Genomic DNA, 113584 nt, shown 5'->3' with positions numbered 1-113584 from the left:
GTCCTCGACGGAGAGGCACTCGTTCAGGCCGTCGGTGTGCAGCGCGACCTGGACGTCGTACTCCTCGGCGACCCGCAGCGCGGTGTCCAGGGCGCGGGTGTGCGCGCCCATGTCCTCGTGCACCTTGAAGCCGGAGGCGCCGCCCTCGGCGAGCGCCTCGATCAGCGGCGCCGGGTCGGAGGAGGAGCCGCGGCCGAGGAAGCCGATGTTGACCGGCCAGGCGTCGAAGGCGTTGAAGGCGTGCCGCAGCGCCCACGGGGAGTTGACGCCGACGCCCCAGACCGGGCCGAACTCCTGGCCGATGATCGTGGTGACGCCGGAGGCCAGCGAGGCCTCCATGATCCGCGGCGAGAGCAGGTGGACGTGGGTGTCGATGGCGCCGGCGGTGGCGATCATGCCCTCGCCGGAGACGATGGTGGTGCCCGTGGAGACGACGACCTCCACCCCGTCCATGGTGTCGGGGTTGCCGGCCCGGCCGATCGAGACGATCCGGCCGTCCCGGATGCCGATCGAGGTCTTGCGGATGCCCTGGACGGCGTCGATGACGACGACGTTGCTGATCACCACGTCGCAGGTCTCGCGGATCGCGGTGGCCTTGAGGTGCAGGCCGTCGCGGGCGGTCTTGCCGAAGCCGGCCAGGAACTCGTTGCCCGGCTCCTGCGAGTCGGACTCGACCCGGATGATCAGCCCGCTGTCGCCGAGCCTGATCCGGTCGCCGGCCCGCGCGCCGTGCACGGAGATGTAGTCGTGGGGACTGATCGAAGTCACGATTCGACCTCCGCGTCGTCGAAGCCGGTCAGGTAGCCGGTGGCGCGCGCCTTCTCCAGTGCGGCCTCCTTGGCCCCGGGCGCGTCCAGCGGCCCGTCGACCAGTCCGGCGAAGCCGATCGCGACCCGTGCGCCGCCGATCGGGACGAGGCCGACCTCGACGGTGGCCCCGGGGTCGAACCGCACCGAGGACCCGGCCGGCACGGCCAGGTGCGTGCCGTAGGCGGCGGCGCGGTCGAAGGCGAGGCGCGGGTTGGCCTCGAAGAAGTGGAAGTGCGAGGTGACCGAGATCGGTACCGCCGCGGTGTTGTGGACGGGCAGGACGACCGTCTCCTCGACGGGGTCGTAGCCGTCGCCGGACCCGGCCAGGGCGGCGCCGGGCGCCTCGTCGCCGAGCGAGCCGGCGCCGCGGAACGGGTCGTTGACCACGGCGAGCCGGGTGCCGTCGTCGAAGACCGCCTCCACCTGGATCACGGTGACCACGTCGGGCACGCCGGGCAGCACGTCGTCGGCGGAGAGCACCGAGCGTCCGGCCTCGATGGCCTCGGCGAGGCGCCGGCCGTCGCGGGCCGCCTCGCAGACGGTGTCGGCGATCAGCGCGGTGGCCTCGGGCACGTTCAGTTTCACGCCGCGGGCGCGGCGGGCGCGGGCCAGTTCGGCTGCTGTGAAGATCAGCAGCCGGTCCCGTTCGGTGGGGGTCAGTCGCACGGTTCCTCGCTCGCGGGTGCCGGTGGATGGTGGACGGTGTTAGAACGGCGTTCAAACATCGGGGCCCCATTGAACCCGGGCCCGGCCGTCGTGTCCAGCGTTGCCTGCCCGCGGGTGCTCCGCACGGCGGCGCGGCGGCGGCGGCCCGGTGGTGCTCCGGCGGCGGCCCGGCCGGGCTCCGGCGGAGCTCCTGCGGTGGTGCGGGCGTGCGCCGGGGGCGCCCGCGGCGCGGCCGGGTACGGCCCCGTGCGCCCCGTCAAACCTCGTCGGCCGTGTCCGGAGGATCACGCGGCCGCTCCCGAGCCCCGCTTCACCCCGGGTGGCCGGGACCGGGCTGTTGCGGGCCCCTGGGAATGGGCATGAGGACTTCCGACGGCTGGACGCCCCCGGAGGGGGAACGGGTGGGGCGTTCCTGAGCAGGGCGGGGGCGTTTTGATGGACGGTCAGCCACGTTTTCCGCACCGGCGGCCTCCGGTCGCCGGGCCGGGCGGCGGGCGCACGGGATCCGGCGGCCGCACCGTGCGGGACGGTGGTTCCGCCGAGCCGGGTGCGTCCGGTGCGGAGGTCGCCGCCGGTCCGGTGCGGGCGGGCGGTCCGCCGCCGCCGCGGGCCGCGCCCGACGGCGCCCCGCCCGCGGCGCGGGAGGTCGGCTGCGGGCTGCACCGCCGGCTGCACGCCGTCCTGGAGCCGGCCGAGCTGGGCGCCGTCGGCGCCGTCCGCCGCCGGCTGCGGGCCGTGCTCGACCGCTGGGGGATACCGCCGGAGCGGGCCGACACCGCGGAGCTGCTCGCCTCGGAACTGATCACCAATGCGCTGGTGCACACCCGGGCCGGCGCGGTGTTCGACGCGGAACTCACTCCGGACGGCCTGCTCCGGATCGAAGTCCGCGATGCCGCGACCGGACTGCCCGGGCGCCGCGCACCCGGCGAGTACGCCACCTCGGGCCGCGGACTGCTGCTGGTCGAAGCGCTGGCGGACGGCTGGGGAGTGCAGCTCCGCGGCGAGGGCAAGGTCACCTGGTTCGAGCTCGGACCGTCCTGAAACGTGTACGAACCGTCACCTCGACCCCATCTTTGCCCCGTCTTTGCGACACCCGGACGGTGCTCCGGGATTGCCGCCTTGCCGAACATACGACAGGCTAGTGAGAATGTGTGCGCGGTGTGCGGCGGGAAGAACCGATTCCCGACCGGCCCCACCGGCCGGCACACCGAATCCGATCACGACCCGGCCGTGCCGTCCCCCGGACGGCACGGCCTGCAGCGGCAGGAGACACATGGCGACAGAGCCCGAGCCGCAGGGGCCCGCGCGCCGGAGCCCACCGGCCCAGGCGGTGCGCACCGCCGCGGGCCACGCGCTGCGCACCGCGACCGCCGGCCTGCCCGTCCCCCCGACCGGCCGCGGCCTGTCCGGCCGCGGCGGCGACTCCACCCCCGACTGGCTCGAGCCGGCGATGGCCGCCAACGGCATCGGCTCGTTCGACTGGGACATCCGCCGCGACATCCTCGAGGGCGACCAGCGGGCCTGCGACATCCTGGGTCTCGACCCGGACCGCTTCGACCGCAGCTCCGCCGCCTTCCTCGCCCTGCTCCACCCCGAGGACGCCCCGGTCGTCAGCCGCCGGGTCGAGCGGGCCGTCGCCGAGCTCGGCCAGTGCGGCGCCTACTACCGCACCGTCCACCCCGGCGGCGAGATGCACGCCGTGCGCTTCCGCGGCCGGGTCCTGGCCGACGCCTTCGGCCGCCCCTCCCGGATGGTCGGCTTCGTCTGGGACGCCACCGTCGAGCTGCACAAGCGCGAGAAGGCCGGCGAGCTCGCCGCGCTGCGCGAGGAGCGCTCCCGGTTCATCAAGGAGGCCGCCCGGGCGCTGTCCGAGGCGGTCACCGTCCGTGACGTCGCCCGCGTCTTCACCGAGCTGCCGCTGCCCGGCCTGCCGCCGGACGGCCTGGTGCTCGCCTCCATGGAGGCCGGCCGGCTCGCCATCCTCGGCGCCAGCGGCTACCGCAGCGAGCTGATCGCCCGGCACGACCGCTCCCCGCTCGCCGCCGACCACCCGATGGCCTTCGCCGTCCGCACCCGCACCCCCGTCTTCATCGCCGACCGCGACGAGTACCGCGAGCGCTACCCGGAGGCGTGGGAGCAGCTCGGCGCCGGCACCGGCCGCAGCTCCTGGGCCTTCCTCCCGCTGGTCGTCAGCGGCCGGGCGATCGGCGTCTGCGTGGTCAGCTTCGACGACGACCGCGAGCTCGACGCCGACGAGCGCACCCTGCTCTCCACCCTCGGCGGCCTGGTCGCCCAGTCCCTGGCCCGCGCCCAGCTGCACGACGCCGAGCACGAGCTCGCCGCCAGCCTGCAGCGGGTCATGCTGCCGCGCGCCGTGCCCTCGGTGCCCGGCGTCACCACCGCCGTCCGCTACCTCGCGGCCGGCTCCGGCCTGCAGATCGGCGGCGACTGGTACGACGTGGTCCCGCTGCCCGGCGGCCACGTGGGCCTGGTCATCGGCGACGTCCAGGGCCACGACGTGCACGCGGCCGGCATCATGGGCCAGCTGCGGATCGCCCTGCGCGCCTACGCGGCCGAGGGCCACCCGCCCGCCGCGGTGATGGCCCGCGCCTCCCGCTTCCTCGCCGACCTGGACACCGACCACTTCGCCACCTGCACCTACGCCGAGGTCAACGTCGACTACGGCGTGGTCTACGCGGTGCGGGCCGGCCACCTCGACCCGGTGGTCCGCCGGGCCGACGGCTCGGCCTCCGTCCTGCCGGTCGCCGGCGGCCTGCCGCTCGGCGTCGACCCCGACGAGGAGTACCGGGTCACCCGGTTCAGCCTCGACCCCGGCGAGACCGTGCTGCTCTGCACCGACGGCCTGGTCGAGGCCCGCGGCATGGACCTCGACACCGGCTTCGACCGGCTCTGCGAGGCGGTCGCCGCACCGCTGCCGGCCCGCGACGAGTCCGCCCGCGAACCGCTGGAGGAGCTGGCCGACCGGGTCGCCGCCCGGGCCGCCGACTCCAGCGAGCGCGAGGACGACATAGCGCTGCTGCTGCTCCGCTGGGACGGCCCCTCCGGCGGCCGCGCCGCCCAGCAGCTGCGGCGCCGGATCGGCCAGGCCGACCTCGCCCGGATCTCCGAGCTCCGCGGCGAACTGCGGGACGCGCTGAGACGCTGGCAGGTGCCGGACCTCATCGACACCGCCGAACTGCTCTCCTCCGAGCTGGTCACCAACGCGATCCGGCACACCGACCGGGACGCGATGTTCACCGCCCGGCTCTACCAGGCGCCCGGCCAGGGCCGGGCCCGCCTGCGGGTCGAGGTCGAGGACGAGTCGGACCTGTGGCCGACCCGCCGCACGCCCGGCGAACAGGCCTCCTCCGGCCGCGGACTGATGCTGGTGGAGGCGCTCGCCGACGGCTGGGGCGTGGAGCCCCGCGGCTCCGGCAAGCGGATGTGGTTCGAGCTGTCCGCCGAGGGCCCCGCCCCGACGGACGGCCGGGGGTACTGAGGCCGGGGCGCGGGCCGCCCCGGCACGCTCCGGCCGATCAGCCGAACTGCTGCTCCAGGTCCTTGAGCTTCTGCTCCAGGGAGTCCAGGCGGGGGAGCGTCATGGTGTCCTCCTCCGGGGTCAGGTCGACGCTCGGCGGCGCCGGGCGGACCGGCAGCCCCGGCTGCGGGGCGGGCCGGGCCTCGACGGGTGCGGCGTCGACGGCTATGACGGGCTCCGTGCCGCCCGCCTCCAACTGCCGGGCGGCGGAACGCTGGCGCCAGCCCCCGTGGTGGCGGCCGATGGCGCGGATCTCGGCCCGCTCCCGGCGGCTGGCGAGCCGCCGGCGCTCCCGGTCGGCGGCGGCCGTCCGGCGGTCGTCGCGGACCTCCTCGACGGCCTCGTCCAGGGTGCGCACGCCCTCCAGCAGCATCAGCGACCAGGCGGCGTACGTCTCCCGCGGGGCCCGCAGCCAGCGGACGATCCGGATCTGCGGCAGCGGACGGGGCACCAGGCCCTGTTCGCGCAGGGCCGCCCGGCGGGTCTGCTTGAGCGCCCGGTCGAAGAGCACGGCAGCCGAGAGCGACATGCCGGCGAAGAACTGCGGCGCCCCGGCGTGGCCCAGGCCGCGCGGCGCGTGCACCCAGTTGAACCAGGCGGAGGCGCCGGCGAACAGCCACACCAGCAGCCGGGAGCCGAGCGCCGCGTCGCCGTGGCTGGCCTCGCGGACGGCGAGCACCGAGCAGAACATCGCGGCACCGTCCAGGCCGAACGGCACCAGGTACTCCCAGCCCCCGGAGAGGTTGAGGTTCTGCACGCCGAAGCCGACCAGGCCGTGGAAGGACAGCGCCGCGGCGACCGCGGCGCAGCAGAAGAGCAGGGTGTACGAGGCGGCCCCGTACAGGGATTCCTTGCGGCGGCGGCGTTCCTCCGAGCGCTCCCAGGAATCGGACCCGCCCGTCGCCGCGGCGGCCCGGTTGCGGGCGAACGCCACGAGGACGGCGGCGACCACCAGGAGGGCCGTGCCCGCCGCGCCCCAGCCCAGTGGTATGTCGGACAGTCTCATGACCTGAACCAGCCTCGCTTTCCTGCGTAGGGACGGCTGGTCCATGATGGCGGAGAATTCCGGTGCCGCAGGGCCGGATTACCGGCGATGCACCGGTGCGGGGGAATTATCGGCGAATATTCGAATGGCAATCACCTTTCCTGCTGCCGGGGGCAGGTGAAACACAGCTCGTTCGGGCTAACGGTGTAGAACAGACAGCAGGTGGACCGAGTGCGTGTACGCATTCCGTCGCCCGGACGGAAGGCGGCGCCGCCGACGAAGGGGGCCGGTCCGCCGCCGGGCAGCAGGGCGGTGAGCTCCGCGACCGCGCGCTCCTCCTCGCCGAGTCGGCCGGCCAGGAACCAGAGGCCCTCGACCACGTCGTCGGTGGCCGTGCCCCAGAGGGTCCGCGGGCCGCGCCGCACCCAGGGGCGGAACGCTGCCACCATCGGCGCCACGTGCTCGTGCACCGCGTCGAGCAGCTCGGCGCGCAGCGCGGCCTCGTCCGGCACGGTGCGCAGCAGGCCCTGGGTGGCCAGCGGGTCGCCCGGCAGGCCGACCAACTCGACCGGTTCCACGGTCAGTTCGCCGCGCGCCCGGTGGAAGGCGACCCGGCCGACCGGCAGCCGGGGCACCCGGCGCTCCAGGAACCACGGCAGGGTGACGGCCAGCGCCACCGGCCACACCCAGCGGTGGAAGCAGAACCCCGCCGCCACGTCGGGCCGCAGCGCGGTGCCGTGGTCGCGCTCGCCGGCCTCGGCGTCGAAGGCGATCGCGGCGCGGACGGCCTCCGGGTCGGCCGCCAGGTCTCCGGCGCGGGCCCAGCCGTCGCCGGAGGGCGGCGGCGCCAGCCGGACGCGCAGGGCGGGATGGGCGCCGGTCAGTCTGCGGTACGTGCCGGCGAGCGGCGGTTCGGGGCGGGCCGGCACCGGGGCGGCCTCGGCGGCGGTCAGGGTCATGCGGGCCCCAGCGGTACGGACGGGGCTCGGCGGAGCCCGGGGACGGCGTCGGCGGACCCCGTCCGGGGCACTGCTCGCCCCGGACAGGTAAGCCTTACCTTAGCTCACGTCCGCCGCGCTGCCGAGGCCGCCCGGTCGGGCATCGGACCCGTCGATGCCCGGGCGCACCGGGGGAGCGGCCGCGCGGTGCGCCCGGACCGCACCGCGCACCCGCCCCCGCTCAGGCCGTCCCCGGCGCCCGGACCACCGCGCCGTCCTGGGCCGCGCCCTGCGGCGGGACCTGCAACCGGCCGGCCAGCCAGACCGGCACCCCGCCGAGGGCCTGGACCAGCCGGGCCGCCTCGGCCCGCAACCGGACCGCCTCCGCCGGCTCGACGACGTCCGCGAGGGCGGCCAGGGCCGGCGCCACCCCCACCGTGAACCCGAGCTCCTCGCGCAGCCGCAGCGAGGCGCGGAACCCCTCCCGCGCCCGCTCCCGGTCGCCGCCGGCCATCGCCAACCCGGCCAGGTGCCGCCAGGTGTAGGAGCAGAGCAGGTCGTCGTGGCGCTCCACCGCCGCGTCGTGCGCCCGGCGGTAGGCGATCCGTGCCGCCGCCGGGTCGTGCAGCAGGTTCTCGGCGACCAGGCCGCGCCGGAAGTCCAGCAGCGGGCGGCCCGGCGCGTCCGGGGGCAGCAGCGCGGAGGTCCGCCCCAGCGCGGCCTGCGCCTCGTCCAGCCGGTCCCGCCGCCCCAGCACGCTCGCCACGTACGCCAGGAACCCCCGGGCGCAGGCCGCGGCGGCACGCTGTCCGGGTGCCGCCGCCCCCGCCTCGGCGAGGCGCAGCGCGGCCTCCGCCTCGGCCCAGTTCGCAGCCGTGAACATGCACTGCTCGATGAGGAGTTCGGCCCGCTCCAGCGCGGCGGCCGGATCCCGTCCGGCGTGCGGTCGCAGTAACTCCGCAGCCTCCTGCCAGCATCCGCGCGACCGCAGCCGCCATACGGCGTCCGCGACGCCCCCCGGGGCCGTTCCGTGCTCCGACAACGCCACCTCCTTGTGTGCGCCATCCGGCAGGACAGGCGCGGGCCGTCCCCACGGCCGCGCTGTGGCCGCAATTCAACACGGGGGCGCGCTTGTGCACCAGATCACGAGCGGCACGGATTGCGGAGTGGCACCCTCCGCCGCGGCGGGGGTCAGGACGTCCAGCCGGTCTCCATCAGCGCCTCGGCGGCGCCGTTCGCCGGCTGCGGGATGCCCGACACGTCCAGCGTGAACAGCGCGACCAGCAACTGTTCGCCGCGGACCACCGCCTGGTGCGAGTAGCCGGCCAGGGTGAACATCGCCGACGCCATCTCCTCGCTGTGCAGCGTCTGCATCCACAGGCACTCCACGGCCTTCACGTCCGCCGGGTCCGGCCAGGTGTCCACCTGGGCCACCATCCGGGAGCCGAGCAGCGTCACCGCCTCGCGGTCCTGGCCGTCCGTCAGCTCCAGGTCCTCGAAGCCCAGCCACTGCAGGTAGTGGGCCGCGGCCGGCAGCGCGTCCTGGGGCGAGCGGACCGGCTGCGGACGGAACGGCGGCCGCATCAGCCGGTGCCGGCCCGACGGCGACGCCGGCTGCTCCGGCGGCACCGCCGTGGTGTACGGGCGGGCACCCACCGGCCGGCCGGCCGCCCCCGCGGAGGGCAGCCGCGGCGCCCGGTCCACCGGCAGCCGCACCGTCGCCCCGCAGTTGCAGGTGTACTCCGGCTGCGGCCACTGGTCGTTGCGGCCGCAGTGCGGGCACCGCATGCTCAACCAGGAGTCCTCCCAGGAGCGGAAGCGCACCTGTACCGGCACCCCGCCGCGCAGCAGCGGCACCCGCAGCTGCGCCCCGCACGGACACGGCAGGCTCGGCGCCTCGTACACGTGCTCGGCCCGGCAGGCCGGGCAGCGGATCGCGGTGCCACCCGCGGACGGGGCGGGGCCGGGCACCCGGTCGCTGAAGTCGTCGGGCTGCGGCACTGCGGTCATGGCTGGCACCGTCCGTTCGGTGTCGGCTGGGCAGGTCACCCCCATCTTCGCTGATCCGGGCAGGTGGTGGAACGGGTTACGGCAAACCTCGGGGGGAGTCGGGGGGCGTACGACCCGTCGGCGGCGGCGCCCCCGCCGAACAGCGGGGGTGCTGGTGAACGAGGCGTACGCGAGGGGCCAACGTTCCTGCGCCGCAAGCCGGTTCATCCGGCGGACGCGGACCAGCGGGCCAGGTCCTCCGGAGTGTCCAGGTCGTCCGGCACCGCCACGTCGCCGCACTCCACCAGGAGGAGCCCCCCGGCGTGCGCGGCCAGCAGGGCGCGCGCCCCCGCGTCCCCGGTGGCCCCGGCCGCCGCCTCCGCGAAGTACCGCGCCCCGATCAGCACCGGATGCCCGCGCCGTCCGCCGTACGCCGCCGCCACCAGCTGCCCGCCCGCCCGGTGCGCCGCCAGCAGTCGCCGCACCGCCTCCGGCGTCACCCCCGGGGTGTCCACCAGCATCACCAGCACCGCCGGCGCACCGGCCGGCAGCGCCGCCAGCCCCGCCCGCAACGAGGATCCCATCCCGCTCTCCCACGCCGGATTGTCGACCAGCAGGCAGTCCCCCGTCCGCGCCCGCGCCCGCACCTCCTCCCGGGCCGCCCCCAGCACCGCCACCACCGGCCCGCAGCCGCCCGCCCGGACGACCTCCAGCGCATGCTCCAGCAGCGGCCGCCCGCGGTGCTCCACCAGCGCCTTCGGCCGCCCGCCCAGCCGCCGCCCGCCGCCCGCCGCCAGCACCAGGGCCGGAATCCGCCGATCACTCATGCCCCCAGTCTCCCGACCCGGCCGCCGCAACGGCAGTTGGACGATCCGACAAGGCGACCTCGCAGGTCAGCGGCGGACACCGGAACTTCCGCCGCTGGCCGTGACCCCCGCCCGCACCCTGTACTGGGCGCATGGCACCCCGCTCCACCGCTCCCGGCACCGCGCAGCCCCCCGGCGGCCCGCTGGTCGACCGCTACGGCCGGATCCACACCGACCTGCGGATCTCGCTGACCGACCGCTGCAACCTGCGCTGCACCTACTGCATGCCCGCCGAGGGCCTGAACTGGCTGCCCCGCCCCGAACTCCTCACCGACGACGAGGTCGTCCGGCTCGCCGGGATCGCCGTCCACCGCCTCGGCATCCGCAACCTCCGCCTCACCGGCGGCGAACCGCTGCTCCGCCGCGGCCTGCCCGGTCTGGTCGCCGCCCTCACCGCCCTCGACGGCCCGGACGGCGGTCCCGAGCTCTCGCTCACCACCAACGGCATCGGCCTCGCCCGCACCGCCGCCGACCTGAAGGCCGCCGGCCTGCACCGGGTCAACGTCTCCCTCGACACCCTCCGCCCCGAGCGGTACACCGAGATCACCCGCCGCGACCGGCTCCCCGACGTCCTCGACGGACTCGCCGCCGCCCGCGCCGCCGGCCTCGACCCCGTCAAGGTCAACGCCGTCCCCGTCCGCGGCGTCAACGACGACGAACTCCGCGACCTCGTCGCCTTCGCCGCCGAGCACGGCTACCGGATGCGCTTCATCGAATCCATGCCGCTCGACGCCCAGGGGGCCTGGGACCGCACCCGCATGGTCACCGCCGACGAGATCCTCGCCGACCTCGGCGGCCGCTGGCAGCTCGTCCCGGTCGGCCGGCACGGCAACGCCCCCGCCGAGGAGTGGCGGATCGCCGGCACCGACACCGTCGTCGGCGTCATCGCCTCCGTCACCCGGCCGTTCTGCGGCGGCTGCGACCGCGTCCGGCTCACCGCCGACGGCCAACTGCGCAACTGCCTCTTCGCCACCGAGGAGTCCGACCTGCGCGCCCTGCTGCGCGGCGGCGCCGACGACGACCGGATCGAGGCCGCCTGGCGGGCCACCATCGCCCGCAAGGGCCCCGGCCACGCCATCGACACGGCCGGCTTCGTCCGCCCCGACCGCCCGATGTCCGCGATCGGCGGCTGACCCGGCCCGTCCCCGCCACCCCCGCGGCTTGACCCGGTACGACGGGCCCTGCTCTGCTGGTGCGCCGTCACCGCCACACCGTCGGGGGAGAACCCGTGCGCGCCCGCCCTGCCACCGCCCTGTCCGCCCTGCTGCTGCCCGCCCTCCTGCTCACCGCCTGCACCTCCGGTACCCCCGGCAGCTCCACGGACCACGCCCAGAGCGGCGCCGTCGGCACCAGCCCGCTGCAGAACCCGGACGGCACCAGGCCCGGCCTCGCCCCGCTCACCTCCGCCGCCGACCACAAGGCCGGCCGCGACCTGATCGGCAAGGTCCGCACCGCCGCGGCCGGCCCCCGGACCGGCTACGACCGCGACCAGTTCGGCCCCGCCTGGACGGACAACGTCGACGGCACCGCCCTCGGCCACAACAACTGCGACACCCGCAACGACCTGCTCGCCCGGGACGGCCGCTCCGTCCAGCACAAGGACGGCTCCGCCTGCACCGTCACGTCCATGACCATCCACGACCCGTACACCGGGAAGGACGTGCAGTGGACGAAGGCGCAGGCCACGAAGATCCAGATCGACCACGTGATGCCGCTCTCCTACGACTGGCAGATGGGCGCCGCGAAGTGGGACAAGGCCAAGCGGGTCAAGATCGCCAACGACCCGCTCAACCTGATCCCCGCCGACGGCCCGCAGAACTCCGCCAAGGGCGACTCCGGCCCCTCCGAGTGGCTCCCCGCCGACCCGAAGATCCGCTGCTCCTACGTCGTCCGCTTCGCCCAGGTCGCCCTCAAGTACGACCTGCCGGTCACCCCGGCCGACAAGCAGACCATGCTCGCCCAGTGCAGCTGACAGGTCCCGCGAACCCGAGAAGGGGCGCGGGGAACCGCGCAATCCGGGAACGGCGTACCTGACGGCGCGGGCGAACCCGCAAAAAGGGGCGCGGGGCACTGTGCGGGCGGGAGGTGACGGTCCGTACCTTCCGCTGCGCGCAGTTCCCCGCGCCCCCAGTGGCTTGCCCCACGTGTCCGGCGGCCCCTGGGGGGTTCGCCCTGCTGTCGAGCCTTCCCTACTCGGTCGCCGTCAGGTCGTAGAGGGTGGTGTTCCCCACGGTCTTGGCGGTGAAGTTCTCCTGGACCCAGCTCGTGATCTGCGAGGAGTCGGAGGAGCCGCCCATGCCGCCCCCGCCACCGCCGCCGAAGCCTCCGCCGCCGATGAACCAGTGCACCTTGCCTTCCTTCACGTACTGCTGGAACCGGGCCAGGGTCAGCGAGGGGTCGGTGCCGTTGAAGCCGCCCAGGGCCATCACGGGCTCACCGGTGGCGAGCTGGTAGCTGGCCTGGTTCTGCGAGCCGACGGCGGCCGCCACCCAGGTGTACTCGTCGGCGTCCTGCTTGAGCAGGGCGGAGAGCTCGCTGCTGACCTGGGCGCCGTTGAGCAGTCCGCCCATGCCGCCCGGCCCGCCCGCGCCGCGTCCGGTCCGGCTGTCGCCGCCCGTCCCGGTGCCGGGGAAGCCCTGCCCGTTCATGCCCGGGAAGGCGTTCTGGCCGTTCTGGCCGGTCGTCCCGGGGAAGCCGTTCTGACCGTTCATGCCGGGGAAGCCCTGCCCGTTCATGCCGGGGAAGCCGCCCTGACCCTGGGCCTGGCCGGTCTGGCCGCCCTGCGTGCCCGGAGGGAAACCCATGCCGCCGCCCGCCCGGAACCGGCCGCCGCCCGGGCCGCCGAAGCCGCCGCCCTGGACCTGCGGGCCGGCCGTGACGATGGAGCCGCTGTGCCCGGTGGAGACGGTCTGCAGGGCGTAGGCGGTCGGCCCGCCGAGGGCCGCGGCCAGCGCGGCGATCCCGGCGACCGTGGCCAGCCGTGCCCCGAGCGCCCCGCTCAGCCGTCCGGCGAGCGGCAGCGCCACCGCGGCGGCGAGGCCGCCGATCAGCACGGCCCACCGCAGCCACGGCACGAAGTCGGCGCTGCGTCCGAGCAGCACGTACGCCCAGACCGCGGTGACGGCGACGGTGCCGCCGAGCAGGGCGGCGTACGGCAGCCGGTGCCGGGCCCGCCAGAGGCCGTCGGCGCCCATGCCGACGAGGGCGGCGACCGCGGGGACGAGGGCCACCGTGTAGTACTGGTGGAAGATGCCGGACATGAAGCTGAAGGTCAGCGCGGTGCAGACCAGCCAGCCGCCCCAGACCAGGAAGGCGGTCCGGGCGCTGTCGGTGCGCGGGTGGCGGCGGGTCGCCCAGAGGCCGACCACCAGCAGGATCAGGGCGGCGGGCATCAGCCAGGCGATCTGTCCGCCGATGTCGCCGTCGAAGAGCCGGGTGATGCCGGTCTCGCCCCACATGCCGCCGCCGGCGCCGCCGCGGCCGCCGCCGCCGACGCTGCCGGTCTCGTTGCCGGTGATCCGTCCGAAGCCGTTGTAGCCGAAGGTCACCGAGAGGAAGTCGTCGTCCTGGGAGCCGCCGATGTAGGGGCGGGCGGAGGCGGGGACGAGCTCGACGATCGCGACCCACCAGCCGGCGGCGACGACCATGGCGAGGCCGGCCCACAGCAGCTGCCGGAACCGGCGGCCGAGGCCGGTGGGGGCGGTGACCAGGTAGACCAGCGCGAAGGCCGGCAGCACCAGGAAGGCCTGGAGGGTCTTGGTGAGGAAGCCGAAGCCGAACATCACGCCGGCGAACACCAGCCAGCGGGTGCTCGCCGTCTCGGTCGCCCGGACGACGCCGTACGCGGCCAGGGTGAGCAGCAGCACCAGCAGCGCGTCCGGGTTGTTGAACCGGAACATCAGGGCCGCGACCGGGGTGAGCGCCAGTGCGGCGCCCGCGACCAGGCCGCCGACCGGGGAGAAGCGGCGGCGCACGGTGGCGTACACGGTGGCGACGGTCGCCACGGCCATCAGCACCTGCGGTGCGAGGATGCTGCCGGAGCTCAGGCCGAACAGCCGCACCGAGAGGGCCATCGGCCACAGCGACATCGGCGGCTTGTCGACGGTGATGAAGTTCGCCGCGTCGGAGGAGCCGTAGAAGAAGGCCTTCCAGCTCTGCGAGCCGGCCTGGACGGCGGCCGAGTAGAAGGAGTTCGCCCACCCGGAGGCGGTCAGGTTCCAGAAGTAGAGGGCGGCGGTCGCGGCGAGCAGCGCCAGGAACGCCGGCCGGACCCAGCGCGGGTCGTCCGCGCGGCCGCGCCAGGCGCGGGCCGGCAGGGTCCGCAGCCGGCCGGCCCACGACCCGGGCCCCTTGGGGCCGCGCGGCGGCAGCTCGGCCGGCGGGAAGAGCGGTTCGACCGTGGCCTGCCGGTCGGCGGGCGCCGGCGGCGGGTAGTTCGCGGCCTCGGGCCACGGTTCGCTGGTCGGAGGTACGGAACTGGTCGTGGTCATGGGGGATACGCTGGCGGCGCAGGCTGAGAGCCCGATGAGAGCGGCCTATGAGCCCGGTGTGATCTTCTTCGGCCCCGGGGGACGGTCCCGGCGGGGCCGTCGGTGCGTCAGCCGGCGGGCGCGGGCGGTGCCAGGCGGCGGCCGAGCCACTCCAGGGCGGGCGGGATCTCCCGCGTCCAGGTCCGGAAGTTGTGGCCGCCGGTGTCCAGGGTGATGGTGGACATCCTGGTCGGCGCCTTGAAGGCGCCGACCATCTTCTGGGTGGCGCCGTAGTTGTGCTCGTCGTAGCTGGTGGCGAGCAGCAGCGAGACCGGCGCGGCGGGCTGCGTCCGCAGCCGCCACAGCAGGTCGTTCTCCTGCTTCAGGTGCGGCTTGCCACCGAACAGGTCGCCGGTGGTCGGGTCGGTCGGGGCGCTGTAGTAGCCGGAGAGCGAGATCGCCGAGCGGTACGAGTCGGGCTTGCGCAGGGCGAACTTCAGGGCGCAGTAGCCGCCGGTGGAGTCGCCGACGGCGGCCCGGGCCTCGGGCCGGTCGAGGATGCGGTAGGTGCCGGCCATCGCGCGCGGCAGGTCCTCGGTGAAGAAGGTCTCCACCTGCGGGCCGCCGGGGACGTCCATGCACTCGGTGTCCCGGTTGCCGCCCAGGGTGGGCCGCATCATCACCAGCACGGTGGGCGGCAGCTGTCCGGCCTGGATCGCCTTCAGCGTGGAGTCCGGGTACTCCAGCAGCGAGATCAGCTTCTCCGCGGAGCCGGGGTAGCCGGAGAGCACCAGCGCCATCGGGAAGCGGCTGTGCGCGTAGGCGGGTTGGAAGTACTGCGGCGGCAGGTAGACGTAGGCGGGGGTGCCGGTGAGGCGGGAGGCGGCGCCGCGGATGCGGACCTGTTCGATCACCCCGGAGCGGTCCTGGGCGGAGCCCTGCGAGGAGTACATCTTCTGCTGCCCCAGGACCGACACGGCGCGGCCGCCGGGTTCGTGGTCGACGACGGTGCCCGGCTTGCCGTCGGTGCCGAGCAGGTCGCCCCAGGTGGTGTAGAAGCCGAAGTAGGCGTTGGCGATCAGGCCGATCGCCGCGAACACGGCGAGCTGGGTGCCGAAGAACGCGCCGAACCTGCCGAGCCAGGACTTCCAGCCGCGGCCGGCCAGCTTCGGCCAGAGCCACATGGTGGCGGCGAAGGCGGCCACGGCGAGGACGACGGCGAGGACGCGCAGCGGCAGTCCGGTCAGGCTCAACACGCGTTGATCGTAGAGGACTGCCAGAAAGCACTCAGAACGCCCCCAGGCGGTGTCAAGAATGTGCACGGACGGCCCGCGTGGCAGTGGACCTGACGGATGGTCGCCGGATGCCGCGCCCGGACCGGGGCGCGCTGGCGTCCGGGGGACGGGGCGGTGTGTCGGCCCGTCCGGCGGCCCGTCGGCTGCCTACGCTCGTCACCGACCGTCAACAGCTGATCACCTTTCGCACCGCCGGACGCCCCGGTGTGCCGGCACCCGACAGCCCCACGCACCGCCGATCGTCCCCGGCCGTGCCGACCCCCGGGAGGGCGCATGCCGTCATCGCCGCCGAGCACCGCCACCGCGCAACGGACCCGCAGACCCGGGGTGCTGCACCGGCTCGGCGCCTGGTGCGCCCGGCACGGCGTCCTCGTCCTGATCGCCTGGCTGGTCGGCCTCGGCGCCATCCAGGCCGCCGACCGGGCGGTCGGCGGCACCTTCTCGGACGACTTCAACATCTCCAGCAGCCAGGCCCAGAAGGGCCTCGACGTGCTGCGGGCGCACAACCCGGCGGCGGGCGGCGTCGGCTCGCAGATCGTGCTGCACGACGCCCAGGCGCTGACCGGCTTCTCCGGCCAGATCAACCAGGCGGTCGCCAACCTGCAGCAGCTGCCGAACGTGCTGTCGGTGCAGAACCCCCTGCCGCAGCCCGGCCAGCCGACCACCCAGACCCCGAACGGCCCGCTCTCCACGGACGGGCTGACCGCCTTCATCACCTTCAAGACCGACGCCAACCCGAGCACCTACGGCAGCGACTACCTGACCAAGGTGGACGACGCGGTCGCGCCGCTGCGCCAGGCCGGGGTGCAGGTGGAGTACGGCGGACCGCTCGGCGAGGCGGCCCGGCCGAAGGCGGACGACCGCAGCAGCGAGGCGATCGGCTTCGCGGTGGCGATCGTGGTGCTGCTGATCGGCTTCGGCAGCGTGATCGCGGCGGGTCTGCCGCTGATCAACGCGCTGATCGCGGTGATCGTCGGCCTCGGCTGCCTCGGTCTGCTCGCCGCGGTGACGACCTTCGCGACCGTGTCGCCGACCCTGGCCACCATGATCGGCCTGGGCGTCGGCATCGACTACGCGCTGTTCCTGCTGACCCGCTACCGGCAGGGGTTGATGGACGGCGCGGACCCGGCGGGCTCGGCCGGGCACGCGGTGTCCACCGCGGGCCGGGCGGTGCTGGTCTCCGGCTGCACGGTGATCATCGCGCTGGCGGGCCTGTCGGTCTCCGGGGTCAGCTTCATCTCCAAGCTGGGCCTGGCCGCGGGCGTCACCGTGGTGACGGCGGTCGCCGGTGCGCTGACCCTGCTGCCGGCGATGCTCGGCATCATCGGCCGGGCGATCGACCGCTGGCACGTGCGCAAGCCGGTCGCCGAGAGCAACGCCGCGCCGGGCGAGGAGGTCACCGGCACCTGGCACCGGTACGCGCAGGTGGTGGAGCGCCACCCGTGGCGGTTCCTGGTCTCCGGCGTGGTCGTGGTGTGCGTGCTGGCGATCCCGCTGTTCTCGATCCAGCTCGGGCACATCGACGACGGCGCGGACCCGCCGTCCTTCACCGACAAGCAGGCCTTCGACCTGATGTCGGCCGCGTTCGGTCCGGGCTCCAACGGCCCGCTGACGGTGGTGATCGACCAGACGAACGTGCCGGCGGCGAACCAGCAGGCGGTGGTCACCTCCGTCCAGCAGGCCCTGGCCGGCACCCCGAACATCGCGAGCATCGGCCCGTTCGTGCCGTCCAGCGACAACGACGTGCTCACCTCCACGGTGATCCCGGCCCAGCAGCCGCAGGACGAGAAGACCACCCAGCTGGTCAACGACCTGCAGGACACCACGCTGCCGAAGGCCGTGGCGAACACCCCGGCGATCACCTACGTGACGGGCACGACCGCCGCCCAGGTGGACTTCCGCGACATCGTCGCCAGCCGGCTGCCGGCGATCATCGCGGTGGTGGTGGGCCTGGCCTTCCTGATCATCCTGGCGGTCTTCCGCGGCCTGCTGGTGGCGGTCAAGGCGGCGGTGCTGAACCTGCTGTCGATCGCGGCCTCGTACGGCGTGGTGGTGGCGGTCTTCCAGTGGGGCTGGGGCGGTCCGGCGCTCGGGGTGTCGGGCACGGTGCCGATCGAGAGCTACGTGCCGATGATGATGTTCGCCATCGTCTTCGGCCTGAGCATGGACTACGAGGTCTTCCTGCTGTCGCGGGTGCACGAGAACTGGACGCGCACCGGGGACGCCAAGGGCAGCGTGGCGCACGCGCTGGAGATCACCGCCCGGGTGATCACCTGTGCCGCGCTGATCATGGTGAGCGTCTTCGCGGCGTTCATCCTGAGCGACAACATCGTGGTGAAGATGCTGGGCCTGGGCCTGGCGGTGAGCGTGCTGATCGACGCCACCGTCGTCCGGCTGCTGATGGTGCCGGCGGTGCTCACGCTGCTCGGCCCGCACGCCTGGTGGACGCCCCGCTGGCTGGACAAGATCCTGCCGCACATCAACCCGGAGGGCGACGAGGCCTGAGCCGCGCACGCGCACGGCGCGGCCGCCGCACCGGTGTCCCGGTGCGGCGGCAGCCGTGCGGCGGACCGTCAGGTGCGGGGGAGGCGGTCCGTCACGGGAAGGAGACGACGTTGGACGGCGTGGTGGAGGTGCCCGAGGTCGGGGCGCCGGTGTCGTTCACCACGTGGGCGAACTGGCCGTTGCCGCCGAGCGAGTTGACCAGGACGTCGTGCAGCTTGACGCCGGACTTCACCGGGACCTCGAAGCCGTGGTCCATGACGATGGTCGGGTCCACGTTGAAGTAGCAGTAGCTGCCCAGGCCCCAGCCCTCATGGGTGTTGACCGAGTCCTCGACCTTGTAGGCCGCGAAGCCGCGGGTGCTGCCGTTCTGGATCGCCGCCTGGTTGGGGGCGTCGTACGCCTTCTCGTTCTGGAAGAAGATCGTGCGGCCGCCGTTGCCCTTCCACCAGACGTCGTACTTGTTGAAGTGCTCGACGAACAGGCCGGTGGCCAGGACGTCGTTGCCGCCGACGACGAAGCCGTAGTCGGAGCGGTTGGTCTCCCAGCCGACGCCGGCGCCGTGGTCGGCGCGCCAGATCCAGGTGTGGTCGACGATCGTGTTGTTGCTGTTGATCACCATGCCGTTGGTGGCCTTGCCGGCGCCGGCGCCGCCGACCCGGACGAAGACGTCCTGGATGACGGTCGGGTCGGCCGCGTGGGAGGCGCCCGGGCCGGCGTCGCCGACCTGCAGCAGGGCGGGGGAGTTGACGGTGCCGGCGTCCAGCAGCAGGCCGGAGACCTTGACGCCGTCGACGTCGGCGACCTTCATCGCGGTGACGCCGTTGTCCGGGACGACGGTGGCGAGGCCGAGGCCGAGCACGACCGTGCCGGGGCGGGTCACGTTGATCGTCTGGTCGACGTGGTACACGCCCGGGGTGAAGAGCAGGTTGAGGCCCTGGGTGAGCGCCTGGTTGATGGTGGCCGCGGTGGCGCCCGGCTTGACCACGTAGAACTGGTTCAGCGGCACCGAGGTGCCCTGCGGGGTGCCGTTGCCCCAGGAGGTGCCGCGGGCGTTGGTGCGCTTCGCGGGCACGAAGACCTTGTAGTCGTTGCCGTCCAGGTAGAGGAACGGCTTCTCCTGCGAGACCGGGGTGGTGTCCAGCGTGGTGTACGGCGGGTTCGGGAAGCCCTGGGCGGGCGCGCCCTGGACGCCGGAGAAGGTCTGGTTCCAGACGCCGTTGGAGAAGCCGCCGATCGAGCTGTCGCGGGTGTACCACTGCTGCTGCGAGTAGTTGCCGACCTGGCCGTCGATCTTCGAGTCGGCGATGTAGCCGCCGGAGGCCCAGCCGTACCCGTTGGGGGCGAGGTTGAGGCCGCCCTCGACGTGCATCCGGCGGAACGGCGCGGCCTGCGAGACGGCCCAGCGGTCGGTGCCGCTGACCGGCTTGAGGTGCAGGTTCTCGGCGGAGCGCCAGAAGTTCTGGGTGGCGTTGCCGTTGAACCAGCCGGCGTCGACGGTGACGTCGCCGTTGAAGGTGGTGTCGTCCGGGTTCAGGCCCAGGCCCGCGATCGAGGTGTAGAAGCCGATCTGGGCGTTGATGTTGTTGTACGTGCCGGGCTTGAAGAGCAGCGCGTAGCGCTCGTTGCCGAACTGGTTCGACTCCTGCTTGGTGAAGACCTCGTCGACCTTGGCCTGGATGTTCGGCGTGGACGGGTCGAAGACCATCACGTTGGGGCCGAGGTCACCGCCGCCCTGGACGGGCGGGACGGTGGAGCCGCCGCCGGTGTGCACCGCGAACTCCCACAGCGAGTAGCCGTAGGGGGTGCCGCGCTGGGTGCCGTAGACCCGCACGTAGCGGCCGGAGCCGGAGACGTTCAGGGTCTCGTTGCCGCCGGCGCCGGTGGTGGTGGAGTAGATCGTCGTCCAGGTGCTGCCGTCGGCGGAGGTCTGGATCTGGTAGGCCTTGCCGTAGGCGGCCTCCCAGTTCAGCTGGACCTGGCAGACCTGCTGGACCGAGCCGAGGTCGACCTGCAGCCACTGCGGGTCGGCCGCGGCGGAGGACCAGCGGGAGCCGGTGTTGCCGTCGACGGCGGCCGAGGCGGGGGTGCCCGCGTTCTCGGTGCTGGAGGCGGTGGCGGCCTTGCCCTGCGCGGCGTTGGTGGTCGCGCAGGTGTCCGGGGTGGTGCCACCGAACGAGCCGTAGACCTGGAACTCCCAGAGCGAGTAGCCGTAGCCGGTCGCCCGGGTGACGCCGTTCATCCGCACGTAGCGGCCGGTGCCGGTGACGTTGAGCGTCTCGGTGCCACCGGTGCCGGTGGTGGTGGAGTAGATCGTCGTCCAGGTGCTGCCGTCGGCGGAGGTCTGGATCTGGTAGGCCTTGCCGTAGGCGGCCTCCCACTGGAGCACGACCTTGCTGATGGTCGCCGAGGCGCCCAGGTCGACCTGGATCCACTGCTGGTCGCTCGCGGCGGAGGACCAGCGGGTGCCGGTGTTGCCGTCGACGGCGTAGGCGGCCGTGGTGCCGCCGTTCTCGACCGACGAGGCGGTGACCGTCCGGCCCTGCGAGATCAGGGTGTCGGCGGCGTGGGCGGCGCTGCCGGGGAGCGCCAGGACGGCGCCCGAGAGCAGGGCCATGCCGAGCAGGGCGGCGGAGCCGCGGCGGCCGGCTCGGGCGCCGGGGCGTGCTGAAGTGAGCCTCACGGGCTTCTCCTGCGGTGGGGGTGGGTGGGGGTTTTCGTGGGGGCGCGGACGTCGTGCGTCGGCGTGGGGACCGGCCCGTGACCGGCGGGCCGGCGCGGCGCAGGGGCGCCGGAAACTACAGGGCGGGGCGGGGCCGGAATCCTTGCGGCCGAGCCGAGAGAGCGCTCCCCGGAGGGAGTCTGTGGGGCTGCGATCTCGGGTGTCAAGTCCCCGGTCGGGAGTTCCGATACGGATCAACCGGCCGGTGCGGGGCGCCCTTTGACCCGCCGCCAGGCGCAGTGGACGGCGGGTTCGCGCAGGTCGCGGGGGTGCGGCTCAGCCGGTGGCGGCCGCGGCGGACAGCCGGGCGGGCAGTTCGCCGCCGGACTGCAGGAAGTGCCAGAGCGGCAGGGTGGCCGCGCCCACGGTGACGGCGTCCGGCCCGAGCAGGCCGAGGTCGATCGAGGTCTGCGCCCGGGGGAAGCGCAGGGCGTAGGCGGTGGCCGCGTCCCGGATCGCGGGCAGCAGGCGCGGCCCGAGCATCAGCCCGGCCCAGCCGCCGATCACGATCCGTTCCGGGTTGAACAGGTTGATCAGGTCGGCGATGGCCGCGCCGAAGTACTCCGCGGCCTCGGCCAGCAGGTCGACGGCGTCCTGCTCGCCCGCCTCGGCGGCGGCCAGCAGGGCGGCCAGCCCGGCCTTCTCGCTGGACCCGGCAGGCGCCCGGCCCCAGCGTTCGACCAGTGCCTCCGCGCCGACGTAGGCCTCCAGGCAGCCGCGCGAGCCGCACCGGCAGAGCCGGCCGCCCACGTGCACCTTGGTGTGGCCCCACTCGCCCGCGCTGCTGGTGGCGCCGCGGAAGCGGGCGCCCTCGGCGATCACGCAGGCGCCGACGCCGGAGCCGAACAGCGCGACCACCGCGTGCCGGGCGCCGCGGCCCGCACCGAACCACATCTCGGCCTGGCCGAGCGTCTTGGCGCCGTTGTCCACGTAGAGCGGCAGGTCTGTGCCGGCCCGCAGCATCCGGCCGAGCGGTACGGCGTCCCAGTCCACGGTCTGGCTGTGCACCACGATGCCGAGGCCGTCGGTGCCCGGGTCGCCCTGCTCGACGATGCCGGGCACGCCGACGCCGACGCCGAGCACGGTGTCCGGGTCGGTGCCGGTGGCGTGCAGCACCTCGGCGAGCCCGGTGAGGATCAGCTCCACCACGTGGTCGGAGTCGTGCCCGCAGTCCGAGAGCGGGTGGTCGCTGGCGGCGAGCTCGGTGAGCCCCAGGTCGAAGAGCGCGACCCTCACCTGGGTCTCGCCGACGTCGACGCCGACCAGGTGGGCCCGCTCGGGCGGCACCTGCAGCAGGATGCGGGGCCGGCCGCCGTCCGACTCGACCGATCCGCACTCCTCGACCAGCCCGTCCGCCAGCAGTTCGCCGATCACGTTGCTGACCGAACCGGCGCTGAGCCCGCTGATCTGGCCCAACTCCTGCCTGCTGAGCGGCCCTTCGAAATACAACCGTTGCAAAAGGGTCGATCTGCTGCCGCGCCGCAGGTCGCGGACCGTCTGCTTGCCTCGCTCTGCCATCGGTTCTCCCTCCTGCAGCGAATCTAGCGCTGCACGTCCTCTTGACGCCAGCTTTTCTCACACGTTAAATCACGGCCTGAAGAAAGCCCTATCCGGGGCTCGCACCCCGGCCGGGGGCCCTTCCACCCCCACCACGCCATCCACCCGCCCGAGAGGGGCATGGTCATGCGTATCAACCGTCTGGCTGCCGCGACCGCCGTGGTCGCGACTCTTGCACTCACCGCCACCGCCTGCGGAGGCGGCTCCAGCACCGGCGGCTCCGGCGACAACAGCAGCCCCAAGACGCTGACGTACTGGGCCAGCAACCAGGGCACCAGCCTCGAGAACGACAAGCAGGTCCTGGAGCCCGAGCTGAGAAAGTTCGAGCAGCAGACCGGCATCAAGGTCAAGCTCGAGGTCATCCCCTGGTCCGACCTGCTCAACCGCATCCTCGCCGCCACCACCTCCGGCCAGGGCCCCGACGTCCTCAACATCGGCAACACCTGGTCCGCCTCGCTCCAGGCCACCGGCGCCCTGCTGCCCTTCGACGAGGCGACCTTCGGCAAGATCGGCGGCAAGGACCGCTTCCTGCCCGCCACCATCGCCTCCGCCGGTGCGGCGGGCAAGGACCCGGCCGCCGTCCCGCTGTACTCGATGGCCTACGGCCTCTACTACAACAAGAAGATGTTCCAGGCCGCCGGCATCGAGCGCCCGCCGGCCACCTGGGACGAGCTGGTCGCCGACGGCCAGAAGCTCACCAAGGACGGCAAGTACGGCATCGCCGTCGAGGGCGGCAACGTCTCCGAGAACGTCCACCACGCCTTCACCCTCGGCAAGCAGCACGGCGCCGACTGGTTCGACGCCTCCGGCAAGCCCGCCTTCGACACCCCCGAGGCCGTCGCCGCGATCAAGCAGTACGTCGATCTGATCGCCAAGGACAAGATCGCCGCCCCGGGCAACGCCGAGTACGCCAACAACCAGACCCTCACCGACTTCGCCACCGGCAAGGTCGGCATGATGATGTGGCAGTCGGCCGGCGCCAACCTCAAGTCGCACGGCATGAACCCGGACGACTACGGCGTCGCCCCCGTCCCCGTCCCCGCGGGCGCCTCCGGCACCAAGCTCACCAGCTCCATGGTCGCCGGCATCAACCTCGCCGTCTTCAAGAACACCAAGAACCTGAACGGCGCACTGGACTTCGTGAAGTTCATGACCGGCAAGGACGAGCAGATCCAGCTCAACAAGACCTACGGCTCGATCCCGCCGGTCAAGGACGCCCAGGGCGACGCCGCCTTCGCGACCCCCGAGCTCCAGGCCCTCTCCAAGGTCCTCGGCTCCAGCGCCCAGCCGCTCCCGCAGGTCGCCGACGAGAGCCAGTACGAGACCCTCGTCGGCACCGCCGTCAAGAACCTGCTCGCCGCGGCCGCCGCCGGCAAGCCGGTCACCGACGAGTCCGTCAAGGCCGAACTCACCAAGGCCCAGCAGCAGATGCCGGCCAACTGACGTGCGACAGCGACTCGGCCGACTGCGCCTGACCCCCAAGGGCCTGCCCTACCTGCTCCTGCTCCCGGCGCTGCTCCTGGAGCTGCTGATCCACCTGGTGCCCATGCTGGTCGGCATCGTGATGAGCTTCAAACAGCTCACCCAGTTCTTCATCCGGGACTGGTCGTCCGCACCGTGGACTGGCCTCGGGAACTACCACCTGGCGGTGGACTTCAGTGCCCCCGTCGGCCAGTCGCTGCTCAACTCGTTCTGGGTGACCTGCGCCTTCACGATCCTCGCCGTCGGCCTCTCCTGGCTGGTGGGCACCACGGCGGCGATCATGATGCAGGACGCCTTCAGAGGCAGGGGGCTGCTCCGCGCAGCCTTCCTGCTGCCCTACGCCCTGCCGGTCTACGCGGCCGTCATCACCTGGTCGTTCATGTTCCAGCGGGACACCGGACTGGTCAACCACATCATCCACGACCAGCTCCACCTCACCTCGGACCGGCCGTTCTGGCTGATCGGCGACAACAGCTTCACCGCGCTCGTCACCGTCTCCGTCTGGCGCTCCTGGCCGTTCGCCTTCCTCACCCTGACGGCCGGTCTGCAGAACATCCCCCGCGAGCTCTACGAGGCCGCCGCGATGGACGGCGCCGGCGTCTGGCAGCAGATCCGCCGGATCACCCTGCCCTCGCTGCGCCCGGTCAACCTGGTGCTCGTGCTGGTCCTCTTCCTCTGGACCTTCAACGACTTCAACACGCCGTACGTGCTGTTCGGCAAGTCGGCACCGGAGGCCTCGGACCTCATCTCCATCCACATCTACCAGTCCTCCTTCGTCACCTGGAACTTCGGCGCGGGCTCCGCCATGTCGGTGCTGCTCCTGCTGTTCCTGCTGCTGGTGACGTCGGTCTACCTGTTCATCACCTCGCGTCGGAGGGGCGCCGATGATTAACCCGCCCGCGTCCTTCCGGTGGATCCGCCGGATCGTGCTCGCCCTGCTCGCGGTCTTCACCCTCGTCCCGGTCGGCGTCATGGTCAGCTCCTCGCTGAAGCCGCTCCAGGACGTCCAGGGGCCGTTCCGCTGGATACCGAGCACGCTCACCGTCCGGCCCTACTTCGACATCTGGAAGACCGTCCCGCTCGGCAAGTACTTCGTCAACTCGATCATCGTGGCCGGCGGAGCGACGATCCTCTCGGTGCTCATCGCGATCCTCGCCGCGTACGGCGTCAGCCGCTACCGCTTCCGCGGCCGCCGGCTGTTCACCGTCACCGTGCTGTCGACGCAGATGTTCCCCGGCATCCTCTTCCTGCTGCCGCTGTTCCTCATCTTCGTCAACATCGGCAACAGCACCGGCGTCGCCCTCTACGGCAGCCGCGGCGGACTGATCCTCACCTACCTCACCTTCTCGCTGCCCTTCTCGATCTGGATGCTGGTCGGCTACTTCGACTCCATCCCGCGGGACCTCGACGAGGCGGCCCTGGTCGACGGCTGCGGCCCCGTCCGGGCCCTGGTGCAGATCATCATCCCGGCCGCCGTCCCCGGCATCGTCGCCGTCGCCGTGTACGCCTTCATGACCGCCTGGGGCGAGGTCCTCTTCGCCTCCGTCATGACCAACGACGAGACCCGCACCCTCGCCGTCGGCCTCCAGGGCTACGCGACGCTCAACGACGTCTACTGGAACCAGGTCATGGCCGCCTCCCTGGTGGTCAGCGTCCCGGTCGTCGCCGGATTCCTCCTGCTGCAGCGCTACCTCGTCGCCGGACTCACCGCCGGCGCCGTCAAGTGACCCTGATTGAAAGGCCAGTTGTGAACGACCTCAACGCCCTGCCGGACGACTTCGTCTGGGGCGCGGCCACCTCCGCGTACCAGATCGAGGGTGCCGTGGACGAGGACGGCCGCGCGCCCTCCATCTGGGACACCTTCTCCCACACCCCCGGGAAGACCGACAACGGCGACCACGGCGACACCGCCTGCGACCACTACCACCGCTACGGCGAGGACATCGACCTCATGAAGCGGCTCGGCCTCGGCGCCTACCGCTTCTCCGTCGCCTGGCCCCGCGTGGTGCCGCAGGCCGACGGCCGGATCAACGCCGAGGGCCTCGCCTTCTACGACCGCCTGGTCGACGGCCTGCTGGACGCCGGCATCACCCCGCACGGCACCCTGTACCACTGGGACCTCCCGCAGGCCCAGCAGGACCGCGGCGGCTGGCCCGAGCGCGCCACCGCCGAGCGCTTCGGCGAGTACGCGGCCATCGTCGCCGACCGCCTCGGCGACCGCGTCAAGCACTGGGCCACCCTCAACGAGCCGCTCTGCTCCTCCTGGATCGGCCACCTCGAGGGCACGATGGCCCCCGGCTGGACGGACCTCACCGCCGCCGTCCGCACCTCCTACCACCTGCACCTGGGCCACGGCTACGCCGTGCAGGCGCTGCGCGCGGCCCACCCGGACGTCCAGGTCGGCATCGTCAACAACCTCAGCCCGATCATCCCGGCCTCCGACAGCGAGGCCGACCGCCTCGCCGCCGTCCGCGCCGACGGCCACATCAACCGCTGGTGGCTCGACCCGGTCCTCGGCCGCGGCTACCCGGAGGACATGGTCAAGCTCTACGGCGTCGAACTCCCCGTCCGCGACGGCGACATGGAACTCATCTCGGCCCCGCTCGACTGGATCGGCCTCAACTACTACTTCCGCCAGTTCGTCGAGGACGACCCGACCGGCGCCGTGCCGCAGTTCCGGCAGGCCCCCGGCCGCAACGCCGAACACACCGCCATGGGCTGGGAGGTGGACGCCGAGGGCATCCACCAGCTGCTGATGCGCCTCACCGAGGAGTACGGCGTCCGGAAGATCTACATCACCGAGAACGGCTCCGCCTACCGCGACACCGTCACGGCGGACGGCCGGATCGAGGACCCGGAGCGCACCGCGTACCTGGAGGGCCACCTGGACGCCTGCGCCCGCGCGGTCGCCGAGGGCGCCCCGCTGGCCGGCTACTTCGCCTGGTCACTGCTCGACAACTTCGAGTGGGCGTACGGCTACGACAAGCGGTTCGGCCTGGTGCACGTCGACTACGACACCCAGCGGCGCACCGTGAAGGCCAGCGGCGAGCGGTACGCGGAGATCATCCGCAACCACCGCGCCCGCTGACCCGTGAGGGTTCCGGCCGCGGCGGCCGCCGGAACCCTCACGGCCACCACCGGGGCGTACCCCCGGCGCCCCTTGTGCGTGGTCCTCGCAGGTCCGCTCCGGCCCGGGGGCGGCTAGGATCGCGGGCATGGCCCTGATCATGAGCGACGTGGACCGGTTCGAGGCCGCGAGGCCCCGGCTGGAGGCCATCGCCTACCGGTTGCTCGGTTCGGCGAGCGAGGCCGAGGACGCCGTCCAGGAGACCTTCCTGCGCTGGCAGGCCGCCGACACCGGACGGATCGAGGTGCTGGAGGCCTGGCTGACCAAGGTCCTCACCAACATCTGCCTCAACGTGCTCACTTCGGCACGCGCCCGGCGCGAGACGTACGTCGGGGCCTGGCTCCCCGAGCCGCTGCTCGCCGGCGACCCGATGCTCGGCCCGGCCGACACCGCCGAGCAGCGCGACTCGGTGTCGTACGCCGTCCTCGTCCTGCTGGAGCGCCTGTCGCCCAACGAGCGGGCGGTGTACGTGCTGCGCGAGGCCTTCGGCTACCCGCACCGTGAGATCGCCGAGATCCTCGGCATCGGCGAGGCCGCCAGTCAGCAGATCCACCACCGGGCCAAGAAGCACGTCGCGGACGGCAGGGCGCGCACCGAGATCGACGAGGCCGCCGCCCGGCGGATCGTCGAGGAGTTCCTCGCCGCGGCGACCAGCGGCCGCACCGAACCCCTGGTGCGGCTGCTCACCCAGGACGCCGTCTCGGTCGGCGACGGCGGCGGGAAGGTCCCGGCCCGCGCGAAGGCGTTCGAGGGCGCGCTCGCGGTCGCGAAGTTCCTGCGCGGCCTGTTCAAGCCCAGCGAGGCCAAGCGGGCCCACATCGGCGGCGCGGCCGAGATCCACGTCGCGATCGCCAACGGCGGTCCCGCCGTCGTGGCGGTCGTGGACGGCCGGGTCGTCGGGATCACCTGCCTGGAGGTCACCGCCGACGGCATCGCCGCCGTGCGCAGCCAGGTCAACCCCGACAAGCTCGTCCGCGCGACCGGACAGTGGGCCGCCGGGGACCACGGGAGGGCCCCGCTCGTCGTCCTCTGAACCCACCGACCCGATGTGACGTGCTTCACACCCCGATCCTGTCAGGAAACCCCGGGCTGCCCGGTTCAAGGGGCGAAACCGCGCAGAGACAGCGGCGGAACCTCCAGACAGGAGCACGGACATGCAGCACCGCATCGTCGTCCTCGGAGCCGGCTACACCGGAGCCGTCGCCGCCGGCCGCCTCGCCAAGCGGCTGCACCGCGAGGACGTCGCCATCACCCTCGTCAACCCCGAGCCCGACTTCGTCGAGCGGGTCCGGCTGCACCAGCTCGCGGCCGGCCAGGACCTCAGGCCCCGGCCGTTCGACGAGATGTTCGCGGGCACCGGCGTGGCACTGAAGCTCGCGAAGGTCACCGCCGTCGACGTGGACCGCAAGAGCGTGACCGTCACCGCCGCCAACGGCCACGGCCGGGAGGAGCTGGCGTACGACACCCTGGTCTACGCCCTCGGCAGCGGGTGGAACGACGGGGGTGTCCCCGGCGCCGCCGAACACGCCCACGACATCTCCGGCCGCCCCGGCGCCCTCCGCCTCCGCGACCGGCTCGCCGCCCTGGAGGCCGGCCGCCCCGTGACCGTCGTCGGCGGCGGCCTGACCGGCCTGGAGGCCGCGACCGAGATCGCCGAGGCCCGCCCCGACCTCGACGTCGCCCTGGCCGCCCGCGGTGCCCTCGGCGACTGGCTCTCGGACAAGGGCCGCGCCCACCTGCGGAAGGTGGTGGACGGGCTCGGCATCACCGTCCACGAGAACGCCGCGGTCACCGCCGTGGCGGCGGACCGCGTGACGACCGCCGACGGCCGGGACATCCCCGCCGCGGTCACCATCTGGACCACCGGCTTCGCCGCCCACCCGATCGCCGCGGCCACCACCCTGGAACTCGCCGAGGGCGGCCGGATCGTGGTCGACGACACGATGCGCTCGGTCTCCCACCCGGACGTGTACGCCGTCGGCGACGCCGCGATGGCGATCGGCCCCGAGGGCAAGCCGCTGCGCATGTCCTGCGCCTCGGGCGTCCCGATGGCCTGGCAGGCCGCGGACGCCCTCGCGGCCCGGCTCGCCGGCACCAAGGTCCCCCGCGTCCCCGTCCGCTACTTCCAGCAGTGCATCTCCCTCGGCCGCAAGGAGGGCCTGATCCAGTTCGTCACCGCCGACGACCGGGCGGTCGACCGCGCCCTGACCGGCCGCGTGGCCGCCCTCTACAAGGAGCTGATCTGCAAGGGCGCGGCCTGGGGCGTCGCCAACCCGACCGTGGGAATGCCCTCCCGCCGCCGACGCGTCGTCCGCGACGAGCTCCCCGACCCCGCGCGGGCGGAGGCCGTGGCCTGACCGGGCGAACCGCCAGGGGCGCCGGGGACACCTGGGACGTGTCTTCAGAGGCGTACGGATGCCACACAGGTGCCCCCACGGGCCCCTGAATCGACCACCCGGCGCCCTGTGACGACAGCTCCTAGTGGTTTCCCCGTGGCAGGCGGCGGCGCCAGTGGCGTTCGAAGATCACGTCGCCGCCCTCCAGGGCGCGCAGGTGGTCGTGGACGGTGAGGTGCCCGGCGTCGCAGCTCGCCTCGGAGCGGATCTGCAGGGTGACGTCCCAGCCGATGTCCGTCCGCTCCAGCCGGAGCGTCCGGTCGGTCCTGGCCCGGGCGCCCAGCGGGTCGTCGGCCCGGATCCGGTACGCCTCCAGCACGTGCTCCTCCTCGGCGAGGCCGTCCGGGTGCACCGTCGCCCCGGCCGGCCGGGCGAGCTGCAGCCGCCACTCGCCCGCGGCCACGTCGTGCACCACCTGCCGCTCCGGATGCGAGACCAGCGGCTCGGGGTGCAGCTCGGCGGGGACGGGCGCCTGCTCGGGCGGGTCGAAGGTGACCGGCCCGCTGCCGGCGTCCGCGGCCAGGTGCCGCACCGGCAGCGTCAGCACCGAGCCGCCCGGGTCCACCTCGAAGCCGCCGGTCTCCGCGACCGGCCACAGCCAGGGCCAGTACGCCGAGGAGAGCGCCAGCCGGATCCGGTGCCCGGCGGGGAAGGCGTGCGCGACCGGGGCGAGCTCCACCTCCACCTCGACCGGGCCGGTGCCGCCGGCCAGCGCCGCCGCACCCCGGGTGACCAGCGTGGACGATCCGTCCGGTGCCACGTCGCAGAGCCGGGCCGCGACCTGCCCGTGGCGGCCGTCGCAGCGCACCCGCAGCCGCAGCGCCGGTCCGCCGAGCAGTTCCTCGGGTTCCGGCAGCGGCACCGAGTCGAAGCAGACCGAGCGGCCGTCCTCCTCGCGCTGGTCCGGCGGCAGGTCGGCCGCGCCGCCGGCCGGCCGGAGCGCCCCGGCGTCGATGCCGGTGTGCTGCGGGGAGCGGACGGGGACGAAGCGCTCGCCGGAGGGCGTCCCGGCGGTGCGCAGCGCGTCGTCGAGGCCGTAGTGCACCTCGCGGACGTCGGGGGAGGGCCAGCCGTCGTCGCCGATCCAGCGGCCGGGCCGGTTGGCGTAGGAGGGGGCGGGCGGCACCGACTCGTTCATCCAGCTGCGCAGGGCGGGTTCCTTGAGGACGCCGGTGTCGGCGCCCCTGAGCCAGTGGTCCCACCAGCGCAGGGTCTCCTGGAGGAAGCCGATCGCCGGGCCGGGCGGCAGGCCCTGGTCGGGGTACTGGTGCGGCCAGGGGCCGAGGACGCCGCGGGCGTCCGGACCGAGTTCCTCGACCAGGCGCAGCACGGTGCCGGCCTGCGGGTCGGCCCAGCCGCCGAAGGCGAGGACGGCGGCGCGGACCGCCCGGAGGTCGATCGGCCCGCCCTCGTCGTCGGCGCCGGGGTCGACGGCGGCGAGGCGTTCCAGCCAGAGCCGCCGCCAGTGGTCCCCGGTGTAGCGGGGATCGGGCGGGCGGCAGGCGGCGGCGAGCCGTGCGGCGGACCCGCCGTGCACGGCGGCGGCGAGCGGCGCGCCGGCCAGGTCCCGCCGTGGTGCGGTGCGGTCGTCCGCGCAGACGGCGACCACGGCGGCGAGTGCTTCGGGGGCGCGGGCGGCGAGGGCGAGGGCGGCGGTGCCACCGCGGCCGATGCCGAAGGTGCCGGCCCGGCCGTTGGACCAGGGCCGGGCGGTGAGCCAGTCGAGCAGGGCGAGTCCGTCGTCGGTGCCGGCGGGGGAGGCGGGGTCGGCCGGGCCGCCTTCGGAGCTGCCGTGGCCGCGGGCGTCGACGCGCAGCGAGGCGTAGCCGTGGCCGGCGTACCAGGGGTGGCGCTGGGCGTCGCGGACGGCGGTGGTGTCGCCGAGTCCGCCGGGGTGGTGTTCGAGCAGGGCGGGCACCGGGTGGTCGGTGACCGGCAGCCAGAGGCGGGCGGCGAGGCGGGTGCCGTCCGGCATGGCGATCCGGACGTCCTCGCGGGTGGTGCGGTAGGGGTACGGGGCCGGCTGCTGCATGGGCCCTCCGTGGGGTCGTACGGCGGCCCGGGGCGGGCCCGACCTCCCCAGGATGGGCGCGGCCGGGCGCCATTTCCACCGGGCCGACCCGGGCCGCAGCCGGTCCGGGCGGTCGGCGGTGCCCCGTCCCGCGGCGCGCACCGCGGGACGGGGCTGCCGGGCGGGCTGGTTCAGGAGGCCTTGGCGAGCCAGGCGGTGGCGTTCAGGGCGAGCGCCGCGTCGGTGCCGGCCGGGTCGTTCCAGCCGTCGTACAGGGTGTTGCCGGACTGGCCGGTGCCGTCGTCGATCGGGGAGCTGTCCCCCCAGGCGGCGACCCGGCCGCTGCCGAAGGTGCTGGTGACGAAGAAGGCGCCGGTGTTGCCGCTGTAGCCCGTCCGGTAGACCAGGCCCTTGACGGAGGAGTTGGCGGAGGGGGTGAGGGTGAAGGTGGTGCCGGAGCGCAGGATCGAGCCGGTGACGTTGCCGAAGGCGCCGTGCAGCACCGGGTCGGCGGAGTCGTTGACCGCCCGCGGGTTGTCGGTGCTGATGGTCTTCACGTCGACCGAGAAGCCGAACGGCGAGGTGTTGTCGACGCCGTTGCCGGTGAAGAGGTCGTTGATGATCTCGGGGCTGTCCCAGCCGTCGTTGTTGCGGTCGCTGTTGCTGTGGTCGGAGACGAGGAAGAGCCCGCCGCCGTTCTGCACGAACCGCATGATGGCGGTCTTCTCGGCGCCGGAGAAGCGGATGTTGGGCTCGGGGATCACGAAGGTGTCGAAGTTGGCGAGGTCGAGCGCGGCGCCGGTGCCGTAGCTGATGGTCGAGCCGGACGGCAGCGTCTTGAGGCTGTAGCCGCCGGCCTTCTGCAGGGCGACGCCCCAGGCGGAGAGGGCGCCCGTCCAGCTCTTCTCGGTGCTGGGGTCGGCGTTCTGGCCGAGCGGGTCGGGCTGGCTGGTGCTGATGATCCAGTCGGCGTTGCCGGCGGTCTCGGCCTTGCTGTTGTCGAAGAGCACCCGGTGGGGGGTGGCGGCCGCGGCCGGGGCGGCGGGCGCCGCGAGGCCCGTGAGGGTGGCCGCCAGGACGGCGCCGGCGGCCAGGGCCGCGTTCGTGCGGATGGTGCGAGTGCCGATCATCTGCCGTTCCTCCGTGGGGAGTTGGGGGATTGGGGGGCAGTGGTACCCGCGCCCGGAACCGCACGCGGACGGTTGGGGTATCCGCGCGTAGATCCGAGCACCGAGCCGAGTATCCGCGCGTAGAAGAGGCTGGAGGAAGACGCGGGAGGTTAAGGGATCGGGTACGTCGTGTGACATGTCCTCCGCGGAATGCGCCCCCGGTGCATCGGTGCAGCTCGGTGTGCCCCACTTCAGCAGTTGCACATGACTTGCAATTGAGTCCTGGGGGCGAAAGTATGGCCCGGCTCATCCGTCCGCTGCCGGGAGGACTCCCATGTCAACGCCAAGCCGTCTGCGCGACCGGCTCACCCGTGAGGAGTGGATCCGGCTCGCCGGCATGGGCGGCTTCGTGCTGGCCCTCCACGTCGTCGGCTGGTTCACCTTGCTCGCCGTGATCGCCCCGCGCCACTACGACGTCGGCGGCCAGGTCTTCGGTGCCGGCATGGGCCTGACCGCCTACACCCTCGGCATGCGGCACGCCTTCGACGCCGACCACATCGCCGCGATCGACAACACCACCCGCAAGCTGATGGGCCAGGGCAAGCGGCCGCTCTCCGTCGGCTTCTGGTTCTCGCTCGGCCACTCCTCCATCGTCTTCGGCCTCTGCGCGCTGCTGGCCTTCGGCATCCGCTCGCTGGCCGGGCAGGTCGAGTCCGACGAGTCGGCGCTGCACACCGCCACCGGCCTGATCGGCGTCTCCGTCTCCGGCACCTTCCTGGTGCTGATCGGCCTGATCAACCTCGGCGCCTTCAACGGCATCCTCAAGGTCTTCCGCAGGATGAAGGACGGCGAGTTCGACGAGGCGGAGCTGGAGCGCCAGCTCGACAAGCGCGGCTTCCTCAACCGGATCCTCGGCCGGGTCACCCGGGCCGTCACCAAGCCCTGGCACATGTACCCGGTCGGCCTGCTCTTCGGCCTCGGCTTCGACACCGCCACCGAGGTCTCGCTGCTCGTCCTGGCCGGCGGCGCCGCAGCCTTCTCGCTGCCCTGGTACGCGCTGCTGGTGCTGCCGGTCCTCTTCGCGGCCGGCATGAGCCTGCTCGACACCATCGACGGGTCGTTCATGAACTTCGCCTACGAGTGGGCGTTCTCCAAGCCGGTCCGCAAGATCTACTACAACCTCACCGTCACCGGCCTGTCGGTACTGGTCGCCCTGGTCATCGGCGTCGTCGAGCTGGTCGGCCTGCTCGCCGAGAAGCTCGGCATCACCGCCGGCCCGATCGGCTGGATCGCCGGACTCGACCTCAACATGGTCGGCTACGCCATCGTCGGCCTCTTCGTGATCACCTGGGCCGGTGCGATCGCCTACTGGAAGCTCGGCAAGGTCGAGCAGAAGTGGTCGGCGGCCGTCCGCGAGCCGGCCGCCGCCGAGGCCGAGTAGCGCGGCCGGGCGGCGCCCCGCGGCCCCGCGGCCGGCTGACGGGGAGTCGCCCGGAGCACCGGCCCGGCCGGATGCCGTACCGGCGTGCCAGGATCTGCTGCCGTGACGGACACCGACCCTCTCACCGGCCTGGACGACGTGCCCTGGGCCCGGCTCCAGCACGCGTACGGCACGGCCGAGGACGTCCCGGGACACCTCCGGGCGATGCGGGCGGGGGTGCGGGAGGGCCGGTACCCGCCGAGTGCGCTGCTCGCGAACGGTGGATCGCGGAGACGGCGGACGACGAGCAGCGCACCCGGCGCGAGGGCGGCTGGGCGCACGTGCTCATCGACGCCGAAGCGGTGGTCCACTGCTACGACGCCGTGCGGGAGGCACTTCCCGAACTCGCCGTCCTGCTGAACTCGGACAGCTCCGAGCTGCGCGCCTACGCCGGACTGATCGACCCCGTGTCCACGGGTACGCAGGGGGCCTGAGGTGCGGACGCGGTGCCGGGTCGGCTCGATATTCGGTTGCGCCGTCGGCAGGAGCGGCTAGTGTGCTGACGTCCTCGCGAACGCCGTGCGAGGACCCGACGTCGAGGAGGTGTGTCCGGATGGTTGCCGCCGTGTCGCGGCGCGCCTTCGCGTGCGCGCCATACGCCTCCCTCGATCGTCACCTCCCCACCGGCTGACAGCGCGTCGCGTCCGACGCACCCGGTGGGCCACTCCTCAGGAGCCACCGCAGTGCGCGAGCGCTTTGCCGACAGCGATTCCTTCTCCCGTATCCGTCCCAAGGGCGGGCCGCGGCGCGGCCGCCGGTCCGACCGGTTCGACGACTTCGAGCCCGAGTACGTCCCCTCCGCGGCCGCGTTCCCGGAGGGCTTCGACGACCCCGCCCCGGCCGTGTCCGACGGCCCGGCCGAGGGCGACCGCTGGTCCACCTGGGACCGGTCCACCCCCACCGAGAAGGGGCCCGAGCCGCGCCCCGACTGGGTGGTGACCGAACTCGCGGCCGTGGACACCGAGCTCGGGATCGTGAAGACCGGCAAGGAGGCCGACGTCTTCCTGCTGGAGCGCGCGGTGCCGGGCACCGGCCGCCGCACCCTGATGGCCGCCAAGCGCTACCGGGACGCCCAGCACCGGATGTTCCACCGCGACTCCGGCTACCTGGAGGGCCGTCAGCACAAGGAGTCCCGGATCACCCGGGCGATGGCCAAGCGCACCGCCTTCGGCAAGGAGGCCATCGCCGGGCAGTGGGCCGGGGCCGAGTTCGCCGCGCTGTGCCGGCTCTGGTCGGCCGGGGTGGCCGTCCCGTACCCGGTGCAGATCACCGGGACGGAGATCCTGATGGAGTTCGTCGGCGACGGGGACGGCGCGGCCGCGCCCCGGCTGGCCCAGCTCCGTGCCGAGGAGGCGGACGTCGAGGACCTGTGGGAGCAGCTCGGCCGCAGCCTGTCGCTGCTCGCTGTCGACGGTTACGCGCACGGCGACCTCTCCGCGTACAACATCCTCGTCCACGACGGCCGACTGGTGATCATCGACGTGCCGCAGATCGTCGACGTGGTCGCCAACCCGCGCGGGCTGTCCTTCCTGGAGCGGGACGTGCGCAACGTGGGGGCCTGGTTCGTGTCGCGGGGCCTGCCCGAGGGGCGGGTGGAGGAGCTGGTCGGCTCGCTCGCCGCGGACGCGCGGCTGGGGTAGCCGGGCCTCGGACGTCCGCACCGGGCAGGCCCTCGCGGCCTGCCCGGTGCGGACCCTGACGGTGCCTCGGCGGCGGGAGGGCATGCGGCGTCTGCCGAGAGTTAACGCAGGATGTCTTGTCGTGTCACCTTCTACGCGCGTATCTTACTGCACGGTATCTACGCGAGTAGTCACCAACTCTGACACACCCTCAACACCCGGTGAGCCCACGTCCGCCGGGTGACCGTGCTGCCCGCACGCGGTGGACCCGCGTCCGCCGGCAGATTAAGGAGCCCCTCCCGGTGACCGAAACCACCGCCGCCCGCAACCCCCGCTCCCGCCGGAGACTGCTGCGCGCGACCGTGCTGTCCTCCTCCGTGGCGGCCTCGCTGGTCCTCGTGCCGCTGCCCTTCGCCACCGCCGCGCCCTCCGCCGACGCGGTCGTCTCCGAGGTCTACGGCGGCGGCGGCAACTCGGGCGCCACGCTGAAGAACGACTTCATCGAGCTCGCCAACAAGGGCGGCGCCGCCTTCGGCCTCGACGGCTGGAGCGTCCAGTACATCTCCGGCACCCCGGGCGCCAGCAGCACCTGGAGCGTCACCCCGCTGAGCGGCGCGATCGCGCCCGGCGGCCGCTTCCTGATCGCCGAGGCCGCGGGCACCGGCGGCACCGTCGCCCTGCCCACCCCGGACGCCTCCGGCACCCTCGCCCTGTCCGGCACCTCCGGCACCGTCGCGCTCGTCCAGGGCACCGCCCCGCTGACCTGCAAGACCGCCGCGGACTGCGCCGCCGACACCCGGATCCGCGACCTGGTCGGCTTCGGCACCGCCGTCGTCCACGAGGGCAGCGCCTCCGCCGCCGGCGCGAGCAACACCGCCTCGGTCGCCCGCGGCGCCGGCCTGCCCGACACCGACGACAACGCCGCCGACCTGAAGGCCGGCGTGCCCACCCCGGTCAACAGCAAGGGCGAGACCGCCGACGCCGGCGACGGCTCGGGCTCCACCGGCCCGACCGAGCCCGGCACCGTCCGCATCCACGACATCCAGGGCAACACCCGGATATCCCCGAAGGCCGGCAGCACCATCCCCGGCATCCCCGGCATCGTCACCGGCGTGCGCACCACCGGCTCCAAGGGCTTCTGGATCCAGGACGCCACCCCGGACGCCGACCCGGCCACCAGCGAGGCGGTCTTCGTCTACACCGGCAGCGCCGCCCCGACCGTCAAGGTCGGCGACTCGGTGCTGGTCACCGCCAAGGTCACCGAGTACTACCCGTCGTTCACCGGCGGCAGCCAGTCCGTCACCGAGCTGAGTGCGCCGAAGACCACCGTGCTCTCCTCCGGCAACCCGCTGCCTGCCGCCGTCCGCCTGGACGGCCGCAGCATCCCCGCCGCCTACGCCCCCGAGGCCGCCGGCGCCACCATCGAGAACCTGCCGCTGCAGCCCGCGACCTACGCGCTCGACCTGTACGAGTCGCTGGAGGGCATGCGGGTCGAGGTCGCCGACGCCCGCGTCGTCCAGGCCACCGACAAGTACAACGAGCTGTGGGTGGACGCCTCCTGCGAGGACCCGGCCACCCGCCGCGGCGGCGTGGTCTACCTCGGCTACGACAAGCCCAACTCCGGCCGCCTGATGGTGCAGTCGCTGATCCCGGCCGCCGAGGGCGCCTTCCCGGTCGCCAACGTGGGCGACCGCCTCACCGGCACCACCGCCGGTCCGCTCGACTACAACCAGTTCGGCGGCTACACCGTCGCGGCCACCACGATGGGCGCGCTCAAGGACAACGGGCTGGGGCGCGAGGTCACCGCCCGCCCGCTGCCGAGCGAGGCCACCATCGCCACGTACAACGTGGAGAACCTCGACCCGTCCGACCCCGACGAGAAGTTCGCCCAGCTCGCCCAGGGCATCGTCACCAACCTGCGCTCGCCCGACGTGGTCGCCCTCGAGGAGATCCAGGACGACAACGGCGCGGTCAACGACGGCACCGTCACCGCGGGCGCCACCGTCGCCAAGTTCGTCGCGGCCATCAAGGCGGCCGGCGGCCCGGCCTACGAGTGGCGCTCCATCGACCCGGTCGACGGCAAGGACGGCGGCGAGCCCGGCGGCAACATCCGCCAGGTCTTCCTGTTCAACCCCGCCCGGATCTCCTTCACCGACATCCCCGGCGGCGGCTCCACCACCGCGGTCGACGTCACCGGCACCGGCAAGTCCACCGCGCTGACCGCCTCCCCGGGCCGCATCGACCCGGGCAACGAGGCCTGGACCACCAGCCGCAAGCCGCTGGTCGGTCAGTTCTCCTTCAAGGGCAAGCCGATCTTCGTGATCGCCAACCACTTCAACAGCAAGGGCGGCGACCAGGGCATCGACAGCCGCTTCCAGGCCCCGACCCGCAGCTCCGAGGTGCAGCGCGCCAAGCAGGCCGCCGTCGAGCACGCCTTCGTGGCCAAGCTGCTCGCCGCCGACCCGGGCGCCCGCGTGGTCTCCCTCGGCGACTTCAACGACTACCAGTTCTCGCCCGCGCTGCAGACCCTCACCGAGGGCGGCGTGCTGCGCGACCTGGTCAACGAGCTGCCCGCGTCCGAGCGCTACTCGTACGTCTACCAGGGCAACTCCCAGGTGCTCGACCACATCCTGGTCAGCCCCGGCCTGAAGCGCCAGCACGTCGACTACGACGTGGTGCACGTCAACAGCGAGTTCGCCTCCCAGGCGAGCGACCACGACCCGCAGATCGTGCGCATCAAGCCGTGACCCGCGGCTGAACGGCGGGGCGCGGCCCGGGACCTCCCCGGGCCGCGCCCCGCCGGCGTTCCCCTCGGCCCGCCGCCCGCGCCCGTTCCGCCGTCAGAGGGCCCGGGCGTGACGCGGTTCACAGGAAAAGGGTGACAGGGCGCTGTCGCGGGCAACCGGCACAGTCGGGGTCATGACGATCACAGACGAGGACTGCCTCTCCGAGACCCTGGCGTTCAACGCGCAGTTCGAGGCCGCCGCCGCGGGCCGCCCGGCCCGCGGACGGGCACCCGACGCCGCCGTACTGGCCCACCTGCGGCGCAACCGGCTCGGCGGGGACACCCCGCCGGTGAGGCTGGCGCACGGCCGGGACCGCACCGTCGCGGGCGGCGTCCGGGTGAGGGTCTTCGTCCCGGAGCAGGTGACCGGCGTCTACCTGCACGTCCACGGGGGCGGCTGGGCGTTCGGCTCCGCGGACGGCCAGGACGAGCGGCTGTGGGGGCTCGCCGAGCAGGCCCGGCTGGCCGTGGTGAGCGTCGACTACCGCCTCGCCCCCGAACACCCCTTCCCCGCCGGGCCCGACGACTGCGAAGCCGCAGCGTCGTGGCTGGTGGAGCACGCGGCGTCCGAGTTCGGCACCGAACGGCTGCTGATCGGCGGCGAGTCGGCCGGCGCCCACCTCGCCGTGCTGACGCTGCTGCGCCTGCGCGACCGGCACGGCCTCACCGGAGCGTTCCGCGCGGCCCACCTGCGCTACGGCGTCTACGACCTGTCGATGACACCGAGCCAGCGCAACTTCGGCCCACGCCGACTGCTGAGCAACACCGACTCCCTGCAGGGCAGTTACGAGCTGTTCACGCCCGGGGCGGGGGAGGAGGGGCGCCGCAGCCCGGAGATCTCGCCGCTGTTCGCGGACCTCACCGGGCTGCCGCCCGCCCGGATCGTCGTCGGTACCGAGGACCCGCTGCTCGACGACTCGCTGTTCCTGGCCGCCCGGTGGCGGGCGGCGGGCGGGCGCGCGCACCTCGGCGTCGTCGCCGGTGCGATGCACGGCTTCACCCTCTTCCCGCTGACCGCCACCGAGCGGGAGGTGCGGCGGGAACGGGACTTCCTGGCCGCCGCGTGAGGGTAGCGTCGACGGCATGAAGCGAACCGCCCGACTGTACGCGCTGGTCGAGGAGTTGCGTGCGGCGGCACCGAGACCCCTGACGGTCGCGGTGCTCGCCGGGCGGTTCGAGGTCAGCGGGCGAACGGTGCAGCGCGACCTCCAGACCCTGATGGAGGCCGGCGTCCCGGTGCGTGCCGTGACCGGACGAGGCGGCGGCTGGTCGGTCGACCCCGGGACGACGCTTCCGCCCATCCGCCTCACCGCCGAGGAGGCCTCGGCGCTGACCGCCGCGCTCGCCGCGGTCGGCGCCGCCACCCCCTACGCGGGTGCGGCCCGCACCGCAGCCCAGAAGATCACGGCCGCGATGACCGGTCCCGCCTCGGCCGCGGCGCGGGAGTTCGCCGCCCGCGTCGTCGCCCTGCCCGGGCACGGCGACCCCGCGATCCGCACCGCGGTGGAGCAGGCACTCGCCGACGGTACGGTGCTGCGGCTGTCCTACACCGACGCGGAAGGGCGGGAGAGTGACCGCGTCGTGGAACCGGCCGGCCTGCTCACGGCCGGGGGTCGGTGGTACCTGATCGCCTGGTGCCGCATCCGCAGGGCCGGCCGCGGCTTCCGGTTGGACAGGATCTCCGCGGCGGCTCCGACCGGTGAACGGGCTCACCCCCGCGACCTGGCCGGACTGCTCCACGGCTCGACCGCCGCCGGCGCGGGACGGCCCGCCGTGCTGGCCGAACTCGCCGGCCGGTCGGGGCGGTCCGAAGGAACGGATCCGGCGGTCCGCCCAGGCCGTCCGGCCCGTCCGGCTGTCGGTGCCGGCCGCTAGCGTGCGGCCGTGACCAGCCGGACGACCGCCGAGGCCCACCGGGCCGTCCTCGACCACGTGCTCGCGACCGCCGCCGGCGCACCGTGGATCGACGGCCTGGTGCTGCGCGGCAGCGCCGTCCTCGCCGCCTGGTGCCCGGAGAGCGCCCGGCCGCCCGCCGACCTCGACTTCGTGCTGCGACCCGTCCCCGCGGTGCCGATCGACCCGCTGGACCCGTACCCGCACCTCGACACCGCCGACGCGGTGCTCTGCGATCCGCAGACCGCGCACGGCGCGGGCGCCGCCGAACTCTGGGACCCGGAGGGCGCCGAGCCGCGCGGCCCGCGGGTCCGACTCCCGCCCGAGGGCCTGCACTGGCTGCCCGACACCGAACCGGAGGACGTGCCGTACGGCGATCTGCTCGACCGGCTGCGCGACGCCCCCGAGGCGGCGCCCGGCCTGCGGATCGACGCCGGGGCCGCCCGGCACGAGGGCCTCGGCGGCTACTACGCCCCCTACGGCGGCGGCGCCACCGGCCTGCGGCTGACGATCCCGTGGACGGCCGCCGGGCTCCCGCCGGGCACCCTGCGGATCGACTGCGCGTGGGACGAACCGCTGCCCGAGCCGCCGGTGTTCACCGCGGTGCCGCGCGCCGACGGCGGCCCGCCCGCCGTCCTGCCCACCGCGAGCCGCGAGCTCTCGCTGGCCTGGAAGCTGCTGTGGCTGCTCGCCGAGGGCACCGGCGGCGGCGCCGCCCGCGGCAAGGACCTCCACGACGCCGTCCTGCTCGCCGAGCATCCGGCCACCGCGCTCGGCGCCGGCCTGCTGCACCGGGTGCTGCGCCGCGCCCCGCACCCGGTCGGCCCCGCGGACCTGCCGCACTGCCGCGTCGACTGGCAGGGCTTCCCGGGCACCCCGGAAGCGTGGCTGGACCGCCTGGTGCGCGCCCTGGCGGCGAACGCCTGAGGGTGCCGGGCACCCTCAGGCGTTCGCCGGTCCCGCTACTTGCCGAGCGCTGCGAGGACGGCCCGGGCCATCACCTTCTCGCCGGTGGCGTTGGGGTGGAAGGGCACGGCGGGGGAGCCGGGCAGGGCGCCCTCGATCCAGCGGTCGTCGGAGCAGACGTCGTGGCCGCGGGTGGGGGTGAGGGTGTCGACGTAGGTGGCGCCGTTGGCGGCGGCCGTGGCGGCGAGCTCGTCGTTCAGCCGGTGCAGGACGCCGCGCAGGTAGGCGACGTCGCCGGTGGTGATGGGCTGGCGGCCGATGCAGTCGCGCTCGTTGTCGGGCAGCACCGACGGGTAGCCGACCAGCAGCACCTTGGCGTGCGGCGCCTTGGCGTGGATCTTCTGCAGGGCGGCGGCGATCTGCGGGCCGGCCGCGTCGATCCGGTTGACCAGGGTGTCCGCGCCCCACTGCCAGGACCAGGTGCGGAAGTCCCAGTGGCCGTGGGCGTAGACGTCCTTGCAGGGGGTGCCGAAGGGGTTGACCACGGCACCCGCCATGCAGGTGGCGATGACGTCGCCGATGCCGAGGTCGGAGGTGCCGAGCTCGTTGCCGCCGATGCCGAGGGTGACCAGGTCGGTGCCGGCCGAGACGGAGTCGAGCTGCGGGTCGTTGACCCGGATGAAGGCGTCGTACTGGGCCTCCGTCAGGTCGGAGACCTTGGCGGCGCCGCAGGTCGCGTCGCGGTAGCTGGCACTGCCGAGTTCGGCTGCGACCAGGTGGCCGTAGTTCTTGCTCGACCGCAGGCAGAGCCCGGCGTACTGCGAGGGGACGCCGGCGCCGGCCGCGTACGAGTCTCCGAGGGCGACGTAGTCGCCGCCCGCGTCCGCGGCGTTCGCGGCGGGGGCGCCGAGCAGTCCTGCGGCGGCGGTCGCGAGGACGGCGCTGACCAGGACGGACGAGCGCTTCAGGGCACGGCTGAACACGGTTCCTCCTGGGGAAGAGAAACGGGGCGGGGTGGGGGCGTTACTGCTCGGTAAGTTACTGGCACGTTAACGCAGTTGTCCAGATATTAGGCACTCAATTCACGCCTGAAATTCCGTCGGATCGCGCCCCGAATTACGCTCCACGGTGAAGCGTTCGGCATTTCCACTACTCGGTGGAGCGAAATTCCGGCAGCGGGGTTACCGGCCGGTTGACCTGCGCCCGGCCAGGGGCGCACCATGCTGGTCACACCGAGATCGACAAGCCGCTCCCAGCCCTGGAGGACCGTCCGGATGGCACTCGACGCCGACGTGATCGTGATCGGAGCGGGCCTCGCCGGCCTGGTCGCCACCGCCGAACTGGCCGAGGCGGGCCGCAGGGTGATCCTCCTCGACCAGGAGCCCGCCGCCTCGCTCGGCGGCCAGGCCCACTGGTCCTTCGGCGGCCTCTTCCTGGTCGACTCGCCCGAGCAGCGCCGCATGCGCATCCGGGACTCCCGCGACCTCGCCTGGCAGGACTGGCTCGGCACCGCCGGCTTCGACCGCCCCGAGGACGCCTGGCCGCGCCGCTGGGCCGAGGCCTACGTCGACTTCGCCGCCGGCGAGAAGCGCGCCTGGCTGCACGAGCGCGGCGTGCGGTTCTTCCCGGTGGTCGGCTGGGCCGAGCGCGGCGGCCTCACCGCCACCGGCCCCGGCAACTCGGTGCCGCGCTTCCACATCACCTGGGGCACCGGCCCCGGCCTGGTCGAACCCTTCGCCCGCCGGGTCAAGGCCGCGGCCGGCAAGGGCCTGGTCGACTTCCGCTTCCGCCGCCGGGTCACCGCCCTCGCCGCGACCGGCGGCACCCTGGACACCGTCAGCGGCGAGATCCTCGCACCCAGCGCCGCCAAGCGCGGCGAGTCCAGCTCCCGCGAGGTCACCGGATCCTTCGAACTCCGGGCGCAGGCCGTGATCGTGGCCTCCGGCGGCATCGGCGGCAACCACGACCTGGTCCGCAAGGCCTGGCCCGCCCGCCTCGGCACCCCGCCCGAGCGGATGCTCTCCGGGGTGCCCGCCCACGTCGACGGCCTGATGCTGGGCATCGCCGGGGACGCCGGCGGCCACCTGATCAACGGCGACCGGATGTGGCACTACACCGAGGGCATCGAGAACTGGGACCCGATCTGGCCGATGCACGGCATCCGGATCCTGCCCGGCCCGTCCTCGCTCTGGCTGGACGCCCGCGGCCACCGGCTGCCCGTCCCGCTCTTCCCCGGCTTCGACACCCTCGGCACCCTCGAACACATCATGACCACCGGGTACGACCACACCTGGTTCGTCCTCACCCAGAAGATCATCGAGAAGGAGTTCGCCCTCTCCGGCTCCGAGCAGAACCCCGACCTCACCGGGAAGTCCGTCAAGGGCGTGCTGGGCCGGGCGCTGCCCGGCGCGACCGGACCGGTCGAGGCGTTCAAGCAGCACGGCGTCGACTTCGTCGTCGCCGACACCCTCGACGAACTCGTCCGCGGCATGAACGCCAAGACGCCCGGGGCGCCGATCGACGCCGCCGAGCTGCGCCGCGAGGTCGAGGCCCGGGACCGCGAGATGGCCAACCCGTTCTCCAAGGACCTCCAGGTCACCGCCGTCCACGGGGCCCGCCGCTACCTCGGCGACAAGCTGATCCGCACCGCGACCCCGCACCGGCTGCTCGACCCCAAGGCCGGCCCGCTGATCGCCGTGCGGCTCAACATCCTCACCCGAAAGTCGCTCGGCGGCCTGGAGACCGACCTCTCCTCGCGGGTGCTGCGCGCCGACGGCGCCGTGCTCGACGGCCTGTACGCGGCCGGTGAAGCGGCCGGCTTCGGCGGCGGCGGCGTGCACGGCTACCGCGCCCTGGAGGGCACCTTCCTCGGCGGCTGCCTCTTCTCCGGCCGGGCGGCGGGCCGGGCCGCGGCGGAGGCGACCGGGTGACGCCCGAGGGGCGCGGAGGACCCTGCGGTCCTCCGCGCCCCGGAGGGCGTCGCGGCGTCAGCGGCTCACGTAGATGCTGTCCATGAACTCGATGATCTGACGGTCGGTCAGTCGCTGGCCCTCGCGGTGGCCCATCGCGAGGTCGGCCTCGCTGATCATCCCGACCAGCCGGCCGTCCTCGATCACCGGCATCCGGCGGATCTGGTGCTGCTCCATCTTCTTGAGCACCGCCTCCATGTCGTCGGAGGCCTTCACGCAGTGCAGGTGGCCGGCCAGGTCCATCGCCATCATGGTCGACGGGTCCTTGCCGGCCGCCAGACACTTCACCACGATGTCCCGGTCGGTGATGATGCCCTTGAGCATCCCGTCCGGGCCGCAGATGGGCAGGGCGCCGACCTCCATGTCGCGCATCATCTTCGCGGCGGCCATCAGGGTCTGGTCGGCGTCGATGCACTGGGCGCCGCGGTGCATGATGTCACTGGCAGTGGTCACGGGGGTTTCCTCTCGTCGTCCGCGGGGTCGACCGCCGGTGGCGGCCGCGACGGCACGCGGAGCGTGATGGTGCGATCACCATATGCATCACCGCCCGGGGCCGCGCGCGGAGCCGGCGGCCCGCTGCGGCAGAATCTCCCCAGGTGCCGACCGTCGTGGCGGTGCCGTTCGTACCGGTCCGCCGTTCTCGGAGCCGTCACCCGTTCGGCGGCGCGCGGCGGCGGGCACCAGGGAGGGAACCCATGGCCCGTCGTCCCCGCAGCCAGCCGCCCGCCGCGCCCGCGCCGGTCACCGTCACCGTCTGCCGGGGCTGCTGCTGCGGCACGACGGCCAAGCACCCCGGCGTCGACCACCAGGGCCAGCTGGCCCGGCTCCGCGAAGGGATCGGCGAGGCGGGCAAGGTCCGGGCGGTGGACTGCCTGGACGCCTGCGGACACTCCAACGTCGTCGTGGTGGGCCCCTCCGCCGAGGGACGGCAGGCCGGCGGACGGCCGGTCTGGCTCGGCTGGGTGCTCTCCGACGACATGATCGACGAAGTGGTGGAGTGGGTGCGGGCCGGCGGCCCCGGCCTGGTGCCCGCGCCGGGCACCCTCGACCTCCAGGAGTTCACCGTCTCCCGGCGGATCCGGGAGAACCTGCCCGGCTGACCGTCAGGCCGCCGCCCGGGCCGACCCGTCCGGCCACACCACCCGGACCGGCACCCCGGCCCGCCGCGCGGTGGCCACCATGTCGGCGGTGCCGCCGAGGCCGCGCCCCGGCCGGCCGTCCCAGACCGCGACCACCAGGTCGGCCCGGCGCAGCAGTTCGGCGTTGGCGGCCTGGTACGCGGCGTCGGACTGCTCCCGGTACGGCAGCACGACCGCCTCGGCGGCGGCCGCGAGCAGCCGGTCGAACGCGGCACGGTCCGGCTCGGCGAGCCAGCGGCGGTAGCGGGGTGAGGGCAGGACGGCGACCAGGTGACCGCCGGCGGCGAGCACCTCCTCGGCGAAGAGCGAGTCCGCCCCGGGCGCGAGGCAGGACAGGCCGGTCAGCCCGGCGGGGCGGTGCGCGGCGAGCAGCGTCCGCAGTTCGTCCCGAACCAGCGGTACCGTCCGCTCGGAGAGGTCCAGGTGCCCGGTCACCGCGATCGCCGTCATGTCGTCCTCACCGGTCGCCGCCGCCGGCCCGTACCCGCCGGGCCGAGCCGAGGCTACCGCGGCGGCTGCTGCCATGCTGGGCGCATGGCGGAACTCGACGGGCGGCCGGCCACGGCCGCGCAGCTGCAGGCCCTGGCGCTCACCAACTACGGGCACTTCACCACCGTGCTGGTGGAGGACGGCCTGGTCAGGGGCCTCGGGCTGCACCTCGCCCGGCTGGAGCGGGACTGCCGCGAACTGTTCGGCACCGACCTCGACCTGGAGCGCGTCCGGGCGTACGCGCGCCGGGCGGCGCCGACGGCCGGGGCCGCGACGGTGCGGGTGACCGTCTTCGACCCGGAGCTGGACCTCGGCCGGATCGGCGCCGCGGCGAGCCCGCGCGTCCTGGTGACGACCCGTCCGGCCGGGCCGGCCCGGCTGCCGCCGCTGCGGGTGCGGACCGTCCGGTACGAGCGGGACGCGCCGCACGTCAAGGGCGTCGGCCTGTTCGGGGCGCTGCGCGAGCGGCGGGCCGCGCAGGCGGCCGGCTACGACGACGCCCTGTTCACCGACGCCTCCGGGGCCGTCTCCGAGGGCGGCACCTGGAACATCGGCTTCGTCCGCGGCGGCGAGGTGTTCTGGCCGACGGCCGATCAGCTGCGCGGCACCACCATGGAACTGCTGCAGGCCGCCCACCCGTGGCGGGCCGGGCGGATCACCGGCGCGGCGGGCTTCGAGGCCGCCTTCGCGACCAACGCCGCCGTCGGGGTGCGCCCGGTGGCGGCGGTGGACGGGACGGACCTGGCGGTGGCGCACCCGGTGGTGGCGGCCCTGCGCGCGGCGTACGCGGCGGTGCCGGGGGAACGGTTGTAGCGGGGCCGCGCGGGGCACCCCCGCGCGGCCCCGCGGAACGGGCTCAGCCGGTGTGTTCGGCCTGCGCCATCCAGGAGTACTTCTCCAGGTCGGCGGTGAGGCCGATCAGGATGTCCTGGCTGACCGGGTCCGGGCCGGCGGTGGCGGTGATCCGCTGCCGCATCCGGGCGATCACCGCGCCGAGGGCGGCGACCAGGGCCGCCATCGTGTCGTCGTCCTGGACCGGGCCCGAGGCGGGGGCGGTGATGCCGCTGCTGTCGGCGACCGTCCGCGCCCGGCCGTCCGGCGGGAAGCCGATCGCGGCGGCCCGCTCCGCCACCGTGTCCGCGTGCTGCCGGGCGAGCGCGACGATCTCGTCCAGCTGCAGGTGGACGGAGCGGAAGCGCGGGCCCACCACGTTCCAGTGCGGCTGCTTGCCGACCAGCGAGAGGTCGACCAGGTCGACCAGGGCGCCCTGCAGGGCCTCGCCGACCGTGGCGCGGTCGGCGTCGGGCAGCGGGCTATGGATGGCGTACATCGGGGCTGCTCCTCGGGCGCGTCCGACTCCGGCGCCCGCCAGCCTTTCACTGGGAATCGGTCAAACCGGGCATCTCTCATTTCTCGCCGAGCGCATGCCGGACACCGCCCAGCAGGTGCGCCCGGAAGCACGCGTCCCGGTAGGCCTCCGGCGCGTGGCCGATCGAGGTGTAGAAGGTGGGGGCGCCGTCGTGCTCGCCGGACCAGGCGATCGGGTGGCCGGGGCCCATCAGCCCGCCCTCGTAGCCGTCCTCGTCCACGGTGAGCAGCACCCGCACTCCGCGCTCCCGGGGGTCGGTGCGGAAGTCGTACCACTCGTCGGTCCACGTCCAGCTGGGCGGAAGGTGGGAGGTGGCCGGGTGGCCGCTGTCGACGGTGCGGACGGTGGCGGTCTGGATCGGCGGGTGGCTGTGGAAGCGGGCCCCGACCAGGCCCTCGTACCAGGGCCACTCCAGCTCGGTGCCGGCCGCGCAGTGCACGCCCATCCAGCCGTTCCCGGCGCCGAGGTGGGCCCGCAGGGCGTCCCGTCCCGGCTCGTCCAGCACGTCGCCGCCGGTGGAGAGGAAGACCACGGCGGCGTAGCGGCGCAGCGAGCCCGGGCGGAACTCCGAGGGCTCGTCGGTGACGTCCACGTCGAAGCCGTGGTCGGCGCCGAGTTCGCGCAGCGCGCGCACGCCGTCGACGACGGACTCGTGCGGGAAGAGCAGGTTGCGGGTGTGAATGAGAATCCTGGCGGTCATGGGGGCTGATCCTGCCTCAGCGGGTGCGTGCCGGGGGAGGGCCCGGACGGTCCGTGCACCCTCCGTGCGCGATCCGTGCGCGGATCGCCAAGTGCCGGCCCCGCAACCACCGCCCCGGGGCCGGCACCCGGCTCAGCCGAAGGCGGCCTCGGCCGACCGCAGCGCGCCGCGCAGCACGATCCGCAGCTCGTGGACGCCCTTGGCGGGCGCGGCGAGGTCGGCCCGGACGGTCGCCCAGGCGTGCCGGCCGCCGGCGGCGGGCACCTCGATCCGGGTGACCGAGCCGGCCAGCTGCAGCTCGACGGCGGCCGGCCCGGCGCCCTCCCGGGCGGCGGTGAGCTCGACGCGGGTCGCCCCGTCGCCGAAGTCCACGGCGCGGAAGACGAGTCGGGCCGGGGCGGGGCGCGGCGTCAACCGGGCCAAGCCGGCCGAGCGGCTCCGCCTGGAGGCGCTGCAGGCCGTCGCCCGAGGCGCCGACGGCCTCTGCTTCTTCCAGTGGCGGGCCTCCCGCCAGGGCGCCGAGAAGTTCCACTCCGCGCTGCTGCCGCACGCCGGAACGGACACCCCGCAGCACCGGGCCGTCCGCGCGCTCGGCCGCGAACTCCCGCTGCTCGCCGAGGTGGTGGGCACCGAGGTGCGCGCGGAGGCGGCCGTCGTCTTCGACTGGCCGAACCGGTGGGCGCTGGAGCAGCGCGGCCGCCCCTCCGACCGGGTCGACCTCGCCCCGCTCGCCCTCGCCCGGCACGGCGCCCTCTGGGACGCCCACCTCACCGCCGACTACGTCCACCCGGAGGCCGACCTCACCCGCTACCGGCTGGTCGTCGTCCCCAACCTCTACCTCGCCTCCGACCGGGCCGTCGAGAACCTGGTCGCCCACGCACGCCGCGGCGGTACCCTGGTCGCCGGCTTCTTCACCGGTGTCGCCGACGACCAGGACACGATCCGTCCCGGCGGCATGGACGGACGGCTGCGCGACCTGCTCGGCGTCCACCCGCTCGAGCGGCGCCCGCTCGACGCGCCCGCCGGCCTCGACGGCGGCGGTACCGCGGACCTGTGGAGCGAGGAGCTGCGCCTCGCCGGAGGCACCGAGGTGATCGCCTCGTTCGCCGACGGCACCCCCGCCGCCACCCGGCACGGCCGCGCCCACCACCTCGCCACCCTGCCCGACCCCGCCGTCCTGCGGCGGCTGCTCGCCGGCGCCGCCGACGCCGCCGGCGCGCACCCCGAACTGCCCGGCCTCCCCGACGGAGTGGAGGCCGTCCGGCACGGCGGACTGCTCTTCGTGCTCAACCACACCGCCGCCCCGGTGCACCTCCCCCTGTCCGGCCCTCACCGGAACCTGCTGACCGCCCGCGACACCGCCGCCCTGCAGCTCGCCCCCCCACGGCGCAGCGGTGTTGCGACCCATGTGACCGACAGGACTCCGCCATGCCCGACGCCCCCACGCACGGCATCCACGACACCGCACCCGCCGCCCGCTGGGAGGACGCCTACCTCGGCGGCAACGGCCGGCACGGCGTCCTCGTGCACGGCCGCACCGAGGACGAGCAACTGGTGATCACCCACCACGACCTGGTCCGCCCCGACCCGGCGAGCGGCGCCGAGCCGCCGCTGCTCGCCCCCGTGCTCGCCGAGGTGCAGGACGCGCTGCTGGCGGGCCGGCAGGCGGAGGCGGTGGCCGCGTTCGGCGGCGACTGGGAGCCCCGGTACGTGCAGTCCTTCCACCCCGGCTTCGCCGTCCGCGTCCGCCGCCCGGCCGCCGAGGCCGACGGCTACCGGCGCACCCTGGACCTGCGCACCGGCGTCGCCGCCGCCGAATGGCACGAGGCGGACGGCTGGTGGCGCTGCGAGACCTTCGTCTCCCGCGCCGACGACGTGGTGGTGCACCTGCTGACCGCACCGAGCGGCGGCGCCGTCGAGGCCGAGGTCTGCCTCGACACCCGGCTGCCCGGTGCGCCCGAGGAGCTGCGGGCCGCCGTCCGCTCGGTCTACCGCCCCGCCGAGATCCCCGCGCCCGAGGCGGACGCCCCGCGGGACACCGCCCTGCTGCGGCTGCGCGTCCGCTACCCCGACAGCGGGCTCGGCTACCGCGGCGCGACCCGGCTGCTCGCCCCCGGCGGCACCGTCCGCTGCGACGGCCCCCGGGTGCACGTGAGCGGCGCCCGCCAGTTGCTGCTGCTCACCCGCACCGCCCGCGGCCCGGTCGCCGAACCCGACGGCTGCCTCGGCCGGCTGGACACCGGCCTGTACGCGCTGTCCGAGGACTACGAGCTGCTGCTGCAGCGCCACCTCGACCTGCACACCGAGGCCTACGACCGGGTCGCCCTCGACCTGCACGCCCCGGCCGCCGACCGCGAGCTGCCCGTCGCCGAGCTGCTGGCCCGCCAGGAGACCGACCCGTCGACGCTGCAACCCGCGCTGCTGGAGTCGCTGTTCGCGGCCGGCCGGTACCACCTGCTGGCCTCCTCAGGGGAGCGCCCGCCGCGGCTGTGCGGTCTGTGGGCGGGCGACTGGGGGAGCGCCTGGGGCGGCGCGTTCACCACCAACGCCAACCTCAACCTGCAGCTCGCCGGCGCCGCCGCGACCGGCCTGCCCGAGGCCTCGCTGGCGCTCGCCGCCCTCGTCCGCGACCAGCTGCCGGACTGGCGCACCAACGCCCGCCGGCTCTACGGCACCCGCGGCGCGGTCGCCCCCGCGCACACCGACGGCACCAACGGCCTGCAGTACCACTTCAACCACAGCTGGGCGCACCACCTGTGGACGGCCGGCGCCGACTGGCTGCTGCACCCGCTGCTGGAGCACGCCGAGACCACCGGGGACACCGCCTTCCTCACCGGCGAGCTGCTGCCCGCCCTGCTGGAGACCGCCGCCTTCTACGAGGACTTCCTCACCCGCACCGGCCCGGACGGCCGGATCGCCGTGGTGCCCTCCTACTCACCCGAGAACCACCCCGTCGACCCGGCCACCGGCGAGGCGACGCCCGCCGCCGCCTCGGTCAACGCCACCATGGACATCGCCGCCGCCCGGCACGCCCTCACCGCCGCCGCCGACCTCGCCGACCGGCACCGCGCCGCCCCCGCCGCCCGCACCGCCGGCTGGCGGGCCCTGGCCGCCCGGCTGCCCGACTACCTCGTCAACGAGGACGGTGCGCTCGCCGAATGGGCCTGGCCCGGCCACCGGGACGGCTACGACCACCGGCACGTCAGCCACCTCTACCCGGTCTGGCCGCTCGGCGAGATCGCCCCGGACACCACCCCGGAGCTCGCCGCGGCCGCCCGCACCGCGCTGCTGCTGCGCGGCGACGAGAACCACTCCGGCCACGGCCACCTGCACCGGGCGCTGGCCGCCGCCCGGCTGGACGACGCCGGGCTGCTCACCTGCCAGCTCGCCCACCTGCTCGTCCGCGGCTTCTTCTTCCGCTCCCTGATGAGCAGCCACTACCCGGACCGGGACGTCTTCAACGCGGACGTGGCGCACGCCCTGCCCGGGGTGCTCACCGAGATGCTGCTGCGCTCCCGCCCGGCCCGCCCCGGCCGCCCGGCCCACCTGACCGTGCTGCCCGCGCTGCCCGCCGCCCTGCCGAGCGGTCGGCTCACGGGGGCGCGCACCCGCTTCGGGGCGGTCGTCGAGGAGCTGGCCTGGTCGCCCGAGCAGGTCACCCTGGCGATGCGGGCCGACCGGGCCTGCACGGTCGAGCTGCGGATCGCCCCGCTGCACAAGGAGGGCGGCGAGCTGCTGGAGCTGGCGGCCGGCCGGCTGCGCACCGTCACCGTGGAGCTCTGACGCACCGTCGACCGATCGGCCGGGGACTTTGCGAACCGATGGCCGATTCTTGCTCGGCGGCAGACTGGCGCGACGGCGCCCGTTCACCAGGAGTCCCTCCGTGGGCCAACCACCGCTGGGAGCCTCCCGGGCATGGATATCCCGAACATGGGCGTGCCCGCGGGGCTCGCCGACCGCATGAGCACGGCCGAGCAGCACGAGTACCTGCGCAGCAGGCTGTCCCGGCGCAGGATGCTGCGCTCCTCGGCGGTGACGGTGGGTCTGCTGGCCGTCGGCGGAGCGCTGGGCAGCGGCACCGCGTCGGCGGCGCCGGCCGGCGGTTCCGTCACCGACGGCGTCGACGGCGCGCTGGTCGCGCCGACGGGCCGCCACCTCGCCTTCGGCCCGCGGCCGGACACCCAGTTCCGGATCTCCTGGCAGGTCCCGGCACCGGTGAAGCGGCCGTTCCTGCGCTTCGGCCGCCACCCGTGGGACCTCTCGCACAAGGTGGAGGCGGAGGTGCGCGCCCTGCACACCCCGGCGCTCACCCCGACCGGTACCCCGGTCGACCAGTACTACCTGCACGTCGCGCTGGACCACCTGCAGCCCGACACCACGTACTACTACGGCGTCGGCCACCAGGGCTTCGACCCGGCCTCGGGCCGGGCGATCTCCACCCTCTCCACCTTTCGCACCGCGCCGGCCCGGCACGGCCGCGGCGGCCGCCCGTACGAGCCGTTCACCTTCACCGCCTTCGGCGACCAGGGCGTCTCCTCGCACGCCGCGGGGAACGACCACGTGATCCTGGCCCAGAAGCCGGCCTTCCACCTGCACGCCGGCGACATCTGCTACGCCGACCCGGCCGGCTCCGGCCAGGACTCCGACAAGTCGGTGTACTCGGCCACCACCTGGGACGCCTTCCTGGTGCAGACCGAGACGGTCGCGGCGAAGGTCCCGTGGATGGTCTCCTACGGCAACCACGACATGGAGGCCTGGTACTCGCACCACGGCTACGGCGGCGAGGACGCCCGGTTCTTCCTGCCCGGCAACGGCCCGGACCCGCGCACCGCGCCCGGCGTGTACTCCTTCGTCTACGGCAACGTCGGCGTGGTCTCGCTGGACGCCAACGACGTCTCCTACGAGATCCCGGCCAACCTCGGCCTGACCGCCGGCCGGCAGACCGCCTGGCTGGAGCGGACGCTGCGCTCGCTGCGGGCCGACGAGGGCGTCGACTTCGTGGTGGTCTTCTTCCACCACTGCGCCTTCTCCACCACCCACCAGCACGCCTCCGAGGGCGGGGTCCGCGAGGTCTGGGTGCCGCTCTTCGAGAAGTACCGGGTCGACCTGGTCGTGAACGGCCACAACCACGTGTACGAGCGCACCGACGCGATCCTCGGCAACAAGGTGGCGAAGGCGGTGCCGAGCGGCGGCACCGTCGAGCCGGCCGAGGACGGCGTGGTGTACGTGACGGCGGGCGCGGCCGGCCGCAGCCTGTACTCCTTCGACGCGCCGGACACCTACGAGGGCCACGAGAAGCGGGTGGACTCGGTGGACACCTTCCACTTCGGCAAGGGCGGGGTGAAGGTGCCGGAGACGGTGGAGTGGTCCCGGGTGCGCTACACCGGCTACTCCTTCGTGCGGGTGGACGTCGCCCCGGCGCACAAGGGCCGCACCGCCACCATGAAGGTCACCGCCCTCGCCGAGGACGGCACGCAGGTCGACCACTACACGATCGCCCGCCGCGCGGGCGAGTGCACGGCGCACTGAGGCCGGACGCGCCGGGCCCGCCCCCGGTCGGGGAGGCGGGCCCGGCGCCGTCGTTCAGCCCAACCGGGCGAGCTCGGCGGCGAGTTCGTCGCTGTGGCGGAAGGTCAGGCCGGCCAGGGCGACGTGCTTCCAGCGGACGGTGAGGTCGCCGTCCAGGATGAACACCGAGCGGCGCAGGCCGAGTCCGGGCACCGCGATGCCGTACGCCTTCGCAACCGTGCGGTCGGTGTCGGCGAGCAGCGGGAAGGCGATCCGGTGCCGGCGGGCGAACTGCTCGTGGCTGTCGAGGCCCTGCGGGCTGACGCCCCAGACGGTGGCGCCGAGCCCGGTGAAGCGCTCCAGGCCGGAGGTGTACTCGCAGAGCTGCTTGGTGCAGACGGGCGTGTCGTCGCCGGGGTAGAAGACCAGCACCAGCGGGCCGCCGCCCTTGGCGTCGGAGAGCCGGTACTCCTGGCGCTGCGCGGTGTCCCCGGCGAGCAGCAGGCCGGGCAGGGCGAAGTCGGGGGCCTGGGTTCCGGCCTCGGGCGGCTTGGGCATGGACGTCCCCTCCGGGCATCAGATAGACAGACCTGTCTGTCTTCTTCCGGCCCGATGCTAGCCCGGCCGCCCGGCGGGTGTCATGCACCCCGCCGGGTGGTGGGCCCGCGGTCACTGCTTGTAGGTGGCCAGGAAGCGGCCGATCCGGCTGATCGCCGTCTCCAGGTCGTCGGCGCGCGGCAGGGTGACGAAGCGGAAGTGGTCCGGGCGCGGCCAGTTGAAGCCGGTGCCCTGGACGACGTGGATCTTCTCCCGGAGCAGCAGGTCCAGCACGAACCGCTCGTCGTCGACGATCCTGTGGACCTCGGGGTCCAGCCGCGCGAAGGCGTACAGCGCGCCCTTCGGCTTGACGCAGCTGACGCCCGGGATCTCGTTCAGCGCCCGGTGGGCGACGTCGCGCTGCTCGGTGAGCCGGCCGTTCGGCAGGGTGAGGTCGTTGATCGACTGGTGGCCGCCGAGCGCCGCCTGCACCGCGTACTGCGCCGGCACGTTCGGGCACAGCCGCATGCCGGCCAGCATGGTCAGGCCCTCCAGGTAGTCCGCGGCCCGCTGCTTGGGGCCGGACACCGCCAGCCAGCCGCTGCGGAAGCCGGCCACCCGGTACGCCTTGGACAGGCCGTTGAAGGTGAGGGTGAGGACGTCGTCGGCGAGCGCGGCCAGGCAGTGGTGCTCGGTGCCGTCGTAGAGGATCTTGTCGTAGATCTCGTCGGCCAGCACCATCAGGCCGTGCCGGCGGGCGAGGTCGAGGATGCCCTCCAGCAGCTCCTTCGAGTAGACGGCGCCGGTCGGGTTGTTGGGGTTGATGACGACGATCGCCCGGGTGCGGTCGGTGATCTTCGAGGCGATGTCGTCGAGGTCGGGGAACCAGTCGGCCCGCTCGTCGCAGAGGTAGTGCACCGCCCGGCCGCCGGCGAACCGCACCACCGCCGTCCACAGCGGGTAGTCCGGCATCGGGACGAGCACCTCGTCGCCGTCGTCCACCAGTGCCTGCACGGCCATCTGGATCAGCTCGGAGGCGCCGTTGCCGAGGTAGACGTCGTCGACCGTCATGCCGGTGACGCCGCGCTGCTGGTAGTACTGCACCACCGCGCGGCGGGCCGGCAGGATGCCGCGCGAGTCGCTGTAGCCGTGGGCGTTCGGCAGGTTGCGGATGATGTCCTGGAGGATCTCCGGCGGTGCCTCGAAGCCGAACGGCGCGGGGTTGCCGGTGTTCAGCCGCAGGACGCTGTGCCCGGCCTCCTCCAGGGCGTTCGCCTGGTCGACCACCGGGCCACGGATCTCGTAGCACACGTCCTTGAGCTTGCTGGACTGCCGAAACTCCACTGCGGCCTCCCGACCTCACCTCTGGTTGCTTTGTTCTACCAAGTAACCACTTGGAAAGTCCAACCTTTTGGCTATGCTGATCCCCATGCCACGCCGAAGCTACGACCAGTACTGCGCCGTCGCCCGCGCCCTGGACGCGGTGGGGGAGCGCTGGAGCCTCCTGATCGTCCGTGAACTCCTCGGCGGGCCCCGCCGCTACACCGACCTGCACGCCGACCTGCCCGGCGTCTCCACCGACATCCTCGCCGCCCGGCTCAAGCAGCTGGAGGGCGAAGGACTGGTCGAACGCCGCCGGCTGGAACGCCCCGCCAACGCCTCGGTGTACGAACTCACCGCCCGGGGCCAGGAGCTGCGCCCCGTCCTGGAGGCGCTCGCCGTCTGGGGCGGCCCCGACCTCGGCGAGCCCCGGCCCACCGACGCCGTCCGCGAGCACTGGTACACCGCGGTCGGCTGACGCCCCCCCGGCCCCGGTCCTGCAGCCGGCCTGACCGCTCCGGGTGAGCGGCCGGCCGCCGCGGTGTGTCCCGCGCCCGCCCCGGCCGCCCGCCCCTACGGTGGGCGGCGGGAGGCGCACATGGCACGGGTGATCACACAGGCCTCGATGTCCCTGGACGGATTCATCGCGGACCACTCCGACCAGGTCGGGGCACTGTTCGACTGGTACTCCAACGGGGACGTGGAGGTCACCGGCGCCGACCCGGACCGGGTGTTCCGGGTCTCGGCCGCCAGCGCGGAGTACCTGCGCTCGGCCTGGTCCACCGTCCGCGCGACGGTGATCGGCCGCCGTCTGTTCGACATCACCAACGGCTGGGACGGCAGGCCGCCGGTCGGCGAGGCCGTCTTCGTGGTCACCCACCGCCCGCCGGACGAGTGGGACTTCCCCGACGCACCGTTCACCTTCGTCACCGGCGGCCCGGCCGAGGCGGTCGCCCTCGCCAAGCAGTACGCCGGGGACGGGGACGTCGCCGTCACCCCGGGCGACGTCGGCGGCCAGGCCTTCGCGGCGGGCCTGGTGGACGAGGTCCTGGTCGACCTCGTCCCGGTGGTGTTCGGCGCCGGCGTGCACTACTTCGGCGGCTACCACGGCTCACCGCTGGTGCTGGAGGACCCGGAGATCGTCCAGGGCGACCGGGTGTGCCACCTGCGCTTCCGGGTCCGCCGCGACTGACCGCCCGGGCCCGGCCGCCGGCCCGGTCAGCCGCCGGTGACGCCGTCGGTGTGCTCGCGCAGCAGGTCGGCGTGGCCGTTGTGGCGGGCGTACTCGGACACCAGGTGGAAGAGGACCAGGCGCAGCGAGTACTCCTCGCCGTCCAGCACGAAGGTGTCGTCCAACGAGGCGCCGGCCAGGACCTCGTCGGCGAGCCGGCGCTCCTCCAGCAGCCGGGCGTAGTCCTCCTCGGCCCGCGCCGGGTCCAGCTCGTCGAAGTCGGCGTCCTTGTTCGGGCTCTCGGAGTACAGCCGCGGCACCGGCAGGCCGGCGAAGCGCTCGCGGAACCACGTCCGCTCGACCTTCGCCAGGTGGCGGATCAGGCCCAGCAGCGAGAGGTTCGACTCCGGCAGCGGGCGCAGCGCGAGCTGTTCGCCCGTCAGGCCCTGGCACTTGAACAGGAAGGTGTCGCGCTGCCAGGCGAGGTAGCCGGTCAGCATCTCGCGCTCGCCGGCCACGAGGGAGCCGCCGGTGCGCTTGGTGTCGGGTGCGGTCCAGGTCATGGCGCGATCATGCCGCCCGGCCGAAGCGCCGCGCCAGTGCCTTTCCCGCCGTCAGCCGCCGGAGGGCGCCGTGGCCGAGCAGCGCCGTGCCCACCGCGGCCGCCGGCGTGATCCACCCGTACACCGCCCACCGAGCCCGGGGGCCCGGCGCGGGCACCGGCCCGGGGAGCGGACCGCCCGCCGCGGCGGGTGTGCTCCGGCGCCGGGACTCGCGCAGCAGCCACCGTGCGGGGACGGCCGGCGCCACGGCGGACGTCCCGTACTGCAGCACCGCGTGGAGCGGCCGGCCCGCGACCGCGGTGCGGTCCAGCACCGGGAGCAGCCGGGCACCGAAGCGGCCCGGGTGGGTGAAGCCGTCCCGGCCGACGTGGGCGGCCGCGCCGAGGGCCGCCGAGACGGCGAACCGGCCGGCCCGTCGCACCGCGCACGGCGGCTACCGCCACGTCCACGGTCGGCACGCCCCACCGGACGTGGGTCACCGCCCCGAGCCCGAACGCCGGGTGTGCCCGTCGTGTCCGCCCCGCGCCGAGGTGATGACGGACCGTCACCTCGGCCCCATAAGTGCGGCTGGGACATCTCCAAATGGAATCTTCTCGCCATGATGCAGAGTGATATTGCACCTACTCTGTGCAATTTCACTATTTGACGGGCCGTCTAACGACAGATCACGAAACATAACGTTTGCATTACGTCGCATACGGATCCGATGGCGTATCGGTCTAGACCAATGCTCCGAGCGTTGGGCAACTCCACTTCTTTGCAATGGAATTGACGGTCCATCCGGATGAATTGTGGAGTCGTTGAAGCCCGTACTTCTTCGCGCGTAGAACACGTGCATCCAAGTCGATCGAACGTTCTGGCAGGATTCCCGGCACTCAACCCCTCCAAGGAATGAGGTCTGGTTTTGTCCGGTCGTAGAAGAGCGGTCAACCGGCGGAAGGGCGGCCGCGTCATGCTGGTCGCCGCCGTCGTGGCCGCAACGGGGGTCTTCGTGGGCAGCGCCGCGATGGGCGGCGTCTTCACCGAGGAGCGGACGACGGCTGCGGCCGGCGTGTCCGCCGACGGGTCCGCGCCGGCCGCCGAACCCGCGCACGACAAGGCCCCGGAACCGGTGGTCTCGATACCGAGCAACGACCCGCCGCGCGGTCTGGTGTACACCGGCCTCAAAGCGGCACCCAAGGGCGACAAGTGCGTCGGCGTCCTGCGGACCGCCGAGGGCAACTGCACCCACGGGCCGGACGCGCCCCCCAAGGGCGTGGACGTCAAGAAGGACACACCGCCGGCGGTGAAGGCCGAGGAGCCCGCCGCCGCACCCGGCAGCGCCGCCCCCGCGGGCCAGGCCGCACAGGCGCCGACGGCCGGCACGGAGGCGGCCGTCGACGCCACGGCCGCCCGGACCGCCGCGGCCGCCCCGGCGCCGAGCGCGACCGCCAAGCCCGCCCGCACCGCGGCCGCCGGCCCGGCCGACCAGACCGTCCAGTGCGACGGCGACGGCAGCACCGGCAACCGCATCCAGGTGGTGTACGCCCACGGACCCGGCAAGGACCGCTACGCGCAGTACGCCGCGTCCTTCCGCAAGTGGGCCGCCGACGCGGACACCATCTACTACGCCAGCGCCCAGGAGACCGGCGGAGTCCGGCACATCCGCTACGTCACCGCCGCGGACTGCACCCCCTCGGTGCTCAACGTCGAGCTGCCCGACTCGGCCCTCGCCGAGTTCAGCGCGATGAACAACGCCCTCGCGCAGAAGGGCTTCAACCGCAAGGACCGCAAGTACATGGTCTTCGCGGACGCCAACGTGTACTGCGGCATCGGCACCTTCAACGGCGACGAGCGCCCCGGCCAGGACAACCTGTCCAACTTCGGCCCCTCGTACGGCCGTACCGACTCCGGCTGCTGGAGCGGCTCCACCGCCGCGCACGAACTCGGCCACAACCTCGGCGCGGTGAACAACAGCGCGCCCAACACCAGCCGTGGTGCGCACTGCACCGACGAGTGGGACGTCATGTGCTACTCCGACTCGCCGTACTACCCGGCGATGCGGACGGTCTGCCCCGAGCGCGGCCACGACGAGCGCCTCGACTGCAACCACGACGACTACTACAACACCAGCCCCAAGGCCGGCAGTTACCTCGCCACCCACTGGAACATCGCGAACAACCAGTTCCTGATGACCGGCGGCGGAAGCACCAACCCCAACCCCAACCCCAACCCGTCGCCGACCTCCTCGCCGACCCCGTCGCCCAAGCCGAGCCCGACCGGGCCGACCGGCACCACCGGCCCCGTGCCGACCGTCGGCAGCCTCGCCTCCGACTCCGCGGTGCTCAACTGGCCCGCCGTCAACGGCGCCGACTGGTACCAGGTCCGGCTGAACGGCGACTTCCTCACCTGGGTGCAGCAGAACTCGGTGCGCATCTACAACCTGCGCCCCGACACCGACTACAGCGTCGCGGTGGCCTTCCGCGACCGCTCCGGCAAGGACTCCGCGCCGGGCCGCACCGTCACCTTCCACACCCCGAAGGCCGGCAGCACCACCACGCCCAGCGCCGCCTACACCCTGGTGAACGGCGCCAGCGGGCTGGCCGCCGAGATCTGGGGCGGCAAGTCGGCCGACGGCACCGTGCTGGTCGCCTCCCAGCCCAACGGGTACACCGGCCAGCGCTGGTACTTCGACGACGCCGGCAGCGGCTACTCCCGGATCCGCTCCGCGGTCTCCGGCAAGTGCCTGCAGCTCGGCGGCGCCGCCGGCGCCGGCCAGTGGGTGTACCAGCAGCCCTGCAACGGCTCCTCGGCCGCCCAGCAGTGGCGGATCGCGACCGCCGGCGGCGGCGTCACCGTCACCGCCCGGGGCAGCTCGCTCGTCCTCGGCATCTCCGGCCGCCCCTACTACGGCGCCTGGCTGATGGAACTCCAGGACCCGAACGGCTCCGGCTACCACACCTGGACGGTCCAGAAGGCGTCCTGACGCCCCGCCGAGCCACCGGGGGCCCGCCGGCCACGCGGGCGGGCCCCCACCGCACCACCCACTGCCCAGGAGCGCACGCCCATGCCCGACCGACGTTCCGCGGCGGCCTCGGCCGTCCTCGCCGGCCTCCTCGTCCTCGGCCCGGCCGCGACCGCCCACGCCCACGGCGACACCATCGCCCTCACCGTCACCGGCAGCACCGGCGGTCACCCGCAGGCCACCGCCCTGTGGGAGAACGACCGCGACCCGGTCGAGGAACGGATCGCGGGCACCTTCTCCGCGACCGCCCCGGACGGCACCGCCCTCGGCCCCTGGCGGCTGGTGGCGGTACCCGGCCGGCCCGGCGTCCTCACCACGGCCGAGGTGCTGCCGCCCGGCCACTGGACCGTCACCGCCGAGACCGCCTTCCCCGGACTCGGCCGCTACCAGGGAACCCTGGACGTGCCGGTGACCGACCCGCCGGGCTCCGCCCCGTCGGCCGGACCGACCGCCGCCACCCAGGGCCCCACCACCGCGACCCCCTCGCCGGGCACCGTCGCCGACCCCGTCCCGGCGGGAACGGCGGCCCCGTCCGGCGGCCCCGCGCCCTCCGGCAGTCCGGCACCGGCCACCGCCGCGCCCGACGACGACCGGGACCGGCCCGCCTGGCTGCTCGCGCTCGCCGGCCTCGGCACCGCCGTGCTGGCCGGGGGCGCCGTCGCGGCCGCCGTCCACATCCTCCGGCGCTCCGCCCGTTCCTGACGGAGCGCCGTCCCCATCCTCCGTGCGCCCGCACCGGGCCCGTCCCGTCAGGCGTGCCCCGACCCGGGCGCATCCGGCCCACGAGTCCGGGCCGCCGGCGACCCGCCGGCCCGGCCCGGACCTTCGGATCAAGGAGCACCATGCACAGACTCCGCGCATCCCGCGGCAAGAAGACCCTGCTGGCCGTGATCGTCGCCGCGCTCTCCGGAGCGCTGCTCCTCGGCATCGGCGTCCTCGCCCAGGCCGCCTCCACCGGCACCGTGATCGGCGGCCAGGGCGGCTACCGGACGGTCAACCAGCGCACCCAGCCCTCGCTGACCTCCCGCATCACCGGCACCTCCGCGGTCGGCGACCACGTCCCCACCGCCTGCCGCACCACCGGCGACCAGGTCGAGGGCAACACCCGCTGGATCTGGTCGGGCACCTACTACATCGCCGACGCCTTCATCCGGGAGAACACCAACGGCCTGCCGGTCTGCGGCTCGACCACGACCACGAACACCGGCACCAAGACCCTCGCCATCGGCATGCAGAAGCAGGTCAGGACGCAGTGGTGCTGGGACGCCTCGGGCGTGACCATCGCCAACTACTGGGGCCGCAGCACCACCCAGGAGGAGTTCTGCCGGCTCGCCGCCCGCGGCACCTGGGTGAACTGCAACAACCAGCCCGCGACGCTGGAGGACATGGCCAACGGCCTGGCCGGCCTCGGGCTCTCCACCAGCGGCCGCAGCCTCTACCGCAGCGCCTCCTTCGCCGAGACCACCGCCGAGATCGCGGGCGGCCGCCCCTTCGCCGTCCGGATCGGCTGGACCTCCGGCGGCGGCCACATGAACGTCATCTACGGCTACGACAGCACCAGCAACATGATCGCGGTCGGCGACCCGTGGCCCTCCACCCAGACCTACACCTGGTGGAACTACAACACCTACGTCAACAACAACTCGTTCCAGTGGACCCACTCCCGCATCGGCATCCACGGCTGAGGAGACGACCGACCGTGACCACCATCCCGCAGCTCCGCCGCGCGGCCGTGCTCGCCGCCACCGCCGGCCTCGCCCTGCTCGCCTCCGCCTCCCCGGCGCAGGCCGCGGACGGCCCCGACCTCGGCTCCGCCCAGCAGGTCCTGCAGTCCGGCCAGGTCCGGGACACCGTCTCCCGCTTCCTGACCGTCACCCGGCAGCAGTCCGCCGCCCAGGCCGCCCCCGCCGCCGACGGCGGCACGGTCGGCACCCCGCGCAGCGCGGCCGCCCCGGCCGGACCGCCCGCCTTCGACCTGAAGAACCCGGTGGCGCTCTACGAGCTCGCCCCCGACTTCGTCTCCGGCAAGGCCCGGCCCACCGCCGACACCGCGCTGCGCCTCTCCTACCTCGCCTCGCGGGTCGCCGCCGCCGACGGCCACCGCGCCGCCGTGCTGCTCGCCCCGCAGGACCGGAAGGGCAGCGGCTGGCAGCTGGCCGGCATCCGGGACGGCGACGCCGAGGTCTCCCTCGCCGAACAGGGCACCGCGCAGGCCCGCACCTTCACCGAGCCGCAGCTGCACGCCTGGTACCGGCTCACCGACAAGGGCCAGGTCGAGGCGCTCAACCAGGAGGCGACCAGCGGCCTCGGCGGCAAGCACAGCGTGACCCTCGCCGCCTACCAGAAGCTGGTCAGCGCCCGCTACGGCGACAAGCTGCCCGGCTCCGCCTACGACCGCAAGGGCCTGGCCGGCGGCTACCCCGGCCTCGACGGCACCGCCGCGGCCGGCACCCCGGACGCGGCCGCCGCGACCGGGGCGGCGTCGGCCGCGTCCGGGGTGCCCGCCGACCGCACCGCGTGGTGGGCCGCCGCGGCCGCCGGGGCGCTCGCCCTCGGCGGCTCCGCGACCGCCCTGCTCCGCCGTCGCCGTTCCGCCGGCGCCGCCTGAGCGGGCCCCGACCCGCCGGCGCCGCGGCCCTCCGATCCTGTCCGGAGACCGCGGCGCCGGCGACCCGCGCACCGGCCCGGTTGCGCTGCGAAGCCCACCCCCCGGCCCGATCCTGGGAGAGCCACGCGGCCGCCCGACCGGGGTGCGGCCGCCGGAACGGGTCCGCCCAGGGAGAGCATCGATGACCATCGCCGGAGACTGGTACAACGAGTTCGGCTCACACATGCGGCTCACCGACGACACGTCGGGCGGCCTCACCGGAACGTACGTGTCGGGCGCGGGCCACGTGGCCGGCCCGTACGAGCTCACCGGCCGCCACGACGCGCCGGCCGGGCCCGGCCGGGGCACCGCGGTCGGCTGGACGGTCGCCTGGCGCAACGAGCAGGGCGACGCCGGCTCGGTCACCAGCTGGAGCGGGCAGTACCTGGCGGGCGACGAGACCATCCTCGCCACCTGGCTGCTCACCCGCTCGGCCGCCGCCGCGGACGTCTGGGAGTCGACCGTGATCGGCCAGGACGTCTTCACCCGGCAGGCCCCCGCCCCCGAGGACGTCGAACGCCACCTCCGCGGCCGCCGCCCCGCCTCCCACCCCAGCTGACCGCGCGCCACCAGGGGCGCCCCGGCTCCGGGGCGCCCCTTCGTACCGGCCGGTAGCCGGTGCGCGTACGATCGTCGGGCCATGGAGAACACAGCCACCTTCACCAGCTACGTCGCCGTCGGGGACTCCTTCACCGAGGGCATGTGCGACGACCTGCTGCCCGACGGCCACTACCGCGGCTGGGCCGACCGCGTCGCCACCGCCCTGGCCGCCGAGCAGGACGGCGGCGGCTTCCGCTACGCCAACCTCGCCGTCCGCGGCAAGCTGATCGGCCAGATCTGCGACGAGCAGGTCGGCCCGGCCGCCGCGATGGGCACCGACCTGGTCACCCTCGCCGGCGGGCTCAACGACGTACTGCGGCCCGGCTGCGACATCGCCCACGTCAGGGAGCGGTTCGGCGTCGCCGCCCGCACCCTGCTCGCCGGCGGCGCCACCGTGGTCATGTTCACCAGCACCGACCCCAGCCGCCGGATGCCCGGCGGCACCCGCCTGCTGCCGGCCGTCCTGGAGCTCAAGGCCTTCGTCGAGGACATCGCCCGCGACTCCGGCGGCAGGGCGGTCGTGGTCGACCTCTTCAGCGCCCCCTGCTTCGACGACCCGCGGATGTGGGCCGAGGACCGCCTCCACCTCTCCGCCGAGGGCCACCGCCGGGTCGCCGTCGCCGTCCTCGAGGCACTCGGCCGCCCCGCCGCCCAGGACTGGCGCATCCCGCTGCCGCCCGCCGCCCCGCAGAGCCGCACCGCGAAGCTCGGCGCCGACCTGCGCTGGCTGCGCAGCCACCTCGGCCCGTGGATCGGCCGCCGCCTCACCGGCCGCTCCTCCGGCGACGGCCGCCCGCCCAAGCGCGCCGAGCTGCTCCCGTACGAGGGCTGAACCCCCGCCTCCGCACGCACGTCCCCGGGTACCGCACCGAGAACAGGAGAACGACCATGGCCGAGCCGCTGATCGCCGCCGTCGCGGGCCGGGTGCCCGCCGTCGACCCCTCGGCGTTCGTCGCCCCCAACGCGGTCGTCGTCGGCGCGGTCACCGTCGCCGCCCGCGCGGGCATCTGGTACGGCGCGGTGCTGCGCGGCGACGCCGAGACGATCGCCGTCGGCGCCGACACCAACATCCAGGACAACTGCACCCTGCACGCCGACCCCGGCTTCCCGCTGGTGCTCGGCGAGCGGATCTCGGTCGGCCACAACGCGGTGCTGCACGGCTGCACGGTCGAGGACGACGTGCTGGTCGGCATGGGCGCCACGGTGCTCAACGGGGCCCGGATCGGCTCGGGCTCGCTGATCGCCGCCGGTGCGGTGGTCACCCAGGGCACCGAGGTGCCGCCCGGCTCCCTGGTCGCCGGCGTCCCGGCCAAGGTCCGCCGCCCGCTCACCGACGAGGAGCGCGCCGGGATCCGCACCAACGCCGAGGGCTACCTGCTGCTCGCCGAGGCCCACCGCGGCGTCGGCGCCCCGGGGGTCCGGCCGCTCTGAGCCGCCCTCCGACGTGCTGAGCGGCCCGCCAGGACGCAAGCTGGTGATCACCCACAACCAGCGGCGGTGCCGGGACGGGCGGAGGCCCGGCGGAGCGGAGGAGCCGTGTTCCAACTGCTGTGGATCCTGCTGATCGGATTCGTCCTCGGCGTCCTGGCCAAGCTGATCCTGCGCGGCCCGCAGGCGATCCCGTGGTGGCTGACCATGCTGCTCGGCGCGGCCGGCGCACTGCTCGGCAACGGCGTCGCCGGCTGGCTCGGCGTCGCGCACACCGGTGGCATCGACTGGACCCGCCACCTGCTGCAGATCGGCTTCGCGGTCGCCCTGGTCGCGGTCGTCGCCCCGATGTGGGAACGCCGGAAGGCCCGCTAGGAGCCCCGGGTGGTCGGTCCAAGGGCGCGGGTGTCCCCGCGCGCCCCTGAATCGACCACCCACGCGCCCCTGGACCGACCGCCCGAGCGCTCTTCGGCCTGCCCGTCCGTTCGGGCCGGGTCAGCCGGTGGTGGTGACGGTGACGGTGGTGAAGCCGAGCGAGCGGAGCAGTCCCTGGAGCATGGCGGTGGTGTTGGTCTCGGCGGTGGCGGTCAGCGCGGTGTCGCGGGCGGCGGTCTGGATCTTCTCGGTCGCCAGGACCTCCAGCCGCTGCTGGTCGCCCGGGTTCCCGGAGAAGAAGTCGCCGATCCGGTCGAACAGCCCGCGCTGCTGCGAGAACACGTAGGAACGGCGGACGTCCAGGGCGGCGTCGGCCAGCTTCGCGTGCGGCAGGGCGATGGCGGCCGTCCGGCGGTCCGCGGAGACGGTCACCGCGCCCTGCGGCAGCGCCCCGAGATCGACGTAGGCGCCGACGCTGCCGGTGGCGACGTACAGGGTGCGCTTGCCGAGCAGCTGCGAGGGCAGGAACTTGGCGTCCTGGTCGAGGTCGACGATGACCTGGAAGTTGCCGGTGGCCGCGGTGTAGCGGCTCATGTTCTGGATGGACTTGAGGACGGCGGGCCCGCTGCGGTCGACCTCCCGTTCGGCGAACGGGTTCGGCAGGCCGGGCAGCAGGTCGAGCCTGGCCGCCGCCAGCAGCAGGACGAGGACGGCGGCCAGCGCGACCGGCAGCCCGAAGTACCAGGGCAGCCGGCCGCGTCCGCCGCCGCCCCGGGCGGGCCGCCCGCCCGGGGGTCTGCCGTCTGCCTCGGACTCGTCGTCGTGCTCGGGCGTGCGCTCTGGTGCGGACCGGCGGGCCATCGCGGAACCTCCCTGGGGCGTCGGCGGCGGGCTCGGGTGTCCGGCCCGGCCCGCGGATCCTTCCCCCGATCCGGAGTTCGATTCAGACGGCCCAGGGCGGGTTGACGACCGAGCCGTCGGGGAGGGTCGCCCGCAGTCCGGCCGTGGTGGTGACCCAGGCGGCGGCGGGCCCCGGCCCGGGGTTGTCCACCTTCAACCGGCTGCCGGCCGGGACGACGACGGTGTCGCCCGGCGCGAGGACGGTGGCCCGGCCGTCGAGGGTCACGGTCGGCGCGCCGTCGAGCAGGTGCAGCACCTCCTCGCTGCTGACGGTGTGCTCCACGCCGGTGGTGCCGCCGGGGACGTCGAGCCGCCAGCTGCGGAGCAGGTCTGCGCCGGTGGTGGCGGAGGCGTACGAGGTGAAACGGGCACCGTGCAGGTCGAACACGGTGGCGTGGTCGGGACGGACGACTGGCACAGCTGTCTCCTTGGTGCGCGGAAGGTCAGTTCGCTTGACTATATGGTCAAGCGGCTTGACGATTTCGTCAAGTGGCTGGACTTCTTTGGGAGGCCGACATGCCCTCGGTACCGACGAACCGTCAAGCACCTAGACTGACCGCCATGGACGAGCCCGCCGCCCGCGCCCTGCCGCCCCTGGTCCTCGGCCTGGCCGCCGACCTGGTCCGCAGCATCGACGACGGCGTCCGGGCCCGCGGCTTCGACGACCTGCGGCCCGCGCACGGCTTCGCCTTCGTCCGGCTCGCCCCCGACGGCGCCACCGTCGGCGAACTCGCCGAGCACCTCGGCGTGACCAAGCAGGCGGCCAGCCAGATGGTCGAGGAACTCGTCCGCAAGGGCTACGTCGAGCGGCACCCGCACCCCGCCGACGCCCGTGCCCGGCTGGTCGTCCTCACCGAGCGCGGCCGGGCCTGCACCCGCGCCGCCGACGAGGCCGCCGCCGACGCCGTCCGCCCCTGGCGGGAGACGCTCGGCGAGCAGCGCCTGCACCGGCTCACCGCCGACCTCGCCGCCCTCGGCCCCAGCGGCCGCATCCGGCCGGTGTGGTGACGACGGCCGTCCGTGACGGTGCGCTCCCGGCCGTCAGGCCACGCGGATGGGGCCCCGGCTGACGCGGGGGGCCTCCTGGAGGGCGGCCACCGGGGAGACCGAGACGCGCCACAGCCGGGCCGCCGACCAGAGCGAGGCGACCAGCAGCAGTCCGTTCCGGGCGACGATCACCAGGGTCGGCTGCCAGCCGCCCTTGATCATCGCGTCGAAGAAGAGCGGGTAGTCGACGGTGGTGACCCCGACGGCGAGCAGGATGACCACCGCCACCGGCCGCTGCGAGGACCCCCGCACCGTCAGGCAGACCGCGGCCAGCCCGATCAGCCAGATCAGGTACTGCGGGCTGATCACCCGGCTGGTCACGGTGAACAGCAGCACCGCGGTCAGCGCCGCGTCGTACGGCAGCGCCGGGTTCCACCGCCTGGCCCGGAAGCGCCACAGCAGCAGCCAGCCGAAGGCCAGCGCCGTGAGCACCAGGGACACCCGGGCCACCAGGTCGACGTGCGGGCCAAGGAACTCCAGCGAGCCGTAGTGCATCTCCACCTCGCCCGGCCAGCCCAGCTCCCGGGCCACGTGCAGCACGCTGCCGCCGAGCGACTCGATCTCCACGCCCCGGCCGCGCTGCGCGGTCAGGAAGTCCATCGCGCCGTCGAACAGGGTGGCCATCACCAGCAGCAGCGCCGCCGCCGACAGGCACATCCCCATCCACGCCTGCCGGGTCCCCTTGCCGCGCGGCGCGCCCAGCACCACCAGGGCCGGCCACACCTTGACCATCGCGCCGATCCCGGCGAGCGCCCCGCCCGCCCGCGGCCGGCTCGGCATCAGCAACAGGGCGGCCATCGCCAGTGCCGTCACCGGCAGGTCGTAGCGGCCGTACGGCAGGCCGAGCAGCAGCGGCAGGGAGAGCGCCCACATCCAGGCCCCCGCCGTCGACCGCCCCCGGTGCACCCCGCCGTTGCGGCGCAGCGAGACCCGGACCAGCGCGGCCTGGGTGACCGCGTCGGTGAGCAGCATCAGCAGCGCGAAGGCCTGCAGGTAGGTGAGGAAGGGCAGCAGTCCGGGGGCCAGCATGGCGAGCGCCGCGCCGGGCGGGTACTGCCAGGTCACGTCGCCGACCGGGAAGTGGCCCTCGCTGAGGACCAGGAACCAGTGGTGGTAGGTCCGGTGCACCTCGATCGCCTGCTCGGCCTTGCCGGAGCGGAGCATGCCGATCATGACGAGGCGGGAGGCGATCCAGTACCCGGCCAGGGCGAGCGCCTCGCGGGGCCAGGTCGCGGGCCGCGTCCAGCGGAACGGCCCGCCCAGGGGCATTCCCCACTGGGTGACCGGGGTCGGGGCCTGAGCCACCATCGCCTCCACGGAGAAAGCTTCGCGTGCCTGTGATCTATCTCATACCAGACAAATCGAGTCGGGTAATCACGGTGAAACCGTGTGTCACCGACCGTCAGCACAACGCGCCACGCCGCCCCCAGGACACGGCCCGACCCGATCCGGCAGGCCGTACCTGCCAGAATGCAGGGCGTACCAGGAGGAACCCCGGGAGAAGGTGGCAGGCCCCGTGACCATGCCGGTCGAACGCAAGATCGCCGAAGAGCTGGGCGTCCGCGAAGGGCAGGTGAAGGCGGCCGTCGACCTGCTCGACGGCGGCGCGACCGTTCCCTTCGTCGCCCGCTACCGCAAGGAGGCCACCGGCGCGCTCGACGACGCCCAGCTGCGCACCCTCGAGGAGCGGCTGCGCTACCTGCGCGAACTGGAGGAACGGCGCACCGCCGTCCTGGAGTCCGTCGAGGCCCAGGGCAAGCTGGACGACGCGCTGCGCGCCCAGATCCTCGCCGCCGACTCCAAGGCCCGCCTGGAGGACATCTACCTGCCCTTCAAGCCCAAGCGGCGCACCAAGGCCCAGATCGCCCGCGAGGCCGGCCTGGAGCCGCTCGCCGACACCCTGCTCGCCGACCCCTCGCAGGACCCGGCCGCGCTCGCCGCCGGGTACCTGGGCGAGGCCGTCGCCGACACCGCGGCCGCCCTGGACGGCGCCCGCGCGATCCTGGTCGAGCGCTTCGGCGAGGACGCCGACCTGGTCGGCTCGCTCCGCGAGCGGATGTGGAGCAGGGGCCGCCTGGTCGCCGCCGTCCGCGAGGGCAAGGAGCAGGACGGCGCCAAGTTCGCCGACTACTTCGACTTCGCCGAGCCGTTCACCAAGCTGCCCTCGCACCGCATCCTCGCCATGCTGCGCGGCGAGAAGGAGGAGGTCCTCGACCTCGACCTCTCCCCGTACGACGGCGAGGACGGCGACCTGCCCGGCGAGAACGACTACGAGCAGCGGATCGCCGCCCGCTTCGCCATCGCCGACCGCGGCCGCCCCGCCGACAAGTGGCTCACCGACACCGTCCGCTGGGCCTGGCGCACCCGCATCCTCGTCCGGCTCGGCATCGACCTGCGCACCCGGCTGCGCCAGGAGGCCGAGGACGAGGCCGTCCGGGTCTTCGCCGCCAACCTGCGCGACCTGCTGCTCGCCGCCCCCGCCGGCACCCGCGCCACCATGGGCCTCGACCCGGGCTTCCGCACCGGCGTCAAGGTTGCCGTCGTCGACGCCACCGGTAAGGTCGTCGCCCACGACACGATCCACCCGCACCAGCCCGCCAACAAGTGGGACGCCGCGCTCGCCACCCTCGCCGCCCTCGCGAGGAAGCACGCCGTCGACCTGGTCGCGATCGGCAACGGCACCGCCTCGCGGGAGACCGACAAGCTCGCCGAGGACCTGATCAAGCGCCACCCCGACCTCGGCCTCACCAAGGTCATGGTCTCCGAGGCCGGCGCCTCCGTGTACTCCGCCTCGGCCTTCGCCTCGCAGGAACTGCCGGGCCTGGACGTCTCCATCCGCGGCGCCGTCTCCATCGCCCGCCGGCTCCAGGACCCGCTCGCCGAGCTCGTCAAGATCGACCCCAAGTCGATCGGCGTCGGCCAGTACCAGCACGACCTCAGCGAGGTGAAGCTCTCCCGCTCGCTGGACGCCGTCGTCGAGGACTGCGTCAACGCCGTCGGCGTCGACGTCAACACCGCCTCCGCGCCGCTGCTCACCCGGGTCTCCGGCGTCACCGGCACCCTCGCCGACAACATCGTCGCCCACCGCGACGCCAACGGCCCCTTCCGCACCCGGCGCGCCCTCAAGGACGTCGCCCGGCTCGGCCCCAAGGCCTTCGAGCAGTGCGCCGGCTTCCTGCGGATCCCCGGCGGCGACGACCCGCTGGACGCCTCCGCCGTGCACCCCGAGGCCTACCCCGTCGTCCGCCGCATCCTCGCCGCCACCGGCGGCGACCTGCCCGCACTGATCGGCAACGGCTCGGTGCTGCGCTCGCTGCGCCCGGCGGACTTCGCCGACGACACCTTCGGCGTCCCGACCGTCACCGACATCCTCGGCGAGCTCGACAAGCCCGGCCGCGACCCCCGCCCCGCCTTCAAGACCGCCACCTTCAAGGAGGGCGTCGACAAGATCGGGGATCTCGAGGTCGGCATGGTGCTGGAGGGCGTCGTCACCAACGTCGCCGCCTTCGGCGCCTTCGTGGACGTCGGCGTCCACCAGGACGGCCTGGTGCACGTCTCCGCGCTGTCCAAGACCTTCGTCAAGGACCCGCGGGACGTCGTCAAGCCCGGCGACATCGTCCGCGTCAAGGTCACCTCGGTCGACGTGCCGCGCAAGCGCATCGGCCTGACGCTGCGCCTCGACGACGACACCGCACCCCGCTCCGGCGGCGGCGACCGGGCGGAGCGCGGTGACCGCGGCGACCGGCGCGGCGGCGGCGACCGCGGGGGCTCCCGCCCGCCCCGCCAGGACCGCCGCGGCGGCCGCGAGCAGGCGCCGGTGGTCAACTCCGCGATGGCCGACGCCCTCCGACGGGCGGGCCTGACCCGCTAGGGCTTGTCTGACGATTCCCGCCGCGCGTGCGACGCCGGGCATCCCGACCGGACGCACCGCCGTATCGCCCGAGTACGTCCAGTACGAGGCCGATACGGCGGCACGCCCGGTCGGGCGCCCGACGCCGCGCGCCGATGCGACGCGAATCGTCAGACAAGCCCCAGGGGCGCCTTCGAAGGGCGCTCGGGTGGACCACCACCGGGCGCCCTTAGAAGACGGGCCACAGGTGTCCGGGGCACATGCGGGCACCCCTGTCGGGGCGCGTGCGGCCGCCCGCTATCCTCCCCAGGTCATCCATGATCGCCGGGGAGGAAACCCATGGGCCGCCGCCGCGCCCTGCTCACCGCTCTTGCCGTCGCAGCCGCCGTCACCACGGGCTGCGCATCGAAGGCCGAACCGTCCGCCGCGCCCGTCGCGGTGGCTCCGGCCGCCGCCACGCCGGGCTCCGCCGCCCCCGCCACCCCGGCCCCCGCAGCCCTGGCCGACGCCGAGATCCCCGACGGCTACGACGGGACCCGCGACGCCGCCGCCGACATCAAGGCCGCGCTCGCCCTCTCCGCCACCGACCACCGCCAGGTGCTGCTCGACTTCGGAGCGGACTGGTGCCCGGACTGCCACGTCCTCGACAAGCTGTTCCGCGCCGGCCAGGTCGCACCGCTGCTCCACAGCGACTACCGGGTGGTCGCCGTCGACGTCGGCCAGTTCGACCACAACCTCGACCTCGCCGCCCGCTACGTCGACCTGCAGCGGAGCGGCATCCCCGCCCTGGTCGTGCTCGCCCCCGACGGCACCGTCCGCACCGCCACCAACGACGGCTCCTTCTCCAACGCCCGCTCGATGGACGCCGCCGGGGTCGCCGCCTTCCTCAAGCGCTGGTCCGCGAAGTGACGCTCCGCGCCCGGTCCGCCGCCGTCCTCGGCGCGGCGCTGCTGCTGCCGCTCGGCTGCGCCGGGCCGGACCGGACGGAGGCCGCGCCGTCGGGCCGCTACACCGGCGGCGGCGTCACGGTCGAACTCCGGCTGGACGCCGCAGGCGCGTCGCCCCGGCTCCTGCGGGCCACCTTCACCCCGCAAGAACCGGGCTTCCACCTCTACAGCGTCGACCTGCCCGACGGGGGAGTCTCCGGACTCGGCATCCCCACCAGGCTCGGGCTCAACGGCTCGCTCGCCGCGGCCGGCGCGCCGACGGCCGACCGGCCGCTGCTGACCGTCAGCCCGTCCGGCCTCGGCGTCGCCCTGCCGGTCTACCCGGACGGGCCGGTGACCCTCACCGTGCCCGTCCGCGGCACCGGCACGGGCCCGGCCGGAGCCGTGATCAGCTACGGCGCCTGCAGTGCGCAGCGCTGCCTCGTTCCCGTCGTGCGGCAGGTCGTCCCGCTCGACCCGTCCTGAGGCCGGGGGCGGCCCGGAGCGCCCGGGCGCTCCGGGCCGGCGTGCGGCCAGGAGCGCGAGTGCGGCCCCGGACAGGTGCCGTCAGCCGCGGGTCGCGCGGGACTCCACCGCGAGGGCCACCAGTTCGCCCCACCAGGCATCCCGGCCGCGCACCAGCAGGTGCTGGGCCTCCTCGGCGGACATCGCCCGTACCTCGACGACCTGTTCGCCGTCGTCGGGGTTGGTCGGCGGGGAGTCCACCACCACCTCGGCCCAGCCCCACAGCCAGGCCTTCTCGGGATGGGGCTGCCACGGCCGGTACGGCTCCGGGGCGTCGGTGACGGCGTGGTGGTGGCCGATCCAGACCGGCGGGGAGAGCAGCCGCGCCCCCGCCTCCTCGCGCAACTCCCGCTCCAGGCAGGATTCCACCGTCTCGGCCGCCTCACGGGTGCCGCCCGGCAGGAACCAGTGCCCGCGGGCGTCCCTGCAGAGCACCACCCCGCCTTCGGTGAAGCCCACCAGATGGATGTTGGTGATCAGTTCGTCCGGCGGGAGCTCCGTCGAGAACTGCGCGTCGATACCGCCCCACGCCCACCGCTGCGGGGCGTGCAGGTGCGGGAACCGGGCCGCCAGGGCCGCGAGTTCCCCTGCTCTGTCCGTGGTGTCCGTCATTGATCGATCCTAGTCCGCCGACCGCCCCGCCGATGCGCGTTCGGGTACGCGTCTACCGGAAGGGTGAGCCGTCGTTCAAGGCCCGTGCGCGGGCGCACGGGCCCGGACGTGCGAAGGCCCGCCGTTCGCCCGCGCCGAGGCGGCGGGGGCGGACGGCGGGCCGGAGCGGGGCCCGGCGGGCCTTACTCGACGATGCCGGACTTGGCGATGGTGATCTTGGCCGAGGTGCGGCCGCTCTGGGAGCCCTTGGACTCCACGAGCTTGACGATGTCCATGCCCTCGACGACCTCGCCGAAGACGACGTGCTTGCCGTCCAGCCAGGCGGTCGGGATCGTGGTGATGAAGAACTGCGAGCCGTTGGTGTTGCGGCCGGCGTTCGCCATCGACAGCAGACCCGCACGGGTGTGCTTGATCTCGAAGTTCTCGTCCTCGAACTTCGCGCCGTAGATGCTCTTGCCACCGGTGCCGTTGTGGTTGGTGAAGTCACCACCCTGCAGCATGAACTCGGGGATGACGCGGTGGAAGCCGGAGCCCTCGTAACCGAAGCCGTTCTGGCCGGTCGCGAGTTCGCGGAAGTTGCGGGCGGTCTTGGGCACGACATCGTCGTACAGCTTGAAGACGATGCGCCCGGCGGGGGCGTCGTCGATCGTGATGTCGAAGAAAACGTTCGAAGCCATGGGGGAATCATGGCACGGTCCGGGCCCGGAGGCCGACATCACCCGGCAGTGCGGCCCGCATCCGCAGGTCGGCGGCCGGCTCCGGACCGTGCCCGGACGGTCACCAGGCGGCCTCCCGGTAGTCCTTGAGGAACACGCCCGACACCGGCGCGCCGGACTCGCCGCGGACGATCGGGTCGTAGATCCGGGCGGCGCCGTCGACGATGTCCAGCGGGGTGCGGAAGCCCGCGGCCGCCTTGCGGGCCTTGACCGGCGCGGGCGTCTCGTCGGTGATCCAGCCGGTGTCGACGGCGCACAGGTGGACGCCCTGCTTGGCGAGTTCCGCCGCACTGGTGCGGGTCAGCATGTTGAGCGCGGCCTTGGCCATGTTGGTGTGCGGATGGTCGGGCGTCTTGTTGCGGACGGCGAACCGGCCCTCCACGGCGGTGACGTTGACGATGTAGCGGTTGCGGTGCGGCGAGGCGAGCAGCAGGGGCAGCAGCCGGTCGCAGAGCAGCGCCGGGGCGACCGCGTTGACCAGCTGGACCTCCAGCAGCTCCGCCGGGTCGAGCGAACCGAGCTTCGCCGACCAGGAGTTGTGCTCCGAGGTGTCCGGCAGCAGCCCGGCCTCGTCGGCCCGCTGCGCCGGGATCGCCGGGAGCGGGCCCGGGCGGGCGGGTCCGCCGGCGGACTCCAGCTCGGCGGTGGGCCAGGCCGGGGCGAGCGCGGGCATCGGGCTGAAGCCCGGGGCGTGCAGCACGCGGGCGCCCTCCGGCAGCGCGGCCCGCTCGCCCGCGGTGAGCAGCGCGTATGCCTCCGGGGGCCGTCGTATGGTCTGCGCGGCGTTGTTGACCAGGATGTCCAGCGGCCGGCCCTCGGCGTGGAGCTGCTCGCAGAGGCCGAGGACCTGGCGCGGGTCGCGCAGGTCGATGCCGACCACCCGCAGCCGGTCGAACCAGTCGGCGCTGTCGGCGGCGGCGCGGAAGCGGCGCAGGGTGTCGCCGGGGAAGCGGCTGGTGACGGTGAGGTCGGCGCCGTCGCGGAGCATCATCAGGGCGAGCTGGAAGCCGATCTTCACCCGGCCGCCGGTGAGCAGGACGCGGCGCCCGCGCAGGTCGGTGCTCAGGGCGCGGCGGGCGGTGTTGTCGGCGGCGCAGCCCGGGCAGAGCCGGTGGTAGAACGCATCCATTTGTCGATACGAAGACTTGCACACGTAGCAGTGGTGGGAGCGGGCCAGGTCGCCGATCGGCCCGGTGCGCTCCGGCAGGGCCAGCGGGGCGTCCTCGCGGCGGTCGGGAGCGCCGGTGGCGGTGCGGGCGACCAGCGCGCTGTCGGAGAGCCGGGCGGCGTCCAGGGCGTGCTGGCGGCGCCGGCGGCGGCCCTCGCGGATCATCTCGCTGGCGGTCTTCTCGGCCCGGACCCGGACGGGGTGGTCCGCGGGGAGCCGGCGCAGCCGCGCCACGGTGTGCTCCCAGGCCGCGAGATCATCCTCGGAAAGCTCGGTGGTCAGCGTTGGCACGGCCCCTCCGTTCGGGCTAGGTCGGCGGCCCGGCGGCGGTCGCGGGGCTCGCTGGAACACCGCCCGGGCCGCCGGCACTCCGGCCGCCCCGGCGGTGCTCGGAGCCTAGCGAGCACCTCTGTCAGCCCGGAATCGAATAACCGGCGGCAAAGGCCCGTGCACGGGCGGCCGGGCCCGGCGCCCCGCGCTCCGTCACCAGGTGGGCGCGGGAACGGTCATGATGCCGAGCGTGCCGCCGGCCGGGAAGAGCCCGGCCCGGACGACGGTGAGGAACAGCGGGCCGAGCAGGCCGAGCAGCCGCTCGGTGCGCTCGGCGCCGAGGGCCTCCCACGGGGCGGCGGCGAGTTCGTCGGTGAGCCGTTCCACCTCGTTGCGGCCGGCCAGCCCGGCCTCCGTGGCACGGCCCCCGGCGTCCACCCAGCCGCGGGCGGCCAGCCGTTCGGCGGCGGCCGCCCACTCCTCGCCCGTCCAGCCGCGGCCGGCGAAGTCCGCCACGGCGACCGCCCCGGTGGCGGCGAGCGAGACCAGGGACTCGCACGGGTCCAGGCCCGCCGCCTGCAGGGCCGTGAGGTGGCCGTCGCCGCGGTGCTCGCGGAGCACGGTGGCGGCGTGCCAGATCGCCAGGTGCGGCTCCTCGGGCCAGCGGAGCGCGGCGTTGGCGGCGGCCAGCGGGCGGCCCGCCGTGACGGCGGACTCGGCGGCGGCGCGGGCGAGTTCGGCGGCCTCGCCGAGGTCGGGCAGGCCCGCGCCGTCGAGCAGGCCGCGGTAGAAGGCGTCCACCCCGCGCAGCCGGGCGGCGAGCACCTCCTCGGGCGCGGCCACCGACCAGGCTGCGGGCACGTGCTCGGCCACCGCGGCGGGGCTGAAGCTGTAGCAGACCGCGGTGGCGAGTTCGGCGCCGGCGGCGCCGAACGGGGCCGTCCGCCAGGCGAAGTAGCTCGGCCAGCGGGTGGCGGTGTCGTACCCGAGCGCCGAGGCCTCGGCGAACGCCTCGGGGGCGTAGTAGAGGACGGCGTGCAGCGGTTCGAGGTGGTGCCAGGCGCGGCGCGGAAGGGCGCGGTCGAGCGTCATGCGCGAGGGTCTCCCTGGGGCGTGGTGCGGCCGGTGATCGAAAAGCGCAGCCCATGATGCACCAGGGATGTGAGGTGGCGTCAGGTCTCGGACGAGCGTGGAACACCGGCGGCCCCGGCGGGCCGTGGAGGCTCCGCCGGGGCCGCCGGGCCCGGGAGGGGGAGATGGGGAGGGCCGGACTCAGCCCCGGTACTGCGCGAAGATCTTGGAGAACTCGTAGGGGCTCTGGCTGATGTTGGTGCACTTGTAGAGCGCGCCGGTGCACGCGTTGGCGTCGCGGCCCGTCTCCCAGAAGGACAGCATGCCGAGGTGGTGCTGCTGGGCGAAGGCCACCAACTGCCGTGCGTCGTCCTGGTTGTAGATGCCGTGGTCGTCGTTCTCGCCGAGCATCGGGGTGACGCCGGTCATCGCCCACAGCTGGGCGTCAGTCTTGGCCGGGTACAGGCCGGCGAGCTGGTCGCGGGTGGACTGGGCGGCCTGCACGGCGTCGGTGCCGTAGTCGGTGGCGGGCCGGTTGTAGTCCATCGCCATGACGTTCACCAGGTCGACGGCCACCCCGGCGTCGCGGGCCGCGCGGACCACGGAGACGCCCTCGGCGGTGAGGCCCTCGGGCAGCACCGGCAGGGTGAAGGAGACCTTCAGGCCCGGGTGCGCCTGCTGCAGCTTGGCGAGGGCGGCGCCGCGGCGGGCGTTGGCGGCGGTGTCGGGCACGGCCGCGCCCTCGATGTCGAAGTCGACGTAGGTGAGGCCGTAGGCCTTGACCACGGCGTCGTACTCGGCGAAGAGCGAGTCCACCGTCGAGCAGGCCTGGGCGAGTTCGGTGCCGGAGGCGCCGCCGAAGGAGACCTTGACGTCGCCGCCGGCCGCGCGGATCGCGTCGATCTGGTCCTTGCCCCAGCCGGTGCGCGGGTCGTAGGCGTTGAACCAGCTGGCCTTGCAGCCGACCGAGGTCACGAAGGCGAGGGTGAAGGACTTCAGGTTGCCGGCGCTCGCCATCGCGGTCAGCGACGGGGTCGGCCAGGCGCCCATGTCGACGTACGGGGCGACCGGGACGGCCACCGCGGGGCCGGTCGGCGTCGAGGTCGGGGTGGCCGTCGGGGTGGGTGTGGGCGTCGGGGTGGGCGTGGCGGTGGGTGTCGGCGTGGTGGTGCCGGTCGGTGTCGGGGACGGGGTGCCGCCGGGGCCGGAGAGGACGACGTCGTCGGCGAGGTAGACGCCCTGGCCGTACCAGCCGTGCAGGTAGACCGTGACGCTGGTGGTGGCGGCGCCGGTGGTGAACGAGGTGCTCAGCTGCTGCCAGCTGCTGCCGCCGGGCGTCCAGGTGGCCGGGTCGGTGACGCCGTTGCCGGTGGCGCCGAGGTAGACGTACTGGCCCTGCACCCAGGCGGAGAGGCTGTAGGTGGTGTTGGGCTGCACGGAGACCGTCTGGGTGCACTGGGCGGTGTCGCCGTTGGAGGCCGCCCCGCGCAGCGCGTAGGTGCCGCTGTGCGCACCGGTGTTGACCACCGAGCCGGTACCGGCGGAGCAGGTCCAGGGGCTCGCCGAACCGCTCTCCAGTCCGGGGTTGGCGAGCAGGTTGGCGGCGGCCGCGTCGGCGCCGGAGGCGAGGACGGTCAGGCCGCCGGCGGCGAGGGCGGCCGCGCAGGCGGCGGCGGCGATGCGGCTCGTGCGGCGGGCGGCGTGGCGGTGGAGCGCGCGTGGCATGGGGGGAGGGCCTTTCGGGACGTGGCCCGCCGCCCGCGCGGATCGTGGGGGAGCGCGGGGCGGGGCCGGGGGTCGAGGGGCGGCGCCGCTCACAAAATGGACTAGACCATCTGGGCGCGTCAACCCTTCCGGCAGTGCCCGGGCAAGGCTTACGGCACGCTTAAGGTCCGCCGGAGCCGTGGTGGCTGACGGGCCGTCGGGTGTCCGCTTGACCTCGAGTGCACTCCAACCGGCAGGCTTGCGCCGCGACCGGATCACCACCGAACCACCACCGCAGGAGGAACAGATGCGTACCACCGTGCTCGGCACCGGCGGCCCCGAGGTCGGCGTGGTCGGCCTGGGCTGCATGGGCATGACCTGGGCCTACGACCCCAACGGCCGCGACGACGAGACCTCCGTCGAGGTCGTCCGCGGCGCGCTGGACCTCGGGGTCACCCTGATCGACACCGCCGACATCTACGGCCCGTACGACAACGAGGAACTGGTCGGCCGCGCACTCGCCGGCCCGTACCGGGAGCGCGCCGTGCTGGCCACCAAGGTCGGCCTGGTGCCCGGCACCGGCGGCGCGCGGGTCGGCAACGACGGACGCCCCGAGCACGTGCGGAAGGCGATCGACGACAGCCTCCGCCGGCTCGGCACCGACCACGTCGACCTCTACCAGCTGCACCGGGTCGACCCGCAGGTGCCGATCGAGGAGACCTGGGGCGCGCTCGCCGAGGCCGTCACGGCCGGCAAGGCGCGGCAGATCGGCCTGTCCGAGGTCACGGTCGAGCAGATCCGGCGGGCCCGGGCCGTCCACCCGGTGGCGTCCGTGCAGTCCGAGCTCTCGCTCTGGACGCGCGACGCCCTCGCCGAGGTGCTGCCCTACACCGAGGCCAACGGCATCGCCTTCCTGCCGTTCTCGCCGCTCGGTCGCGGCTTCCTCGCCGGCCGGTTCTCCTCCGCGGGCGACCTGCCGGCGGACGACTGGCGGGCCACCCTGCCGCGGTTCCAGGCCGAGGCGCTGGAGGCCAACCTGGCGCTGGTCGCGAAGGTCAGGGAGATCGCCGGGCGGACGGGTGCCACGACCGCCCAGGTGGCGCTCGCCTGGGTGCTCGCCCAGGGCCGGCTGGTCATCCCGATCCCCGGCACCAAGACGCCGAAGTACCTGGCGGACAACGCCGCTTCGGCCGAGGTCCGGCTCACCGCCGAGGACCTCGCCGAACTCGACGCCCTGCCCGCCCCGGTCGGCGACCGCTACTGAGAATCGGGCCCGAGGCACCTCGGGGGCGCCGGGGCACCCCGGCGCCCCCTTGCGGTGTGCCCTTCAGGCGGTGTGCTCCATCACCCAGATCAGCTTGCGGCCGGTCTCGGAGGGGGCGGTGACCAGGGCCTCGTCCACGCGGTCGAGCCGGAAGCCGAGCTTGCGCGGGACGGCCGCGCTGGCGGTGTTCGCCTCGTCGCAGTGGATCTCCACCCGCTCGACGCCCGGCAGTGCCAGCGCGGCCTCGGCGAGCGCCCGCGCGCCCTCCGTGGCCAGGCCGCGGCCGGTGTGCCCGACGCCCACCCAGTAGCCGATCTCCAGGGCGCCCGGCCCGATCCGCCCGTGCAGGCCGAACGCACCGATCACCTCGCCCGGATCGGCGTCCGGCGCGAGCACGTACATGAAGTCGGTGCCCGCGTCCCAGACCTCCTCGCCGGCGCGGGACATCTCGATGCTGTGCTCCATGCTGGGCGCCGCCTTCGCCCACGGCATCCACGGGCGCAGGTGCTCCAGGTTGGTGCGGACGGCCTCGTTGAGCGCGGCCGCGTCCGCGACCCGGCGGCGGCGGAGCGACGCGCCGAGCGGCAGCGGCAGCAACTCCGGCGGGCGGGCGGCGGACACCGGACGCGGGCCGGTGTCAGGAACGTCGGCAGTGTGGTTCATGACAAGGATTATCGGCGCAGGCCAGCGGCGCCTTCAACGGCTTTCCCGGCGCGCCGGACCCGGCGGGCGCCGGTTTCCGGCCGACGCCCGCCACCGGCGTCACATCCGCACCAGGACCTCCTCCAGCCCCTTGCGTCGCAGGTCCGGGACCCGTGCGCCCTCCGCCGGGTAGCCGACCGGGATCACGTACGCCGCCCGCTCCTCGGCCGGCCGCTCGCACACCTCGTTCAGGAAGCGCATCGGGCTCGGCGTGTGCGTCAGCGTCGCCAGCCCGGCCTGGTGCAGTGCCGCGAGCAGCAGCCCGACCGCGATCCCCACCGACTCCTTGGTGTAGTACGGCCGCGGCGTGTCCGGGCCCTTGTGGACCTCGAAGACCACGATCACCGCCGGCGCGTCCTCCAGGAACGGCTTGCGCCAGTCGGTGCCCAGCGGGGCCAGCGCCGCCAGCCATTCCGGCGAGGCCCGGCGGGCGTAGAACTCGCGCTCCTCCGCCTCCGCGGCCACCCGCAGCCGCCGCTTGCGCGCCGGATCCGTGACCACCACGAAGCGCCACGGCTGGACGTGCGCCCCGCTCGGCGCCGTCGACGCGGTGCGCACCGCCCACTCCACCACCCCGTCCGGCAGCGGACGGGCGGCGAAGTCCCGGACGGTGCGCCGCTGCGCCATCACGTCGTGGAACGACCTGCAGCGGTCCTCGGCCTCGTGGGCCGGCACCGCCATCGGGACCAGCGGCACGGTCGGGTGGACCGCGCCCGGTGCTGATGATTCGTCAACCATGCCCGCCAGCACAGCACACGGCCGCCCGGTGGTACAGACCTCCTGCCGGCGCGGCCCGGGCCGTCAGAGCTCGCGGACCCGGCCTCCCTCGACCACCAGCCGCCGGTTCACCGTGACCGCCTCCAGCATCCGGCGGTCGTGCGTCACCAGCAGCAGCGTCCCGGTGTACGAGGCCAGCGCCGACTCCAACTGCTCGATCGCCGGCAGGTCCAGGTGGTTGGTCGGCTCGTCCAGCACCAGCAGGTTCACCCCGCGGGCCTGCAGCAGCGCCAGCGCCGCCCTGGTCCGCTCGCCCGGCGACAGGGTGCCCGCCGGACGCAGCACGTGCACCGCCTTCAGCCCGAACTTGGCCAGCAGCGTGCGCACCTCCTCCTCGGTGAACTCCGGCACCGCCGCCGCGAACGCGTCCGACAGCGGCTCGTCCCCGAGGAACAGCCCGCGGGCCTGGTCGACCTCGCCGACCACCACGCCCGAACCCAGCGCGGCACTGCCGCCCTCCAGGTCGAGCCGGCCCAGCAGCGCGGCCAGCAGCGTGGACTTGCCCGCGCCGTTCGCCCCGGTGATCGCCACCCGGTCCGCCCAGTCGATCTGCAGGTCCACCGGCCCGAAGGAGAAGTCCCCGCGCCGTGCGGTCGCACCGCGCAGGGTGGCCACCACGGCGCCGGAGCGCGGCGCGGCGGCGATCTCCATCCGCAGCTCCCACTCCTTGCGCGGCTCCTCGACCACGTCCAGCCGCTCGATCATGCGCTGCGTCTGCCGGGCCTTCGAGGCCTGCTTCTCCGTCGACTCCGCGCGGGTCGCCCGCGCCTTCTTGTCGTTGTCGCCGCCCTTGCGGCGGGCGTTGCGGACGCCGTGCTCCATCCAGTTGCGCTGCATCTGCGCGCGGGCCTCCAGCGAGGCCTTGGTGTCCGCGTAGTCCTCGTACTGCTCGCGGGCGTGCCGGCGGGCCACCGCCCGCTCCTCCAGGTACGCCTCGTAGCCGCCGCCGTACAGGTTGACCTGCTGCTGGTGCAGGTCCAGCTCCAGCACCCGGGTCACCGTCCGGGCCAGGAACTCGCGGTCGTGGCTGATCAGCACCGTGCCCGCGCGCAGGCCCTTGACGAAGGACTCCAGCCGCTCCAGACCGTCCAGGTCGAGGTCGTTGGTCGGCTCGTCCAGCAGGAAGACGTCGTAGCGCGACAACAGCAGCGAGGCGAGGCCCGCCCGGGCCGCCTGGCCACCGGAGAGCGCCGTCATCGGCAGGTCCAGGGAGACCTTCAGGCCGAGCTGGTCGGCGACCTCCTCGGCGCGCTCCTCCAGGTCCGCGCCGCCGAGGTCCAGCCAGCGGTCCAGGGCCACCGCGTACTCGTCGTCCGCGCCGGGACGGCTCTCCACCAGGCCCTCGGTGGCCTCGTCCAGGGCGGCCTGCGCGGCCGCCACACCCGTCCGCCGGGCCAGGAAGTCCCGGACCGACTCGCCGGGGCGGCGCTCCGGCTCCTGCGGCAGGTGCCCGACGTTCGCGGTCGGCGGGCTCAGCCGCAGCGCACCCCCCTCGGGGGTGTCCAGGCCGGCCAGCAGGCGCAGCAGCGTCGACTTGCCCGCCCCGTTCACCCCGACCAGGCCGATCACGTCGCCGGGCGCGACGACCAGGTCGAGCCCGGCGAAGAGGGTGCGCTCGCCGTGGCCGGCAGCGAGGTCCTTGACTACGAGAGTGGCGCTCATGATGCGCCGATTCTAGGCCGCCCGGGCCGCGACCCCGGCCCGGGCGGCCGTGACCGCCGCGGCTCAGGGACTCTGCACCGGGCTGATCTCGAAGAGCCCGCACACCCGCAGGTGGTACGGGACCAGCATCTGCTGGGTGCTGGCCGGCGGGTACACCCCGAGGTAGGTCGAGGTCGTCCGGCAGCTCGGGACGACACCCGGGTCGTTGGTGCGGATCGTCGCCGCCGCGGTGCGGGCCGGCGCGAGCACCACCGTGCTCACCGGGACACCGTTGCGAGTGGCCGGCGCACCGATCATGGCGTGGCCGGTCGTGAGCACGCTGACACCGGGGTAACCGCGCAGCGCACAGGAGTGGGTGGAGGTGTTGGTGAACTCCACCGGGTAGAGGAAGGACCCCGCGGCGCCCTGCGGGCTGCCGACGGCCAGGTACAGGTCGCCGGCCTGACAGGTCGGGGTCGCGGGTGCGGCCTGGACGCTCTGCGCGGCGGCGACCGCCCCGCCTGCGGCGAGCAGGGCGGCGGCGGAACCGAGGGCCAGGGTGCGCTTGCCGAATCGAATCATGACGTCCCCCGTCCGGGACCGGGCAGGCACTACCTGCAGACCTGCCCACACCCCAGGAGACGCAGCCGGGGACCGGACGGTTCTGGCCACCCCACGCGCCCCTGGGAAACAAATCCGTTGCCCCGTCGTGGGGCGGTCCCTACCGTGGTGGGTGTTCGCACGACAGCCCCGCATGTCTGGAGAAGGCCCTTGCTCTTCTGAGGTCACGAGACACCGCTCGACAGCTCCCGCCCGACCGATCGTCGGCGGTGGAGCGCGTGAGCGTGCGACCTCGGACGAGAGCCGGCCCCTGCGTGGTGCCCGTGCTGCTCCCCTGTGCCGTCCTGCCGCTCCCGCGGTGTCTCCCGTGTTGCTCCCTCTCTCATCCGTAGCAACCGCAGGAGGCCATCCATGGCTCAACCCACCACGTCCGTCCTCTGCTCGGACCTGTCCTTCGAGTGGCCCGACGGTGCCCCCGTCCTGGAGGGCTTCCACCTCGCCGTCGGCCCGGGCCGCACCGGTCTGATCGGCCTCAACGGCGCCGGCAAGTCCACCCTGCTCCGGCTGATCGCCGGGGAGCTGACGCCGACCTCGGGCACCGTCCGGGTCGGCGGCGAGCTCGGCTACCTGCCGCAGGGCCTCACCCTGCGGCAGGACGAGCGGGTCGACGAGGCGCTCGGCATCCGGGCGGCCCGCGAGGCCCTGCACGCCATCGAGTCCGGCGACACCGACGAGCGGCACTTCACCGCGGTCGGCGACGACTGGGACGTCGAGGAGCGCGCCCGGGAGACCCTGGGCCGCCTCGGCCTCGGCCGCCTCGACCTGGACCGCACCACCGGTGAACTCTCCGGCGGCGAGGGCGTGCTGCTGCACCTCGCGGCGCTGCTGCTGCGCCGTCCGGACGTCCTGCTGCTGGACGAGCCCACCAACAACCTCGACCGGTCCGCCCGCGCGCGGCTGTACGAGGCGGTGGCCGCCTGGCGCGGGGTCATGGTGATCGTCAGCCACGACCGCGAACTGCTGCAGCACGTCGACCAGATCGCCGACCTCAGGGACGGCTCGGTGACCTGGTACGGCGGCAACTTCGCGGACTACGAGCGGACGCTGGCCGCCGAGCAGGAGACCGCGGAGCGGCTGGTGCGCAATGCCGCGGCCGACGTGCAGCGGCAGAAGCGCGACCTGATCGAGGCCCGTGCCCGGCTGGAGCGCAGTGCCGCGTACGGGAAGGCGAAGTCCGCCCAGCGCAACGACCCGAAGATCATCGCCGGGGCTTTCAAGAACAAGGCCGAGGCGACCTCGGGCCGGGTGCGCGGCATGCACGCCGAGCGGCTGGCCGATGCGAAGGATCGGCTGACCGCGGCGGAGGAGGCCGTCCGCGACGACGCGGAGATCCGGATCGACCTGCCGCACACGGCCGTCCCGGCGGGCCGGACGGTGCTCCTCCTCGACCGGGTGCGCCCGGCGCACGGGCCGGTCGGTGCCGCACCGATCGACCTGGAGCTGCGCGGCCCGGAGCGGGTGGCCCTGGTCGGGCGGAACGGCTCGGGCAAGACCACCCTGCTGCGCACCGTGGCGGGCGAACTCGCCCCGGCTGCGGGCGAGGTGGGCACGCCGGTGCCGATGCGGTACCTCCCGCAGCGGCTCGACCTGCTGGACGACGGGCTGAGCGTGGTGGGCAACGTGCGGCAGTTCGCCCCTTCGGCGGGGAACAACGCGATCCGGGCGCGGCTGGCCCGGTTCCTGTTCCGCGGCGAGCGGGCCGACCGGCCGGCCGGCACGCTGTCCGGCGGGGAGCGGTTCCGGGCGACGCTGGCCGCGCTGCTGCTCTCCGAGCCGCCGCCGCAGCTGCTGCTGCTGGACGAGCCGACCAACAACCTGGACCTGGCGAGCGTCCGCCAGCTCACCCAGGCGCTGTCCGGCTACCGGGGCGCGCTGGTGGTGGTCAGCCACGACGTGCCGTTCCTGCGGTCGATCGGCATCACCCGCTGGCTGGAGCTGGACGGCGGCAGCCTGCGCACGGTCGATCCGCTGTAGGCCGTCCCGGGCCGGAAAAGGCGCCGGGGAGGGCCGACCCCCTGCGGTCGTCCCTCCCCGGCGGGCTCTCGGTGGCCGGCGGCGCTGCCGGGCCGGCCCGCGGCGGTCAGCCCTCCGCGGGTGCCCCGGCCGCCTCGGCCGTCGGGGCGGGGGCGCGGCCGCCGACGAGCTTGGTGCCGAGCCGGTCGAGGCCGACCACGACGACCGCGAGGACGACGAACTCGACGGTCAGCTGGCCGATCTGGCCGGCGACCCAGCCGTAGCCGTCCGTGGTGGGGTCGAGGAAGAAGTAGGGGTACTTCAGCGGGAAGGACGGGAAGAGGATCGCCCGGGCCTCGGTGACCAGCGCGTAGCCGAGCGGGAAGGCCAGCCAGAGCGGGACGTCCTTCCAGCGGGAGGCGTTGCGGGGCTTCAGCAGCAGCCAGTCGGCGACGACCATCAGCGGCGTCGTGTAGTGCAGGAAGAAGCTGGACCAGTGCTGCAGCCGGTCGGGGCCGGAGACCAGGCCGGGCAGCGGGCTCTCGCCGTGCTGGAGCAGGATGTGCGAGACCAGGCCGGTGATCACGATGTACAGCGTGGCGGCGCCGCGCAGCCGGGGCGCGGGCGCGTCGACGGTGTTGCGCTTGACCATCCAGTACACGGCGGAGATGAAGTAGCCGAGCACGATGACGTTGCTCTCGAGGGTGAAGTACACCAGCGAGCTGTTGCTGAGGACCAGCCCCAGGCCGGCCGAGAGCACGATGGCCAGCCGCCACCAGAGGGCGGGCTTGGTCCGGACTGTCATGGGTTCACCAGTTCTCGTCGGAGTGCGGACGCGGCCCGACGCCGGACTGATGGGTCGGAGGGCGGGCCGGTCGCCGCACTCTACCCGCCGGTAGGGAAGCTGTGGAAGCTGCCTGCCGGCGTCCCCGCACTGCGGCTGTCCTGCATGGATGCGGAGCGGGCCGGCCCCCGAGGGGGAGCCGGCCCGCCGTTCGTGCGGGGATCAGGCGGTGGTGCAGACCGTCCCGTTCAGGGTGAACGAGGCGGGCACCGGGTTGCTCGTGCCCCAACTGCCGTTGAAGCCGAACCCGTAGGACGCGCCGGGGGCGAGGCCGGTCGCCCAGGACGGGTTGGCCGCGGTCACGGCGGCGCCGGACTGGGTGAACACCGCGCTCCAGCCCTGGGTGACCTGCTGGCCGGCACCGAACTGCCAGCCCACCTGCCACGGGCCGATCGCCGAGGTGCCCTTGTTGGTCACGGTGACGTCGGCGGTGAAGCCGCCCGTCCACTGGTTGGCGATCCGGTACGCGACGGTGCAGCCGCCCGGCAGCGGCGAGGAGCTCGGCGGGGAGCTGGGCGGGGCGGACGGCGAGGGCGAGGCCGACGAGGACGGGGAGCCGGAGCCGGAACCGGACGGCGACGGGCTGGCCGTGGAGCCGCCGAAGGCCGCGGCCACCGCCGCCCAGGCAGGCTTGGCCTGCAGGTTCTCGTCGTACAGGGTGGCCGCGCCGTAGCCGGAGAAGACGCCCGGCACCCAGGAGTCGGCGTCGTCCAGGCCCCAGACGGTCACGCCGACGCAGCGGGCGACGGCCCGGCAGGCGGTGATCACCTTGCGGTAGTCCTCGGCCTGCGCGGCCAGGGCGGTGGCGTTGGACGGCGTCTGCATCCGGACGTCCAGCTCGGTGATCGCGACGTCCACGCCGAGGTCGGCGAAGCGCTGCAGGTTGGCCTTGAGGTCGGACGGCACCTGGCCGAGGACCAGGTGCGCCTGGAAGCCGACGCCGTCGATCGGAACGCCCTGCTGCTTCAGCGACTTGACGAGGTCGTAGAGCGCGGTGCTCTTCGCGTTGACGCCCTCGACGCTGTAGTCGTTGATGTACAGCCTGGCGGCCGGGTCGGCCTGGTGGGCCCAGGTCAGCGAGTCGGCGATCCAGCCGTCGCCGAGGTTGTCCTGCCAGATGCTGCTGCGGCGGGTGCCGTTGTCGTTGAAGGCCTCGTTGACGACGTCCCAGGCGTAGACCTTCCCGGCGTAGCGGCCGGCCTCGGTGGCGATGTGCTGCTGCAGCAGGGTGCGCAACCGGTCGGCACTGAAGCCGCCGTTGGTGATCCAGCCGGGCACCTGGCTGTGCCAGGCGAGGGTGTGGCCGCGGACGACCTGGCCGTTGGCCCGGGCGAAGGCGACCAGCCGGTCGGCGGCGGCCCAGTTGAGGTTGCCCTGGCTCGGTTCGACGGCGTCCCACTTCATCGCGTTCTCGGCCGTGACGGAGTTGAACTGCCCCGACACGAGCGAGCTGTAGGCGGTGGAGCCGGTGAGGCGGTTGTCCGAGACGGCGACGCCGATCTGGCGGCCGTCCGCCGATGCGAGGGTCCGCAACGGGGTGTCGGCGCCGTGGGCGCTGAGCGTGGACAACGGGAGGAGCACGGCGGCCAGCAGGGCGGCGAGGATCGCGACCAGGCTGCTGCGGCGCGGAGTGGAGGCCACGGGGGCGTCCCTTCTGCGTGAAGTGTGTACCCGGGGTACTGCGACACGCAGAGTCCCGGAGGGGTCGGTGGTGCCTCCGAGGGTTGGTGCCGACGCTACGGGTGGGGCGCGGGCACGTCAACGGGTCCGACGCGGTTGCGCCGGACCCGTGGGATGGCCGCCGGCCTCCGGGGCCGGCGAGCGGGTCAGAAGGTCAGCCGGGCGGACTCGTGGGTGCGGGTCTCGATGCCGGCGGCGGCCTTGTCGATGAGCTGGTGCGCGAGGTTGGAGCAGGCGCGCGCCGCGGCGAGCTCCTCGCCGATCGTGGAGTCGGGGGAGTCGTCGGGGTTGCGGCGGGCGATGCCGATGCCGCGCACGCCGGGCGCGCTGAACCCGCTGAGCGAGGCGGTGCAGCTCGTCCGGCTCTCGTCCTCCTCGAAGTTCAGGTCGACGATCCAGTGGTTGTGCATGCGGATCACCTTCTCGGACGGCGGTCGTCAGCCCCAGAATCCGCCCGCCGGGCGAGCCGTGCAAGCGTGGCGCGGGCGCAGCGGGCCGGGTGCGGCCGGGTGTGGGCCGACCCTTGTTACCGGCGGGTCACATGTCTATCATCGCGACTGTGACAGCTGAACTGTCAAACAAGGGAGAACGGCCGTGACCGAACCCGTCGGCCCCGCCGCCCACGGCCCGCTGGCCGGCGTCCGCGTGGTCGAACTGGCCGGCCTCGGACCCGGCCCGTTCGCCGCCATGCTGCTCGCCGACCTCGGTGCCGACGTGGTGCGCGTCGACCGCCCCGGCCCGCCGCCGCTCGGCCCCGCGCCCGCCCTCGACCTCACCAACCGCAACAAGCGCTCCGTCCTGGTCGACCTCAAGGCACCGGACGGCCCCGCCGCCGTGCTCGACCTCGTCGCCCGCGCCGACCTGCTGATCGAGGGCTACCGCCCCGGCGTCGCCGAACGCCTCGGCGTCGGCCCCGCCCGGTGCCTCGCCCGCAACCCCGCCCTCGTCTACGGCCGGATGACCGGCTGGGGCCAGGACGGCCCGCTCGCCGACCGGGCCGGCCACGACATCGGCTACATCGCCACCGCCGGCGTGCTCGGCCTGGTAGCCGGCGAACCCGGCGGCCCGCCCGGCGTCCCCGCCAACCTGCTCGGCGACTACGCCGGCGGCTCGCTCTACCTGGCCGTCGGCCTGCTCGCCGCCCTGCACCACGCCCGCGCCACCGGCACCGGCCAGGTCGTCGACGCCGCCGTCGTCGACGGCTCCGCCCACCTCACCAGCATGCTCTGGGGCCTCAAGGCGGCCGGCCACTGGCACGACACCCGCGGCGCCAACCTGCTCGACGGCGGCGCCCCCTACTACGCGCTCTACCGCACCGCCGACGGCGGGCACATGGCCGTCGGCGCGCTGGAGCCGCAGTTCTACGCCGAGTTCGCCCGGCTGCTCGGCCTCGGCGCGGACGCCCCCGGCCAGCACGACCTCGCCCGCTGGCCGGAGCTGCGCACCCTGATCGCCGACCGCTTCGCCACCCGCACCCGGGCCGACTGGACGGCCGTCTTCGAGGGCACCGACGCCTGCACCGCCCCCGTCCTCACCCTCGACGAGGCCGCCGACCACCCCCAGCTCAAGGCCCGGGGCAGCTACACCGAGCAGGACGGCGTCGTCCAGCCGGCCCCGGCCCCCCGGTTCTCCGCCACCCCCGGCACGCTGCGCCGCCCGCCCGCCCTGCCTGGCGCGCACACCGCGGAGGTCGCCCGCGACTGGGACGTCCCCGCCCTCGCCGGCCGTACGCAGGCACAGCCGCAGCAGTCCCGCACCGACCGTCCACACCACTGAGGAGCCGCAGGTGCAGCGCGAGATCTACACCGAGGAGCACGAGGCCTTCCGGGAGACCGTCCGGGCGTTCCTCGCCAAGGAGGTGCTGCCGCACCAGGAGCGCTGGGAGCAGGCCGGCATCGTCGACCGGGAGGCCTGGCTCGCCGCCGGCCGCCACGGCCTGCTCGGCCTCGCCGTCCCCGAGGAGTACGGCGGTGGCGGCACCCCCGACTTCCGCTTCCCGGCCGTCCTCGCCGAGGAGTTCACCCGGGCCGGGGTGAGCGGGCTGGCGCTCGGCCTGCACAACGACATCATCGGCCCGTACCTGACCTCGCTGGCGACCGAGGAGCAGAAGGGCCGCTGGCTGCCCGGCTTCTGCAGTGGCGACATCGTCACCGCGATCGCGATGACCGAGCCCGGTGCCGGCTCCGACCTGCAGGGCATCCGCACCACCGCCGTCGACCGGGGCGACCACTACCTCCTCAACGGCAGCAAGACCTTCATCTCCAACGGGATCATCTCCGACCTGGTGATCGTGGTGGCCCGCACCACCCCCGAAGGCGGCGCGCACGGGCTGAGCCTGCTGGTCGTCGAGCGCGGCATGCCGGGCTTCCGGCGCGGCCGCAACCTCGACAAGATCGGCCAGAAGTCCCAGGACACCGCCGAGCTGTTCTTCGACGACGTCCGCGTCCCCAAGGAGAACCTGCTCGGCGAGCTCAACGGGGGCTTCGTCCACCTGATGCGGAACCTCGCACAGGAGCGCCTGACCATCGCGGTCTCCGCGATCGCCGGCGCCGAACACCTGCTGGAGCTGACCACCCGCTACGTCCAGCAGCGGACCGCCTTCGGCAAGCCGCTCGCCAAGCTGCAGCACGTCCGCTTCGAGGTCGCCGAACTCGCCACCGAGTGCGCCGTCACCCGGACCTTCGTCGACCGCTGCATCACCGAGCACAACCGGTACGCGCTCACCCCGGTCGACGCCTCGATGGCGAAGTGGTGGGCCACCGAACTGCAGAAGCGCACCGCCGACCGCTGCCTGCAACTGCACGGCGGATACGGCTACATGACGGAATACCCGGTGGCGAAGGCGTTCACCGACGGCCGCATCCAGACGATCTACGGCGGCACCACCGAGATCATGAAAGAGATCATCGGCCGCTCCCTCCTCGGCTGACCGCCCGGTCACCTACCCCCGAAAGGCACTCACCGTGACCACTGAAGCGTTCGTCTACGACGCGATCCGCACCCCGCGCGGGCGCGGCAAGGCCAACGGCTCCCTGCACGGCACCAAGCCGATCGACCTGGTGGTCGGCCTGATCCACGAGCTCCAGGCCCGCTTCCCGACCCTGGACCCGGCCGCGATCGACGACATCGTGCTCGGCGTGGTCAGCCCGGTCGGCGACCAGGGCTCCGACATCGCCCGGATCGCCGCCATCGCGGCCGGCCTGCCCGACACCGTCGCCGGCGTCCAGGAGAACCGCTTCTGCGCCTCCGGCCTGGAGGCCGTCAACCTGGCCGCGGCAAAGGTCCGTTCGGGCTGGGAGGACCTCATCCTGGCCGGCGGCGTCGAGTCGATGTCCCGGGTCAAGATGGGCTCCGACGGCGGGGCCTGGGCGATGGACCCGATGACCGCGTACGAGACGGGCTTCGTCCCGCAGGGCATCGGCGCCGACCTGATCGCCACCGTCGAGGGCCTCAGCCGCACCGACGTGGACGCCTTCGCCGCCGAGTCCCAGGCCCGCGCCGCCAAGGCCCAGGCCGACGGCCACTTCGACCGCTCGGTGGTGCCGGTCCGCGACCGCAACGGCCTGATCGTGCTGGACCGCGACGAGTTCATCCGCCCCGGCACCACCGTCGAGACGCTGGCCGGCCTCAAGCCCTCCTTCGCCGGCATCGGCGAGGCCGGCGGCTTCGACGCCGTCGCCCTGCAGAAGTACCACTGGGTGGAGAGGATCGACCACGTCCACCACGCCGGCAACTCCTCCGGCATCGTCGACGGCGCCGCCCTGGTCGCGATCGGCTCCCGCGAGATCGGCGAGCGCTACGGACTCACCCCGCGCGCCCGGATCGTCTCCGCCGCCGTGTCCGGCTCCGAGCCCACCATCATGCTCACCGGCCCCGCCCCCGCCACCCGCAAGGCCCTCGCCAAGGCCGGACTCACCGCGGACGACATCGACCTGGTCGAGATCAACGAGGCCTTCGCCGCCGTCGCCCTGCGCTTCATGCGCGAACTCGGCTTCGGCCACGAGAAGGTCAACGTCAACGGCGGCGCCATCGCCCTCGGCCACCCGCTCGGAGCCACCGGCGCCATGCTCATCGGCACCCTCGTCGACGAACTGGAGCGCCGCGACCTCCGCTACGGCCTGGCCACCCTCTGCGTGGGCGGCGGCATGGGTGTCGCCACCGTGATCGAGCGCATCTGACCACCCCCTCCCCGCCACTCCCTGGAGAGACTTCCCCATGACTGCAGCATCCGCCATCCGCTGGGAGCAGGACCAGGACGGCGTGGTCACCCTCGTCCTCGACGACCCCGCCCAGTCCGTCAACACCATGAACGCCGCCTTCACCGAGGCGCTCGACGAGACCGTCGCCCGGCTGAAGGCCGCCGACGACGTGCGCGGCGTCATCGTCACCTCCGCCAAGAAGACCTTCTTCGCCGGTGGCGACCTCCACCTGCTCTCCTCCGTCGGGCCCGACCGGGCCGCCGAGACCTTCGAGCACGGCATGCGGATCAAGCGCGCCCTGCGCGCCCTGGAGACCCTCGGCAAGCCGGTCGTCGCCGCGATCAACGGTGCCGCCCTCGGCGGCGGCCTGGAGATCGCCCTCGCCTGCCACCACCGCATCGCCCTGGACACCCCGGCGACCAAGATCGGCCTGCCCGAGGTCACCCTCGGCCTGCTGCCCGGCGGCGGCGGAGTCGTCCGCACCGTGCGGCTGCTCGGCATCACCGACGCCCTGCTCAAGGTCCTGCTGCAGGGGCAGCAGTACCGCCCGGCGCAGGCCCTGCAGCACGGCCTGGTCGACGAACTCGCCGCCACCCCCGAGGAGATGCTCGCCAAGGCCCGCGCCTTCGTCGACGCCCACCCGGAGTCCGTGCAGCGCTTCGACGTCAAGGGCTACCGGATCCCCGGCGGCACCCCGGCCAGCCCCGCGCTCGCCGCCAACCTGCCCGCCTTCCCGGCCAACCTGCGCAAGCAGCTCGCCGGCGCGCCCTACCCGGCGCCGCGCAACATCCTGGCCGCGGCGGTGGAGAGCGCCCAGGTCGACGTCGACACCGCGATGGCCATCGAGGCCCGGTACTTCACCGAGCTGGTCTGCGGCCAGACCGCCAAGAACATGATCCAGGCCTTCTTCTTCGACATGCAGGCCGTCAACTCCGGTGCCGGCCGCCCCAAGGGCGTCCCCGCCCGGAAGGTCGAGAAGGTCGCCGTGCTCGGCGCCGGCATGATGGGCGCCGGCATCGCGTACTCCTGCGCCAAGGCCGGCATCGAGGTCCTCCTCAAGGACGTCACCGTCGAGGCCGCCGAACGCGGCAAGGCCTACTCCGCCGCGCTGCTCGACAAGGCGGTCGCCCGCGGCCGCAGCACCGAGGCCGAGCGCGCCGGGTTCCTCGCCCGGATCACCCCGACCGCGGAGGCCGCCGACCTGGCCGGCTGCGACGCCGTCATCGAGGCCGTCTTCGAGAACCCCGAGCTCAAGCACAAGGTCTTCCAGGAGGTCCAGGACGTCGTCGCCCCCGACGCCCTGCTCTGCTCCAACACCTCCACCCTGCCGATCGGGCTGCTCGCCGAAGGCGTCGACCGCACCGCCGACTTCATCGGCCTGCACTTCTTCTCGCCGGTCGACAAGATGCCGCTGGTCGAGATCATCCGCGGCCCGCAGACCGGCGACGAGGCGCTCGCCCGCGCCTTCGACCTCGTCCGGCAGATCCGCAAGACGCCGATCGTGGTCAACGACTCCCGCGGCTTCTTCACCTCCCGGGTGATCGGACAGTTCATCAACGAGGGCGTCGCGATGGTCGGCGAGGGCCTCGACCCGGTCTCCGTCGAGCAGGCCGCCGCCCAGGCCGGCTACCCGGCCAAGGTCCTGTCGCTGATGGACGAGCTCACCCTCACCCTGCCCCGCAAGATCCGGAACGAGTCCCGGCGGGCCGTCGAGGAGGCCGGCGGCAGCTGGCAGCCGCACCCCGCCGACACCGTCATCGACCGCATGGTCGACGAGTTCGGCCGCGAGGGCCGCAGCGGCGGCGCCGGCTTCTACGAGTACGAGAATGGGCAGCGTGCCCGGCTCTGGCCCGGCCTGCGCGAGCACTTCACGCAGCCCGGCAAGGAGATCCCGTTCGAGGACATGAAGGAGCGGATGCTCTTCGCCGAGGCCCTGGACTCCGTCCGCTGCCTGGAGGAGTCCGTCCTCACCTCGGTCGCCGACGCCAACATCGGCTCCATCCTCGGCATCGGCTTCCCCGCCTGGACGGGCGGCGTCCTCCAGTACATCAACGGCTACCCCGGCGGCCTCACCGGATTCGCCGCCCGCGCCCGCGAACTGGCCGCCGCCTACGGCGACCGCTTCACCCCGCCCGCACTCCTGGACGAGATGGCCGCCGACGGCCGCACCTTCCGGGACTGACACCCGCGACACCCGCGCCGCCCCCGCCCACCCCGGGCGGGGGCGGCGCCCGTGCGTAGGCTTCCCCCGTGAACGACTTCGTACCCGGCCTGCGGATCAGACCCGGTGGCCCGGGCGACGCGGCGGCCGTCCTCGGGATGCTGGACGCGGCCGTGCGCTGGATGAACGAGCGCGGCAACACCGAGCAGTGGGGAACCGTCCCGTACTCGCAACGGCCCGGCGGACCGGACCGCGTCGAGCGGTACACCACCGAGAACGAGCCCCACATCGCCGAGTACGACGGCACACCGGTCGGCGCCCTGGTGCTCGACTCCGGGCCCAGCCCGCAGCTGCCGATCGCCCCGGCCGGCGAACCCGAGCGCTACGTCCGGCTGTTGGTCTCCGACCGCCGGCACGCCGGTCTCGGCATCGGCGCGGCGCTGCTCGCCCACGCCGCCGAGGAGACCCGGCGGGCCGGCGCCGCGCTGCTGCGGGTCGACTGCTGGACGGGCGGCGGCGGTGCGCTGGTCGCCTTCTACGAGCGCAACGGCTTCACCCGCACCGACCGCTTCCTGGACGGCAGCTGGCCCGGGCAGGTCCTGGCCCGCCGGCTCGGCTGACCGATCGCCCCTGCGCCCGCGGGAGCCCGGCAGCCCGGGCGTCGGTGGGCACCGATAGCCTGGTCCGTAGTGATCATCCGGAGGAGGGGGACAGGATGGGCCGGCTGACCTGGCAGGAGACGACGGCGTACCGGGCGAGGCTCCGTGGCTGCCTGCTCGGCGGCGCGATCGGCGACGCCCTCGGCAACCCGATCGAGATGAAGTCCATGGTCACCGTCGAGGCCGAGCACGGGCCGACCGGCATCACCGGACTCGTCCCGGACCGCGAGGGCGTGATCGGCCGGATCACCGACGACACCCAGATGACCCTCTTCTCCGCCGAGGGCTGGATGTACGGCTACCGCCGCATCCAGACCAAGGGCCTCGGCGGCGCCGAGACCACCCTGATCAAGGAGGCCTACCTGCGCTGGCTGGAGACCCAGCGGCACCCCGGCCCGCTGCCCCACGAGGGCCTCGGGCACCGCTGGGGCAACCTGCGCGAGCAGCAGTGGCTGTACGCCCGCCGCGCCCCCGGCCGCGCCTGCGAGTTCGGCCTCCAGGAGGACCACATCCCCGACGCGCACGCCCCGGTCGACGGCAGCCCGGGCCCGGTGAACCCGGACTCCAAGGGCTGCGGCTCCGTCATGCGCTCGGCGCCCTTCGGCTTCACCGGCCGCGGCATCACCGGCAGGGGCGACTTGCACGCCTTCGAACTCGCCGCCCGCTGCTCCCGGATCACCCACGGCCACCCGACCGCCCAGCTCGCCTCCGGTGCCTTCGCGGCCATGATCAGCCGCCTGGTCGACGGCGAGTCGCTGCCGGACGCCGTCCGCAACGCCATGGAACTGCTCACCCGCTACCCCAACCACGAGGAGACCTACGCCGCACTGCAGCGGGCCGTCGCCCTGGCCGAGGCCGGTCCGGCCACCCCGCTGACGGTGGAGAGCCTCGGCGGCGGCTGGACGGCCGAGGAGGCGCTCGCCATCGGCGTCTACGCGGCCCTCGCCCGCACCGAGTTCTGGAAGCACCGCACCCCGATCGAGTCGGCCCTGCTGCTGTCGGTCAACCACTCCGGCGACAGCGACTCCACCGGCTCGATCTGCGGCAACCTGCTCGGCGCCCACCACGGCGACGCCATGCTGCCGCCGGACTGGCTCGGCCAGATCGAGGGCCGTGCGGCGATCGCCGTCGTCGCCGACGACTTCGCCGCGGTCGTCCACCCGGGCGAGAAGCGCCCCTGGGTGTACTCGGCCTGACGGGCGTGCGGATGCCTCGTCGGGAGGTGCCCCACGCGCCCCCTGCCGGGTGCCCGGACGTCCTTCGACGCCACGCGTCAGCGCTGACCCCCGGCGGGCCGGGAGAGGCGGTAGACGACGCTCGGGCGGAGCGGGCTGCCTTCGGGGGCGTACGGGTCGTCGAAGTCCTCGGCCGGGTCGCGGACCATGCCGAGGCGCTGCATCACCGCCTGCGAGCGGCGGTTGGCGGCGGTGGTGACGGCGAGGACCTCGGGCAGGCCGAGGGCGTCGAAGGCGAAGTCGAGGCAGGCCCGGCCGGCCTCGGTGGCGTAGCCGTGGCCCCAGGCGTCGCGGGCGAGCCGCCAGCCGACCTCGACCCCGGTGAAGGGCATGTCCTCGTCCACGTCGTCGAGCCCGGCGAAGCCGAGGAACTCGCCGGTGGCGGTCGACTCCACCGCCCACCAGCCGTAGCCGCGCCGCGCCAGGTCGGCGCGGAAGGCGGCCACCCCGGCGTCGCACTGCTCGCGGGTGAGCAGGTCCCCGAGGTGCTCGCGCACCGCGGGGTCGGCGTTCATCGCCGCCCAGGGGGCGAGGTCGGACTCCCGCCAGGGGCGCAGGGTGAGGCGTGCGGTGTGCAGTTCGGTCATGGCCCGAGCCAACCCCGGGCGGCCCGCCGTGTCGACCGGGTTTCCCGGCACTAGTCGGTGCTGCCGGTCAGTTCCTCGGCGAGCGAGCGCTGGAAGGCGGTGACGATGGCCTGCACCACCAGGGGCTGGATGCGGTCGGTGAGACTCTTCATCCGGTCCAGGTCGGCCGGGGCGGGGGCGCTCTCCCGGTAGGGCTTCCACACGGTGTCGCGGAAGAGCCGGTGCAGGTCGTGCGCGGTGGCCTGGCTGTGCAGCCGGACGACGGCGCGGGCCGCCAGCAGGGTCTCCAGCGGGATCGGCACGTCCAGGATCCGCACGCCGAGCGGCAGCAGCCCGGGGTCGGTCTTGAAGACGTCGGGATCCTCGGTGCGGTGCAGGGCGCCCATGGCGGCGAGCCGGTCCAGGTCGGCGTCGGAGGGGTCGCGGCCGATCCGCCGGGCGAGCTGCTCGCGGTCGGTCTCCTCGGCTGCCTCCGGCGTCCAGGAGGCGACCAGGGCGCGGTGGATGGCGAGGTCCAGCGAGCCGATGTCCTCGGGGAGTTGGGCGAGGTAGCGTTCGATCGCCGCCAGTGTGAGGCCCTGCCGCTGGAGTTCCTCGATGAGTTCCAGCCGGCCGAGGTGCTCCGGCCCGTACAGGCCGACCCGGCGCGGGCCGAGCTCGGGCGGCGGGAGCAGGCCCTTGGCGGCGTAGAAGCGCAGCGTGCGGACGGTCACCCCGGCCCGGGCCGCCAGTTCGTCGACGGTGAGCTGCGGTGTGCCTGCTGTCATCCGGTGCAACCTCTTCCGCCCGTTCGCCCCGCCGGGTGCGGCAGTCCTGCTGTGACAGCACCAGTGTGACAGTGCCGCGACCTGCCGGTCCACCGCGTCCGCCCGGCCGGGGGCCGTCCCGTTCCGCGCGCTTCGATGCGGCACCCGCACGCATCGGCCGGCACGGCCTAGGCTGGCGGTCATGAGCCCTTCGATCGCCACCAACACCCGGGTGGAGCTGGCCGAGTTGCTGGACTTCGTCCGTCCGCGCCACCGGGCGCTGCTGCTCACCCGCCGTGCCGACGGCACCCCGCAGGCCTCCCCGCTGACCTGCGGGGTGGACGACTCCGGCCGGATCGTGATCTCCACGTACCCCGAGCGGGCGAAGACCCGCAACGCCCGGCGGGACTCCGCGGTCAGCGTGGTGGTGCTCTCCGACGAGTGGGACGGCCCCTGGGTGCAGGTGGACGGCGAGGCCGAGGTGCTGGACGGTCCGGAGGCCGTGGAGCCGCTGGTGGAGTACTACCGGAACATCGCCGGCGAGCACCCGGACTGGGACGAGTACCGCGAGGCGATGCGTCGGCAGGGCAAGTCGCTGATCCGGATCACCCCGCGGCGCTGGGGCCCGGTCGCCACCGGCGGCTTCCCGGCCCGCCTGGTGCAGGACCGGTAGGAGGCCGTCCGGACTACCGGACTGCCGGAGAGCCCGAGGGGCCGGCGCCGGGACGTCCCCCGGCACCGGCCCCTCGGGCCGACGGGCGCACCCCTGCGGTCAGGCCCGCGAGCGGCGGCGGGCCGCGACCAGGACGGCGGCACCGAGCGCGACGGCCGTGCCACCGGCCGCGGCGATGCCGGCGAGCGGCGCGTCGGTGCCGGTGGAGGCCAGCCGGTCGGCGCCGGTGGTCGCCCCGGTGCCGGTCGTCCAGGCGGTGGTCGTGCCGGTGGTGGCCGTGGTGGTCCCGGTGGTTGCGGAGGCCGGGGTGACGGTGCTGCCGCCCTTGCCCTGCGTGCCGGTGCCGCCCTGGCCCGTGGTGCCCTGACCGGTGGTGGTCCGGTCGGCCGCGGCCTTGTCCTTGGCCTCCGCCTCGGGCAGACCGGTGGTCAGGAAGGCTCGGAGCGCCTCGGGGGTGCCGGCGGCCAGCGCGGCGAGGGCGGCCTTCCGCACCTCGGGGCCGCCGGTCTCGGCGAGCTGGGAGACCCTGAGCCGGTCGTCGGCGGCCCGGATCGAGGGCAGGTCGGCGAGGAACTTCAGCACGTCCGCGTCGGTGCCGTGCATCGCCTTCTCGGCGGCCTCGCGGAGGATCCGGCCGATGCCCTTCTCGCCGAGGATCCGGGCCACCTTGATCCGGTTGTCGTCGGCGATGATCTTCTTCAGCTCGACGGTGAGGAAGTGCTCGATCTCGGCGTCGGTGCCGCTCATCGCCTTCCGGGCGGCCTCGCGCAGGTACTGGCTGTTGTTCTGGTCGGCGATCAGCTGGACCAGCCGGACCCGGTTGTCCTGCGCCCGCAGTCGCGGGTAGTCGACGGTGAGGAAGTGCTCGACGTCGGCGTCGGTGCCGCTCATCGCCTTCTGGGCGGCCTCGCGCACGCCGCGTCTGGTGGTCTGGTCGGCGATCAGCTGGACCAGCCGGACCCGGTTGTCCTGCGCCCGCAGCCGCGGGTAGTCGACGGTGAGGAAGTGCCGGCGGTCCTGCGGGGTGCCGGCGAGCGCCTTGGTGGCGGCCTCGCGGACGCCGCGGCCGGTCCGCGGGTCGGCCAGGATGCGCTCGATCTCGGCGCGGTCGGCCGCGTCCTGCTCGGCCGCGTCGTCGGAGGCGGGGCCGCCGGCCGGCGCGGGAGCCTGGTCCGAGGTCGGCGGCGCGTCCGACCGGGACCGGCCGGCCGGCAGTTCCTCGGCCGACGCGGGTGCGGCGGCGAGGGCGACAGGTGCGGAAACCGCTGCCACGAGCGCGGCAGCGGCCAGCGAACGACGGATGTTCACGAATCCCCCGGAATGATGATCAGACGTCACACCGTCTTCGCGGATCTTCACGCGCGACAGCGAATGTGATCGTACATCAATCATCTTGTACGTCGGCGAACTTACCCGTCCGGAGCCCCTCGGGCCGGCCGCGGAGGCGGACCGAGGGCGGCCCGCACGAGGTCCAGCACCTCCTGGTCGGTCAGACCCGAAGTCCGCGCCTCGGCGACCAGGGCGTCGGCGGCCGCGCCGAGACGGGCCCGGCCCGGTGACGCGGCGTCGGTGATCTGCGCCCCGCGGCCGCGGCGCAGGTCGATCAGCCCCTCCTCGCGGAGGATCTGGTAACCGCGCAGCACGGTGTGCATGTTGACGTCGAGCGAGCCGGCGAGGGTGCGGGCGGGCGGCAGCCGGTCGCCGGGCCCCGCGGAGCCCTCGGCGACGGCACGGCGGACGCAGGCGGCGATCTGCTCGGCCAGCGGCTGCGGGGAGGCGGGATTCACGCGGAAGAGCACGGGCGGTCCTCCCGGGAGCGCCGGACGAGGGCATCGAGCAGCCCGACGGCCGTTCCGGCGTCGGGGACGGAGACGGTGAACTCCCGTCCGTCGGTGAGCCGTACGGCGACGGCCTCGCCGGGCCGCAGCACCAGGCCGCTGCGCCCGGGCCCGGAGCGGTACCCCTCGTCGCCGAAGACCCCCGTCCACCGGACCTCGCGGCGGTCGGCGGCGGCGATCCGCTCCAGCGGCAGCTGCACCCGGGGCCGGCGGAGCAGCGGCAGCCGGACGGTCAGGCCGTTCCGGTCGACGGTGACCCGGACCCGGCCGGCGGCCGTGGTGAGCGCGCCGATCAGGGCGGCGGGCAGGGCCCCGGCGCCGGCCCCGGCGAGCAGCAGGACGGCGGCGAGCCCCAGCAGGGCGGGGCCGAGGGTGCCCAGCAGCGGCGAGCCGACCGTACGGGACCAGGAGGCGGTCTCCCCGGCGGCGAGCTCGACCGGGGCGGGCGCCGGGGGAGCGGCCGCGGCGGCCGGTGCCGGGCGGACGACCGCGCCGCTCAGCAGCAGGCCGACGGCCGCCGCGAGGACGGCGGCGCCGCCGCAGAGGGCCGCGACGGTGCCCGGCAGGCGGGCGTCGGCGGCGCGGCCGGCGTGCGCGTTCGCGGCGGGCACCAGGCAGCACAGCGTGCCGAGCAGGGCGGCCGCCGCCCAGGTGCCCGCGGTCAGGGCGCGCCGGGCCCGGGCCGGCAGCGTGTCGGCGAGCGCCAGGCGGCCGAGGGCGCCGCCGATGAGCGCGATCAGCCCGAGCGAGGCGGCGAGGAAGCGCCACCCGGGCAGGGTGCCGTCGGCGCCGTCGCCGGAGAAGTGCACGGCGAGCGGATCGGGCAGCCGGGGCCGCAGCGCGGCGTACACCAGCAGGACGGCCGCGGCTGCGGCCGCGGTCGGCAGGACGGTGACGGCGACCGCGGCACGGGACGGCCGGGGCGAAAGGCGCGGCCGGGGCGGCAGGGACGGTCGGGTTAACGGCAGTGCGGGCACGGGGATCCCTCCGGGGACGCGGACGATCGCGGATTGTTCGTACCATGCTAGAACAATCTCGGCGTGGTGACGGAACGATCCGCGATCGTCGCTGCGAACCTCCGGTGCCTTTGCCCGGGAACGGCCCGCGGGCCGCCCGGGCCGTGCCGTCAGGCGGCCGTGAGCGGCAGCAGGTCGGCGTGGTGGCGGCGGGTGACCTCGGGGTGCGCCCGCAGGTAACCCTTCAGCTCGTTCCGGCCGAACTCGGCGAACAGCGGGTTCGCCGGGTCCTGGGTGGCACCGGGCGCGTGGTGGGCCTGCGGGAACTCGAGCGGCTCGATGTGCGCGTCCAGCCGCGGGTTGTAGAAGAACGGCACCGAGAACCGCTCGCGGGCACCGGGCGGGCTGACCACCCGGTGGCTGGTGGCCTTCAGGTAGCCGTCGGTGGCGACCTCCAGCAGCTCGCCGAGGTTGACCACGAAGGCGCCCTCCATCGGCGGCACCTCCAGGAAGGAGCCGTCGGAGCGCTCCACCTGCAGGCCGCCGACGGTGTCCTGCAGCAGCAGGGTGATGAAGCCGTAGTCCTTGTGCGAGCCGACGCCCTGCCCGGCGCCGTCCGGTGCCGTCCCGGGGTAGCGGACCAGCTTCAGCCGCAGGTGCGGGTGGCCGGCGAAGGCGTCGTCGTAGAAGTCCGGCCGGGCGCCGATCGCGGTGAGCAGTTCGTGCAGCAGCCTGCGGGCGACGCCGCCGAGTCGGTCGATCCAGTGCAGCGAGGCCTCGCGCAGCTCGGGCAGTGCGTCGGGCCACTGGTTGGGGCCCTCCAGCCACCAGTACGGCGGCTCGCCGGAGCCGGGCACGTGCGGGGGCAGTTCGGCGCCGATGTCGAGCTGGTCGCGCCAGTCCCGGCTGCCGCCGGTGCGCTCGTCACCGGTCCGGGTGTAGCCGCGGAAGTGCGGGGAGTTCAGGTTGCTCACGGCCAGCCGGTCGGCCTCGGGGAGGCCGAAGAAGGCGTGCATCGCGTCGGTGAGCGCGGCGGTCTCGGCCGGGGTCACGCCGTGGCCGACGAGCTGGAAGAAGCCGACGTCGGTGGCGGCGGAGCGGAGTGCCGCGTGGAGCCGCGCGCGGTCCTGGGCGCTGCCGTCGGCCAGCGAGAGGTCGATGACCGGGAGGTTCTCGGCGCGGTCGTCGAGGGGGCCGGTGGAACCGGTGGGACGGGACTGCTGGGTCATGGGTGACATCACCTGGGTGTCGAATGCCCCGGCGGGCCCGGCGGTCGCCGGGGACGCTGCCGCTGCCGCGCCGGGTGTGGCCGGTGCAGCGGGGCCGGGGGAGGGTGTGTGCCCGAAGGGCGGAGGACGAGCGGGATCAGCCGGAGCGTCGACAGGACATGCTCGTGACGCGGAGCAGGTCCACGTGGCGACGGCTGACGAGAAGGATCACGCCACCAGCGTAACGGACCGCGACCCGGTGGTGGCCGGGCCCGCCCCCGGCACTCCCGCCGCCCGGGGCGGGGGCTCACCCGGCGAGTGCGCGGGCCGCCCGTTCCCTCAGCTCGTTCTTTCTCACCTTGCCGCTGACCGTCATCGGGAAGCCCTCGACCACGTGCACGTGGCGGGGGGTCTTGTAGTGCGCGAGCCGGCCGCGGCAGAACTCGGCCACCTCCTCGGCCCCGAGCGTGCCGTCCGGGTCGCGCAGCACCACGAAGGCGCAGATCTCCTCGCCGTAGCGCTCGTCGGGCACGCCGACCACCTGGACGTCGGCGATCGCCGGGTGGGTGTGCAGGAACTCCTCGATCTCGCGCGGGTACACGTTCTCGCCGCCGCGGATGATCATGTCCTTGATCCGGCCGACGACCGCCAGGTAGCCGTCCTCGTGCATCACCGCGAGGTCGCCGGTGTGCATCCAGCCCTCGTCGTCGATCGCCTCGGCGGTGCGCTCCGGCTCGTTCCAGTACCCGATCATCACCGAGTAGCCGCGGGTGCACAGCTCGCCGGGCTCGCCGCGGCCGACCGTCCGCCCGGTCTCCGGCTCGACGACCTTCACCTCCAGGTGCGGCAGCACCCGGCCGACCGTGCCGGTGCGGTGCTCCAGGTCGTCGTCGCGGCGGGTCTGGGTGGAGACCGGCGAGGTCTCGGTCATCCCGTACGCGATGGCCACCTCGGCCATGTGCATCTCGGTCTGGACCCGCTTCATCACCTCCACCGGGCAGGGCGAGCCGGCCATGATGCCGGTGCGCAGCGAGGTGAGGTCGTGGGCCGCGAAGTCGGCGAGGCCCAGCTCGGCGATGAACATCGTCGGAACGCCGTACAGCGAGGTCGCCCGCTCGGCCTGGACCGCGTGCAGGGTGGCGGCCGGGTCGAAGCCCTGGCCGGGGATCACCACGCAGGCGCCGTGGCTGAGCGCCGCGAGGTTGCCCATCACCATGCCGAAGCAGTGGTAGAAGGGCACCGGCAGGCAGATCCGGTCCTGCTCGGTGTACCCGACCAGCTCGCCCACCCAGAAGCCGTTGTTGAGGATGTTGCGGTGCGAGAGGGTGGCGCCCTTCGGGAAGCCGGTGGTGCCCGAGGTGTACTGGATGTTGATCGGGTCGTCCGGCGCCAGGTCGGCGGGGAACCCCCCGTCCCCGTCGAGCTCCAGGAACTCCGGGTCGCCGATCCACAGCGTCTCCCGCAGGCCCGGGCACTCCTCGCGGACCTCGGCCACCATCGCCCGGTAGTCGCTGGTGCGGTACTCGGGCTGGGCGACCAGCAGGCCCACCCCGGACTGGTTCAGCGCGTACGCCAACTCGTGCGTCCGGTAGGCCGGGTTGATGTTCACCAGGATCGCGCCGAGCCGGGCGGTGGCGTACTGCACCAGCACCCACTCCGGGCAGTTGAGCGCCCAGATGCCGACCCGGTCGCCGCGGCTGACCCCGCGCGCCCGCAGGCCGCGGGCCACCCGGTCGACGTCCCGGCCGAGTTCGGCGTACGTCCAGCGGCGGCCGCTCGGCACGTCCACCAGCGCCTCGCGCTCCGGGTGGGCGGCGACCGCCCGGTCCAGGCACTGCCCGATCGTCTCGTCCAGCAGCGGCACGTCGGTGCGGCCGTGCGTGTGGGACGCCTGTGCGGTCACCGTTGACCTCCTGGGCCGGTCGCGGCCGGGGGGGACCGGCCGGGACCAAGGCTTGCCACCGGACGCCGCCGCGTCAAGGGCACCCGGCCCGGCGCGCCGCCGACCGCCCCGTGGGGGAGTCGCGGGGAGGACCGGCGAGCGCCGTCACGGAGTTGTGACGAAAGCGGGAAGAAAACCGGTTCGTGGCGGGCGATGGTTCGCCTAGGGTCGATCCCATGGCGCGTCACAACTCCATCGGTTACCGCAAGAAGGTCCTCCTGGCTGCTCGTCTGGTCGGCGCGAGCGCCCTGGGCGGCGTCCTCGTCGCGGGTCTTGCCCTGCCCGCCGTGGGGGCCGCCGGGCTCGGCGCGCAGTCGGCGGTGGAGGACTTCGACGGCCTGCCGGACGACTTCAGGACGCCGCCGCTCTCGCAGGCGTCCACCGTCTACGACGCGGCCGGCGGCACGATCGCCACCATCTACAGCCGGGACCGCACGGTCGTCGGCGCCGACGCCATGTCGCCGCTGGTCAAGACCGCCCTGGTGGACATCGAGGACAGCCGCTACTACCAGCACGGCGCCGTCGACCTGAAGGGCGTGCTGCGCGCGCTCAACTCCAACGCCGCCTCCGGCACCACCGCGCAGGGCGCGTCCACCCTCACCCAGCAGTACGTCAAGAACGTCTTCGTCGACCAGGCGGGCGACGACGTGCAGAAGGTCCAGGAGGCGCAGCGGCAGACCCTGGACCGCAAGATCCGCGAGCTCAAGTACGCCATCAAGGTCGAGGAGACCCTGACCAAGGACCAGATCCTCGCCAACTACCTCAACATCACCTTCTTCGGCGAGAAGGCGTACGGCATAGAGACCGCCGCCCAGCGGTACTTCAGCGTGCACGCCAAGGACCTGTCGCTCCCTCAGGCCGCCCTGCTGGCCGGCCTGGTGCAGTCGCCGTCCGCCTACGACCCGATCGTCAACCCGGCCGCGGCCAAGACCCGGCGCGACACCGTGCTGCGCCGGATGGCCGAGCTCGGGCACATCACCGCGGTGCAGGCCGCGGAGGCGATCGCCACCCCGGTGGAGCTGAAGGTGACCCGGGCCCACCAGGGCTGCATCACCGCGGGGACGGGCGAGGGCTTCTTCTGCGACTACGTGCAGCGGGTGGTGCTCTCCGACCCGGCCTTCGGCAGGACCCCGGAGGAGCGGAAGGCGCTGTGGAAGCGCGGCGGCCTCCAGATCCGCACCACCCTCGACCCCAAGGCGCAGAAGGCGGTGCAGCAGGCCGTCACCGCGCACGCCGCGCCGTCCGACCGGCCGGCCGCGGTGATGTCGGTCGTCCAGCCGGGCACCGGCAAGGTGCTGGCGATGGCGCAGAGCCGCCCGTACGGGCTCGGCAAGGACCAGACCACGATCAACCTGAACGTGCCGAAGAAGATGGGCGGCGGCCTCGGCTTCCCGACCGGCTCCACCTTCAAGCCGATCGTCGCGGCGGCGGCGCTGGAGAACGGCGTCCCGGTCAGCCGCACCTACACCTCGGGCTACAGCATGCCGTGGCCGGCGATGCAGGACTGCTCCGGCGGCCGCTTCCCGGAGAGCGGCGAGGTGCACAACGACAGCCGCACCCTCGTCGGCAGCTTCGCCATGCCGGCCGCGATGAAGCAGTCGGTCAACACCTACTTCGCCAACCTGGAGGCCGAGACCGGCCTGTGCGAGGTGTCGAAGACGGCCGCCAAGCTGGGCATCACCCAGCAGGCCGGCGGCGAGAAGCTCAGCGTGGTGCCGTCGATGACCCTCGGCAGCAACGACCTGACGCCGCTGGAGATGGCGGGCGTGTACGCGGCGTTCGCGGCCCACGGCACCTACTGCGCGCCGACCGCGATCACCTCGGTGACCGGCCCGGACGGCAAGTCCCTCGCGGTGCCGAAGGCCTCCTGCACCGAGGCGCTGTCGCGGACCACCGCGGACACCGTCACGGCGATGCTCCGCGGTGTGGTCGAGGACGGCGGCACCGGCCACACCGCGGGCCTGTCCGACCGGGAGACGGCCGGCAAGACCGGTACCACCAACGAGGGCCGGCAGGTCTGGTTCGTCGGCTACACCCCGGAGATGGCCGCCGCGACGGTCGTCAGCGACACCATGAACCCGGCCCCGCTGGAGGGCCAGCGGATGGGCGGCGAGCGGATCGACGCCGCCTTCGGCGGTGCGGTCGCCGGTCCGATCTGGCGCCAGGCCGTCGAGGACGCCCTGGACGGCGTCCCGGCCGGCGAGTTCACCGCGGTGCGGCTGCCGTCCGCCGCGGAGCCGTCCGACTCCGAGCAGCAGACCCCGGGGACGGGCCGGCCGACCCAGGGCGGCGGGCAGCCGGCCACCGGGCAGCCGACCCAGGGCAGGCGGCCCACCCGGGGCGGCGACCAGACGGCCCCCGCCACGGGCCGGCCCGTCCCGGGCGGCAGCGGGCGTCCGACCCACGGCACCGGCGGGACCACCCCGGGCGCCGAGCAGCCCGGCCCGAGCCCGAGCGGCGGTCAGTAGCCGGTCGCGCCGTCGAGGCGTTCGCGCAGCAGGTCCGCGTGGCCGTCGTGGCGGGCGTACTCGGCGATCATGTGGACCAGGATGCGGCGCAGTGACACCGGCTGCCCGGTGGCCCGGTGCACGCCGGTGACGTCCAGCGAGGGGGCGGCGGCGACGATCTCCCGCGAGCGCTCGCACTGGGCCCGCCAGACGGCGAGCGCCTGCGCCGGGTCGCCGTCGAGGGTCTCGAAGTCCTGGTCGGGGTCGTCGTCGGAGTAGTAGAGCATCTCCACCGGCAGCCCGGCGAACTGCAGGTGCAGCCACCACCGCTCGACCCCGGCGAGGTGCCGCAGCAGCCCGTGCAGGGTCAGCCGGGACGGCGGCACCGCGTGCTCGGACAGCTGCGCGGCCGTCAACCCGGCGCACTTGAGGGCCAGCGTCTCGCGGTGGTGCTCCAGGTAGGCGGTGAGGATCTCCCGCTCGTCGCCGACCAGCGGGAGGGCGGGCCGGGCGCCGCCGTCGTCCCACACCTGGGAGTAGTTCTGCGGCGGGATCTCGGGAACGGGGTTCGCCGTCGCGGGGTTCTCGGGATTCTCGGTCATCCCGCCAGCCTGGCACGGGCCGCCGACAGTGCCCGGGATCGGCGGTGCGTCAGGACGCCCCCGCGCCGAAGGGGCAGCCGCCGCCGGTCCTTCCGTCGGCGGGCCCGCCGGCCGGTGCCTCGAACGTGCCGAGCTCGCAGATGCGGTACCCGTCGGGATAGCCGCGGACCTGCCGGCCGTCCCGGGCCAGGTGGGGCTCGCGGCGCGGCGGCAGCAGCCGGACCAGCCGGCCGCGCAGCCGCATCCCGCCGCGGACCAGCGCGGTGAGGACGGCCGGCGGCCTCGGGTAGCCGAACGCCTCCCGCAGCGGGTCGTCCAGCAGGCAGATCGAGGAGCGCCGCATCTGGGCGCCGAGCGGGCGCGGGTACCAGCTCGCGGTGAGGTCCAGGGTCGCGTCGGAGACCGCCCGGCCGCCCTCGTCGAAGGCGAAGTTCGCCCGCTCGTAGGCGTCCAGCAGCCGCTCGAACTCCTCGTACGTCTCCGGGACGTCCCGCAGGCCCATGTGCCGGCCGAGCTCGCGGTAGTAGTTGACGGCGGCGCGGACCTCGTGCGCGGAGTACGGCCGCCAGCCGTAGTCGTCGAGCCAGCGCTTGGGCACCACCACGAAGGTGGCGAGGACGTAGACGAAGTCCTCGTTCGAGATCTCGTACCGCCGGTGCATCCCGTTCATCCGGCGGATCGCCTCACGGCCCTGCTCCGAGCCGAAGCCGTGCTCCAGCACGGCCTCCAGGATCAGCACGGTGTCGTCGTACCGCTTCTGCGCGCGCCCGGTGAACTCTCCCGTCCGGGCCAGCAGCCGGCCGATGGAGGGCACCGCGTAGGTGCGGTAGAGCGCGAAGCCGAGCGACTGGTTGGTGTCCCAGGGGAACTCGTACCAGCTGCTGATCCGGTAGATCTCCGCGTAGTCGGTCTCCGGATCGAGCTGCCGGATGCGGTCCAGCCAGTCGTGACGCTTCATCATGGACCTTCCGGCGGGCTGGTTCGGGAGCGGTCCCGACTGTAGGGGCTGTCCAAGATCACGGTCAACGGCGCCGGACGCCCTGCCGCCCGCCCGGTGGAGCGCCGTGCTGCCCGCCGGGCCGCCGGCCGTGTCGCGGAGGTGTGCCGGCCGTCGGGGGTGCAGGGTGGAGGGGTGACGGTGCACGGACGGCGGCGCCCGGCTGCCCTGCGCGGGGCGTGGCAGCGAGCCCATGCGCTGGTGATGATCCCGCTGGGCTTCATCGTGCTGATCTCGGTGGTCGACCTCGCCTCCCCGACCGACGTGCACCTCGGCCCGCTGCTGGTGGTCGCCCCCGCGATCACCGCCTCCTTCGGCGGCCCCTGGCTCACCGGCCTGATCGGCGCCCTGGCGGTGACCGCGCAGCTGGTCATCGGGATCTTCCACGGCGGCCTGTTCACCACCAACCACGAGACCCAGATCATCGCGCTGGTCCTGGTCTCCACGCTGATCGTGCTGTACTGCCGCGTCCGGGACAGACGCGGGCGCGAACTCACCCGGGTGCGGTCCGTCTCCGAGACGGTGCAGCGGGTGCTGCTGCGGCCGCTGCCCGACCGGCTGGGGCCGCTGCGGCTCGCCGCCCTCTACCTGCCCGCTGAGGACGAGGCCCTGCTCGGCGGCGACCTGTACGCGGCCACCCGGGTGCCCGGCGCCACCCGGGTGCTGATCGGCGACGTCCGCGGCAAGGGCCTCACCGCGATCGAGGACGCCGCCCAGGTGCTCGGCGCCTTCCGCGAACTCGCCCACCACCACACCGGGCTGCCGGGCCTCGCCGCCGCCCTCGACGCCGGCTTCGCCCGCCACCTGGCCGAGACCGCCGGGAACGCCACCGGGAGCGCGGACGGGGACGACGCCGTCGAGCGCTTCGTCACCGTGCTGCTCGCCGACCTGCCCGACGACCCGGCGGAGCCGGTCCGGATCGCCAACTGCGGGCATCCGCCGCCCCTGCTGCTGGCCGAGGGCAAGGCCGTCCGCACCCTGGAGGCGGTCCATTCCGCCCCGCCGATCGGACTCGGCACCCTGCCCGGCGCGCACTACCGGCAGGAGGCCTACGACGTGCACTCCGGCGAGACCCTGCTGCTCTACACCGACGGCGTCACCGAGGCCCGCGACGGCGAACGCGCCTTCTACCCGCTCGCCGAACGCGCCGCGGACTGGGGCGGCGTCGAGCCGTCCGCGCTGGTGGACCGGCTCCGCCGCGACCTGCTGGCGCACGTCGGCGGGCGGCTGAAGGACGACGCCGCGGCGGTGGCCATCGAACGCGCCTGACCGGGCGGAGGCCCGGCAGTCGGAGACCGGGCAGGCGGAGGCTCAGGGGCGGGCCGGGCGCTCCTGGACGGCCCAGCCGTTGCCGTCCGGGTCGGCGAAGAACACGAAGGAGTTCCAGTCCCCGCCCTTGCCCTCGGCCTTCACCCCGTCCTCGAAGTGCTGCACCGGGCTGACCTCGACGCCGCCCTCGACCAGGGCCGCCCTGGCCGCCTCGACGTCGTCCACCACCAGCTGCAGACCCTGCATCGAACCGGGCCGGGAGTCGCTGACCCCGGTGCCGATGATGATCGAGCAGGCCGAGCCCGGCGGGGTCAGCTGGACGATCCGGGCCTCCGCGCCGATCCGGGTGTCGGTGTCGACCACGAAACCGACCCGGTCGGCGTAGAAGTGCTTGGCCCGGTCCACGTCGGAGACCGGGACGACCACCACTTCGAGCTTCCAGTCCACGCTTCCCCGCCTCCGCTCGTCGCTCCCGCCGGTCCGCCTCCACCCACTGTGCTGGACGGGCCGCTCGGCGTGCCGGCCGACACGCAGGGTCGCGGGTCGTGTGTTTCTGCAGCTCGGCCGGGCGATTCGGACTCGAAGAACGCCGAACTGATGTTCGATGCTGGGGGAATCGCCGGTGCCGGCCCGTCAGGCCGCCACCAACCCGGTCGCCACCCGCCTCGACCCGCTGCGGCTCGGCCTGTGACCGACCGGGGGATCAGGCCAGGGCCGCCGCCACGGCCGCCTCGGCGTGCAGCCGGGTGGTCGGGAAGACCGGCACCGGGCTGTCCTCGGACCCGACCAGCAGCTCGATCTCGGTGCAGCCCAGCACCACGCCCTCGGCGCCGCGGGCCACCAGGCCGGCGATCACCTCGCGGTACGCGGCCCGGGACTCCTCGCGGACCACGCCGAGGCACAGCTCCTCGTAGATCACCCGGTGCACCTCGGCCCGCCCGGCGGCGTCCGGGACCAGCACCTCCAGGCCGTGTCCGGCGAGGCGGCCCCGGTAGAAGTCCTGCTCCATGGTGAAGGCGGTGCCGAGCAGGCCGATCCGGCGCAGCCCCGCGGCCCGGACGGCCCCGGCCGTGGTGTCGGCGAGGTGCAGCAGCGGCACGTCCACCGCCGCCTCGACCCGGTCGGCCACCTTGTGCATGGTGTTGGTGCAGATCAGCAGCAGGTCGGCGCCGGCCGCGGCCAGCGAGCGCGCGGCACCGGCCAGGACCTCGCCCGCCTCGTCCCAGCGGCCGGCGGTCTGCAGCCGCTCGATCTCGGCGAAGTCGACCGAGTACAGCACGCACTTCGCCGAGTGCAGCCCGCCGAGCCGCTCCTTGGTGAGCTCGTTCAGCAGCCGGTAGTACTCGGCGGTCGACTCCCAGCTCATTCCGCCGATCAGTCCGATCGTCCTCATCGCGCCACTGTCGCACACCGCCCGGCCGGGCCCCGCCGGGGGTTCGGCCGGGGGTTCAGCAGCACCGGCCCTCGGCGCCGGCCCGGGTGAAGTCGCCGGCCGCGAGCGCCCCGGCGGGGATCGTGAAGTAGAGCGAACCGGCGTCGCCCCAGCCCCAGTTCAGTTCGGCGTCACCGGCGAGCTGCAGCAGGTGGACGGCGGGCCCGTCGGCGTCCCGGACGGTCACCGGGGAGCTGTAGGAGGTGTCCGGCCAGCCGAAGGCGCGGTGGCGGTCGGCGGTGTTGCCGTTCAGGCCCTCCATGGCGTCGAGGAGCAGCGAGGGGGCGCCCCAGTGCGCGTCCCGGTCGAAGGGGAGGTCCTCGTCCTCGACGTCCCAGCCGTCCGGGAGCATGACGACCCCTTCGGCGCGGACGGGCACCGCGGGGTAGCGCCTCGCGGGTGCGGGTGCGTCCGTCTCCACGGCCCGCGCCGGGTCGGCGGGGAGCACCCGGTACATCGCGGGGGAGGAGGTGTCCAGCTTCGCGTACTGCTCGTACGGGACGTCCGGGTCGAGTTGGAAGAAGTTCAGCAGGCCGGGCCGGACGGGCAGGTGGCCGCCGAGCCAGGGGGCGAGCGCGTCGGTGTCGAGGACGGCGAGCAGGGAGAGCGGCATGCCGTCGTGGACGGGCCACGGGGTGCCGGGCTCCAGCAGGGCGGGGCCGCCGAGCCGGCAGCGTCCGGTGGCCGGGGCGCCGTCCGCCGGGCGCTCCAGCCGGAAGCCCCGGCGGGCCATCGCGGCGAACTGCCCGCCGGCCTCCTCGCCGAGCCGTTCGGTGCAGATCAGGTGCAGGGCGGCGTCGTCCTCGAACTCCATGCCCGTGATCGTCCCAGGGCCCGGGAAACCGGTTGGCAGCGGGCCGCCGCGGCGGGTACGACTGGTGGCCATGACCCCCACCGCGCCCGGTTTCGCCCCCGTCCCGCTCGACCTCGGGGACGTCCTCCTGCTGCCCTGGGGCGCCGGGCTGCTGCGGTACGCGCCCGGCGTCGCCCGGATCACCGCGGACGAGGAGGTCGCCCTGTGGAACCCGATCCGCGAGACCGACCCCGAGGCCTGGATCCTCGGCCACGCGGACGGCGGCAGCGGGGACGTGGCGGGCTTCGCCGTGCTGGACGCGGCCACCGCGGCCCTGCTCGGCACGGTCGGCCTGTACTGGCCGAACCGTGCCGACGGGCAGGCCGCCATCGGCTACCGGCTGCTGCCGGAGGCCCGCGGCCGTGGCGTGGCGACCCGGGGCACCGCGGCGGCCGCCCGCTGGGCGTTCGCCACCGCGGGTGCCCGCCGGATCGAGCTGTGCCACGCCGTCGGCAACACCGCCTCCTGCCGGGTCGCCGACCGCTGCGGCTTCCCGCTGGAGGGCACCCTGCGGGCCTCGCACCGCTACGGGGACGGCCGCCACCACGACGAGCACCTGCACGCCCGCCTCGCCGGCGACCCGGAGCCCGTGGCCTTCGGTGCGGCCCGCTGAGGGTTCACCCCCGGGCGGTCGGCATGCCGATCAGCACCGGTCCGCCGGCCGGGGCGCGGGTGCAGGCGTCGTGGCAGTCGGCGTCCAGGCTGCAGCAGAGCGAGCAGACGGTGCCCTCGTGGAACGGGCAGTGCGCGGTGTCCGGCACCTCGTACGCGGTCTCGCAGACCGTGCACACCCGGGTGTCGGCGGCATCCGCGTTGCCGGCGTCCGGGTTGGGCCGGGCCAGGTAGTAGCGGCCCCCGGTGGCCTTGGCGATCAGCGGGCTGAGCACCATGGCCAGCACCAGGGCGATGAACGGGCTGAAGGCCTTCGCGTACGTGCCGAACCAGCCGAAGAACGCGGCGATCGAGACGGCGGCGGCCACGCACATCGCCCCGAACCCGGCCGGGTTCACGGCGTACAGGTGGGCCCGCTTGAACTCGATGTGCTTCGGGCTCAGCCCCAGCGGCTTGTTGATCACCAGGTCGGCGGTGACGGCGCCGATCCAGGCGATCGCCACGTTGGAGTAGAAGCCCAGCAGGCTGCCCAGCGCGCTGAACATGTCGAGCTCCATCAGCAGCAGCGCGATGCCGCAGTTGAGGAAGATGTACCAGACCCGCCCGGGATGGCGGTGCGTCAGCCGGGAGAAGAAGTTCGACCAGGACAGCGAGCCGGAGTAGGCGTTGGTCGAGTTGATCTTGATCTGGGACACGACCACGAACAGGCCGGCCAGCGGCAGCGCCGCCGCCCCCAGCCAGGGCCGCAGCGACTCCACGTACGGCGCGATGGGCTCCAGCGCCCTGGTCCCGCCGACCGCGTCCAACGCGGCGAACGCCAGCAGCGCGCCGCCGAGTTGCTTCAACGCACCGATCACCACCCAGCCCGGACCGGCGGCCAGCACCGCGAGGTCCCAGCGGCGGGCGTTCTCCGGCGTGCGCCTCGGCATGAACCGCAGGTAGTCCGCCTGCTCGCCGATCTGGGCGATCAGCGACAGGGCCACGCCCGTGCCGAGCCCGAAGCCGAGCAGGGTGAACCCGGAGCCGACCCCGGCGGTGCCGCCGAAGTGCGTGAACGCGCCGAACACACCGGGGGAGTGGAACGCCAGCACCACGAAGGGCGCGACCAGCCCGACGATCCACACCGGCTGCGTCCACGCCTGCATCCGGGCGATCCAGCTCATCCCCTTGAACACGATCGGGATCACGACCAGTGTGGTCAGCAGGTAGCCGACCGGCAGCGGGACGTGCAGCACCTCGTGGAGGGCCTGCGCCATGATCGAGCCCTCGAGGGCGAAGAAGATGAACGTGAAGCTCGCGTACACCAGCGAGGTCAGCGTCGAGCCCAGGTAGCCGAAGCCCGACCCGCGGGTCAGCAGATCCATGTCGACGCCGTTCGCCGCACACGCCCGGGCGATCGGGATGCCGGTCAGGAAGATCACCACGGCGGCCGTCAGGATCGCCGCCAGCGCGTTGGTGAAGCCGTACGACATCACGATGCCCGCACCGATCGCGTAGTCCGCGAGGTAGGCGATGCCGCCGAGCGCCGTCGACGCCACCGCCGTCGGCGACCAGCGGCGGAAGGAGTGCGGCGCGTACCGCAGCGAGTAGTCCTCCAGGGACTCGTCCGCCGCGCTGCCGCGGTACGAGCGGCGCGGCCCGGTCTGCGGCCGTCCGCCGTCGTCGGGCCGGGTCGGGGTGTGCGGGCTGGTCGTGTCGGTCATGTCACCGCTCCCGTCTGTGCTCGGGTTGTGCGGCGAGGGTAGGGACGGGGGGTTAAGTGCACCGGCGCGCCGCGGTTTCACCGCCGTAACTGCATCCGGTCGGTGACGCACCGTCAACCGGACGCGCCGACGGGCCGCGGGGGGGGGCGGGCCGGCGGCCGGGGCCCCCCCCCGGGCGCCCACCCCGTTACGGCGCCGGGCCGGGGGGGGCGGCGGCGCGGGGCGCGGCCG

Annotated in this window: 101 protein-coding genes (1 of these 101 cut by a window edge); 50 read left to right on the top strand and 51 right to left on the bottom strand. The window is 74.0% G+C overall.

Annotated elements, in window-relative coordinates:
* Together AB0O09_RS05400 and AB0O09_RS05395 are read right to left on the bottom strand one after the other, a co-directional pair.
* A protein-coding gene (locus AB0O09_RS05400) for an urease subunit alpha (RefSeq protein ID WP_363540412.1) crosses the window boundary here: on the bottom strand, positions 1-759 show its 5' portion. It extends 957 nt beyond the left edge of the window; the window shows 759 of its 1716 coding nt (coding positions 1-759); it begins with the start codon at positions 757-759; its stop codon lies off the left edge, out of view.
* A gap of 5 nt (positions 760-764) precedes the next feature.
* Entirely contained in the window at positions 765-1475 is a 711-nt protein-coding gene (locus AB0O09_RS05395) for an urease subunit gamma (RefSeq protein WP_363540305.1), read from the bottom strand.
* Between the two features lie 519 nt (positions 1476-1994).
* Here AB0O09_RS05395 and AB0O09_RS05390 point away from each other — a divergent pair.
* Positions 1995-2516 (top strand): ATP-binding protein, encoded by a 522-nt coding sequence (locus AB0O09_RS05390; protein WP_363540304.1) that lies wholly within the window; start codon positions 1995-1997, stop codon positions 2514-2516.
* A gap of 232 nt (positions 2517-2748) precedes the next feature.
* Positions 2749-4974: a SpoIIE family protein phosphatase gene (locus AB0O09_RS05385; protein ID WP_363540303.1), complete on the top strand. Its 2226-nt coding sequence runs from the start codon at positions 2749-2751 to the stop codon at positions 4972-4974.
* Between the two features lie 37 nt (positions 4975-5011).
* Here the strand turns inward: AB0O09_RS05385 and AB0O09_RS05380 are convergent, their stop codons facing one another.
* The 5 genes from AB0O09_RS05380 to AB0O09_RS05360 all read right to left on the bottom strand — a co-directional run bounded on the left by AB0O09_RS05380 (position 5012) and on the right by AB0O09_RS05360 (position 9752).
* On the bottom strand, positions 5012-6019 hold the full coding sequence (locus tag AB0O09_RS05380) for a DUF2637 domain-containing protein (protein ID WP_363540302.1): 1008 nt from the start codon (positions 6017-6019) through the stop codon (positions 5012-5014).
* Between the two features lie 131 nt (positions 6020-6150).
* Entirely contained in the window at positions 6151-6957 is an 807-nt protein-coding gene (locus AB0O09_RS05375; RefSeq protein WP_363540301.1) for a (2Fe-2S)-binding protein, read from the bottom strand.
* Between the two features lie 220 nt (positions 6958-7177).
* Positions 7178-7978, bottom strand: a complete 801-nt coding sequence (locus AB0O09_RS05370; RefSeq protein ID WP_363540300.1) for a hypothetical protein — start codon at positions 7976-7978, stop codon at positions 7178-7180.
* 149 nt (positions 7979-8127) lie between these two features.
* Positions 8128-8946 carry a hypothetical protein gene (locus AB0O09_RS05365; RefSeq protein WP_363540299.1) on the bottom strand — a complete coding sequence of 273 codons (819 nt, stop codon included), beginning with the start codon at positions 8944-8946 and terminating at the stop codon, positions 8128-8130.
* 203 nt (positions 8947-9149) lie between these two features.
* Positions 9150-9752 carry a nucleotidyltransferase family protein gene (locus AB0O09_RS05360; RefSeq protein WP_363540298.1) on the bottom strand — a complete coding sequence of 201 codons (603 nt, stop codon included), beginning with the start codon at positions 9750-9752 and terminating at the stop codon, positions 9150-9152.
* Positions 9753-9883: 131 nt separating this feature from the next.
* On the opposite strand from AB0O09_RS05360, the gene moaA reads away from it, so the two are divergent.
* Together moaA and AB0O09_RS05350 are read left to right on the top strand one after the other, a co-directional pair.
* Complete coding sequence (gene moaA, locus AB0O09_RS05355; protein WP_363540297.1) at positions 9884-10924, top strand: GTP 3',8-cyclase MoaA; 1041 nt, start codon at positions 9884-9886, stop codon at positions 10922-10924.
* Between the two features lie 95 nt (positions 10925-11019).
* Positions 11020-11763, top strand: a complete 744-nt coding sequence (locus tag AB0O09_RS05350) for an HNH endonuclease family protein (protein ID WP_363540296.1) — start codon at positions 11020-11022, stop codon at positions 11761-11763.
* Positions 11764-11980: 217 nt separating this feature from the next.
* On the opposite strand, the gene AB0O09_RS05345 is transcribed toward AB0O09_RS05350, so the two are convergent.
* Together AB0O09_RS05345 and AB0O09_RS05340 are read right to left on the bottom strand one after the other, a co-directional pair.
* Entirely contained in the window at positions 11981-14281 is a 2301-nt protein-coding gene (locus tag AB0O09_RS05345) for a glycosyltransferase family 39 protein (RefSeq protein WP_363540295.1), read from the bottom strand.
* Between the two features lie 107 nt (positions 14282-14388).
* Complete coding sequence (locus AB0O09_RS05340) at positions 14389-15516, bottom strand: alpha/beta hydrolase-fold protein (RefSeq protein WP_363540294.1); 1128 nt, start codon at positions 15514-15516, stop codon at positions 14389-14391.
* Between the two features lie 312 nt (positions 15517-15828).
* Here AB0O09_RS05340 and AB0O09_RS05335 point away from each other — a divergent pair, with 312 nt between their 5' ends.
* Positions 15829-18060, top strand: a complete 2232-nt coding sequence (locus AB0O09_RS05335; RefSeq protein ID WP_363540293.1) for an MMPL family transporter — start codon at positions 15829-15831, stop codon at positions 18058-18060.
* A 91-nt stretch (positions 18061-18151) separates the two neighbouring features.
* Here AB0O09_RS05335 and AB0O09_RS05330 read toward each other — a convergent pair whose 3' ends face one another.
* Together AB0O09_RS05330 and AB0O09_RS05325 are read right to left on the bottom strand one after the other, a co-directional pair.
* The gene (locus tag AB0O09_RS05330; protein WP_363540411.1) at positions 18152-20674 is read right to left on the bottom strand and encodes a discoidin domain-containing protein; all 2523 of its coding nucleotides are present in this window, start codon (positions 20672-20674) and stop codon (positions 18152-18154) included.
* A 381-nt stretch (positions 20675-21055) separates the two neighbouring features.
* Complete coding sequence (locus AB0O09_RS05325; RefSeq protein WP_363540292.1) at positions 21056-22297, bottom strand: ROK family transcriptional regulator; 1242 nt, start codon at positions 22295-22297, stop codon at positions 21056-21058.
* Between the two features lie 165 nt (positions 22298-22462).
* On the opposite strand from AB0O09_RS05325, the gene AB0O09_RS05320 reads away from it, so the two are divergent.
* From AB0O09_RS05320 to AB0O09_RS05295, 6 genes are all read left to right on the top strand, one after another.
* Complete coding sequence (locus AB0O09_RS05320) at positions 22463-23779, top strand: sugar ABC transporter substrate-binding protein (protein WP_363540291.1); 1317 nt, start codon at positions 22463-22465, stop codon at positions 23777-23779.
* Between the two features lies 1 nt (position 23780).
* Positions 23781-24710: a sugar ABC transporter permease gene (locus AB0O09_RS05315; RefSeq protein ID WP_363540290.1), complete on the top strand. Its 930-nt coding sequence runs from the start codon at positions 23781-23783 to the stop codon at positions 24708-24710.
* Entirely contained in the window at positions 24703-25545 is an 843-nt protein-coding gene (locus tag AB0O09_RS05310; RefSeq protein WP_363540289.1) for a carbohydrate ABC transporter permease, read from the top strand. The genes AB0O09_RS05315 and AB0O09_RS05310 overlap by 8 nt, the downstream gene beginning before the upstream one ends.
* Positions 25546-25565: 20 nt before the next feature.
* Positions 25566-26906, top strand: coding sequence for a GH1 family beta-glucosidase (locus tag AB0O09_RS05305; RefSeq protein WP_363540288.1), 1341 nt, complete (start codon positions 25566-25568; stop codon positions 26904-26906).
* A 127-nt stretch (positions 26907-27033) separates the two neighbouring features.
* A complete protein-coding gene (locus AB0O09_RS05300; RefSeq protein ID WP_363540287.1) occupies positions 27034-27978 on the top strand; it encodes an RNA polymerase sigma-70 factor in 945 nt (314 codons plus the stop codon).
* Positions 27979-28099: 121 nt separating this feature from the next.
* The gene (locus AB0O09_RS05295; protein ID WP_363540286.1) at positions 28100-29302 is read left to right on the top strand and encodes an FAD-dependent oxidoreductase; all 1203 of its coding nucleotides are present in this window, start codon (positions 28100-28102) and stop codon (positions 29300-29302) included.
* Between the two features lie 121 nt (positions 29303-29423).
* Here AB0O09_RS05295 and AB0O09_RS05290 read toward each other — a convergent pair whose 3' ends face one another.
* Positions 29424-31373: a CocE/NonD family hydrolase gene (locus AB0O09_RS05290; RefSeq protein ID WP_363540285.1), complete on the bottom strand. Its 1950-nt coding sequence runs from the start codon at positions 31371-31373 to the stop codon at positions 29424-29426.
* A gap of 170 nt (positions 31374-31543) precedes the next feature.
* On the bottom strand, positions 31544-32482 hold the full coding sequence (locus AB0O09_RS05285) for a hydrolase (protein WP_363540284.1): 939 nt from the start codon (positions 32480-32482) through the stop codon (positions 31544-31546).
* Positions 32483-32795: 313 nt separating this feature from the next.
* Here AB0O09_RS05285 and AB0O09_RS05280 point away from each other — a divergent pair, with 313 nt between their 5' ends.
* The 7 genes from AB0O09_RS05280 (at position 32796) to AB0O09_RS05250 (ending at position 41165) form a co-directional block, all read left to right on the top strand.
* Entirely contained in the window at positions 32796-33902 is a 1107-nt protein-coding gene (locus AB0O09_RS05280) for a HoxN/HupN/NixA family nickel/cobalt transporter (protein ID WP_363540283.1), read from the top strand.
* A gap of 320 nt (positions 33903-34222) precedes the next feature.
* Positions 34223-34375 (top strand): hypothetical protein, encoded by a 153-nt coding sequence (locus tag AB0O09_RS05275; protein WP_363540282.1) that lies wholly within the window; start codon positions 34223-34225, stop codon positions 34373-34375.
* A 249-nt stretch (positions 34376-34624) separates the two neighbouring features.
* Positions 34625-35581, top strand: a complete 957-nt coding sequence (locus tag AB0O09_RS05270) for an RIO1 family regulatory kinase/ATPase (RefSeq protein WP_344623116.1) — start codon at positions 34625-34627, stop codon at positions 35579-35581.
* A 281-nt stretch (positions 35582-35862) separates the two neighbouring features.
* Positions 35863-38307, top strand: coding sequence for an endonuclease/exonuclease/phosphatase family protein (locus AB0O09_RS05265; RefSeq protein WP_363540281.1), 2445 nt, complete (start codon positions 35863-35865; stop codon positions 38305-38307).
* Between the two features lie 172 nt (positions 38308-38479).
* Positions 38480-39412: an alpha/beta hydrolase gene (locus AB0O09_RS05260; RefSeq protein ID WP_363540280.1), complete on the top strand. Its 933-nt coding sequence runs from the start codon at positions 38480-38482 to the stop codon at positions 39410-39412.
* Between the two features lie 16 nt (positions 39413-39428).
* A complete protein-coding gene (locus AB0O09_RS05255) occupies positions 39429-40220 on the top strand; it encodes a WYL domain-containing protein (protein WP_363540279.1) in 792 nt (263 codons plus the stop codon).
* Between the two features lie 9 nt (positions 40221-40229).
* The gene (locus AB0O09_RS05250; RefSeq protein WP_363540278.1) at positions 40230-41165 is read left to right on the top strand and encodes a nucleotidyl transferase AbiEii/AbiGii toxin family protein; all 936 of its coding nucleotides are present in this window, start codon (positions 40230-40232) and stop codon (positions 41163-41165) included.
* A 35-nt stretch (positions 41166-41200) separates the two neighbouring features.
* Here the strand turns inward: AB0O09_RS05250 and AB0O09_RS05245 are convergent, their stop codons facing one another.
* Positions 41201-42127, bottom strand: a complete 927-nt coding sequence (locus AB0O09_RS05245) for an SGNH/GDSL hydrolase family protein (RefSeq protein ID WP_363540277.1) — start codon at positions 42125-42127, stop codon at positions 41201-41203.
* Between the two features lie 291 nt (positions 42128-42418).
* Here AB0O09_RS05245 and AB0O09_RS05240 point away from each other — a divergent pair, with 291 nt between their 5' ends.
* Positions 42419-44074, top strand: a complete 1656-nt coding sequence (locus tag AB0O09_RS05240) for an FAD-binding dehydrogenase (RefSeq protein WP_363540276.1) — start codon at positions 42419-42421, stop codon at positions 44072-44074.
* Between the two features lie 57 nt (positions 44075-44131).
* Here AB0O09_RS05240 and AB0O09_RS05235 read toward each other — a convergent pair whose 3' ends face one another.
* Positions 44132-44566: a CBS domain-containing protein gene (locus AB0O09_RS05235; protein WP_363540275.1), complete on the bottom strand. Its 435-nt coding sequence runs from the start codon at positions 44564-44566 to the stop codon at positions 44132-44134.
* 242 nt (positions 44567-44808) lie between these two features.
* Here AB0O09_RS05235 and AB0O09_RS05230 point away from each other — a divergent pair, with 242 nt between their 5' ends.
* Positions 44809-45213: a (2Fe-2S) ferredoxin domain-containing protein gene (locus AB0O09_RS05230; RefSeq protein ID WP_363540274.1), complete on the top strand. Its 405-nt coding sequence runs from the start codon at positions 44809-44811 to the stop codon at positions 45211-45213.
* Between the two features lie 3 nt (positions 45214-45216).
* On the opposite strand, the gene AB0O09_RS05225 is transcribed toward AB0O09_RS05230, so the two are convergent.
* Positions 45217-45702, bottom strand: a complete 486-nt coding sequence (locus tag AB0O09_RS05225) for a hypothetical protein (RefSeq protein WP_363540410.1) — start codon at positions 45700-45702, stop codon at positions 45217-45219.
* An 84-nt stretch (positions 45703-45786) separates the two neighbouring features.
* On the opposite strand from AB0O09_RS05225, the gene AB0O09_RS05220 reads away from it, so the two are divergent.
* Complete coding sequence (locus AB0O09_RS05220) at positions 45787-46554, top strand: aminotransferase class IV (RefSeq protein WP_363540273.1); 768 nt, start codon at positions 45787-45789, stop codon at positions 46552-46554.
* A 43-nt stretch (positions 46555-46597) separates the two neighbouring features.
* On the opposite strand, the gene AB0O09_RS05215 is transcribed toward AB0O09_RS05220, so the two are convergent.
* From AB0O09_RS05215 to AB0O09_RS05205, 3 genes are all read right to left on the bottom strand, one after another.
* Entirely contained in the window at positions 46598-47071 is a 474-nt protein-coding gene (locus AB0O09_RS05215) for a DNA starvation/stationary phase protection protein (protein ID WP_363540272.1), read from the bottom strand.
* A 76-nt stretch (positions 47072-47147) separates the two neighbouring features.
* Positions 47148-47810, bottom strand: a complete 663-nt coding sequence (locus tag AB0O09_RS05210; protein ID WP_363540271.1) for a ThuA domain-containing protein — start codon at positions 47808-47810, stop codon at positions 47148-47150.
* Between the two features lie 132 nt (positions 47811-47942).
* Positions 47943-48182: a carbohydrate-binding protein gene (locus tag AB0O09_RS05205; protein ID WP_363540270.1), complete on the bottom strand. Its 240-nt coding sequence runs from the start codon at positions 48180-48182 to the stop codon at positions 47943-47945.
* Between AB0O09_RS05205 and AB0O09_RS05200 the strand changes: the two genes are divergently transcribed.
* The 3 genes from AB0O09_RS05200 (at position 48145) to AB0O09_RS05190 (ending at position 53339) form a co-directional block, all read left to right on the top strand.
* Positions 48145-49368: a beta-galactosidase trimerization domain-containing protein gene (locus tag AB0O09_RS05200; RefSeq protein WP_363540269.1), complete on the top strand. Its 1224-nt coding sequence runs from the start codon at positions 48145-48147 to the stop codon at positions 49366-49368. The two genes, AB0O09_RS05205 and AB0O09_RS05200, sit on opposite strands and share 38 nt — an antisense overlap.
* On the top strand, positions 49263-51593 hold the full coding sequence (locus tag AB0O09_RS05195; RefSeq protein ID WP_363540409.1) for a glycoside hydrolase N-terminal domain-containing protein: 2331 nt from the start codon (positions 49263-49265) through the stop codon (positions 51591-51593). The genes AB0O09_RS05200 and AB0O09_RS05195 overlap by 106 nt, the downstream gene beginning before the upstream one ends.
* A gap of 132 nt (positions 51594-51725) precedes the next feature.
* On the top strand, positions 51726-53339 hold the full coding sequence (locus tag AB0O09_RS05190) for a metallophosphoesterase family protein (RefSeq protein ID WP_363540268.1): 1614 nt from the start codon (positions 51726-51728) through the stop codon (positions 53337-53339).
* A 54-nt stretch (positions 53340-53393) separates the two neighbouring features.
* Here AB0O09_RS05190 and AB0O09_RS05185 read toward each other — a convergent pair whose 3' ends face one another.
* Both AB0O09_RS05185 and AB0O09_RS05180 read right to left on the bottom strand, forming a co-directional pair.
* A complete protein-coding gene (locus AB0O09_RS05185; RefSeq protein ID WP_363540267.1) occupies positions 53394-53876 on the bottom strand; it encodes a peroxiredoxin in 483 nt (160 codons plus the stop codon).
* A 111-nt stretch (positions 53877-53987) separates the two neighbouring features.
* Positions 53988-55199 carry a pyridoxal phosphate-dependent aminotransferase gene (locus AB0O09_RS05180; protein WP_363540266.1) on the bottom strand — a complete coding sequence of 404 codons (1212 nt, stop codon included), beginning with the start codon at positions 55197-55199 and terminating at the stop codon, positions 53988-53990.
* An 85-nt stretch (positions 55200-55284) separates the two neighbouring features.
* Here AB0O09_RS05180 and AB0O09_RS05175 point away from each other — a divergent pair, with 85 nt between their 5' ends.
* A complete protein-coding gene (locus AB0O09_RS05175; RefSeq protein ID WP_030262099.1) occupies positions 55285-55653 on the top strand; it encodes a helix-turn-helix domain-containing protein in 369 nt (122 codons plus the stop codon).
* 120 nt (positions 55654-55773) lie between these two features.
* Complete coding sequence (locus AB0O09_RS05170; protein ID WP_344623095.1) at positions 55774-56367, top strand: dihydrofolate reductase family protein; 594 nt, start codon at positions 55774-55776, stop codon at positions 56365-56367.
* Between the two features lie 26 nt (positions 56368-56393).
* Here the strand turns inward: AB0O09_RS05170 and AB0O09_RS05165 are convergent, their stop codons facing one another.
* Together AB0O09_RS05165 and AB0O09_RS05160 are read right to left on the bottom strand one after the other, a co-directional pair.
* Complete coding sequence (locus AB0O09_RS05165; protein WP_344623094.1) at positions 56394-56909, bottom strand: DinB family protein; 516 nt, start codon at positions 56907-56909, stop codon at positions 56394-56396.
* A gap of 7 nt (positions 56910-56916) precedes the next feature.
* Positions 56917-57330: a DUF4184 family protein gene (locus tag AB0O09_RS05160; protein WP_363540265.1), complete on the bottom strand. Its 414-nt coding sequence runs from the start codon at positions 57328-57330 to the stop codon at positions 56917-56919.
* 531 nt (positions 57331-57861) lie between these two features.
* On the opposite strand from AB0O09_RS05160, the gene AB0O09_RS05155 reads away from it, so the two are divergent.
* The 8 genes from AB0O09_RS05155 (at position 57862) to AB0O09_RS05120 (ending at position 64963) form a co-directional block, all read left to right on the top strand.
* The gene (locus tag AB0O09_RS05155; RefSeq protein ID WP_363540264.1) at positions 57862-59874 is read left to right on the top strand and encodes an RICIN domain-containing protein; all 2013 of its coding nucleotides are present in this window, start codon (positions 57862-57864) and stop codon (positions 59872-59874) included.
* 81 nt (positions 59875-59955) lie between these two features.
* The gene (locus AB0O09_RS05150; RefSeq protein WP_363540263.1) at positions 59956-60615 is read left to right on the top strand and encodes a hypothetical protein; all 660 of its coding nucleotides are present in this window, start codon (positions 59956-59958) and stop codon (positions 60613-60615) included.
* 140 nt (positions 60616-60755) lie between these two features.
* Complete coding sequence (locus AB0O09_RS05145; protein ID WP_363540262.1) at positions 60756-61598, top strand: papain-like cysteine protease family protein; 843 nt, start codon at positions 60756-60758, stop codon at positions 61596-61598.
* 14 nt (positions 61599-61612) lie between these two features.
* Complete coding sequence (locus AB0O09_RS05140; protein WP_363540261.1) at positions 61613-62521, top strand: hypothetical protein; 909 nt, start codon at positions 61613-61615, stop codon at positions 62519-62521.
* Between the two features lie 181 nt (positions 62522-62702).
* The gene (locus tag AB0O09_RS05135) at positions 62703-63119 is read left to right on the top strand and encodes an avidin/streptavidin family protein (protein ID WP_363540260.1); all 417 of its coding nucleotides are present in this window, start codon (positions 62703-62705) and stop codon (positions 63117-63119) included.
* 81 nt (positions 63120-63200) lie between these two features.
* Positions 63201-63992, top strand: coding sequence for an SGNH/GDSL hydrolase family protein (locus AB0O09_RS05130; protein WP_363540259.1), 792 nt, complete (start codon positions 63201-63203; stop codon positions 63990-63992).
* Positions 63993-64048: 56 nt separating this feature from the next.
* A complete protein-coding gene (locus tag AB0O09_RS05125; RefSeq protein ID WP_344626065.1) occupies positions 64049-64591 on the top strand; it encodes a gamma carbonic anhydrase family protein in 543 nt (180 codons plus the stop codon).
* 105 nt (positions 64592-64696) lie between these two features.
* Entirely contained in the window at positions 64697-64963 is a 267-nt protein-coding gene (locus AB0O09_RS05120) for a GlsB/YeaQ/YmgE family stress response membrane protein (RefSeq protein WP_363540258.1), read from the top strand.
* Between the two features lie 120 nt (positions 64964-65083).
* Here AB0O09_RS05120 and AB0O09_RS05115 read toward each other — a convergent pair whose 3' ends face one another.
* Both AB0O09_RS05115 and AB0O09_RS05110 read right to left on the bottom strand, forming a co-directional pair.
* Entirely contained in the window at positions 65084-65824 is a 741-nt protein-coding gene (locus tag AB0O09_RS05115) for a DUF4230 domain-containing protein (RefSeq protein ID WP_363540257.1), read from the bottom strand.
* 82 nt (positions 65825-65906) lie between these two features.
* A complete protein-coding gene (locus tag AB0O09_RS05110) occupies positions 65907-66281 on the bottom strand; it encodes a cupin domain-containing protein (protein ID WP_363540256.1) in 375 nt (124 codons plus the stop codon).
* Between the two features lie 143 nt (positions 66282-66424).
* Between AB0O09_RS05110 and AB0O09_RS05105 the strand changes: the two genes are divergently transcribed.
* Entirely contained in the window at positions 66425-66871 is a 447-nt protein-coding gene (locus AB0O09_RS05105; protein ID WP_363540255.1) for a MarR family transcriptional regulator, read from the top strand.
* A 33-nt stretch (positions 66872-66904) separates the two neighbouring features.
* Here AB0O09_RS05105 and AB0O09_RS05100 read toward each other — a convergent pair whose 3' ends face one another.
* Positions 66905-68218 (bottom strand): glycosyltransferase 87 family protein, encoded by a 1314-nt coding sequence (locus AB0O09_RS05100; protein WP_363540254.1) that lies wholly within the window; start codon positions 68216-68218, stop codon positions 66905-66907.
* A 214-nt stretch (positions 68219-68432) separates the two neighbouring features.
* Here AB0O09_RS05100 and AB0O09_RS05095 point away from each other — a divergent pair, with 214 nt between their 5' ends.
* The 3 genes from AB0O09_RS05095 to AB0O09_RS05085 all read left to right on the top strand — a co-directional run bounded on the left by AB0O09_RS05095 (position 68433) and on the right by AB0O09_RS05085 (position 72172).
* Positions 68433-70781, top strand: coding sequence for a Tex family protein (locus AB0O09_RS05095; RefSeq protein WP_363540408.1), 2349 nt, complete (start codon positions 68433-68435; stop codon positions 70779-70781).
* Between the two features lie 318 nt (positions 70782-71099).
* Positions 71100-71669: a thioredoxin family protein gene (locus tag AB0O09_RS05090; RefSeq protein ID WP_363540253.1), complete on the top strand. Its 570-nt coding sequence runs from the start codon at positions 71100-71102 to the stop codon at positions 71667-71669.
* Positions 71666-72172 (top strand): hypothetical protein, encoded by a 507-nt coding sequence (locus AB0O09_RS05085; protein WP_363540252.1) that lies wholly within the window; start codon positions 71666-71668, stop codon positions 72170-72172. The genes AB0O09_RS05090 and AB0O09_RS05085 overlap by 4 nt, the downstream gene beginning before the upstream one ends.
* An 81-nt stretch (positions 72173-72253) precedes the next feature.
* Here the strand turns inward: AB0O09_RS05085 and AB0O09_RS05080 are convergent, their stop codons facing one another.
* The 5 genes from AB0O09_RS05080 to AB0O09_RS05060 form a co-directional block, all read right to left on the bottom strand.
* Entirely contained in the window at positions 72254-72823 is a 570-nt protein-coding gene (locus AB0O09_RS05080; RefSeq protein ID WP_363540251.1) for an NUDIX domain-containing protein, read from the bottom strand.
* A 182-nt stretch (positions 72824-73005) separates the two neighbouring features.
* Positions 73006-73500, bottom strand: a complete 495-nt coding sequence (locus tag AB0O09_RS05075) for a peptidylprolyl isomerase (RefSeq protein ID WP_363540250.1) — start codon at positions 73498-73500, stop codon at positions 73006-73008.
* 100 nt (positions 73501-73600) lie between these two features.
* Positions 73601-74989 carry an SDR family oxidoreductase gene (locus AB0O09_RS05070; protein ID WP_363540407.1) on the bottom strand — a complete coding sequence of 463 codons (1389 nt, stop codon included), beginning with the start codon at positions 74987-74989 and terminating at the stop codon, positions 73601-73603.
* A 201-nt stretch (positions 74990-75190) separates the two neighbouring features.
* Complete coding sequence (locus tag AB0O09_RS05065) at positions 75191-76069, bottom strand: hypothetical protein (protein ID WP_363540249.1); 879 nt, start codon at positions 76067-76069, stop codon at positions 75191-75193.
* A gap of 180 nt (positions 76070-76249) precedes the next feature.
* The gene (locus tag AB0O09_RS05060) at positions 76250-77773 is read right to left on the bottom strand and encodes a carbohydrate binding domain-containing protein (RefSeq protein ID WP_363540248.1); all 1524 of its coding nucleotides are present in this window, start codon (positions 77771-77773) and stop codon (positions 76250-76252) included.
* Between the two features lie 286 nt (positions 77774-78059).
* Between AB0O09_RS05060 and AB0O09_RS05055 the strand changes: the two genes are divergently transcribed.
* Entirely contained in the window at positions 78060-79016 is a 957-nt protein-coding gene (locus tag AB0O09_RS05055) for an aldo/keto reductase (RefSeq protein WP_363540247.1), read from the top strand.
* A 63-nt stretch (positions 79017-79079) separates the two neighbouring features.
* Here AB0O09_RS05055 and AB0O09_RS05050 read toward each other — a convergent pair whose 3' ends face one another.
* From AB0O09_RS05050 to AB0O09_RS05035, 4 genes are all read right to left on the bottom strand, one after another.
* Positions 79080-79679, bottom strand: coding sequence for a GNAT family N-acetyltransferase (locus AB0O09_RS05050; RefSeq protein WP_363540246.1), 600 nt, complete (start codon positions 79677-79679; stop codon positions 79080-79082).
* 99 nt (positions 79680-79778) lie between these two features.
* Complete coding sequence (locus AB0O09_RS05045) at positions 79779-80456, bottom strand: nitroreductase family protein (protein ID WP_363540245.1); 678 nt, start codon at positions 80454-80456, stop codon at positions 79779-79781.
* 63 nt (positions 80457-80519) lie between these two features.
* Positions 80520-82157 (bottom strand): ABC-F family ATP-binding cassette domain-containing protein, encoded by a 1638-nt coding sequence (locus AB0O09_RS05040; RefSeq protein ID WP_363540244.1) that lies wholly within the window; start codon positions 82155-82157, stop codon positions 80520-80522.
* A gap of 63 nt (positions 82158-82220) precedes the next feature.
* Positions 82221-82718, bottom strand: a complete 498-nt coding sequence (locus tag AB0O09_RS05035; RefSeq protein ID WP_363540243.1) for a DUF4232 domain-containing protein — start codon at positions 82716-82718, stop codon at positions 82221-82223.
* 390 nt (positions 82719-83108) lie between these two features.
* Here AB0O09_RS05035 and AB0O09_RS05030 point away from each other — a divergent pair, with 390 nt between their 5' ends.
* A complete protein-coding gene (locus AB0O09_RS05030) occupies positions 83109-84731 on the top strand; it encodes an ABC-F family ATP-binding cassette domain-containing protein (protein WP_363540242.1) in 1623 nt (540 codons plus the stop codon).
* A gap of 106 nt (positions 84732-84837) precedes the next feature.
* Here the strand turns inward: AB0O09_RS05030 and AB0O09_RS05025 are convergent, their stop codons facing one another.
* The 3 genes from AB0O09_RS05025 to AB0O09_RS05015 form a co-directional block, all read right to left on the bottom strand.
* Positions 84838-85515 carry a Pr6Pr family membrane protein gene (locus AB0O09_RS05025; protein WP_363540241.1) on the bottom strand — a complete coding sequence of 226 codons (678 nt, stop codon included), beginning with the start codon at positions 85513-85515 and terminating at the stop codon, positions 84838-84840.
* 201 nt (positions 85516-85716) lie between these two features.
* A complete protein-coding gene (locus AB0O09_RS05020; protein WP_363540240.1) occupies positions 85717-87195 on the bottom strand; it encodes an endo-1,4-beta-xylanase in 1479 nt (492 codons plus the stop codon).
* A 185-nt stretch (positions 87196-87380) separates the two neighbouring features.
* Positions 87381-87644 carry a DUF1876 domain-containing protein gene (locus tag AB0O09_RS05015; protein ID WP_363540239.1) on the bottom strand — a complete coding sequence of 88 codons (264 nt, stop codon included), beginning with the start codon at positions 87642-87644 and terminating at the stop codon, positions 87381-87383.
* A 184-nt stretch (positions 87645-87828) separates the two neighbouring features.
* Between AB0O09_RS05015 and AB0O09_RS05010 the strand changes: the two genes are divergently transcribed.
* The 6 genes from AB0O09_RS05010 (at position 87829) to AB0O09_RS04985 (ending at position 95449) form a co-directional block, all read left to right on the top strand.
* On the top strand, positions 87829-89010 hold the full coding sequence (locus tag AB0O09_RS05010; RefSeq protein WP_363540238.1) for a CaiB/BaiF CoA-transferase family protein: 1182 nt from the start codon (positions 87829-87831) through the stop codon (positions 89008-89010).
* A 10-nt stretch (positions 89011-89020) separates the two neighbouring features.
* Positions 89021-90163, top strand: a complete 1143-nt coding sequence (locus AB0O09_RS05005; RefSeq protein WP_363540237.1) for an acyl-CoA dehydrogenase family protein — start codon at positions 89021-89023, stop codon at positions 90161-90163.
* Positions 90164-90197: 34 nt separating this feature from the next.
* Positions 90198-91412 (top strand): acetyl-CoA C-acetyltransferase, encoded by a 1215-nt coding sequence (locus AB0O09_RS05000; protein ID WP_363540236.1) that lies wholly within the window; start codon positions 90198-90200, stop codon positions 91410-91412.
* 37 nt (positions 91413-91449) lie between these two features.
* The gene (locus tag AB0O09_RS04995) at positions 91450-93615 is read left to right on the top strand and encodes a 3-hydroxyacyl-CoA dehydrogenase NAD-binding domain-containing protein (RefSeq protein WP_363540235.1); all 2166 of its coding nucleotides are present in this window, start codon (positions 91450-91452) and stop codon (positions 93613-93615) included.
* A gap of 137 nt (positions 93616-93752) precedes the next feature.
* Entirely contained in the window at positions 93753-94214 is a 462-nt protein-coding gene (locus tag AB0O09_RS04990; protein WP_363540406.1) for a GNAT family N-acetyltransferase, read from the top strand.
* 95 nt (positions 94215-94309) lie between these two features.
* Positions 94310-95449 (top strand): ADP-ribosylglycohydrolase family protein, encoded by a 1140-nt coding sequence (locus tag AB0O09_RS04985; protein ID WP_363540234.1) that lies wholly within the window; start codon positions 94310-94312, stop codon positions 95447-95449.
* A 77-nt stretch (positions 95450-95526) separates the two neighbouring features.
* On the opposite strand, the gene AB0O09_RS04980 is transcribed toward AB0O09_RS04985, so the two are convergent.
* Both AB0O09_RS04980 and AB0O09_RS04975 read right to left on the bottom strand, forming a co-directional pair.
* Complete coding sequence (locus AB0O09_RS04980) at positions 95527-96075, bottom strand: GNAT family N-acetyltransferase (protein WP_363540233.1); 549 nt, start codon at positions 96073-96075, stop codon at positions 95527-95529.
* 50 nt (positions 96076-96125) lie between these two features.
* Complete coding sequence (locus AB0O09_RS04975) at positions 96126-96842, bottom strand: MerR family transcriptional regulator (protein WP_363540232.1); 717 nt, start codon at positions 96840-96842, stop codon at positions 96126-96128.
* Between the two features lie 181 nt (positions 96843-97023).
* On the opposite strand from AB0O09_RS04975, the gene AB0O09_RS04970 reads away from it, so the two are divergent.
* Complete coding sequence (locus tag AB0O09_RS04970; protein ID WP_344626034.1) at positions 97024-97494, top strand: PPOX class F420-dependent oxidoreductase; 471 nt, start codon at positions 97024-97026, stop codon at positions 97492-97494.
* 99 nt (positions 97495-97593) lie between these two features.
* Here the strand turns inward: AB0O09_RS04970 and AB0O09_RS04965 are convergent, their stop codons facing one another.
* From AB0O09_RS04965 to AB0O09_RS04945, 5 genes are all read right to left on the bottom strand, one after another.
* Complete coding sequence (locus AB0O09_RS04965) at positions 97594-98802, bottom strand: ALF repeat-containing protein (protein ID WP_363540231.1); 1209 nt, start codon at positions 98800-98802, stop codon at positions 97594-97596.
* Between the two features lie 101 nt (positions 98803-98903).
* Complete coding sequence (locus AB0O09_RS04960; RefSeq protein ID WP_363540230.1) at positions 98904-99293, bottom strand: GntR family transcriptional regulator; 390 nt, start codon at positions 99291-99293, stop codon at positions 98904-98906.
* Positions 99278-100309, bottom strand: a complete 1032-nt coding sequence (locus tag AB0O09_RS04955) for a DUF1648 domain-containing protein (protein ID WP_363540229.1) — start codon at positions 100307-100309, stop codon at positions 99278-99280. The genes AB0O09_RS04960 and AB0O09_RS04955 overlap by 16 nt, the downstream gene beginning before the upstream one ends.
* Positions 100310-100458: 149 nt before the next feature.
* Complete coding sequence (locus AB0O09_RS04950; RefSeq protein ID WP_344627490.1) at positions 100459-101517, bottom strand: 2-oxoglutarate and iron-dependent oxygenase domain-containing protein; 1059 nt, start codon at positions 101515-101517, stop codon at positions 100459-100461.
* 286 nt (positions 101518-101803) lie between these two features.
* Positions 101804-103399: an AMP-binding protein gene (locus tag AB0O09_RS04945; protein WP_363540228.1), complete on the bottom strand. Its 1596-nt coding sequence runs from the start codon at positions 103397-103399 to the stop codon at positions 101804-101806.
* Between the two features lie 215 nt (positions 103400-103614).
* Here AB0O09_RS04945 and AB0O09_RS04940 point away from each other — a divergent pair, with 215 nt between their 5' ends.
* Complete coding sequence (locus AB0O09_RS04940; RefSeq protein WP_363540227.1) at positions 103615-105906, top strand: transglycosylase domain-containing protein; 2292 nt, start codon at positions 103615-103617, stop codon at positions 105904-105906.
* On the opposite strand, the gene AB0O09_RS04935 is transcribed toward AB0O09_RS04940, so the two are convergent.
* Positions 105900-106487, bottom strand: coding sequence for a DinB family protein (locus tag AB0O09_RS04935; RefSeq protein ID WP_363540226.1), 588 nt, complete (start codon positions 106485-106487; stop codon positions 105900-105902). The genes AB0O09_RS04940 and AB0O09_RS04935 overlap by 7 nt on opposite strands.
* A 49-nt stretch (positions 106488-106536) precedes the next feature.
* The gene (locus tag AB0O09_RS04930; RefSeq protein WP_363540405.1) at positions 106537-107445 is read right to left on the bottom strand and encodes an oxygenase MpaB family protein; all 909 of its coding nucleotides are present in this window, start codon (positions 107443-107445) and stop codon (positions 106537-106539) included.
* A gap of 243 nt (positions 107446-107688) precedes the next feature.
* Here AB0O09_RS04930 and AB0O09_RS04925 point away from each other — a divergent pair, with 243 nt between their 5' ends.
* Positions 107689-108753 (top strand): PP2C family protein-serine/threonine phosphatase, encoded by a 1065-nt coding sequence (locus tag AB0O09_RS04925; RefSeq protein ID WP_363540404.1) that lies wholly within the window; start codon positions 107689-107691, stop codon positions 108751-108753.
* 42 nt (positions 108754-108795) lie between these two features.
* Here AB0O09_RS04925 and AB0O09_RS04920 read toward each other — a convergent pair whose 3' ends face one another.
* From AB0O09_RS04920 to AB0O09_RS04910, 3 genes are all read right to left on the bottom strand, one after another.
* A complete protein-coding gene (locus tag AB0O09_RS04920; RefSeq protein WP_363540224.1) occupies positions 108796-109200 on the bottom strand; it encodes a VOC family protein in 405 nt (134 codons plus the stop codon).
* A gap of 256 nt (positions 109201-109456) precedes the next feature.
* Positions 109457-110146: an aspartate/glutamate racemase family protein gene (locus AB0O09_RS04915; RefSeq protein ID WP_363540223.1), complete on the bottom strand. Its 690-nt coding sequence runs from the start codon at positions 110144-110146 to the stop codon at positions 109457-109459.
* A 55-nt stretch (positions 110147-110201) separates the two neighbouring features.
* Positions 110202-110999, bottom strand: a complete 798-nt coding sequence (locus tag AB0O09_RS04910; RefSeq protein ID WP_363540221.1) for a YwqG family protein — start codon at positions 110997-110999, stop codon at positions 110202-110204.
* A 70-nt stretch (positions 111000-111069) separates the two neighbouring features.
* Between AB0O09_RS04910 and AB0O09_RS04905 the strand changes: the two genes are divergently transcribed.
* Positions 111070-111651 carry a GNAT family protein gene (locus AB0O09_RS04905; protein WP_363540219.1) on the top strand — a complete coding sequence of 194 codons (582 nt, stop codon included), beginning with the start codon at positions 111070-111072 and terminating at the stop codon, positions 111649-111651.
* A gap of 4 nt (positions 111652-111655) precedes the next feature.
* On the opposite strand, the gene AB0O09_RS04900 is transcribed toward AB0O09_RS04905, so the two are convergent.
* Positions 111656-113353, bottom strand: coding sequence for a hypothetical protein (locus AB0O09_RS04900; RefSeq protein WP_363540217.1), 1698 nt, complete (start codon positions 113351-113353; stop codon positions 111656-111658).
* Positions 113354-113584 lie beyond the last annotated feature (231 nt).

It is taken from the genome of Kitasatospora sp. NPDC093679 (assembly GCF_040683455.1).
GTDB lineage: Bacteria > Actinomycetota > Actinomycetes > Streptomycetales > Streptomycetaceae > Kitasatospora > Kitasatospora arboriphila.
Note: the sequence above shows the minus strand (reverse complement) of the source record. Positions and strands in the feature narration are given on the sequence as shown.

Coding starts and splice junctions, on each gene's coding strand:
- AB0O09_RS05130 (WP_363540259.1), top strand. CDS start 63,201: ATGGAGAACACAGCCACCTTCACCAGCTACGTCGCCGTCGGGGACTCC.
- AB0O09_RS05345 (WP_363540295.1), bottom strand. CDS start 14,281: ATGACCACGACCAGTTCCGTACCTCCGACCAGCGAACCGTGGCCCGAG.
- AB0O09_RS05295 (WP_363540286.1), top strand. CDS start 28,100: ATGCAGCACCGCATCGTCGTCCTCGGAGCCGGCTACACCGGAGCCGTC.
- AB0O09_RS05080 (WP_363540251.1), bottom strand. CDS start 72,823: ATGACGGACACCACGGACAGAGCAGGGGAACTCGCGGCCCTGGCGGCC.
- AB0O09_RS05030 (WP_363540242.1), top strand. CDS start 83,109: ATGGCTCAACCCACCACGTCCGTCCTCTGCTCGGACCTGTCCTTCGAG.
- AB0O09_RS05320 (WP_363540291.1), top strand. CDS start 22,463: ATGCGTATCAACCGTCTGGCTGCCGCGACCGCCGTGGTCGCGACTCTT.
- AB0O09_RS05300 (WP_363540287.1), top strand. CDS start 27,034: ATGGCCCTGATCATGAGCGACGTGGACCGGTTCGAGGCCGCGAGGCCC.
- AB0O09_RS05040 (WP_363540244.1), bottom strand. CDS start 82,157: ATGAGCGCCACTCTCGTAGTCAAGGACCTCGCTGCCGGCCACGGCGAG.
- AB0O09_RS04995 (WP_363540235.1), top strand. CDS start 91,450: ATGACTGCAGCATCCGCCATCCGCTGGGAGCAGGACCAGGACGGCGTG.
- AB0O09_RS05025 (WP_363540241.1), bottom strand. CDS start 85,515: ATGACAGTCCGGACCAAGCCCGCCCTCTGGTGGCGGCTGGCCATCGTG.
- AB0O09_RS05100 (WP_363540254.1), bottom strand. CDS start 68,218: ATGGTGGCTCAGGCCCCGACCCCGGTCACCCAGTGGGGAATGCCCCTG.
- AB0O09_RS05090 (WP_363540253.1), top strand. CDS start 71,100: ATGGGCCGCCGCCGCGCCCTGCTCACCGCTCTTGCCGTCGCAGCCGCC.
- AB0O09_RS05165 (WP_344623094.1), bottom strand. CDS start 56,909: ATGACCTGGACCGCACCCGACACCAAGCGCACCGGCGGCTCCCTCGTG.
- AB0O09_RS05375 (WP_363540301.1), bottom strand. CDS start 6,957: ATGACCCTGACCGCCGCCGAGGCCGCCCCGGTGCCGGCCCGCCCCGAA.
- AB0O09_RS05260 (WP_363540280.1), top strand. CDS start 38,480: ATGACGATCACAGACGAGGACTGCCTCTCCGAGACCCTGGCGTTCAAC.
- AB0O09_RS05035 (WP_363540243.1), bottom strand. CDS start 82,718: ATGATTCGATTCGGCAAGCGCACCCTGGCCCTCGGTTCCGCCGCCGCC.
- AB0O09_RS05060 (WP_363540248.1), bottom strand. CDS start 77,773: ATGCCACGCGCGCTCCACCGCCACGCCGCCCGCCGCACGAGCCGCATC.
- AB0O09_RS05135 (WP_363540260.1), top strand. CDS start 62,703: ATGACCATCGCCGGAGACTGGTACAACGAGTTCGGCTCACACATGCGG.
- AB0O09_RS05155 (WP_363540264.1), top strand. CDS start 57,862: ATGCTGGTCGCCGCCGTCGTGGCCGCAACGGGGGTCTTCGTGGGCAGC.
- AB0O09_RS05170 (WP_344623095.1), top strand. CDS start 55,774: ATGGCACGGGTGATCACACAGGCCTCGATGTCCCTGGACGGATTCATC.
- AB0O09_RS05125 (WP_344626065.1), top strand. CDS start 64,049: ATGGCCGAGCCGCTGATCGCCGCCGTCGCGGGCCGGGTGCCCGCCGTC.
- AB0O09_RS04985 (WP_363540234.1), top strand. CDS start 94,310: ATGGGCCGGCTGACCTGGCAGGAGACGACGGCGTACCGGGCGAGGCTC.
- moaA (WP_363540297.1), top strand. CDS start 9,884: ATGGCACCCCGCTCCACCGCTCCCGGCACCGCGCAGCCCCCCGGCGGC.
- AB0O09_RS05385 (WP_363540303.1), top strand. CDS start 2,749: ATGGCGACAGAGCCCGAGCCGCAGGGGCCCGCGCGCCGGAGCCCACCG.
- AB0O09_RS05150 (WP_363540263.1), top strand. CDS start 59,956: ATGCCCGACCGACGTTCCGCGGCGGCCTCGGCCGTCCTCGCCGGCCTC.
- AB0O09_RS05045 (WP_363540245.1), bottom strand. CDS start 80,456: ATGGTTGACGAATCATCAGCACCGGGCGCGGTCCACCCGACCGTGCCG.
- AB0O09_RS05015 (WP_363540239.1), bottom strand. CDS start 87,644: ATGCACAACCACTGGATCGTCGACCTGAACTTCGAGGAGGACGAGAGC.
- AB0O09_RS04975 (WP_363540232.1), bottom strand. CDS start 96,842: ATGACAGCAGGCACACCGCAGCTCACCGTCGACGAACTGGCGGCCCGG.
- AB0O09_RS05330 (WP_363540411.1), bottom strand. CDS start 20,674: ATGGCCCTGCTCTCGGGCGCCGTCCTGGCGCTCCCCGGCAGCGCCGCC.
- AB0O09_RS04970 (WP_344626034.1), top strand. CDS start 97,024: ATGAGCCCTTCGATCGCCACCAACACCCGGGTGGAGCTGGCCGAGTTG.
- AB0O09_RS05175 (WP_030262099.1), top strand. CDS start 55,285: ATGCCACGCCGAAGCTACGACCAGTACTGCGCCGTCGCCCGCGCCCTG.
- AB0O09_RS04935 (WP_363540226.1), bottom strand. CDS start 106,487: ATGACCGAGAATCCCGAGAACCCCGCGACGGCGAACCCCGTTCCCGAG.
- AB0O09_RS04900 (WP_363540217.1), bottom strand. CDS start 113,353: ATGACCGACACGACCAGCCCGCACACCCCGACCCGGCCCGACGACGGC.
- AB0O09_RS04910 (WP_363540221.1), bottom strand. CDS start 110,999: ATGGAGTTCGAGGACGACGCCGCCCTGCACCTGATCTGCACCGAACGG.
- AB0O09_RS04980 (WP_363540233.1), bottom strand. CDS start 96,075: ATGACCGAACTGCACACCGCACGCCTCACCCTGCGCCCCTGGCGGGAG.
- AB0O09_RS05280 (WP_363540283.1), top strand. CDS start 32,796: ATGTCAACGCCAAGCCGTCTGCGCGACCGGCTCACCCGTGAGGAGTGG.
- AB0O09_RS05105 (WP_363540255.1), top strand. CDS start 66,425: ATGGACGAGCCCGCCGCCCGCGCCCTGCCGCCCCTGGTCCTCGGCCTG.
- AB0O09_RS04915 (WP_363540223.1), bottom strand. CDS start 110,146: ATGAGGACGATCGGACTGATCGGCGGAATGAGCTGGGAGTCGACCGCC.
- AB0O09_RS05215 (WP_363540272.1), bottom strand. CDS start 47,071: ATGTACGCCATCCATAGCCCGCTGCCCGACGCCGACCGCGCCACGGTC.
- AB0O09_RS05360 (WP_363540298.1), bottom strand. CDS start 9,752: ATGAGTGATCGGCGGATTCCGGCCCTGGTGCTGGCGGCGGGCGGCGGG.
- AB0O09_RS05115 (WP_363540257.1), bottom strand. CDS start 65,824: ATGGCCCGCCGGTCCGCACCAGAGCGCACGCCCGAGCACGACGACGAG.
- AB0O09_RS05050 (WP_363540246.1), bottom strand. CDS start 79,679: ATGAACCACACTGCCGACGTTCCTGACACCGGCCCGCGTCCGGTGTCC.
- AB0O09_RS04930 (WP_363540405.1), bottom strand. CDS start 107,445: ATGAAGCGTCACGACTGGCTGGACCGCATCCGGCAGCTCGATCCGGAG.
- AB0O09_RS05240 (WP_363540276.1), top strand. CDS start 42,419: ATGGCACTCGACGCCGACGTGATCGTGATCGGAGCGGGCCTCGCCGGC.
- AB0O09_RS05380 (WP_363540302.1), bottom strand. CDS start 6,019: ATGAGACTGTCCGACATACCACTGGGCTGGGGCGCGGCGGGCACGGCC.
- AB0O09_RS05365 (WP_363540299.1), bottom strand. CDS start 8,946: ATGACCGCAGTGCCGCAGCCCGACGACTTCAGCGACCGGGTGCCCGGC.
- AB0O09_RS04905 (WP_363540219.1), top strand. CDS start 111,070: ATGACCCCCACCGCGCCCGGTTTCGCCCCCGTCCCGCTCGACCTCGGG.
- AB0O09_RS05225 (WP_363540410.1), bottom strand. CDS start 45,702: ATGACGGCGATCGCGGTGACCGGGCACCTGGACCTCTCCGAGCGGACG.
- AB0O09_RS05290 (WP_363540285.1), bottom strand. CDS start 31,373: ATGCAGCAGCCGGCCCCGTACCCCTACCGCACCACCCGCGAGGACGTC.
- AB0O09_RS05145 (WP_363540262.1), top strand. CDS start 60,756: ATGCACAGACTCCGCGCATCCCGCGGCAAGAAGACCCTGCTGGCCGTG.
- AB0O09_RS05075 (WP_363540250.1), bottom strand. CDS start 73,500: ATGGCTTCGAACGTTTTCTTCGACATCACGATCGACGACGCCCCCGCC.
- AB0O09_RS05335 (WP_363540293.1), top strand. CDS start 15,829: ATGCCGTCATCGCCGCCGAGCACCGCCACCGCGCAACGGACCCGCAGA.
- AB0O09_RS04940 (WP_363540227.1), top strand. CDS start 103,615: ATGGCGCGTCACAACTCCATCGGTTACCGCAAGAAGGTCCTCCTGGCT.
- AB0O09_RS05310 (WP_363540289.1), top strand. CDS start 24,703: ATGATTAACCCGCCCGCGTCCTTCCGGTGGATCCGCCGGATCGTGCTC.
- AB0O09_RS04990 (WP_363540406.1), top strand. CDS start 93,753: ATGCTGGACGCGGCCGTGCGCTGGATGAACGAGCGCGGCAACACCGAG.
- AB0O09_RS04950 (WP_344627490.1), bottom strand. CDS start 101,517: ATGACCCAGCAGTCCCGTCCCACCGGTTCCACCGGCCCCCTCGACGAC.
- AB0O09_RS05055 (WP_363540247.1), top strand. CDS start 78,060: ATGCGTACCACCGTGCTCGGCACCGGCGGCCCCGAGGTCGGCGTGGTC.
- AB0O09_RS05210 (WP_363540271.1), bottom strand. CDS start 47,810: ATGACCGCCAGGATTCTCATTCACACCCGCAACCTGCTCTTCCCGCAC.
- AB0O09_RS05285 (WP_363540284.1), bottom strand. CDS start 32,482: ATGATCGGCACTCGCACCATCCGCACGAACGCGGCCCTGGCCGCCGGC.
- AB0O09_RS05255 (WP_363540279.1), top strand. CDS start 39,429: ATGAAGCGAACCGCCCGACTGTACGCGCTGGTCGAGGAGTTGCGTGCG.
- AB0O09_RS05325 (WP_363540292.1), bottom strand. CDS start 22,297: ATGGCAGAGCGAGGCAAGCAGACGGTCCGCGACCTGCGGCGCGGCAGC.
- AB0O09_RS05190 (WP_363540268.1), top strand. CDS start 51,726: ATGGATATCCCGAACATGGGCGTGCCCGCGGGGCTCGCCGACCGCATG.
- AB0O09_RS05230 (WP_363540274.1), top strand. CDS start 44,809: ATGGCCCGTCGTCCCCGCAGCCAGCCGCCCGCCGCGCCCGCGCCGGTC.
- AB0O09_RS05065 (WP_363540249.1), bottom strand. CDS start 76,069: ATGACGCTCGACCGCGCCCTTCCGCGCCGCGCCTGGCACCACCTCGAA.
- AB0O09_RS05095 (WP_363540408.1), top strand. CDS start 68,433: ATGCCGGTCGAACGCAAGATCGCCGAAGAGCTGGGCGTCCGCGAAGGG.
- AB0O09_RS05185 (WP_363540267.1), bottom strand. CDS start 53,876: ATGCCCAAGCCGCCCGAGGCCGGAACCCAGGCCCCCGACTTCGCCCTG.
- AB0O09_RS04925 (WP_363540404.1), top strand. CDS start 107,689: ATGATCCCGCTGGGCTTCATCGTGCTGATCTCGGTGGTCGACCTCGCC.
- AB0O09_RS05220 (WP_363540273.1), top strand. CDS start 45,787: ATGGCGGAACTCGACGGGCGGCCGGCCACGGCCGCGCAGCTGCAGGCC.